Raw genomic sequence first — 95,873 nt, forward strand, 5'->3', positions numbered from 1 at the left:
TCAACCCCCCATCAGGCTGCCGCTTCCGCACCCGCTGCTGGAAAGCCACCGACCACTGCGCCACCGAAGAACCCGCCCTGGTCACCCGCGACGGCCGCACCCAACAAACCGCCTGCCACTACCCCGCCAGCTACAGAGGTTGAAAGGTCAGGATTAGCGGTTCGAGATCGAGCTGCAGCGAATGTGACTACATCGCCCTGCTCGACGCCGCCCACCAACAACTCGGCGGCCCGATCGTGTGCGTCTGGGACAACCTGAACACCCACGTATCCGCCGCTATGCGGCAGATGATCGACGCCCGGGACTGGCTTCACGTCATCCGGCTACCCGCCTACGCCCCCGACCTGAACCCAACCGAGGGCGGTTCACACCTGAAACGCAGCATCGGCAACATCGCCGTCACCGGCGTCGATCACCTCCTCGCGATCATCCGCAACCGGCTCAAGAGCATCCAGTACCGCCCCGACCTGCTCGACGGGTTCCTCGCCCACACCGGCCTGACCTTCGAACCTGACACAACCTGACCATTCAAGATCTGTAGTGTTCTGTCTCAGTTCTGACTAGCCATTTGCTGGACGGCGACTCGTCCACGTCGGACCTTGGCGAGGATCGTTTCGGCGGCGGGTCGACGTGGAGCAGGACCAGCCTGTTTGAAGCAGGCCAACGACCGGGTCCCGGCGCGGTGCCGAGCCGTTGCCGTTCGGCGTGTAGGAGGCGGACAGAAACGACACGGTCGCCTCGCGTACGGGCAGGATGGCGGCATATGTGACGCTCATAGCGACGCAGAACCTCGATGACGATGATCCCGGGAAGGACCATCTTCATGCCGGGGTTCTGCGTCTTCTCGTTGCACCGCAACGGATCCGGGCGCGTCGTTAACCCTTACTCGGAAAGGCCCAGTGGAGGATCAGCAGGGGGTCAGCTGCCAAGTCACCTTCGTCACGTTGACCGGTATATACAGGTCGCCCCCGGTCCCGCCGGCAGGAGCGCAGTTCTTGAAGGGAATCGACGAGCCGAAAGTGAACCCGGATATTACGGCGTCGCGGCCCGTGCCGTTGTAGAAGTTGAATCCCTGGATGCTGCCGGTCCACTCGCTGTTGATCGTCAGAGACGGCGCCTCCACGGGGCCCTGCGGCGGGTGATTCCAGTTGGGCCAGATGCAGAGCATGCCCTGCGGGCAGTTCCCGGACCCCCAGCTTTGTATCGACACTCCGGGTGCTGCAGCCGAGGCGGCGGGGGCGGTGGCCAGCACGCCTGCGACGGACGCGGCGATGGCGATGGATTTCAACAGCACGGTTTCCCTGCCTTCAGATTGATGCTTGTCGTTGTGAATTTAAGTTACCGGCGGAAAACTGACAGGTCAAGCATCTGAACCGACGTAGTCCGGGCGGGTCACCCGGAAGCTGGCGTCCACCTGGGTCTGATGACCATTGAGGTAGTTCAGGGTGGTAGCTGTCGGATGGCACCACGGCCTGCCAGCATCCGATCATCGCCCACGGTGGAGCCGACCGTGATCTCACCCGACGGCGCCACTGTGGAACTGCATTCCGGCGAACGGGTCCGGGCACTACCTCAACTACAATGTCTGTACGCCATTTCAGGGTGGCGAATCATTCAAGATCCGCGACTACTACAACGGGAATGTCGTCAAGTCGGGGAGCGTGTCCTATCTCGGGTGCACCAGTGGAAGGGTGAACGGCCTCTACGCGATGTACCGCCTGGAAATCGAGGGCACCCCTTGCGGGGTGGGCGCAGCCTTCACCCGGCGTGCGGCGCCGGCAACTACGTCAACGACTGCCGGGTGACTGGTTCATCGACCCGGGGCAAGCGTCAGGACTTCGACCGCACACCAAGATCATCTTGGCTGCCAGTTCCTGCACCATCACCTTGGTGAGCAGGCCGAGCCCGCCCTTTCGCGGCGCAGTACGCCGACGAGCCGTACCCGGGGGCGTGCTCGTGCACGCTGGTGACGCTGATGATCCGGCCACCCCGACCGGCCGCGCGCATCCGCCGGGCGGCCCGCTGCGAGCACAGGAACGGCGCGTCGAGAGTCCTCGTATCGTTCGGGCGTGTCCGCGCACTACCCGCGTACGGCAATCGCAACCGGGCGGACGACCCCGACTCGGCCGGCGGTGTCGTCGGACCCGGTGGCTAGCCGCCGGGATGCGACGGCCGCGGCCCGGCTCCGGCCGTGGGTGACCCCTTCCGCGCACGGTCCGTTGCACATGCCTGCGAGTCCCTCGATGTCACAAGAAGCTCGACTTCGGGCACCGGTCGGCACCCGCCTGCCGCCCAGCCGCGTGCTCGCCGCCGAGCTCGGCGTCTCACGCGGCGTGGTGACCGAGGCGTACCAGCGGCTGGGCGAGGACGGGCAGGTGGCCGGGCGGGGTCGGGCCGGCACGGTGGTGGTGGCCACACCGGCCGCCGCGCGCGCCCGGCCGACCGAGCCGAGGAGGACGCCGGAGGTGTTCGCCGAGCGGCCGGGCCTCGACGTCTTCGAGGCGCTGCGCGCCGCCCCCGCGCAGGTGGACCTGACGCCAGGCGTACCCGATCTGGCCGCCTTTCCGCGCGCGGCGTGGCTGCGGGCCGAGCGGGCCGTGCTGCACCGGGCGACGCCCGCCGCGCTCGGTTACGGCGACCCGGCCGGCACGCCGGCGCTGCGGCTGGCCGTCGCGAACTGGCTGGCCCGCAACCGGGGCATCAGCGCCGACCCGGCCGAGGTGGTGGTCGTGGCCGGGGTGTCCCAGGCACTCGGCCTGCTCGCGCGGGTGCTGCACGACCGGGGTACGCGCACCGTCGCCGTGGAGGACCCGGGCTCGCTCGGCGTGCGGCAGCACCTGACGTACGCCGGCATGGCGACGCCGCCGGTGCCGGTGGACGACCGGGGCCTGCGCGTGGATCTGCTGGCGCGTTCCGGCGCGCCGGCCGTGCTGCTCACCCCGGCGCACCAGTTCCCGACCGGGGTGGTGCTCGACGGTGAGCGGCGTCGCCGGCTGCTGCGGTGGGCGCGCGACGGCGGCCTGGTGGTGGAGGACGACTACGACGCCGAGCACCGGTACGACCGCCCGCCGGTGCCGGTGCTGCGCGGCATGGCGCCGGACCGGGTCTGCTACGCCGGCAGCATCTCGAAGCTGCTCGCGCCGGCGCTGCGGATCGGGTGGACGCTCGTGCCGCCGCGGCTGCGCGCCGACGTGGTGGACGCGAAGCGGACGGCGGATCTGGGCAACGCGGCATTGCCGCAGCTCGTGCTGGCCGAGTTGATGGAGTCGGGCGCGTTGGAGCGGCACCTGCGGCTGCTGCGGCACCGGCACGTGCGCCGCCGCGACGCGATGATCCGGGCGGTCCGCGCGTACCTGCCGGAGGCTGTGGTGCACGGTGCCGCCGCCGGGCTGCACCTGATGGTCACGCTGCCCGGCGAGGTCGACGACCTGGCGCTCGCGGCGGCGGCGCTGAGCCGGGGCGTCAAGGTCCACCCGCTGTCCTGGCACGGTCAGCGCCCGCAGCCGCCGGGCCTGGTCCTCGGCTACGCCGCCACCCCACCCTCGGAGATCGACCGGGCCCTGTCCACGGTGGCCGAATCCCTCCGCACCCTTCCCTGACCCACCCCGGCTCCGGGTGATCAAGGACTTTGTGTCCGGCGGGGAGATCGCCTCACGCACGAACTCCTTGATCAACGGGGGAGGGGTGGGTCAGGGAAGGGTGGGTGGTAGAGGGTGGTCAGGGCGGTGGCGGTGGCGGCCAGGCGGTCGCGTAGCGCTGCGGGGGAGAGGACCTCCACGTCGGCGCCGAGGCGCAACAGGTCGCCGTGGGCGTGGGTGAGCGACTCGATCGGGATGACCGCGTGCACCCAGCCGGCGGCGTCCGGCGGGCCGGCGCTCGCCTGGGCGGCGGTGACCACCACGTCGCTGCCGATCTCGCGCAACCGTGTGAACCCGCGCGGGGAGAGGCGGATGCGCGCCTCGTCGCGGTGCAGGCCGGCCCGGAACGCGACCACGTGGGCACGCCACCAGGCCGGCAGGTCGAAATCGGGCCGCGCGAACGGCTCGTCCAGCGCGGTGAGGTCGAGGATCTGGTTGACGCGGTAGGTGGCCGGTTCGGCGCGGTCCGGTCGGGCGGCCACGAGATACCAGCGCCCGCCCTTGAGCACCAGCCCGTATGGTTCGAGGATGCGGGTCGTCTCGCCCCGCCAGCCGCGGTAGCGCACCCGGACCCGGCGTTCCCGCCACACCGCCTCGGCCGCCTCGGCCAGGTGCGGCGACGGGTCGCCGTCGGAGTACCAGCCCGGGGTGTCCAGATGGAACCGCTGCTCCAGCCGGGCCGCCCGGTCGGCCAGCGGTGCGGGCAGCGCGGCCCGGAGCTTGAGCTGCACGGCGGCGACGACCGACTGGTAGCCGAGTTCGGCGGCCGGCCCGGGCAGACCGGCGAAGAGCAGGCGGTCGGCCTCCTCGGCGGTCAGCCCGGTCAGCCGGGTCTGCCAGCCCTCGACGAGCCGGTAGCCGCCGTCGTGTCCGGCCTCGCCGTACAGCGGGATGCCGGCGGCGTGCAGCGCCTCGACGTCCCGGTAGATGGTGCGGACCGAGACGTCCAGGCGGGCGGCGAGGTCGGCGGCGGTGAACCGGCCGTGCGCCTGCAGGAGCAGCAGGATGGACAGGAGTCGGCTGGCCCGCATTCCACTGACACTAGCTGTCAGGGGACCGCTTCTACCGTCCCGTCCATGGCCTTCCACGACAAGGAGTTGACCGTGCCGGGGACGATCGAGGTCGCCGGCCGGCACGTCAAGCGCTACCACATCGACCAGCCGGGCCGCCGCCTCGAACCGCGGGTGGTCGACGCCGCGTACGCGTACCTGCCGTCGCTGCTGCCCGGCCCGGACGGCTCCACCCCGCCGGCGAGTTGGGTGGTGCTGCACCGGGGCGCGGACACCGGGGCGTACCTGCTGGCGTACAGCTGGTTCTTCGACAACGTGGTCGAGTGCCGCATCGCGATCGCCGGGCAGCCCGCGCTGGACTGCCCGGACGCCGACCCGGCGCACTTCGTCGACCTGACCCGGCCCGGCGTCGGCTGCGTCTGGGAACTGGGCGTGCTGGAACACGAGCGCGCCGCCTGGATCCGGCACGTGCTCGCGCCGGACCGGCCGGATCTGGCCGGCTACCTGGCCGACACCCGGGCCGAGGGGCCGGTGGGCCGCTGATGGGTGACTTCGACTTCCTCGTCGGCACCTGGGACGTGACGAACCGGCGCCTGCGGCAGCGGCACGTCGGCGCCGACGACTGGGACGAGTTCGCCGGTGTCAGCGAGGCGCGCTCGTTCTTCCACGGCGCCGGCAGCTTCGACGAGATGCGCTGCCCGAGCCGGGGCTTCTCCGGCTCCACGGTGCGCATCCTGGACCCGTCGACCGGGCTGTGGTCGATCTACTGGATGAACAGCCGCCGTGGCGTGCTGGAACTGCCGCCGGTGGTCGGCCGGTTCACCGGCGGCGTCGGTACGTTCCACGCCGACGACACCGACGAGGGACGGCCGGTGCGCTGCCGGTTCCTCTGGTCGGCGATCACCGCCGACTCCTGCCGCTGGGAGCAGGCGTTCTCCACCGACGGCGAGCGCACCTGGGAGACCAACTGGGTCATGGAGTTCCGCCGGACGTGGTGACCGGCGGCGTGGTGGTCCGGTAGATCGCGGTCAGCCACACGTCGAGCAGCACGTCCACCACGTCCCGCTCGGCCACCGCCGGGCCGTCCCCGGCGAACGTGGCGTACCAGACGCGTTCGTTCATCGAGTTCAGCGCGATGGCGAGGTCCCGGGCGGGCAGACCGTCCGGGGCCGCGCCGCGGGCGCGTTCGGCCTCGATCGCGGCCTGCACCGCGCGGACCCAGCGTTCCAGCACCTCGGCCCAGAGCCGCCGCACCTCGGCGTTGGTGCCGCGTACCTGGGCGCAGGCCAGCACCACGTCCCGGTGCCCGCCGAACGTGGCGTGGAACCGGGCGATCAGCTCCCGCCAGTGGGCGCGCGGATCCTCGGCGAGCCGCTCGAACACGTCACCGGCGGCCGCGTCGGCCTCCTCGGTCACTCGGTCGAGCAGCGTGAGCAGCACCGCGTCCTTGGACGGGAAGTAGAAGTAGAAGGTGGGCCGGGAGATCCCCGCGCCGCGAGCCAGGTCGTCGATGGAGATGTCGGCGAAGGGGCGTTCGGCCAGCAACCGCTCGGCCGTGGCCAGGATCGCGGTCTCCCGGTCGTCGCCGGTGGACCGGCCGGCCCGCCGCCCGCGCGTCGGCGCGGCGCCGGTCGGCGTACGGGCGGTCGTCATGCCGGCTGATGCTACACCCGCTCGACACAGTGTCGATTCGACTCGACATGGTGTTGACTGCGGTCGACGGCGATGGATAGTGTCCGGTCCACCGCCGGTGCGAACGGGAGAAACCGATGGCCGCAGACCACGTCGACGTCCTCATCGTCGGGGCCGGCCTGTCCGGCGTCGGCGCCGCCGTCCACCTCGGACGCGAATGCCCCGGCAAGACCTACGCGGTGCTGGAGGCCCGGGGCGCCATCGGCGGCACCTGGGACCTGTTCCGCTACCCGGGCGTCCGCTCCGACTCCGACATGTACACCCTCGGCTACTCGTTCAAGCCGTGGACCGACCCGAAGGCGATCGCCGACGGCGACTCCATCCGGGCGTACGTGCGCCAGACCGCCCGCGAGTACGACGTGGAACGGCACATCCGCTTCCACCACCGGGCGCTGCGCGCCGAGTGGGACAGCGCCACCGCGCGCTGGACGGTGCACGCCCACCGCGACGACACCGGCGAGGACGTCACGCTCACCTGCGGGTTCCTGTTCACCAACTCCGGCTACTACCGCTACGACGAGGGTTACACGCCCCGGTTCCCGGGCGTCGACCGGTACGCCGGCACGGTCGTGCACCCGCAGCACTGGCCCGACGACCTGGACTACGCCGGCAAGCGGGTCGTGGTGATCGGCAGCGGCGCCACGGCGGTCACAGTGGTTCCGGCCATGGCCGAGCGGGCCGCCCACGTCACCATGCTCCAGCGCTCACCCACGTACGTGATCGCGCTGCCCTCGCGTGACCCGTTCGCCGACGCCGCACGGCGCTGGCTGCCCCCGAAGGCCGCGTACGCGGTGGCCCGGTGGAAGAACGTCACGCTCGGGGTTGCCAACTTCCAGCTCAGCCGCCGCGCCCCCGGCGTGGTCAAGCGGTTCCTGCGCCGCGCCGCGAAGGGCCGACTGCCGTCCGGGTACGACGTCGAGAGGCACTTCTCGCCCCGCTACAACCCCTGGGACCAGCGCCTGTGCGTGGTGCCGGACGGGGACCTGTTCGCCGCGTTGAGCGCCGGCCGCGCGTCGGTGGTCACCGACGCCATCGACACGTTCACCGAGCGGGGCATCCGGCTCGCCTCCGGCGAGGAGCTGCCCGCCGACGTGGTGGTCACCGCCACCGGCCTCAACCTGCTCGCGCTCGGCGGCATGACGCTGGTGGTCGACGGCGCGAAGGTCGACCTCGCCTCGACGGTCGCCTACAAGGGCATGATGCTGTCCGGCGTGCCGAACTTCGCCATGACCATCGGCTACACCAACGCCTCCTGGACGCTGAAGGCAGACCTCGTGGCCACGTACGTCTGCCGGCTGCTGCGTCACCTCGACGACACCGGGCAGCAGATCGTCACGCCGCTCGCTCCGGACACCGACGACCTCGAACCGATCATCGACCTGCAGTCCGGCTACGTGCTGCGCGCCGTCGACCAGTTGCCCAAGCAGGGGCCGCAGGCGCCGTGGCGGCTGCATCAGAACTATCCCCGCGACGTACGGCTGATGCGGCGCGGCCCGCTCACCGACGGCGTACGGTTCGCCCGCGCCGGCACGCCCGCCGCCGCCGTCGCAGCCCCGGGAGGAACCGATGCGTGACCTCGTCTTCCCCGGCGGCACGGCGGTGCTCACCGGCGCGGCAAGCGGCATCGGCGCGGCGCTGGCCCACGGGCTGGCCCGGCGCGGCGCCGACCTGGTGCTGCTCGACCGGGACGCCGACGGCCTGGCCGCCACAGTCGCCGCGATCCGGGCCGCCTACCCGGACCGGCTGGTGGAGACCCATGTGGTCGACCTGGCCGACGCCGAGGCCACCGACCGGGTGGCCGCCGAGATCCACCGCGCGCACCCCCGGATCCGGCTGCTGATCAACAACGCCGGTGTGGCGCTGGGCGGGCGCTTCGACCAGGTGACCCTGGACGAGTTCCTCTGGGTCATCGAGATCAACTTCCGGGCGGTGGTTCGCCTGACGCATGCGTTGCTGCCCGCGCTCAAGGCCGAGCCCGGCGCCCACCTGGTGAACGTGTCCAGCCTGTTCGGCCTGATCGCGCCCGCCGGGCAGGCCGCGTACTCGGCGAGCAAGTTCGCCGTACGCGGCTTCACCGAGGCGCTGCGGCACGAACTCGTCGACGACGGCATCGGTGTCACATCGGTGCACCCGGGCGGCATCCGTACCCGGATCGCCGCCAGCGCCCGCGTGGGCAGCGGCGTCGCCCGCGAGGAGTACGAGGCCGGGCGCAAGCAGTTCGAGAAGCTGCTCACCATCGATCCGGCGACCGCCGCCGAGGTGATCCTGCGCGGCGCCCGGCGACGCCGCGGCCGGGTCCTGATCGGCTGGTCGGCGAAGCTGCCCGACCTGCTCGCCCGCGTCGCACCCGCCGGGTACGGCAAGGTGCTGGCCCTGGGCATGCGCCGGCGCCCGGCCGGGCCGGCCGAGACACCCGCAGTTCCGCCCGCCGAAACGCCGGCCGCAGCGCCGCCCAGCGAAACGCCGACACTCCGGGCCGACGTGCCGGTGCCGTCCGCCCGGACCGGCGAGGAGGCCGTGCCGGAACCCGGGCGCCGGGCGTGACGCCCGCCCTGCCTCCGGCCGACGAGCACACCGTCGACGGGCGGCGCGTCCGGTGCCGGATCAGCGGGAACGGCCCGCCCGTGGTGCTGCTGCACGGCATCGGCCGTACCCTCGACGACTTCACCGCCCTGCACACCGCGCTGGCCCGCGACCACCTGGTGCTCGCGGTGGACCTGCCCGGGCACGGCGGCTCCGCGCCGCTGGACGGCCCGCACACGCTCCCGGCCCTGGCCGCGGCGGTGGCCCGCTTCCTGGACGTGGCCGGGGTGACCGGCCCGGCCCACCTGGTCGGCAACTCCCTCGGCGGGGCGGTGGCCATGCGGCTGGCCGCCGACGCGCCACACCGGGCGGCCAGCCTGGCGCTGCTGAACAGCGCCGGTTTCGGCCGCGAGGTGACAGTGGCACTGCGGCTGCTCGCGGTGCGCCCGCTGGCCCGGCTGCTGCTGCGTCCCGACCCGAGGATCGTCCGCCGCACCGAGCGGGCGATCTTCCACGACCCGGCGTACGTCACCGAGGATCGGATCGCCCTCGCGCTGGCCGTGGCCGGGCAGCCGCACGCGGCCCGGGTGATGCTCGAGCTGGTCCGCGACCTGGGCACCTGGCGCGGCGTACGCCCGCAGTGGCGCGCCGACCTGCTCGACGCGGTGGCCGCGCTCGACCTGCCCACGCTGCTCGTGTGGGGCGAGCGCGACCTGGTCCTGCCCGCCGCGCACCTGGCCTACGCCCGCACCCGGCTGCCGGGCGCGCGCTCCCACCTGTTCCGCGACACCGGGCACATGCCGCAGATCGAGCGGACCGCCGAGGTGGAGGTGCTGCTGCGGGAGCTGTGGGCCTGACCGTGGCCCGCGCCACTGTCCCGGCCCGCGCCGGGCCGTCCGGGCGGCCCGGGGAGCAAGCTTAGATACATGACGCATCCCAGCCGGATCGCGCCGTCCACCGCCGAGCGGGCGTACCGGCACCTCAAGCAGGCCATCCTGGAACAGGTCCACCCGGGCGGCCAGCTCGTCAGCGAGGGCGAGATCGCCGAGGCGACCGGGGTGTCGCCGCCGGTGACCTCACCGCGCTGATGGCCGCCGACCGGTCGTTCCACGCCGCCGTGGTGGAGGCGGCCGGTAACGAGATCCTGGCCGAGCTGTACCACAGGTTGCGCGACCGCCAGCTCCGCATGGGCGAGGCGAGCTTCCGGCTCTCGCCCGGCTGGGCCGAGGTCGCCCTCGCCGAGCACGCCGGTCAGCTCGCCGCGCTCGACGGCGACGACCCGCAGGCGTGGCACGACGCGGTCGCCGCGCACATCGACACCGCCGCGCGGATGCTCGGAACGCTGCGGTGAGCGCGGGCCGCCGGCCCGCAGCCCTGGTGTACGCGGTGGCGCTGACCGCGTACCTGACCGCCGTGTTCCACCGCAGCTCGCTCGGCGTCACGGGGGTCGACGCGGCGGAGCGCTTCCACATCAACGCCGCCGCGCTCGCCACGTTCTCCGTCGCCCAGCTCGCCGTCTACGCCGTCATGCAGATCCCGGTCGGGGTGCTGCTGGACCGCTACGGCTCGCGCCGGCTGCTGCTGGCCGGCGGCGCGCTGATGGTGGCCGGGCAGCTCCTGTTCGCCGTCGCCGGGGACGTGCCGCTCGCGGTCGCCGCCCGGGTGCTCGTCGGCCTCGGTGACGCGATGACGTTCATCAGCGTGCTGCGCATCGTCGCGTTCTGGTTCCCCGGCCGGCGCAATCCGCTGCTGGTGCAGCTCACCGGCACCGTGGGCCAGCTCGGCGCGGTGCTCGGCGCCGTACCCCTGGTGCTGCTGCTGCACCGCGCGGGCTGGACGCCGGCGTTCCTGACCGCCGCGGCGCTCGGCGCCACAGTGGTGTTGCTGGTCCTCGTCGCGGTCCGCGACACCCCGCACGCCGAGCACGCCACCGCGCTCGCCCCCGACTTGGCCACCGTGCGCCGCCGGCTCGCCGAGGCCTGGGCCCAGCCGGGTACCCGGCTGGGCCTGTGGACGCACTTCGTCACCCAGTTCTCCGGCTCGGTGTTCGCGCTGCTGTGGGGCTACCCGTTCCTGGTGCAGGGACAGGGCTTCTCGCCCACCGCGGCGGCCGGGCTGCTCACCGTCATGACGATGGTGACGCTGGTGTGCGGGCCGGTGCTCGCGCACCTGTGCGCGCGCTACCCGTTCCACCGCTCGGTGCTGGTCTTCGCCATCACCGCCGCCACCGCCGGGATGTGGGCGGTGGTGCTGGCCTGGCCCGGCCGGGCGCCGCACGGGCTGCTGGTGGCGCTCGTGGTGGTGCTCGCGGTGAACGGCCCCGGCTCGATGATCGGGTTCGACTACGCCCGCTCGTTCAATCCGGTGCACCGCATGGGCAGCGCCACCGGCATCGTCAACGTGGGCGGTTTCGCCGCCTCGATCGTGCTGATCCTGGCCGTCGGCCTGGTGCTCGACCTGGCCACCCCGGCCGGGCACGACGCGCCGCCGCTGTCCGCGTTCCGTTGGGCGTTCGCCGTGCAGTTCCTGCTCTGGGCGCTCGGCGCGGCGCAGGTGCTGCGCTACCGCAACGCCGCCCGCCGCCGGCTCGCCGACGAGCGGGCCGCCGCCGCGGCCCCGGCCGCGGCCTGAGGACGCAACCGGCTCGCAGGCGCGCGGCCGGCGGTACGCGGCCGGGTCAGTGCCGGTGCCGGACCAGCGAGTCGAGCACCAGGGTCAGTCCCGCGCCGACCAGCCACACGTCCTTGGCCAAGCCGATGCCCGCCTCGCTGGGCCGCAGGCTGGTGCCCTCGCGCATGCCCGGCGTCTTCAGGTAGAGCTGCACCAGCCCGGCGCCGAAAGCGGTGAGCGCGGCACCGGCCACCAGCGACGGCACGAACGGGGCGAGCAGCGCCGCACCGAGGGCGATCTCGCCCCGGGACAGCAGCACGCCGAACCGGTCCGGCGGGATCTGCCCCAGCCGCGGCATCGCGCCGGCCGCCATGCCGTGCATGCCGGCGGCGGCCCCGCCCTCCAGGTTCCGCTTGCCCAGCCCGGAGTTCAGGATGTACGCGCCGATCGCGACGCGCAGCGGCGCATGTGACAACCTCATGATCACTCCCGTCCCACCTGGTAGAGCCGGCACCCCGGGTACCCGGCCATGACCAGGACAATCCGCCGGGCTTCGTTGGGTCGCGGGTCATGATCAGCGGTAGGTTCGGCAGAGGCAGACCACGTACCGAAGGAGGCACCGTGAGCCAGGAAGTCCGGGGAGTCGTGTCGCGGCGCAAGGGCGCGCCCGTGGAGGTCACCACCATCGTGGTGCCGGACCCGGGGCCGGGCGAGGCGGTGGTCCGCATCCAGTCGTGCGGCGTCTGCCACACCGACCTGCACTACCGCGAGGGCGGCATCAACGACGACTACCCGTTCCTGCTGGGCCACGAGGCCGCCGGCATCGTGGAGCAGGTGGGCGACGGGGTCACCGACGTGGCGCCCGGCGACTTCGTGGTGCTCAACTGGCGCGCGGTCTGCGGGCAGTGCCGGGCCTGCCGCCGTGGCCGCCCGTGGTACTGCTTCGCCACCCACAACGCGACGCAGAAGATGACGCTCACCGACGGCACCGAGCTGATCCCCGCGCTCGGCATCGGCGCGTTCGCCGAGAAGACGCTCGTGCACGCCGGGCAGTGCACCAAGGTCGACCCGTCGGCCCGGCCGGCGGCTGTCGGCCTGCTCGGCTGCGGCGTCATGGCCGGTCTCGGCGCGGCCATGAACACCGGCAACGTGACCCGGGGCGACTCGGTCGCGGTGATCGGCTGCGGGGGCGTCGGCGACGCGGCGGTGGCCGGCGCGGCGCTGGCCGGCGCGACCACGATCATCGCGGTGGACACCGACTCCCGCAAGCTCGACTGGGCGCGCAAGTTCGGCGCCACCCACACCGTCAACGCCTCCGAGGACGACGCGGTGGAGGCCGTCCGCGCGGCCACCGGCGGCTTCGGCGCCGACGTGGTGATCGACGCCGTGGGCCGTCCGGAGACGTGGAAGCAGGCGTTCTACGCCCGCGACCTGGCCGGCACCGTCGTGCTGGTCGGCGTGCCGACGCCGGAGATGACAGTCGACCTGCCGCTGCTGGACGTCTTCGGCCGCGGCGGCGCGCTCAAGTCGAGCTGGTACGGCGACTGCCTGCCCAGCCGCGACTTCCCCATGCTGACCGAGCTGTACCGGCAGGGCCGGCTGGACCTGGACGCGTTCGTCACCGAGGAGATCGCCCTGGGCCAGGTCGAGGAGGCGTTCGCCCGAATGCACCACGGCGACGTGCTGCGCTCGGTGGTGGTCTTCCCGTGACCGCCCGCGTCGACCACGCCGTCACCTCCGGCACGTTCTCCCTGGACGGGCAGACCTTCGACGTGGACAACAACGTCTGGGTGATCGGCGACGACGTCGAGTGCGTCGTCCTGGACGCGCCGCACGACGTGGCGGCCATCCGCGCCGTCATCGGTGACCGGCGGGTGCTGGCGATCGTCGCCACCCACGCCCACGACGACCACGTACGGGTCGCGCCCGAGCTGGCCCGGGCCACCGGCGCGCCGGTGCTGCTGCACCCGGCCGACCGGGTGCTGTGGGACATGACGCACCCGGACACGGAACCGGACGGCGACCTCACCGACGGGCAGACGATCACCGTCGGCGGCACCACGCTGCGGGTGCTGCACACGCCCGGCCACAGCCCCGGCGCGTGCAGCCTCTACGCCCCCGACCTGGGCGCGGTCTTCACCGGCGACACCCTGTTCGCCGGTGGGCCGGGCGCGACCGGGCGGTCGTACAGCGACTTCGGCACCATCGTCGAGTCGATCCGTACCCGGCTGCTCACGCTGCCGCCGGAGACGGTGGTGCACACCGGGCACGGCGACGACACCACGATCGGGGCCGAGGCGCCGCACCTGGACGAGTGGATCGCCCCCGGCCACTGAGGACGACACGCCCGCGGGCCCGGCCGGCGCAGTCCGGTCCGGGCCGCGCGGCGTCGTCCGGCCGTCCGTGCCCGGGGGTAGCCGGGCGTTCGTCCGCTTCGGACGGGCACGGAAAACCGTGTGGCCGCGCGGCCCGCCGTCCGGTGATACTCGGGCCCGTGCCCGTCGCCACCCTCACCGCCGCCCAGTCCGCCGCGCTGCGCCACGTCCGCGACGTCGCGCTGCGCGACCGCCCGGCGGCGCTCGCCGTCGTCGCCGACCACCTCGCCGCCGCCGGCGTCACGTACCGGTACGAGGAGGTCGTCGCCGCGGTGACCGGGTACGGCCGCCTGACGCTCAACTTCCACCCCGACCGGGTGCTGCGGGACGGCCGCACAGTGGTCGAGGCGCTGGACGAGGAGGGCGTCTACCGCAGCCAGTTCGAGACCGGCATCTCCAACGGCGGGCTGACCGCGTACCCGGGCGGCGACCGGGACGTGTGGGAGCAGGCGATGTTCGGCGGCGCGTACCAGCGTCCCGGCGTGCTCCCTGCCGAGCGCCCGAAGTACGGCGGCCTGAACCTGCTCGACCACGCCGACGGCGCGTGCCCCCGGTTCGGCTCCTGCCACCTGCGGCTGCGCCCGGAGGTGCTGGCCCGGGCCACGTTCAGCTTCGGTGACAGCCACATCGGGCCCACCGAGTTCGGCACCGCCGACGTCTTCGAGCCGGTGTTCGCCGCGCTGCTGACCGCCACCGCCGGGACCGGCGTCGCCCTGGGCGTGGCCGGCATGGACACCGGCACGCTGCTACGGACGCTGCTTCGCCGCCGCGAGCAGGAGTCCTGGCGGGCCGGCCGGGCGCTGGACGACTACATCGAGGCGCAGGTGCACGGCGATATCAGCCTGGCCCGCGACGTGGAGGCGCTCGTGGTCGACCCGTCGTTCCGCGGCACCGACGTGGGCCGGCGGCTGGAGGCCGTCGCCGGACGGCAAGGCCTGGCGCTGCGCTTCCATCCCGGCTTCGTGCTGCCCGTCGACGGCGTCGACGCCGAGTTCCGCGGCCCGGACATCCCGCCGCTGGCCGCGCGGGTGGCCGCCGAGATCGGCCGGCCGGGGGAGCCGCTGCACGCGGCGCTCGTGGGCCGCGCCGCCGCCTCGGTGGTACGCGAGCCGCAGCGCTGGGCCGACCGGGGACCGGCCGAGGTGACTCTTCAGCACCTCAAGCAGCTCTGGCACGTGCTGGTCCGGTTCGGCGCTCCGGCCTGATCGTCCCCGTCCGCCGCCGGAACGGCACGCCTGCCCGGAATCCCGGGTGACCTGGACCGCAACCCGGGCCGTGCCCGGCATTTCCGGAATGCCCGACAATGCGGGCTGGTTGTGTCCCCTGTATCGCCGGAACCCAAACACCTACCCGGCGGTAGTCCCTCGAGGGGCGCTCACCCCGGAGCGCGTCGTAACGATCGAAAGGGCAACCATCGTGAAGCAGCACTTCACTGGATGGCTCCCCGCCATCGCGAAGACCGCAGTCGCGAAGACCGCCGCCGTCTCCCGGAACCGCCGCGCCGCGCTGAGCGTGGCGGGGGTGGCCGTACTTGGCGGGCTGGCCGTCGGCCCGGTCGCCGTGGCCGCGCCGGTGACCGGCGGACCGCACGCCGGCGCCAAGGCCGCGATCGACCTGGCCACCGGCAACAAGACCTCGACCGAGTCGGTGAAGCCGGGCCAGACCACCGGCAGCGACAAGCTGCCGACCAGGGCCGACCGCCCATCCGAGGAGAAGCTCGTGCCGCACGGCGTCGAGGGCGCGCAGTCGCGCATCCCGCTCGACGACGCACAGCTCGACAACGCCAAGGCCATCGTCGAGGCGGCCAAGGAGACGGGCGTGGGGGAGCGGGGCGCCGTGATCGGCGTCGCCACCTCGCTGCAGGAGTCGAAGCTGTACAACCTGGGTCACCTCGGCACGTACAACGACCACGACTCGGAGGGTCTGTTCCAGCAGCGCCCGTCGTCCGGTTGGGGCACGTCCGAGCAGATCACCGACCCGGAGTACTCCAGCAAGGCGTTCTTCAACGCGCTGAGGAACGTCGGCGGCTGGCACGAGCTGCCGCTGACCACCGCCGCGCAGACGGTCCAGGTGTCCGCCTACCCGTACGCGTACGCGCAGTGGGAGGAGCAGGCCGCGGACATCGTCCAGCAGGTCTGGTGACCCGACACCCGTGGAGAACGGCCGGCCCCTGATCGGGGGCCGGCCGTTCTCGCGGGCGGGGCGCTTCTCGTCGATCGTGACGTGGTGACACCTTCCTCGGTGTCGCCGGTCTCGCCTTCGCCGGTGGAGACCGTGCAGGTCAGCGCCTACCCCGACGCGTACGCGCAGTGGGAGAAGCAGGCCGCCGAGATCGTCGCCGAGCACTGGAACAAGTAAGAACCACCGAAAGGCCGGCACCCGGATCGGGTGCCGGCCTTTCCCGTGTCACCGTCAGCTGTGCGCGGTGAGCCACGACAGCACCGGTTCGACCACGGACGGGTCCAGCGGCTGCTTCGCCTCGTCCCGGTACGCCCGCAGCGACGGCGGCCCGGGCTGGCGCCGCAGCGCGTGGGTGACGTCCGGCAGCACCCCGGTCCGCACGAGCGGGCGGTCGATCGTCACCGCAGCAGCGCCGCGGCCAGGGCGTCGGCGTCGTCGGCGCCGATGAGCAGGGAGTCGTACCCCTGGTCGGTGAGGGTGATGCGGACGGCCGGCTGGCCGCCGCGGACGCTGACGAACTCCTTGCCGGCCCTGCCGCGCCAGGTGCCGACGTTGCGCGTGCGGGGCACCCCGAGGCCGGGTGCCCGGATGCCGCGGGTGGCGCGCGCCCCGTCCGGCACCACGACGGCGCCGGTCACGGCGGAGCGGGGGAACGACAGGTCGCCGCGCAGGGCCCAGATCTTCTCGGCGGTGGTGAGCCGGACGTCGATGCGGTCGGGGGTGAGGTCGATGGTGGCCATCGGTGGACTCCTCGCTTCTGTTATCGTAAGTGATAACATTACCGGGGTCGATAACAAAAGGGGAGCCGCTGTGGCACTCGACACCGTGGAGCTGCTGCTGCACCCGGTCCGGCTGCGCATCGTCCAGGCGTTCCTGGGCGGCCGCACGCTCACCACCACCGACCTGCGCATCGAGCTGAGCGACGTGCCACCGGCCACGCTCTACCGGCAGGTCGCCGCGCTCGCCGACCACGGCGTGCTGCACACGGTGGGGGAGCGGCGGGCCCGCGGCGCCGTCGAGCGCAGCTACCGGCTGCACGAGGCCGCCGCGTCGGTCGACCCGGACGAGGCCCGGGCCATGAGCCCGCAGCGGCACCGCCCGGCGTTCCTCACCTTCGTCGCGGGCCTGCTCGCCGACTTCGACACCTACCTCGACGCCGGCGGGGGAGACCTGGCCCGCGATGTGGCCGGCTACCGGCAGAACGCGTTCCACGCCACCGACGCCGAGACCGCCGAGTTCGTCACCCGGTTCCGCGAGCTGTTCGCCGAGTACGCGGCCCTCGCCCCCGGTCCCGGCCGCACCCGGCGGCTGCTCACCACAGTCCTGCTGCCCGCCGCCGGTCAGGAGCCGCCCGCCGCCCGCCGGTGACCGGCGACGATGTCCGCCACCGCGGCGCCGAGCGCCAGCACGACGATCCCGGCGGCGAGCAGCAGCGAGTGGCGGAAGGCCCTGTTCCAGTCGCCACCGTCGGCGAGCGTCGAGAAGAACAGCGCGCCCACCGCGGCGATGCCGGCGGCCGACCCGATGCGCTGCCCGGTCTGGAGCATCCCCGCGCCGCTGCCGGCCATCGGCACCGGCACCTCGGACAGCGTGAGCGTCTGGTTCGGCGCGATCACCAGGCCGCTGCCCAGCCCGGCGACGAGCAGGGGCAGCGCGGTCCGCAGCGGCACGTTGTCGTGCGGCCCGCCGGCCAGCACCAGGTCGGTCGCCACCAGCCCGGCCACCACCGCCGCCAGCCCGATCGCGACGAGCGGACGGCCGTACCGGGTGACCACCCGACCGCCGAGCGCGGAGGCGAGCGCCGAGCCGAGCGCGAACGGGGTGATCGCCAGGCCGGCCACGAGAGCGCGGTAACCGAGCCCCATCTGGAGGTAGAGCGTGAAGATGAAGAAGATCGCGGTGAACCCGGCGAAGTAGATCAGGCCGATCAGCGCGCCCAGCGTGTACGAGCGCACGGTGAACAGCCGCAGGTCGAACAACGGCTGCGCACGTCGGGCGTACCGGTGCTCCCAGAGCGCGAACCCGGCCAGCAGCAGCAGGCCGGCGGGGATCAGCAGCCACTTGCCCGCGCCCCGCCACTGCTCCCGCTGCACCAGCGGCAGCAGGATCACCGTCACCCCGGTGCCGAGCAGCAACACCCCGAGCGGGTCGAGCCGGCCCCGCCCGGCGGGGTTGGTCGGCCGGGCCGGCATCAGCCGCCAGCCGAGCAGCATCGCCACGATCCCCACCGGGATGTTCACGAAGAACACCCACCGCCAGCCGTGCTCCGCGCCGCCGAGGGAGATGAGCAGCCCGCCGAGCAGCGGGCCGACGGCGGTGGAGATACCGATGGTGGCACCCAGCAGCCCGAACGCCCGGCCCCGGTCCGCGCCCCGGAACAGCTCCTGGATCATGCCGCTGACCTGGGGGTTCACCACACCGGCGGCGGCACCCTGGACGAGCCGGGCGACGACCAGCCACTCCGGCGAGCGGGCCAGCCCGGCCAGCGCGCTGGTGAGCGTGAACAGGCCCACCCCGACCACGAACGCGGTACGCCGCCCGCGCGCGTCGCCGAAGCGCCCGGCCGGCACCAGCACCAGGCCGAACGTCAGCGCGTACCCGGACAGCACCCACTGCAGGTCGCTCGGCGTGGCCTGCAACGCCCGGTCGATCGACGGCACCGCGACGTTGACGATGCTGACGTCCAGCAGCGTCATGAACGCCGCGATCAGGCCGACGCTCAGCGCACGCCAGCGGCGCCGGTCGTCGTACCCGGTGGTCGACGCCGGGCCCTCGCTCATCCTGCCCCCCACTGACCGTCGATCACCCGACTCCGATCGCTACCCGGCGCCCGGTGGGGCAAACGACCCGGTCACGCCACTTGGCGCGCGCACCACCGGGGTCCGAAGTCCAGGCCGGACATCGGGGAGTCCTCGCGGTGCAGCAGACCCCGCTCGGTGAGCGAGTGCAGCGGCTCGCGCAGCTCCTCCTCGGTCATCCCGGTCTCCTGGGCGATCAGGTCCGGGTAGGGGACGTGTCCGTGCACCTCCAGCGCGGACACCGCCTGGTAGACCCGTTCCTCGACGGCGGACAACTGGACCTGAGGCATCGCTTCCCTCCTCGGCGTGGACCGTCCGGCCCGCGGACGGCCGGCGACCGGCGGTTACCCGGGCATGCGGCGAAGATGCTCACCCGAACGGCTGTCGTACCGGGCGGTGCGGCACTGCGGTGCCCTAGGCTGCACCAGTGATCATGGATCTCGTCGTGGTCGGCGGCGGACCCGCCGGACTGTCCGCCGCGTACGCCGCGGCCCGGGCCGGCGTGCGCACACTCGTTGTCGAACGGGCCACCCACCCGCGCTACAAGACCTGCGGTGGTGGCCTGATCGGCACGTCGCTGGCCGAGGTCGCGGGCCGCGTCGAGGTGCCCGCCCACGACCGGGTGGACCGGCTCACGTTCACCCGGGACGGGCGGCGCGCGTTCACCCGCCGGCATCCGGCGCCGCTGGTCACCATGATCCGCCGGGAGGAGTTCGACGACCGCCTGCGCGCCGCCGCCGTCGCCGCCGGGGCGCAGGTCCGCGAGGGCGTCGCGGTCCGCGCGATCGAGCAGGACCCCGACGAGGTACGCCTGCGCTTGGCCGACGGTGAGCTGGTGCGCGCCCGTACCGTCATCGGCGCGGACGGCTCCTCCGGCGTGACGGCGCGGCACGTCGGGGTGCGCTTCCGCCAGGTCGACCTGGGCCTGGAGCTGGAACTGCCGGTGGAGGCCGCCGAGCGGGACCGCTGGCGCGGCCGGGTGCTGCTGGACTGGGGGCCGATGCCCGGCTCCTACGCCTGGGTCTTCCCCAAGGGTGATCGTCTGACCGTCGGTGTCATCGCCGCCCGGGGCGACGGCGAGCGCACCCGCGCCTACCTGCGTGATTTCACCGACCGGCTCGGCCTGTCCGGGGTGACGCCGGAGCACGACTCCGGCCACCTGACGCGCTGCCGCGCCGGAGACTCCCCGCTGCGCCACGGCCGGGTGCTCGTCGCCGGGGACGCCGCCGGCTTGCTGGAGCCGTGGAGCCGCGAGGGGATCAGCTACGCGCTGCGCTCGGGCCGGCTGGCCGGGGAGGCGGTGGCCACCGGTGACCTCGACGCGTACGCCCGCGAGGTCGACCGGCGGCTGACGCCGGAGATGCGCGCCGGGCACCGGCTGCTGGAGGTGTTCGAGCGGCGGCCCGAGGTGTTCCACGCGATGCTGGCGAGCCCGCCCGGCTGGCGGATGTTCGTCCGGTTCTGCCAGGGCCGGGCGAGCTTCGCCGAGGTGCTCGACCGGCGGCCGGTGCGGGCCGGGCTGGCGCTGCTCGACCGCCTGCCCCCGGTCAGGGGACGATGACCGCCCGCCCTCGCACCTCGCCCCGGCGCAGCGCCTCGTACGCCTGCGGCGCCTCGGCGAGGGGGAACGTCTGCACGTCGGCGTGCAGCCGGCCGTCGTGGGCCAGCGCGATCACCTCCTGCAGTTCGGCCCGGGTGCCCCAGAACGGCACCACCACGCCGGCCTCGAACGGCACGGGCGGCGGCTCGTCGGCGACCGGCCGCACCGGCAGCGTGCCGCCCGCCAGGCCGACCAGCAGGATCTGCCCGCCGGTGGCGACCACCTGCCGGGCGGTGTCCAGGGTGGGCTGCGCGCCGACGAAGTCGAGCACCACGTCCGCGCCGTCCGGCGCCGGCCCGACCAGTTCACGGATCTTCTCCACCGCGTCCGGGCCGGCCTGCACGGTGTGGTGGGCGCCGAGCCGGGTGGCCAGGTCCAGCGCGGCGGTGCTGGTGTCCACCGCGACGACCCGCACCGCTGTGGTGGCCAGCAGGATCTGCACCCCCATGTGCCCCAGACCGCCGATGCCGATCACCACGCAGGACGTGCCGGGCCGCAACCGGGGCCGGGCCAGGTCCACCGCGTGGTACGGGGTCAGCCCTGCGTCGGTCAGCGGCGCCGCCTGGGTCAGGTCCATGTCACCGACCGGCAGCAGCCGGGACGCGGGCACCACCACGTACTCGGCCAGTCCGCCGTCGCGGCTGAGCCCGATGCCGCCGACCGGGGTGACCCGGCAGCGGTTCTCCTCGCCGCGCAGGCAGGCCCGGCATCGGCCGCAGCCGATGATGCCGTAGACCGCGGTCCGGTCGCCGGGCGACCAGCCGTCGACCCCGGCGCCGACCGTGTCGACGGTGCCGGCGACCTCGTGGCCGAGCGTGATCGGGACCGGGAACACGCCGGCCGGCGCGTCGAGGATGTGCAGGTCGGAGTGGCAGGCGCCGACCGCGCCGACGCGCAACAGCACCTCTCCGGGGCCGGCCTTCGGCGTGGGCACCTCCGTGTGCTCCAGCACACCGGGGGCGGTCATCCGTACTGCGCGCATGGCTCCTCCACCTCGTCGCCGAATCGTCGCGGCGGCATACCCGTGCCGTAGCGGTTGATGCGGAAGCCTGACGGGCGGGCGCACAATGCGGTCATGAGCGAGCAGGCCGAGTCGTTCACCGACGAGGAGTACGCGTTCCTGCGGCACGTCCGCTTCGGCGAACTGCCGGTCCGGGTGCGGCCGGAGGAGCGGATCGAGTCCGCCGAGACCGAGTTCCCGCCGGGCCGGCCGGACCCGGTCGGCGGGGAGTCGGAGTGGCACCTGCGCGCGGGCGGCTGACGGGGTCCGGACACCCGCCCGGACCCCGCCGCCCACTGTCAGAAGACCGGCACGCCGTCGCGGACCAGCTTCCAGTTGGGCACGAAGAAGTCGGCCGGGTCGATGACGCCCCTGGCCTGCGCCCAGTCGATGAGCAGCTGGCGGATCTCCTGCTGGGCGTTGTAGACCTGGGTCTTCACGATGCCGGGGAAGTTGCCGCCGCCGCTGCGCCGGTAGTTGTTCACCGCCACCACGAACCGGGCGTCCGCCGCGACCGGGGTGTCGGTGCCGGCCAGCACCAGGCGGGTGATCCGCTGTCCGACCGGCCGGGCGATGTCGATGTCGTAGTCGACGCCGGAGAACACGTCGTAGTTGTAGTCCGGCACCGCCGGGTCGCTGATCGTCTCCGGGTTCACCGGCGCGCCCGCCGGAAGCGTGACGAAGAACTTCGCCGAGTACTCCAGGTACGCCTTCACCTCGGCGCCGGTCAGCACTACCGCCTCCAGCGTGTTGTCGTACACGTAGAGGCCCGCCACGTCGCGGATGCGCACGTCGCCCTGCGGGAACACCGCGGTGCGGCTGAACGGGGCGGCGATGGACAGCACCGGCAGGCCCGCGTACTCGCCGCCGGCGAGGGCCTCGGTGACCACCTCGGTCTGGACGTGGTTGATGAAGTCCAGGATCGGCGTGTCCTTGTACCGCGACTCGGCGGCGGACAGCTCCACGCTGGACCGGGCGACGACCCGGTTGACGTACTCGACGGTCTTGGCGTGCTGGCCGCGTACGGCCGCGAGCACCGCCGGGTCCTCGACCACGGTGTTGGTGTTGAGTGTGGTGGCCGACTTGGCGGTCACCGTCCAGCGGCCCTTCTCCCGGGCCAGCGTGAAGTCCATCCGGGTCAGCCGCTGGCCCCACTTCGACGGCTCCGAGGTGAGGACCCGCTCGCCGGTGGTGAGGTTGGTGACGAACTTCTCCGGCACCTCGTTGTGCGCGTGGCCGAACAGGATCGCGTCGATGCCGGGGACCTGCTCGGCGATCAGCGCGGTCGGGTTCTCGTTCGGCAGTTCCGGGCCGTAGCTGGAGGTGCCGCTGTCGCCGCCGTGGGCGGAGATGACCACCAGGTCGGCGCCGCGGCGGCGCATCTCCGGCACCCACTTCGCGGCGGTGGCGACCATGTCGGCGAAGACCAGGCGGCCCTCGACGTTGCCCTTGTCCCAGATGGCCACGCCGGGGTTGGTCAGGCCGAGGATGCCCACGCGCAGCTTCGGCGCGCCGTGCCCGCCGAGCTTGACCTCCTTGATCACGTACGGGAGGAACGCCGGCTTGCCGGTCCTGGCGTTGAGCGCGTTCGCGGCCAGCGCCGGGAAGCCGAGCTGCTCGATCCAGGTGGCCAGCAGCGGCAGGCCGTAGTTGAACTCGTGGTTGCCGAGCGTCACCGCGTCGTACTTGAGGATGTTCATCGCGCTGGCCATCGGGTGCGTCTGACCGGTGCTGGTGATCGGCTCCTGCTTGGCGTAGTAGGTGGCCAGCGGCGTGCCCTGGATGGTGTCGCCGGCGTCCAGCACCAGCGTGGCCCTGCCCTTGCGCTCGGCGCGGATCTGGTTGACAAGGGTGGCGAGCTTCGCGACGCCGACGTCGTTGTGCTTGCTGTCGTCGAACTCCGCGTCCTTGTAGTAGTCCCAGTTGTAGACGTTGCCGTGGGTGTCCGACGTGCCGAGGATCGTCAGGTCCCAGGTCTTCGGCTGCTTCGGCTTCGCCTCGGCGGGCGCCCCGGCCAGCAGGGGAGCGGTCGCGGCGGCGGCCGCGACGGCCAGCACCTGGCGCCGCGAGGCGCCGGAGGAGGAGGTCATGAGGTGCCTTTCCGAATGGGGTACGCCTCGTAGGCGCCGTTGCGCACCATAACCACCAGATGTCGCCTGCGCCACACCGGACACCTCTGTTTCCCTTTCCGTCACTGGCTGCTGTTTTCCCGCCGGTCACCGGGGTAGGGGCGCCTTCATGAGCGAGGACCAGTACACCCAGCAGCACCCGGCCGAGCAGTACGGACAGCGCGAGGGCCAGCCGTCGCAACAACAGACGCCGCCGGGCAACGAGCAGGAGATGGGGCCGAAGCCGGACCACGGCGAGGAGTCGTACCGGGGCAGTGACCGGCTCACCGGCAAGCGGGCGATCATCACCGGCGGTGACTCCGGCATCGGCCGGGCCGTCGCGATCGCGTTCGCCCGCGAAGGCGCCGACGTGCTCGTCACCTACCTCGCCGACGAGGAGGAGAAGGACGCGCGGGAGACGGTCGCCCAGATCGAGCAGGCCGGACGCACCGGCGTCGCGGTCCGGTGCGACCTGCGCGAGGAGGCCAACTGCCGCGCCCTGGTCGACCAGGCGGTACGCGACCTCGGCGGTGTCGACATCCTGGTGAACAACGCGGCGTACCAGATGTCGCAGGACAACGGCCTGCTCGACATCACCACCGAGCAGTTCGACCGGGTCTTCAAGACGAACGTGTACGCCATGTTCTGGCTCTGCAAGTTCGCGGTGCCGCACATGAAGGAGGGCTCGACGATCATCAACACGTCGTCGATCCAGGCGTTCGACCCGTCGCCGCAACTGCTCGACTACGCCACCACCAAGGCCGCCATCGCCAATTTCACCAAGGCGCTCGCGCAGAACCTGGCCGACCGGGGCATCCGGGTCAACGCGGTGGCGCCCGGCCCGATCTGGACGCCGCTGATCCCGGCCACCATGCCGGAGGAGAAGGTGAAGGAGTTCGGCACCGACACGCCGCTGGGCCGTCCGGGTCAGCCGGCCGAGCTGGCGCCCGCGTACGTCTACTTCGCCTCGCAGGAGTCCAGCTACGTCACCGGCGAGATCCTCGGCGTCACGGGTGGCCGCCCGACGAAGTGAGCCGCCTCGTCCGGCCTTCTGGTCCCGCCCTCGGCCGCCTGGTTCCGCTGCTCAGCGGGGCCAGGCGGCCATCCGGCGGCGTACCTCGGCGATCCGCGGCACGTCCAGGCCGTAGCGGGTGAACCGCCGGTCGGACAGCGCGTCGAGGTAGCGCCCCGCGGCGCGCACGTCCTCGTCGTCGAGCGCCGGGTCGACCTGCCGGGCCAGCTCCAGCAGCTCCGCGACCGTGTACCGGTCCAGCGCGGCGGACACGTCGATGTAGTCGCGTACCTCCCGCCGGTTCACCAGCGCGGCCGTCTTGTTGGCGATCAGGTCCCGCACGTCCATGACCGGACCGAGGTCCATCACGACGGGGCTGCGGTGCCGGTCCAGGCGGGCCAGGCTGAGCCGGATCTGCCGGCCGTCCCGGCTCACCACGAAGTCGCGTAGGTCCCGGTCGAAGCCGTCGAATACCTCGCCCAGCCCGCCCGGGTCCACCTCGGCCACCCGGTAGCCGGCCCGTTCCAGCGCCGCGCGTACCCCGTCGGCCGCCGCCGCGGCGGCGCCCTCCACGTCCGCGAACAGGTCGACGTCCTCGGTGGGGCGGGTGACCAGGCCGTGCGCCGCCCACGCCACGCCGCCGCCGAGCACGAAGCGGTGCGGGCCCGCGGCGGCCAGGGCCACCCGGGCCACCTGCCGGTAGAACTCGTGCGGGTGGGTCACGCCGGGCGCAGGCTCCGGTGCCGGCCCTCCCAGGCCAGGCGTACGCCCCGGGGAAGGTTCAACAGCGGCCACAGCCGGCGCAACGTCCCCGCGTGGATCAGCTCGCGCAGGTCCTCCACCCGGGTCGTCTCGCGCAGCACGTTCTCGTACATCCAGAGCAGCTCGTCCGGGTCGCCCAGGTCGAACGCGCGTTCGCTGCTCCACATCAAGTGTACCGGCAGCTCGACGATGCCGGTGGTGGGACCGGTCAGCTCGTCCAGGGTGCGCGCCACCACGGCGGGTCGCCCGGGGCGGGCGAGGTACGCGTGCGCGCTGACCGACATGGCATCAGGGTAACCCCAACCCGGCCCCTTCCCCGCGTCCCTTCCTCGCCTCCCCCTTCCTGCCCTCGCCACCCTTTGTCGCGTCGATCATGAACTTGACGGCACGTCGTGTCCGTTTGTCGCCGTCAACCTCATGATCGACGCGGCAGGGGCGCCCGGGGCGTGTCCGTGTGCGCCGGGTGTCGGGTTTCGGGGTGGTGGGGGACACCCGGGTGGCGGAATCCGGGGCGGGGCCGGGGCGTTATACCTGGTGAACGACCGCAGCAGCACCCCCCGACGCCCCCGGCAGGCGGGCGGCAGCACCCGGGAATGACTCCCAGCCGGCGGTCGTTGTGCATGTCTCCGGCGCCGCCAGTGAGCCCCGTACGCCACCCCCGGCGTTCGCGGGCCGCGTGAGCAGGACGCCGGAGATCCCCCAAGAACCGCTCTTGAGCGCCTGACGGTGCTCGCACCCGCACCGAACCCCCTCGGCGCGGGCGTCGACCCCCGAACGGAGCCCACCATGAACACGATCCTGCGCAAGAGCATCCTCGGTATCGCCGGTCTGACCGTCGCCGGTGGCCTCGCCGCCGGTCCCCTCAACCACGACACCGGCACCACCACCCCCACCACTGCCCGCGACACGGCCGTGACCACCACCCAGGCCGCCGCGAAGCTGGACAGCGCCGCGCTCATCCCGCGCGGCGTCCAGGGCGCCCAGTCCCACATCGACCTGAACGACGAGCAGACCGCGAATGTGAAGGCGATCATCGCGGCGACGAAGAAGGCCGGCATGGACGAGCGTGCCGCGGTCGTCTCCATCGCCACGGCGTTGCAGGAGTCGAAGCTGGAGAACCTGGGCCACCTCGGCGACCGCAACGACCACGACTCGCAGGGCCTGTTCCAGCAGCGCCCGTCCAGTGGTTGGGGCACGGTGGAGCAGATCACCGACCCCGAGTACTCGACCACGGCCTTCCTGAAGGGCCTGAAGCAGGTCGACGGCTGGCGGGACATGCCGCTGACCAAGGCCGCCCAGACCGTCCAGGTGTCGGCCTACCCGGACCACTACGCCCAGTGGGAGCAGCAGGCCGCCGACCTCGTCGCCCAGCACTGGAACAGCTGACCCGGCGGTGACCGGGGTCACGACCAACGAGCGGAAGAACCGTGACCCCGGTACCGTTGTGCAGAGCGTCGGTGTGTTCAGTGTCCCCGGGCCTCACCTAAATTGCCTTCGCGGAATACCGTTCGGCTGGAGCCGCGTCGCGCCACTCGCCGAGAGGCGACATGCACACCGACGCCCAGAGCCGCCCCGGCCATCCGGCCGGGGCGGCTCTGTCTGTGGACTCGGGTCGCACGCTCCGGACCGCTGGCCTAGGGTTGCAGGCAGAGCTGAGCCGTTCTCGACGCAGAGGGGGTGCCCGGGTGGGTCTGAAGACCTTCATCCAGGGGTGGCCGGTCTACCGGCAACTCACCGGCACCGACCCGCTCGGTCGCGGCGCCGCCGCCCAGTCGGCGCGCTCCGCCGTGCTGAGCCCCCGCACCGAGACCGCCGACGGCATGGCCCGCTCGGTCTGCCCGTACTGCGCGGTCGGCTGCGGGCAGCGCGTCTTCCACTCCGACGGCAAGGTCACCCAGATCGAGGGCGACCCGGACAGCCCGATCTCGCGCGGCCGGCTCTGCCCGAAGGGATCGGCCAGCAAGAGCCTGGTGACCAGCCCGCTGCGCCAGACCACGGTGCGCTACCGCCGGCCGTACGCGACCGAGTGGGAAGACCTGGACCTCGACGTCGCGCTCGACATGATCGCTGACCGGATCCTCGCCGCCCGCGCGGAGACCTGGGAGGACGTCGACGACGAGGGCCGCCCGCTGAACCGGACGCTGGGCATCTCCAGCCTCGGCGGCGCGACGCTGGACAACGAGGAGAACTACCTCATCAAGAAGCTGTTCACAGCGATGGGGGCACTCCAGATCGAGAACCAGGCCCGTATTTGACACTCCGCCACCGTCCCCGGTCTGGGGACCAGCTTCGGTCGTGGCGGCGCCACGGACTTCCAGCAGGACCTCGTCAACGCTGACGTCATCGTCATCCAGGGCTCGAACATGGCCGAGGCCCACCCGGTGGGCTTCCAGTGGGTGATGGAGGCGAAGAAGCGCGGCGCGAAGGTCTTCCACGTGGACCCGCGGTTCACGCGTACCAGCGCGCTCGCCGACACGTACCTGCCGATCCGGGCGGGCACCGACATCGCGCTGCTCGGCGGCGTGGTGCGCTACATCCTGGACAACGAGCTGGACTTCCGGGAGTACGTGCTGGCGTACACGAACGCGGCCAACATCGTCAGCGAGCAGTTCGTCGACACCGAGGACCTGGACGGCCTCTTCTCCGGCTACAACCCGGACACCGGCTCGTACGACCACGCGAGCTGGCAGTACGAGGGGCAGGAGGACCACGCCAAGGTCCGGGGCACCGGCAAGGAGCGCGACTCGGCCGCCGGGCTGGAGCACGAGTCGCACGGCGAGCCGGTGCCGGCGCAGGCGCCCCGGGACGAGACGTTGCAGCACCCGCGTTGCGTCTATCAGATCCTGAAGCGGCACTTCTCCCGCTACACACCGGAGATGGTGGCCCGGGTGTGCGGCATCCCGGAGGAGAAGTTCCTCGAGCTGGCCCGCGCCTGGACAAAGAACTCGGGCCGGGAGCGCACCGGCGCGCTCGTCTACTCCGTGGGCTGGACGCAGCACAGCGTCGGCGTGCAGTACATCCGTACCGGCTCGATCATCCAGACGCTGCTGGGCAACATGGGCCGCCCGGGCGGGGGCATCCTGGCGCTGCGCGGGCATGCCAGCATCCAGGGCTCCACCGACATCCCGACGTTGTTCAACCTGCTGCCCGGCTACCTGCCGATGCCGCACCACGCCGACCACCCGACGTTCGACGAGTGGGTGGACAGCATCCGGCACCCGGGCCAGAAGGGCTTCTGGGGCAACGCGCGGGCCTTCGCGGCGAGCCTGCTCAAGGCGTACTGGGGTGACGCGGCGACACCGGAGAACGACTTCTGCTACGGGTACATGCCCCGGATGACCGGCGATCACGGTACGTACCAGCAGGTGCTGAACATGATCGACGGCAGGGTGAAGGGCTACTTCCTGCTCGGCCAGAACCCGGCGGTCGGCTCGGCGCACGGCCGGGCGCAGCGCCTGGGCATGGCCAACCTGGACTGGCTCGTCGTTCGCGACCTGTTCATGATCGAGAGCGCCACGTTCTGGAAGAACGGCCCGGAGGTCGCCACCGGCGAGATCGTCCCGGAGGAGTGCCGGACCGAGGTGTTCTTCCTGCCGGCGGCCTCGCACGTGGAGAAGGAGGGCACGTTCACCCAGACGCAGCGGCTGCTGCAGTGGCGGGAGAAGGCCGTCGACCCGCCGGGCGACGCCCGCTCCGAGCTGTGGTTCTTCTACCACCTCGGCCGGGTGCTGCGGGAGAAGCTGGCCGGCTCGACCGAGCGCCGCGACCGGGCGCTGCTGGACCTGGCCTGGGACTACCCGACGCACGGTCCGCACGCGGAGCCGAGCGCCGAGGTGGTGCTCAAGGAGATCAACGGGTACGAGGTCGCCACCGGCCGTCCGCTCGGCGGCTTTGCCGAGGCGCGCGACGACGGCTCCACGGCGATCGGCTGCTGGATCTACTCCGGCGTCTACGCCGACGGGGTGAACCAGGCGGCCCGCCGCCGGTCCCGCCACGAGCAGGACTGGGTGGCCGCCGAGTGGGGCTGGGCGTGGCCGGCGAACCGCCGCACGCTCTACAACCGCGCCTCCGCCGACCCGGACGGCCGGCCGTGGAGCGAGCGGAAGAAGTACGTCTGGTGGGATCCGGACGCCGGCGAGTGGACCGGGTACGACGTACCCGACTTCGAGAAGACGAAGCCGCCGTCGTACCGGCCGCCGGAGGGCGCCTCCGGTCCGGCCGCGCTCGCCGGTGACGACCCGTTCGTCATGCAGGGCGACGGCAAGGCGTGGCTGTACGCGCCGGGCGGCGTCCTGGACGGCCCGCTGCCGACGCACTACGAGCCAGCCGAGTCGCCGATGCGCAACCCGCTCTACGGTCAGCAGGCCAACCCGACCCGCAAGGTCTACGAGCATCCGATCAACCGGATGAACCCGAGCCCGCCGGAGCCGCACAGCCAGGTCTTCCCGTACGTGTTCACGGTCAGCCGCCTCACCGAGCACCACACCGCCGGTGGGATGAGCCGTACCGTGCCGCGCCTGGCCGAGCTGCAACCGGAGATGTTCGTCGAGGTGTCCCCGGAGCTCGCCGGTGAGGTCGGGCTGGCGCACCTGGGCTGGGCGCACCTGATCAGCGGCCGCGCGGTGATCGAGGCGCGGGTGCTGGTCACCGACCGGCTGACCCCGCTGCGGATCGACGGGCGGATCATCCACCAGGTGTGGCTGCCGTACCACTTCGGCACCGAGGGCCTGGTCACCGGCGACTCGGCGAACGACCTGTTCGGCATCACGCTGGACCCGAACGTCCTCATCCAGGAGAGCAAGGTCGGCACCTGCGACATCCGGCCCGGGCGGCGGCCCACCGGGCCGGTGCTGCTCGACCTGGTCGGCGACTACCAGCGGCGGGCCGGGATGACGCCGGACCGCAAGGTGCCCATGGTGACCACCGACGCGGCGGGCGGGGACGACGCCGCCGGCAGCACCGACGAGCAGTCGGCCGCCGCGCACCAGGACGGGGAACCGCATGCCTGACGCCAACAGCCTGTACGGCCCGCTGGACCCGGCCCCGGACGCGGGCTGGGTCGACGCGCCGCCCCGGATGGGCTTCTTCACCGACACCAGCGTGTGTATCGGCTGCAAGGCGTGCGAGGTGGCCTGCAAGGAGTGGAACGGTGTCCCCGACTCGGGTTTCGACCTGCTCGGCATGTCGTACGACAACACGGGCGCGCTCACCGCGAACTCCTGGCGGCACGTCGCGTTCATCGAGCAGCCCCGCCCGGCCGGGCACCGCACGCCGCCGTTCGCGGGCGACCCGACCGGCCCGGCGACCAGCCCGGCGTCAGCGGCGGCCGGCGCGGTCACGGCACCTGACACCGGCACGAATCCCGGCCTGCCACCGGGGCAGCCGGAGGCGGCGGCGCGGATGGCCGCCGGTCCGGAGTTCCTCGGCATGCCGGGCGCCCAGCCGCCCGGGCGGGGCACCGGCGCGGAGAGCCGCACCGACTTCCGCTGGCTGATGATGTCGGACGTGTGCAAGCACTGCACGCACGCGGCCTGCCTGGACGTGTGCCCGACCGGCTCGCTGTTCCGCACCGAGTTCGGCACGGTGGTGGTGCAGGAGGACATCTGCAACGGCTGCGGCTACTGCATCTCCGCCTGCCCGTACGGCGTGATCGACCAGCGCAAGGGCGACGGCCGGGCGTGGAAGTGCACGCTGTGCTACGACCGGATCGGCGCGGGCATGACGCCCGCCTGCGCGCAGGCGTGCCCGACCGAGTCGATCCAGTACGGCCCGCTCGACGAGCTGCGGGAACGGGCCGCCCGGCGGGTCACCGCGCTGCACGAGCGCGGCGTGCCGGAGGCGCGGCTGTACGGCCACGACCCGACCGACGGTGTCGGCGGCGACGGCGCGTTCTTCCTGCTGCTGGATGAGCCCGAGGTGTACGGGCTGCCGCCGGATCCGGTGGTGACCACCCGGGACCTGCCGAAGATGTGGAAGCGGGCCGGGCTGGCCGCGCTGACCATGGCGGCGGCGGCCGTCGCCGCGTTCGTCGGAGGATCGTCGTGAGCCCGGACCGCCCGGTCGGTGACCTGTTCCGCCGCTTCCGCGAACGCATGACCGGCGAGCGTCCCGACGCCGCCGGGTGGGAGAACGACAGCCGGGCGACCGGCGCCGGTCCCGGGGTGGGTCGCACCGACCGGGGCGCGCACGACGCCGGCCTGGCCCCGGCCCCGCCCCGCGACGCGGTGCCGCACCGACCCCGCCGTAAGGGCGGCAAGGGCGGCGGGGAGCAGCTCAACGTCCCACCGGCCGAGTTCACGTCCTACTACGGCCGGCCCGTCCTCAAGCCGCCGGTGTGGCGGTGGGACATCGCCGCGTACCTGTTCACCGGCGGTCTCGCCGCCGGTTCGTCGCTGCTGGCCGCGGGCGGGCAGCTCACCGGCCGCCCCGCGCTGCGCCGCGCCGGCCGGATCACCTCGCTCGCGGCCGTCGGCGCCAGCACGTACTTCCTGGTCAACGACCTGGGCCGGCCGTCGCGCTTCCACCACATGCTGCGGGTGGCGAAGGTGACCTCGCCGATGTCGGTGGGCACCTGGATCCTCAGCGTGTTCGGCCCGGCCGCCGGTCTGGCCGCGATCGCCGAGGCGGCCCCGCTGCTGCCCGAGCGCGGTGTGCTGGGGCTCGGCCGCCGGCTGCTGCCCCCGGCCGGGCACGCCGCCGGTCTGGCCGCCGCGGTCACCGCGCCGGCGCTCGCCACGTACACCGGGGTGCTGCTGGCGGACACGGCGGTGCCGTCGTGGCACGAGGCGTACCCGGAACTGCCCGCCATCTTCGCGGGCAGCGCCCTGGCCAGCGGCGCGGGCGTCGGGCTGGTGGCCGCGCCCTGCGCGCAGGCCGGTCCGGCGCGGCGCCTCGCGGTCGCGGGCGCGGCGATGGAGCTGTGGGGCTCGCACCGGGTGGAGAACCGGCTCGGCCTGCTCAGCGAGCCCTACACCCAGGGCACGCCCGGGAAGCTGCTGCGCGCCGGCCGGACGCTGACCGCCGCCGGGGTGGCGGGCGCGCTGATCGGTCGCCGCAGCCGGGTGCTGTCCGCGCTGTCCGGCGGCGCGCTGATCGCCGCGTCGGCGTGCACCCGGTTCGGCATCTTCCACGGCGGGGTCGCCTCGGCGCGCGATCCGCGGTACACGGTGGTGCCGCAGCGCGAACGCGCCGACCGGCGGGCCGCCGACAAGGGTTGAGACCTTCTCGGGCGGCCCGCGCCGCGCTGTGATTGACTGCTGCGTGGAGGCGTTCAGGCGGCTGGTGCCCCTCCCGGTCTTCAAAACCGGTGTGGTCCGGGACCCGGGCCAGGCGGGTTCGATTCCCGTCCGTCTCCGCCAAACCGTTCCCGGGAGAGCAGCGATGCGTGAGGTCGACCCGCGACGGCGGGTGCCGCGCACCGACGCGCTGCTCGCCGATCCCGCGCTGGCCGCCGCCGCCGGCACGCTCGGCCGCGACCGGGTCAAGGCCGCGATCGTCCGCGCGCAGGACCGCGCCCGCCGCGGTGAGCTGACCCCCGAGGGGGTACGCGAGGCGGCGCTGGCCGACCTGCCCGGCCGTACGCCACGCGCGGTCCTCAACGCCACCGGCGTCGTGCTGCACACCAACCTGGGCCGTGCCCCGCTCGCCCCGGCCGCCGTGGACGCGCTCGTCGCCGCCGCCGGGCACACCGACGTGGAACTGGACCTGCGGACCGGGCGCCGGGCCCGGCGCGGCCGGGAGGCGCTCGACGCGCTCGCCGCGGCGGTGCCCGACGCGGGAGCGGCGCACGTGGTGAACAACGGCGCGGCGGCGCTGGTGCTTGCCGCTACCGCGCTCGCCGCCGGCCGGGAGATCGTGGTCAGCCGTGGCGAGCTGGTCGAGATCGGCGACGGGTTCCGCCTGCCCGACCTGCTGGAGAGCACCGGCGCGCGACTGCGCGAGGTGGGCACCACCAACCGCACCACCCGCGCCGACTACGAGGCCGCCATCGGCGAGCACACCGGGTTCGTGCTCAAGGTGCACCCGTCGAACTTCGTGGTCACCGGCTTCACCTCGGCGGTGCCGGTGACCGAGCTGGCCACGCTCGGCGTGCCGGTGGTGGTCGACATCGGGTCGGGGCTGCTCGCGCCGGACCCGCTGCTGCCCGACGAGCCGGACGCGGCCACCACCCTGCGCACGGGCGCGCACCTGGTCACCGCCAGCGGCGACAAGCTGCTCGGCGGTCCGCAGGCCGGTCTTCTGCTCGGCGACGCCGACCTGGTGCAGCGGCTGCGCCGGCACCCGCTGGCGCGGGCGCTGCGGGTGGACAAGCTCACCCTCGCCGCGCTCGCCGCCACCCTGTACGCGCCGAGCACGCCCACCCGGGACGCGTTGCACGCCGACCCGGCCCGGCTGCGGGAGCGGCTGGAACGGCTGCGTGACCGGCTCGGCGAGGACGGCTGCAAGGCCGAGGTGGTGCCCAGCGCCGCCGTCGTCGGCGGCGGCGGGGCGCCCGGTGTGGAGCTGGACTCGTGGGCGCTGAGCCTTCCCGAGCGGTACGCCGAGCCGCTGCGCACCGGCGACCCGGCGATCCTCGGCCGGGTGCTGCACGGCCGGCTCCTGCTGGACCTGCGCGCCGTCCCGGAGGGCGCCGACCACCGGGTCCGCGCGGCCGTGCTGAGCGTGGAGGACTGACCGGCATGTGGGTGGTGGCGACCGCCGGGCACGTCGACCACGGCAAGTCCACGCTGGTGCGGGCGCTGACCGGGATGGAACCGGACCGGTGGGCGGAGGAACGCCGCCGGGGCATGACGATCGACCTCGGCTTCGCCTGGACCACGCTGCCCTCGGGCGGCACCCTCGCCTTCGTCGACGTACCCGGGCACGAGCGGTTCGTACCGAACATGCTCGCCGGTGTCGGCCCGGTCCCCGCCGCGCTGATCGTCGTGGCCGCCGACGAGGGCTGGATGCCGCAGTCCGCCGAGCACCTGGCCGCCCTGCACGCGCTGGGCGTGTCGTACGGGCTGCTCGCGGTCACCCGCGCGGACCTGGCCGATCCCGGACCGGCCACGGCGCGGGCCCGCACGGAGATCGCCGCGACGTCGCTGGGCGCTGTGGAGGCGGTGCCGGTCTCCGCGGTCACCGGCGCCGGGCTGCCCGAGCTGCGCGCCGCCCTGGACCGCCTGACCGCCCGGCTGCCCGACCCGGCCCGGGACGCGCCGGTGCGGCTCTGGGTGGACCGCGCGTTCACCGTGCGCGGCAGCGGCACGGTGGTCACCGGCACGCTCGGCGGCGGCCGGCTGCGCGTCGGCGACGAGCTGGAACTGGCCGCCACCGGCGAGACGGTACGGGTACGCGGACTGCACTCGCTCGGCGTCGCGCACACCGCCGTCGAGGCGGTGGCCCGGGTCGCGGTGAACCTGCGCGGCCTGCACCGGGACCGGGTCGGGCGCGGCGACGCGCTGCTCACCCCCGGCCGGTTCGGCCGTACCGACCTGCTCGACGTGCGCCTGTCCGGCGACCCGGCCGCCGACCTGCCGGCCACCCTCACCCTGCACGCCGGCTCGGCGGCGGTGCCCGCCCGGGTCCGGCCGCTGGGCCCGGACACGGTACGGCTGCGCCTGGCCCGCCCGCTGCCGTTGCTGATCGGAGACCGGGCGCTGCTGCGCGACCCCGGCCGCCACCACGTCGCGGGCGGCGTGACGGTGCTGGACGTGGACCCGCCGCCGCTGCGCCGCCGGGGCGCGGCCGCCGCCCGCGCGGCGGTGCTGAGCGGCCTCGACGGGCGGCCGGACCTGGCCGGGGAACTGCGGCGACGACGGCTGATCCGGGCCGGGGACCTGAGCCGGATGGGCGTGCCGCCGACCGCGACGCCGGTGGCCGGGCAGTGGCTGGCCGACCCGGAGCACTGGCGGGACCTGGGCCGCCGCCTCACCGAGGAGGTGACCCGGTACGCCGCCGAGCATCCGCTCGCCGCGGGCGTACCCGTCGACGTGCTGCGCCACCGTCTCGACCTGCCCGACCGCGCCCTGGTCACGGCGCTGCTGCGCCCGCCGCTGCGGCTGCGCGACGGCCTGGTCACCGCCACCCCGCAGCAGACCCTGCCCGACCCGGTGGCCCGGGCGGTGGAGCGGGTCCGGGCCGAGTACGGCGACCGCCCGTTCCAGGCCCCCGAGGCGCACCACCTGGCCGACCTCGGGTTCGGTCCCCGCGAGATCGGCGCCGCGGTGCGGGCCGGCGCGCTGCTGCAGCTGGCCGAGAACGTGGTGCTGCTACCCGGTGCCCCGGACGACGCGGTGCGCGTGCTCGCCGGGCTGCCGCAGCCGTTCACGCTCAGCGCCGCCCGGCAGGCGCTCGGCACCACCCGCCGGGTGGCGGTGCCGCTGCTGGAACTGCTGGACCGGCGCGGGGCCACCCGGCGGCTGCCCGACGACGCCCGCGAGGTGGTCCGTCCGCCGGGCTGAGCCAACCGGCGCCACTGGCCCACGGCGGTCACCTACCGTGACGCCATGGACCCTTCCGCGGTCTGGCGGGACAAGAACCACAAGTGGCGGATCGAGGCGTACCGGGCACCGGACCTGCGCTTCGCCGTCTTCGCCACGAACGGCCCCACCGAGTCGGCGCCGCTGTGGCTGTTCGGGATGGCCGCGCTGGCCCGCTGGCTGATGACCCACGCGATCTCGCTGGACGACCTGGAGACGGACTGATGGGCGTGCAGGTCGCGCTGGTGCTGGTCCTGATCCTGGTCAACGCCGCCCTGTCCGGCAGCGAAATGGCGCTGGTGAGCCTGCGGGAGGGGCAGTTGCGGCGGCTGGCGCGTTCCGGGCGGGCCGGGGCGCGGCTGAGCCGCCTCACCCGTGAGCCGAACCGCTACCTGGCCACCATCCAGCTCGGCATCACGCTCGCCGGGTTCCTCGCCTCGGCCGCCGCCGCGGTGACGCTCGCCGAGCCGCTGATCGGCCCGCTGGGCTTCCTCGGCGGCGCCGCCCGCCCGGTGGCGGTGTTCGTGGTGACGCTGCTGCTGACGTTCCTCACGCTCGTGGTGGGGGAGCTGGCACCCAAGCGGCTGGCCATGCAGACGGCGGAACGGTGGGCGCTGATCAGCGCCGGGCCGCTGGACCTGCTGGCCCGGCTGTCCCGGCCGGCGGTGTGGCTGCTCGGCCGCTCCACCGACCTGCTGGTCCGGCTCACCGGCGGCGACCCGCGCGCCAGCCGGCAGGAGGTGACCGAGGAGGAGCTGCGGGAGATGCTGGTCAGCCAGCGCGGCCTGTCCGCCCAGCAGCGGGAGATCCTCGCCGGGGCATTCGACATCGCCGGCCGCACGCTGCGGGAGATCCTCGTCGCGCGTCGCGACGTGACCACGCTGCCCGCCGACCTGCCGGCCGCCGACGCGATGCGTCACCTGGCCGCGACCGGGCGGTCCCGGGCACCGGTGATCGGACCCGGCGGCCTCGACGACGTGTGCGGAACCGTGCACATCCGCGACCTGGTGGACGGCGACGGGGTGCTCGTGGGCGACCGGGCCCGCCCGCCGGTGCTGCTGCCCGGCACGCTGCCGGTGGCCGACGCGATGCGGCAACTTCGCCAGCGGCACGAACAGCTCGCCCTGGTGGTCGACGAGTACGGCGGTGTGGACGGCCTGGTCACCATGGAGGACCTGCTCGAGGAGGTGGTCGGCGAGCTGTACGACGAGACCGACAAGGACGTGCGCCGGGCCGTGCGGGAGACGGACGGGGCGCTGCTCCTGCCGGGCGACTTTCCGCTGCACGACCTGCCGGACGTGGGCGTACGCGTGACGTTCCCGCTGTCGCGCGAGTACACCACGGTGGCCGGGCTGGTGCTGGCCGGGCTGGGCCGGCTGCCCGGGGGCCCGGGCGAGCGGGTGCGGCTGCCCGGCCTCACCGTGGAGGTGGTCGAGGTCGCCGGGCGCGCGATCCGCCGGGTCCGGCTGCGCGGCCCGGCCGTCGGCCGCACCCCGGACTGACACCCGGACGGGGGACAACCGCCCGATCCCCGTCCCGGCGCCGGTCGCCGGTCGTACGGTGCGGGCGTGAAGGACCGAGGACTGCGTACGTTCATCACCGTGCTGGCCGGACTGGCCGTGATCTACTTCGGGTTCTCCGGGAGCCGCGGCAACGGCGAGGAGGGCGTCTCCGGCGGCGTGGTGCTGCTCGCGCTGCTCGCCTCGCTGCTGGCTTGGAACCTCACCAAACCCGGCCCGGCCAAGTAGCCGCCCCGTCAGTGGGCGGTCGCGGCGCTGCGGCCCACCTCGCCCGCCGACTCCTCGCCCAGGGCCACCCGCACCAGCGCCGACGCCAGCCGGCCGAAGTCGGCCTCGCCGACCAGCCCGACCAGGTCGGCGGGGCTCGCCGGCAGGCCCAGCCGCCGCGCCCCGGCGAGCGTGCGCCGGTCGGCGTACGGGCGCACGTCCGGCCACACCGACTGCGCCTCCCGCAGGAAGATGTCCGCACCGGTGGGACCGATTCCGGGGAACTCGGTGAGCAGCCGGCGCAGCACCGCCCGGTCGGCGCCGGCCTCCTTGTGCAGCCGCCGCAGGTCGCCGTGCCAGCGGTCCAGGCAGAGCCGCGCGCCGGTGCCGAGCATGGTGGCGGTCCGCTCGTCGTAGCGCCGGTAGTGACCCCGGCCCAGCGCGTCGACCCGGTCCTGCCAGGTCGCCGCCTCCATCGCCTGCGGGGTGCGGTGCCCGGCGGTGAACAGCTCCCGGGCGGCGGCCACCGCCACCGAGGCCCGGATCCGGGTGCTCAGCAGCGTGGTGAGCACCAGCAGCTGGTACAGCGGGCCGGGCCGGTCCGCGAGGGCGATGCCGGCCTCCTCCGCGTACGTGCGGGACTGCCGGTCCAGCAGGGCGCGCGCGACGTTGCGATCGTCTGGCATCCGTCCGGCTTACCCGCCCCGGCCCCGGCCAGACCTCCGGGCCGATCCGGAATGCGCCGGGCGGCGGCGGGTACGCGGGGCGGGTGCGCGGTCGACGGCCGTGCGCTCCCACCGGGAAGGAGAGACCCGTGGTCAAGCCGCAGCAGGAGGAACTGCGCCGGAACGACCTCGGCGCCACCAGCCAGGACAGCCGCAAGACGGCCACCCAGGCGGGCGGCCGCTCGCGAAGCCGGGGCACGTCGAACGCCGACGCGGGCCGGCCCGTCCCCAGGGGACAGGTGTCGCCGTACGGACCGGCCGGTGAGCCGGTCGCCGACGACGAGAGCTAACCGCGAGCCGACGTCGGCCGCAGCCGCCGCCAGGTGGCTGCGGCCGACAGCCCGTACGCCAGGTGCGGGATCAGGTCGGAGACCCAGTCGTCGCGCCGCCAGGTGCGCGGGTCGGTCACGCCGAGCACCGTCATCGAGCCGTCGGAGGTGGCCATCACCCCGCCGCCGAGCAGCACCGTGGCCAGCGGCAACGGAACCCGCCGGCGCGCGGCGAGCAGGCCGAACGCGGCCCCCGCGGCGATGCCGGTGGCGTACCCCAGGAACGGCCCCAGACCGGAGCGGCGGTTCGCGGCCTCGTCGCCGGGGCCCAGGTCGACGTGCGTGACGTCGGCCAGCCGGCCGGCCACCGACTCCGGGGTGCTGCTGGCCGGGCGGGCCCGCAACGCCATGTCGAGGTAGGAGACCGCGTTGAGGACGGCGCTGCCGACGGCGCCCGCGATGGCGCCGTCGACAACCGCTGCCGCTCTCACTTCGGGTCACCCGGCTCCCGGTTGCCCTTGGGGCCGTAGGTCCGTTCGCCCCGGACGACGCCGCGTTGCCCCCGGTCGTCCTGGAGGATCCGGTTGGCGACCTGGTTCGCCTCCTTGTCGGCGGCCCGTCCGGACTGCTCGACGAGGTCGCGAAGGCGTGCCCGCTGCTTGTCGTACGCGTTGCTGCCCGGCCGTGGTCCTGGCATCTCTGCCTCCTGCGGATCGCTGTGCGCTGACGGTAGGCGTCTACCCGCCCGGACCGGGACCAACCGTGCCGGACCCGCCGCGCAGCCGGGGCGGGGCAGGCGCTCAGTCCGGGGCGCGGGCGGGCACTCAGTCCGGGGCGCGGACCACCGCGACCGGGCAGGCCGACCGGTGCAGGATCCCCTGGCTCACCGAGCCGAGCAGCAGCCCGCTCAGCTCGCCCCGGCCCTGCCGGCCCACCACCACCAGTTGCGCGTCGCGGGACGCCGTGGCCAGCGCCGCGACCGGCTTGGCCCGTACCGCCTCGGTGTGCACCGCCAGCCCCGGCCACCGTTCGCCGATCCCGGCGAGCGCTTCGGCGAGCACCCGCTCCTGCTCGGCGTCGTCCCGGCCGCGCGGGGCCGGGTGGGCGTGCAGCACATGCAGCGGCGCGTCGCGCACCGACGCGCTGTCGGCGGCGAATTCGACGGCGCCGCGCGACAGGGCGGAGCCGTCCACGCCGACCACGACCGGGCCGTCCGCGCGAGCGGCGCCGCGGTCGATCAGCACCGGGCAGTCGGCGTACGAGGCGACCTGCAGGGCGACCGACCCGATCACGAGCGAGGCGAAGCCGCCCAGGCCCCGGTCGCCGAGCACGATCACGGCGGCGGTGGGGGACTCGGCGAGCAGCACCGCGGCGGCCTCACCGTCGATGATCTCGCCGGTGATGCGCAGCCCCGGCGACTCCGCCTCGGCCACCGCGACCGCGTCGGCGACCAGTTGCTCGGCCTGGTGGCGCAGCCCCGCGCCGGGTGGCGACCCGGCCGGCGCGGAGACCGGCACGCGCATCAATGGCCAGATGAAACCGTGCACCAGACGCAACGGCCGGTTGCGCCTCCGCGCCTCCCGGGCCGCCAGGCGTACCGCCCGCGTCGCGGGCTCGGAGCCGTCCACTCCGACTACCACCGCGGCTCCGTTCGCCGAGTTCACCAGCACCTCCTCGTGGCCGCCGCTCCCGCGGCCAGTATCGCGGCCGGGACGGGCGGCCCGGGGCGTTACCGGCGGGCTCGTCCGCTGGGTACGCTGGCGTGCAGCGCCCAGGGGAGGGAGCCCCGTCGATGGATCAGCCGGACGGACCGAGCACCGCCCGCATGATCGACTACTGGCTCGGCGGCCGGCACCACCGCCCGCTGGACGTGGCCGCCGCGGCGGCGTTCGAGGCGGCGTACGGGCCCTGTGCGGCGATCTTCCGGTCGCTGCGCGGCTTCCTCGGCCGTACCGTCCGGGTCATGGCCGAAGACGGGATCGACGGCTTCCTGGTGTTCGGCGCGGGCGTGCCCACCTGCGGCAACGTGCACGAGGTCGCGCCGGAGGCGACGGTCCTGTACACCGACGCGGACCCGGAGACGGTCCGGCTGGGCCGGCGCCTGCTCGCCGGAAGCGACCGCGCCGGCTACGGCTACGGCGACGCCACCGACATCGGGACCGTCGACCGGGTGCAGTTGCACCGGTTCGTGCCGGGCTGGGGGAGACGGCCGGTGGGGGTGGTCTTCCTCGGGCTGGCGGCGTTCCTGGACGACGACACCCTCGCCCGTACGCTCGACGAGCTGTACCAGGCGGTGGCGCCGGGCAGCCGGCTGGCGATCGACTTCGACACCGAGGAGCTGGCCCGGCACCCCGAGGCGCTGGCCATGATGGGCCCGGCGTTCCGGATGCGGGCACCCGAGCGGTTCGCGCCGCTGCTGGGCCGCTGGCAGCCGACCGGCGACGGCATCGTGCCGGTGGCGCGGTGGCGGCCGGCGGGGGAGCCGGAGCCGGTGCCGGACGCGTTCCACGGCGCGCTGGCGTCGCGCCCGGCCGGCTGAGCCGGTCCCGGCACGTGCGGCCGAGGCGGAGCGGACGCCGTCCTGCGGCCTTCGTATGATGTTTGCCCTGTAGCAATAGTCGTCATCGGAGGATGAGCATGCCGGAGGCGTCCGGAACGGTGTCGCGTGCCCTGCGCACGGCGCCACCCGACAAACTGGCGGAGACCGCGGACGCGGTGCTGCGCCAGACGCTCGGAGCCGCGCGGGCGGAGTTGTTCGTCGCCGACTACCGCGCCAGCGGACTCTGGCCGGTGCTCGACCCGGACGTGCCCGGCGGCGGCCCGCTGCTGGCGCACAGCGTGGCCCAGCGCTGTTTCAGCAGCCAGGAGCCGGTCCTGGACATCGTCGAGGACGGCCGCTGCCGGGTGTACCTGCCGGTGTCGGTATGGGGCGAGCGGCTCGGCGTGCTGATGGTGGAGCTGCCCGGCGACCCGGACGCGGCCACAGTGGAGGCGGCCCGCGACGCCGCCGGCGAACTCGCCGTGGCGATCCGGGCGGCCGACCGGGAGACCGACCGGTACCGGCGGGCCCGGCGGCGGGAACGGCTGAGCATGGCCGCCGAGATGCAGTGGGACCTGTTGCCCGGGCGCAGCGTACGGCTGGGCGACGTGCTGCTCGCCGGGCAGCTCGAACCGGCGTACACGGTGGGCGGTGACCACTTCGACTGGTCGGTCGACGGTGACCGGCTCACCCTCACCGTGCTCAACGGCACCGGCATCGGCCTGGCCGCGTCGATGCTCACGGCGGTGACCGTCAACGCCATGCGCAACGCCCGGCGGTCCGGCGGCAGCCTGGTGGAGCAGGCGGAACTGGCCTCGGACACCATCTACTACCAGCACAGGGGCAGCCGGCACGTGGCCACCCTGCTGCTGGAGCTGGACAGCCGGCGGGGCGTGATGCGGGTGGTGGACGCCGGCTCTCCGCAACTGCTGCGGCTGCGCGGGGGCCGCGTCACGCCGATCGCGCTGGAGCAGCAACTGCCGCTGGGCATGTTCGCCGAGACGCGCTACGACGTGCAGGCGTTCACTCTGGATCCGGGTGACCGTCTCTTCGTGGTCAGCGACGGGGTGTACGCGGCGGAGCCCGACGACCAGGAGCCGTACGGCGTCCGGGCTATGGCGCGCGCGATGCGGTCGACTCGGCTGCAGCCGGCGACCGAGGCAGTTGGTACGGTGATGCGCGAACTGCATGCGTACCATGCCGACGCGGATCTCCGCGACGACGCGGTGGTCGTCTGCCTGGACTGGCTGGGCTCCAGCCGGTCCGACGACGCGACGGGGCAGTGACCGGGGCGGCGGAGCGAACACGAGCGGGACGATCGCAGGGGACAGCGAGTGGAGCGACCTCCGAATCTTGCCGCGGCCATCGAGTCGGCTGCGGAGGCGCTCATCGGTGTGCTCGACTCCGCGACCTCCCGGCACACCGTCAGCGTCTCGCCCACCCAGTTGCGGGTGCTGTCGCTGATCGTGTCGCATCCGGACACCAACGTGAACCGGCTGGCCGAGCTGCTGGACGTGGTCCCGTCGTCGGCGAGCCGGCTCTGCGACCGCCTCGAGGCGGTCGGCCTGTTGCGCCGGGTGGCCGACCCGCGCGACCGGCGGGAGGTGCGGCTGATTCCGACCGCGGCGGCGGAGACGCTGCTGCGCGACCTCCAGGAGAGGCGGCACCGGGCGGTGCAGGCCGTGCTCGACCGGATGCCCAACCGGTTGCAGCACGAGCTTCTGCTGGCACTGGTCGCGTTCAGCCAGGCGGCCACCACGACAGCCCCGCAGGCCGGCTCCGACTCGACCGCCCGTACGGCCTGACCCCGGCGCGGTAGCGTCACCTTCGCCTCCACCGCTCGACTAGTGTCCTAGGATGCCTTAGCGGTTGTGACCGTCGCCACCGCGACACCGCTGAGCAACCACGCAGCGGACGGACGGGGGAGAACGGCGAGCCCGATATAGTGGCAGCGCAACTGGGCGGCCCGTGATCACGGGCCGCGTCGGGGAGGTCCCAGCCCGGGATCACAGAGGGCGCCGGCGTCTGACCGGCCGGCAACGCGCACGTCCCTCCAGCGGCCGCTCGTCCGGCTGCCGGACCGTGCTGCGAAGGGAGGGTTCGGTGTCGCGTCGGCCGGCTCCAGCTGAGCAACCGGATTCCGGGACCACCACGGTCGTGGGAGACCGCGTCCTCACGCTGCCCAACCTGATCAGCTTCGTCCGGCTCGTCGGCGTGCCGATCTTCCTCTACCTGTTCCTCGTGGTCCGGGCCGACGTCGCCGCCGTCGCGGTGCTCGCCGTGGGCGGCACCAGCGACTGGGTGGACGGCTGGATCGCCCGCCGCCTGGGCCAGGTGAGCCGGCTCGGCGAGCTGCTCGACCCGCTGGCCGACCGCCTCTACATCCTCGCCACGCTGCTCGCGTTCACCGCCCGCGAGGTGGTGCCCTGGCAGTTCACCGGGGCACTGCTGGCCCGCGAGCTGCTGCTGCTGGTGTCGCTCGGCGTGCTGCGCCGGTACGGCTACGGCCCGCCGCCGGTGCACTACATGGGCAAGACCGCGACGTTCCTGCTGCTGGCGGCGTTCCCGATCCTCCTGCTGGCCGACGCGGTGCCGGGCGCCGGCACCGCCGCCGGCGCGATCGGCTGGGGCGTGGCCTGGTGGGGCCTGGTCCTCTACTGGGTGGCCGGCGCGATGTACATGGTGCAGGCCAGCCGCCTCGTGCGGGCCATGCGGGAGCGGCGCGCGAGGGCGGCGGCATGACCGCGCCGTCACGGGACGGGGAGAAGGAGCGCGACCCGTCGAGCCGGGTGTACGCGCCGGACTTCCTGACCGAGCTGTTCCGCAATCCGCTGGATCCGGGATACGGCGACGCGGCGGCTCGCCGGGCGACGGGCTCGATGTCGCGGGTGCGGCAGGTGCTCGGCCGGCCGGTGAGCCTGCTGGTACTGGCGGTGATCGGGTTCCTGTTCGCGGTGGCGTACCGGGAGACGGTGGCGGAGGAGCCGAGCCGCGCGACGGCGCGGGCGGGCCTGGTCGCCGAGATCAAGGGCCGGGAGGCGGAGACCGACCGGTTGACCGAGCGCGCCGAGCAGTTGCGCGAGGAGGTCGGCCGGCAGCGCGACGCGACGCTGAGCGGTTCACAGGCGTCCCGGTTGCGCACGCTGGAGGCGGGGACGGGCCTGGCCCGGGTGCGCGGGGACGGTGTGGTGGTGCGGCTGGCCGACGCGGCGGCGGATCAGGACGGTGTGACGAGCGGGGACGCGGGTCCCTCCCGGGTGCTGTATTCGGATCTGCAGAAGGTCGCGAACGCGTTGTGGGCGGCCGGCGCCGAGGCGGTGGCGGTGAACGGCCAGCGGTTGACGGCGACGTCGACGATCCGGTCGGCGGGTGAGGCGATCCTGGTGGACTACCGGCCGGTGACGGGTCCGTACGAGGTGCAGGCGATCGGGCCGAGGTCGATGCGGGACCGGTTCGACCAGAGCCGCGCGGCGGCGTTGATGCGTGAGGTGGCGCGGACGACGGGTCTGTCGTTCGGGGTGAAGCGGGTCGGTGACCTCACGTTGCCGGCGGCGCCGCAGCCGCGGCTACGCTACGCCGAGCCTCCGGCGACTTCGGGTCCGCGCCCGTCGGGTTCGGGCGCCGCCGGTTCGTCGAGTCCCGGGTCGTCCGGCCCGGATGTTTCTTCCAGCCCTTCGGGAGGTGGCCGATGATCGCGGTGCTGGCGTTGCTCGCCGGTGTGGTGCTCGGGGTGTATCTGGACCCCACGGTGCCGGCGGCGTTGCAGCCGTATCTGCCGATCGCCGTGGTGGCCGCGTTGGACGCGGTGTTCGGCGGGGTGCGGGCGAAGCTGGACCGGATCTTCGACGACAAGCAGTTCGTGGTGTCGTTCATCTCGAATGTGCTGGTGGCGGGTCTGATCGTGTACCTGGGTGACCAGTTGGGCGTGGGCGGGCAGTTGTCGACGGGTGTGGTGGTCGTGCTCGGCGTGCGCATCTTCGGAAACGTGGCGGCGATCCGCCGGCACCTGTTCCGGGCGTAGGTTTGTGGCGATGAGCGAGGGACACAGGGAGACGGGTACGGGGTGGCCGCGGCCGGGAGAGCCGGCGCGGCCGTCGGGTCCGGCGGGTGAGCCGGATCCGCGCCCGGACGCGCCCGATCCGGACGAGTTGAGCCCGTTGGCGCCGGTGGAGCCGGTGCCGGACGAGGCGGCGGAGCCCGCGGAGCCGGAGGCGGTTCCGGAGGCTGAGCCGGAGCCGGGTGCGGCGGCCGGGTCGCCGTCGGGTGCGCGGCGGTTCTCGTCGGCGGGCGCGATGATCGCGGTGCTGCTGGCGTTGCTGGGTTTCACGCTGGTGGTGCAGTTCAAGACGACGTCGACGGATCCGACGCTCGCGGCGACGCGGGAGGAGGATCTGGTGCGGATCTCGTCGGATCTGGATTCGCGGGAGCGGCGGCTGCGCCAGGAGATCGAGTTGCTGGAGGAGAGCCAGCGGCAGTTGCGGTCGGGTGAGCAGGGCCGGCAGGCGGCGCTGGAGGAGGCGACGCGGCGGGCGGACGAGCTGGGCATCCTGGCGGGTACGTTGCCGGCGGTGGGTCCGGGTCTTGAGGTGCGCTTCTCGGGGCCGGCGAAGGCGGTGTCGTCGACGCGGATCCTGGACGCGGTGCAGGAGTTGCGGGGTGCGGGCGCGGAGGCGATGCAGATCCAGGGCACGGACGGTACGGCGGCGCGGATCATCGCGTCGACGTATTTCGTGGACGGGCCCGACGGTGCGCTGGTGGTGGATGGGCGGCGGTTGACGGGTCCGTTCACGATCATGGTGATCGGTGATCCGGCGACGATGCGTACGGCGTTGAACATTCCCGGCGGGGTGGTCGCATCGGTGCGGGACGGCGGCGGTAACGTGACCTCCGAGGATCGTGAGGTTGTGGAGGTTTCGCAGCTGCACGCGCCGATCAAGCTGGACCACGCCCGGCCGGTTTCGTGACCGGTCGCGGCGGCGCCGGTTTCTCCGGTGCACCGATGACGAAGGACGCAGTTGGTGATTCCTGAGGATCTGCGGTACACCGCCGAGCACGAGTGGGTGGTCGGTGGTGACGGTGGTGTCGTCCGCGTCGGTATCACGCACTTCGCGCAGGACGCCCTGGGTGACATCGTGTTCGTGCAGTTGCCGGAGGCCGGTGCGGTGGTGGCGGCGGGTGAGTCGCTGGGCGAGATCGAGTCGACGAAGAGTGTGTCGGAGATCTACGCGCCGCTGAGTGGCACGGTGTCGGCGCGCAACGAGGCGCTGGCCGACACCCCTGAGGTGATCAACACGGATCCGTACGGTGCGGGGTGGTTGGTCGAGATCACTCCGGAAGATCCATCGGCGGTCGAGGGTCTGCTGACCGCCGATGCGTACCGCGAGCTCACCGAGAGCTGAGTTCATGCTGTTCCGGGCGGCGGCGTGGTTCCGCGCGTCCGGTTGCCCTGCATTTCGGCGCTGGCTAGGCTCGCCCAGTCGACCGAGAACCAATAGTTTGAGCGTTGCGGAATGCGCCTTCCCGGGCACGGGGAGCCAGCCGCCGGGTGTGGTGTTGCCCGGCGGCCAGACCCGCCATTCCCTGACGCCGACCGAACAGATCCGTGAGGTGGTCCCATGACGCGCCCAGACGACGAGTTCCCCCCGCTCGACGTCACTTCGACGCTCAATCTCGGTTCGCTCGACGAAGTGCTGGAAGGGCCGGACACCGATGTGGTGCCGAGCCGGATGTCCGGTTCGTTGCCGCCGGGTATGGCGTTGCTGGTGGTTCGCCGGGGTCCGAATGCGGGTGCCCGGTTCCTGCTGGACCACGATGTGACGACGAGTGGGCGGCACCCGGACAGTGACATCTTCCTGGACGACGTGACGGTGTCGCGGCGGCACGCGGAGTTCCACCGTGACGGTGGGACGTTCACGGTGCGGGATGTGGGCAGCCTGAACGGCACCTACGTGAATCGTGAGCGGGTCGAGGCGGCGACGTTGAGCAACGGTGACGAGGTGCAGATCGGCAAGTTCCGGGTGGTGTTCATCGCCGGTCCGCGTCCGGAGGAGGCCGGCCGGGGGTGAACGAGCCTGCGGCTTCGACGCCGTCCGGGGCGGCGCGGGCCCCTGCGCTGATGAGTATCGGCGAGGTGCTGGCGCAGTTGCGGCCGGAGTTTCCGGACGTCACGATCTCGAAGTTGCGGTTCCTGGAGGCTGAGGGCCTGGTGGAGCCGCAGCGGACGCCGGCGGGTTATCGGAAGTACGGCTGGGACGATGTCGCGCGGTTGCGGTTCGTGTTGACCGCGCAGCGGGATCAGTACCTGCCGTTGCGGGTGATCCGGGAGCAGTTGGCCCGGTGGGACGGGTCTGGTCCGTCGCCGGGGCGGGGGCGGCCGAATCTGGTGGCTGTGGGTCCGGGTGGTGAGGTGCCGGGCCGGGAGCCGATGGAGTCGGAGGTGCGGCTGGACCGGGCCGGTCTGATCGCTCGTAGCGGTGTGGACGAGTCGACGCTTGCGGAGTTGGAGCGGCTGGGTGTGCTGGTGTCGGATCCGCCGGGGTGGTACGACGCGGATGCGTTGATCATCGCGAGTGCGGTGGCGGGTCTTGCGGCGTACGGGTTGGAGCCGCGGCATCTGCGGGCGTACCGGTCTTCGGCGGATCGTGAGGTCGGCTTGTTCGCGCAGTTGGTGGCGCCGTTGGCGCGGCAGAGTGATCCGGCGGCGCGGGCTCGGGCGGCGGAGACGGCGCGGGAGCTGGTGGCGTTGTCGCAGCGGTTGCACGCGGCGTTGGTGCGGGTGGGGCTGCGGTCGACGTTGGGCCGGTGAGGTCGGTGTGAAGGGCCGGATGCCGTTGCGGCGTCCGGCCCTTCACGTTGTGGGTGGGCGCGGAAAGATCTGGTCGGTGGCGCGTGTCGTAGGCTTGCCGGGGTATGCCCGTCCGGCGAGGCGTGGTGCACGTAGCGCGTGGGACTCCCGTGTCCTGGTCCGTGTACCGTGCAGGGAAGGGCGCGGTGCTAGGTGACGACGACACGGAGGCGGCGGTGCGCGAGCTGAGCGTGGTCGGAGTTCGGGTGGAGCTGCCCAGTAACCAGCCGATCGTCCTGCTGCGGGAGGTCGAGGGGGACCGCTATCTGCCGATCTGGATCGGCGCGGTCGAGGCGACGGCGATCGCCTATGAGCAGCAGGGGGTCAAGCCGGCCCGGCCGTTGACGCACGATCTGCTGCGGGATGTCCTGGCGGCGTTGCAGGCGCCGTTGCGGGCGGTGGAGATCACCGAGTTGAAGGAGAACGTGTTCTACGCGGATCTCCTCCTCGGTGACGGTGTGCGGGTGTCGGCGCGGCCGAGTGACTCCATCGCGTTGGCGTTGCGGGTGGGTGCTCCGATTCGTTGTGCGGAGCAGGTCCTCAGCGAGGCGGGGATCGTGATCCCGGACGAGCAGGAGGACGAGGTGGAGAAGTTCCGGGAGTTCCTGGATCAGGTCCGTCCGGAGGACTTCGCGGGTTGAGGCGTGCCGGCGCGTGGTGTCGCCGGGTGGTGGGCGCGGCGTGTCGCGGTGTCTCCTGCGGGTGAAGTGCGGGGGGCGGCGTTAGGGTTGCCGTGTCGAGTGGTGCGCGTACGGGGAGTCGACGCGGCACCGCCACGGGCGCGGGGAGGTTGGTCCGGATGCACGAGCCGCGAGATCCTGGTCCGAGTGTGGGGCAGCAGCAGGCGGGTGTGAGGGCCGATCCGGCCGGTGACGGCGAGGTCGGTTATCGGGGTGTGACCGCGTGTTCGGCGGTGGGCATCAGTTACCGGCAGCTCGACTACTGGGCGCGTACGGCGCTTGTGGTGCCGAGTGTGCGCGACGCGTCGGGTTCGGGGACGTCGCGGTTGTACTCGTTCCGCGACCTGGTGGTGTTGAAGGTCGTGAAGCGGCTGTTGGACGCCGGGGTGTCGTTGCAGAACATCCGTAAGGCGATCGACGCGTTGCGGTCGCGTGGGGTGGACGATCTGGCGGGCATCACGTTGATCTCCGATGGGACGACCGTGTACGAGTGCCGGTCGCCGGAGGAGGTGGTCGACCTGTTGCAGGGCGGCCAGGGGGTGTTCGGCATCGCGATCGGTGGCGCGTTCAAGGAGATCCAGGGTTCGTTGTCGCATCTGCCGGCGGAGCCGGTGGGTGGGCAGGAGCCGGCGGCCGCGGTGGAGCCGGAGGCCGAGTCGGTGGGTGACGAGCTGGCGGCTCGTCGGGCCCGGCGTCGGGCCGGGTGACCTGCGTCGCGTCTCGTTGACGGGATCGCGCCGCGCCCGAAAAGGGGTGGGGCGCGATTCGTGTTTTGGTGACGGGGTGTGCTCCTTCCGGGTGGCCTGAGACGGGTGGGCGCGCGGTCCGAGCAGGGCGTGAATGTGCGCAGGTCACTGCTGCCGCCCTCGTGATGTCCGAAAAGGACGGTACGTCATCCGTGTTCACGTCCTGTTGTCGCTCGGTTGCGCTATGTCTGTCGACTTCGGCCCGGTTGTTGACTGGCCGTAGTTGACAGTTCTCGGGATCCGGACAGGGTCGGCGTGAACTGCCGCGTCGGGCGCGCTATGGTCCGTTTCGGTCGTCGGCGTGTCGACATCACGGCGGAACGCTGTGTGACGCCGCGCCGGCTGGCGAGCCCCTGCCGCGGCGCTGCCCGCGGACCCCTGCTGGAAGGACCGAGCATGACGGTGACGAGCGAGACCACCCCGATCTCCCACTACGAGCGCATCGGTGGCGCGGCGGCGGTGAAGGCCGCTGTGGAGCTGTTCTACGCCAAGGTGCTGGCCGATTCTGATCTGGCCGGCTACTTCGCCGACGTGGACATGGTGGAGCAGCGGCGGCATCTGGCGCTGATGCTGGCGGTGGTGCTGGGTGGCCCGAACGAGTACGCGGGCCGCGGGTTGGCCGAGGCGCACCAGCCGCTGAACATCACCGGTGAGCACTACGCGAAGGTCGGGGGGCACCTGACGGCGACGCTGGTGGAGCTGGGCGTGCCGGCGGACGTGGTCGCCGATGTGCAGGTCGTGCTCGGGCAGGTGCGGGAGCAGGTCGTGTCGGCGGGAGACGCCTGAGCGTGGACGTCGCACGGCTCAAGCAGAGCTGGTCCCTGGTCGTCGCGCACGGCGACCAGGTGCCGCTCTACTTCTATTCGACGCTGTTCCTGGCGCATCCGGAGACCCGGCAGATGTTCCCGACGAACATGGCCGGTCAGCGGGACCGTCTGGTGGCGGCGTTGGGGCATGTGGTGTCCCACGTGGACCAGGTGGACCGGCTGGTCGGGTTCCTGCGGGACCTCGGCGCGGATCACCGGAAGTTCGCGGTGCGCGCCGAGCACTACCCGGCCGTCGGTGAGGCGCTGCTGGCGACGCTGCGGCACTTCTGCGGTGAGGCGTGGACCGAGGAGCTGGCCGCCGACTGGGCGGCGGCGTACGGGCTGGTGGCGCAGGTGATGACCGAGGGCGCGCAGGCCGCGGAGTCGCAGTCGCCGCCGTGGTGGGTGGCGGAGGTGCTGACCCACGAGCAGCGCACGTTCGACGTGGCGGTGCTGACGGTGCGTCCGCAGTACCTGTTGCCGTTCACGCCGGGCCAGTCGATCGGGGTGTCGCATCCGGCGGTGCGGTCGTGGCGGTACTACTCGCCGGCGAACGCGCCGCGTCCGGACGGCACTGTGGAGTTGCATGTGCGGGCCGCGCCGGGTGGTGTGGTGTCGTCGCGTCTGGTGTACGGGTGCGCGGCCGGTGACCGGATCCATCTGGCGTCGCCGGTGGGGGACCGGTTGACGTTGTGGCGGGCCGGGTCGTCGGATCTGCTGCTGCTGGCCGGTGGCACCGGCTGGGCGCCGGTGAAGGCGCTCGTGGAACAGGTCGTGGCGGAGGGTTCGGGGCGGCGGGTGGACCTGTACGTGGGGGCCCGTTCGCGGACGGAGTTCTACGACAGCGAGGCGATCGACAAGTTGGCGGCGACGCATCCGTGGCTGCGGGTGTCGTACGTGGCGGGGACGGAGCCGGGCCGGCCGGGGGAGTCGGTGCGGATCGCCGACCGGGTGCTGGCCGACGGGGACTGGCGGTCGCGGCACGTGTACGTGTGCGGGTCCGACGAGATGGTGGGTCATTCGGTGGCGGCGTTCGCCGCTGCCGGCTACCAGCCGGGCCAGGTGCATCACGAGGGTTACGGCAAGCACTGGTACGGCCCGTCGTGGCGGACGACGACCGGCGCCGACGGGCCGGGAACAACGGAGGTGAGCCGGTGAGCGCCGAGCCGATCAGCGGTTACGACGCGCAGCAGGTGTCCGGTCCGGTGCAGGTGCGGTTGACCGCCGACCGGGTACGGCGGTGGGAGTTCGGGTCGGCGGCGTTCACCCGGCGCGGCTACGAGCAGACCGATGTGGACCGGTTCCGGTTGCAGGTGGCCGACGAGCTGGATCTGCTGGCGGCGCAGGTGGCGAACCTGCGGGCGGAGAACGAGCGGCTCAGCGACCGTCTGGAGCTGCACCGGCACGGGGTGATCCCGAGCGCCGAGGCGGCGGTGGCGCCGGCGGCGAAGGAGGTCAACCTGTTGTCGGCGGCGCAGCGGGAGGCCGAGCAGATCATCGCGCAGGCCCACGACTACGCCCGCCGGGTCGCCGAGTACGCCCGTACCCAGTACGAGAGTTACATGCGTGCGGCGGCGGAGGAGGCGAAGCGGGAGGCCGAGCGGGCGGTGACGGAGTACCGCAGCACCGCGGGCAGCGGCTTCGACGACTCGGTGGCGACGCGGGAGGCGTTGCGGATCTTCGGCGAGATGATGATCTCGCACATGCAGGCGGCGGCGCGGCACCTCGACGACGGCAGTGAGCAGTTGGCGCGCACGATGGAGCGGATCGCCCGGGAGTTGCCGCAGGCCGGTGGGGGCGTGCCGCAGCCGGCGTTGTCCCGTCACCAGCGTTGAGCGGTGTCCCGGCCCGCCTGTGCGGCGGGCCGGGACGTGCCGGGTCAGACGGCGGCGATCGCCTCGGCGATGGGGATGTCCCCGCCGACCAGTTCCAGGGTGTGCCCGGCGGTGGCCGGGGCGTACAGCAGGGCGAGCAGCACCCGGGCCACGTCGGCGCGGCTGATCGCGCCGGGTTCGACGTGCCGGGCCAGGGCGATGCGGCCTTCGGGTTCGTCGTCGGTGAGGCGGCCGGGCCGCAGCACCGTCACGTCGAGGTCGCGGGCGGTGACGTCGTCCTCGGCGGCCTTCTTGGCCCGCAGGTACGCCGCCCACACGTCGTCGGCGCCGTTGGCCGGGGCGGCGTCCACGCCCATGGAGGAGACCAGCAGGTAGCGGCGCACCCCGGCCTGGACGGCGGCGTCGGCGAGCAGCACGGCGGCCCCGCGGTCGACGGTGTCCTTGCGGTCGGCGCCGCTGCCGGGGCCGGCGCCGGCGGCGAACACGACCGCGTCGGCGCCGGCCAGGTGACCGGCGAGCGTGTCGACGTCGGTGTGTTCGAGGTCGCAGACGACCGGTTCCGCGCCGGCGGCGCGCAGCGCGGCGGCGTGGTCGGGGTTGCGGATCAGCCCGAGCGCGGTGTCTCCGCGTCCGGCCAGTTCCCGCTCCAGCAGTTTGGCGATCTTTCCGTGCCCTCCGGCGATGACGACGCGCATACGATCAACCTAGCCCGCCCGGGCGCGCCCCGCCGGGTGACCGGCCTCGCCGATCAGCAGGTCGGCGAGGGAGCATGGACGGGTGAGTGAGGCGTTCGAGGAGTTGACGCGGCTGGTGGCCGCCGGTGGTGTGGTGGTGCTCAGCGGCGCGGGCCTGTCCACCGAGTCGGGCATCCCCGACTACCGGGGGCCCAGCGGCGCGGCCCGCCGGCACACCCCGATGACGTATCAGGAGTTCACCCGGTATCCGCTGGCGCGGCGGCGGTACTGGGCGCGCAGCCACCTGGGCTGGCAGATGATCGCGCGGGCGGTGCCGAACGACGGGCACCGGGCGGTGGCCCGGTTGCAGGCGGCCGGGCTGCTCGGCGGGATCATCACCCAGAACGTCGACGGGCTGCACACCGCGGCCGGTGCGACAGGGGTGATCGAGTTGCACGGCCGCCTCGACGAGGTGACGTGCCTGGACTGCGGCAACGCCACCGGCCGCGACGAGCTGCACCGGCGGCTGTCCGAGGCGAACCGGGGCTTCGACGCGCGGGTGGCGCGCGTCAACCCCGACGGCGACGTGGACCTGCCCGACGAGGCGGTGGCCGGGTTCCGCACTGTCGACTGCGGGATCTGCGGCACGGGCATGCTGAAACCGGACGTGGTGTTCTTCGGCGAGACGGTGCCCGCGCCCCGGGTGGCCGACTGTTTCGCCCTGGTCGAGCGGGCGCGGGCGTTGCTGGTGCTCGGCTCGTCGTTGACGGTGATGTCGGGGCGGCGGTTCGTGCTGCGCGCGGCCCGCCACGGCGTCCCGGTGGCGATCGTCAACCAGGGTGTCACCCGCGGCGACGGGTACGCGGCGCTACGCCTGGACGCGCCGCTGGGCGCCACGCTGAGCGCGCTGGCCGACCGGCTGGCTCCGGCTCCGGCTCCGGTGTGATCGTCCCCCGGGACATGAGCCGGAAACACGCCCGCTGGTAGCGTGGAAGATGCCGGTACCACCCACGTGGGAGAGACCGTCGACCCGACGGCGCCGAAGGGGCAGATTCTCCCCGGAACCTCTCAGGCAAAAGGACCACGTGGGCAGGCGCTGTGGAGCGCGTCAGCGCGACTCAGGGGGAGGCCGACCCGTCGACCTCGCCCCACCAAGGAGCGCAGCGCATGACCGCAGAGCAGTTCGCCGGCCGGCACATCGGCCCCGGCCCGGGCGACGAACGCCGGATGCTGGACACCGTCGGTTACGGCTCCGTCGACGAGCTGATGGACGCGGCGATCCCCGAGGTGATCCGCTGGCACGGCACCCTGGACCTGCCGGCCCCGGCCAGCGAGCGGCAGGCGATCGCCGAGCTGCGCGCCCTGGCCGCCCGTAACACCGTCGCCGTTTCCATGATCGGCCTGGGTTACCACGGCACGCACACCCCGGCGGTGATCCGCCGTAACGTGCTGGAGAACCCGGCCTGGTACACCGCGTACACGCCGTACCAGCCGGAGATCAGCCAGGGCCGGCTGGAGGCGCTGCTGAACTTCCAGACCATGGTCACCGACCTGACCGGGCTGGCCACCGCGAACGCCTCGATGCTCGACGAGGGCACCGCCGCGGCCGAGGCGATGACCCTGGCGCGCCGCGCGTCCAAGAGCAGGAGCCCGGTGTACGTGGTCGACGCCGACGCGCTGCCGCAGACCATCGCGGTGATCGCCGGCCGCGCCGAGCCGCTCGGCATCGAGGTGCGGGTCGTCGACGTCGAGCGCGACGACCTGCCGGCGGAGTTCTTCGGCCTGCACCTGCAGTACCCGGGCGCGTCCGGCGCGGTACGTGACCACCGGGCGCTGGTCGAGGCGGCCCACGGGGTGGGCGCGTTGGTGGCCGTCGCGGCGGATCTGCTGGCGTTGACGCTGCTGCGCCCGCCGGGCGAGATCGGCGCCGACATCGCCGCCGGCACCACCCAGCGCTTCGGTGTGCCGATGGGCTTCGGCGGGCCGCACGCCGGCTACCTGGCGGTGCGCTCGGGCCTGGAGCGGATGCTGCCCGGCCGCCTGGTCGGGGTGTCCCGCGACGCCGACGGCAACCCGGCGTACCGGCTGGCGTTGCAGACCCGCGAGCAGCACATCCGCCGGGAGAAGGCGACCAGCAACATCTGCACCGCGCAGGTGCTGCTGGCGGTGATGGCCGGCATGTACGCCGTCTACCACGGCCCGGACGGGCTGCGCGCCATCGCCCGGCGTACCCACGAGGCGGCGGCACGGCTCGCGGCGGGCCTGCGCGCCGGCGGCGTCGACGTGGCCGACGTGCCGTTCTTCGACACCGTCACCGCGATCGTGCCGGGCCGGGCCGCCGACGTGGTGGCCGCCGCGGCCGAGCGTGACGTGAACCTGCGGCTGGTCGACGCCGACCGGGTCGGCGTGTCCTGCGACGAGACGACCACGACCGCGCACCTTCAGGCGGTGTGGGCGGCGTTCGGCGTCGACGGCTTCGACGGCGACGCCGGTGCGAGCCTGCCGGACGGGTTGGCCCGCACGTCGGAGTTCCTCACCCACCCGGTGTTCCACAGCCACCACTCGGAGACGGCGATGCTGCGCTACCTGCGCCGCCTGGCCGACTTCGACTACGCGCTGGACCGGGGCATGATCCCGCTGGGGTCGTGCACGATGAAGCTCAACGCCACCACCGAGATGGAACCGATCACCTGGCCGGAGTTCGCGCACCTGCACCCGTTCGCGCCGGCCGCGCAGACCGCCGGGTACCGGCAGCTGATCGCCCAGTTGGAGGGCTGGCTGGCCGAGGTCACCGGCTACGACGCGGTCAGCGTGCAACCCAACGCCGGGTCGCAGGGTGAGCTGGCCGGTCTGCTGGCGATCCGCGCCTACCACCGCGAGCGCGGCGAGGGCCACCGCGAGGTGTGCCTGATCCCGTCGTCGGCGCACGGCACCAACGCCGCGTCGGCGGTGATGGCCGGCATGCGGGTGGTGGTGGTCGGCTGCGACGCCGACGGCAACGTCGACCTGGTCGACCTCGACGCGAAGATCGACAAGCACCGGGACGCGCTCGCCGCGATCATGGTGACGTACCCGTCGACGCACGGCGTCTACGAGACCGGCATCGCCCAGTTGTGCGCGAAGGTCCACGACGCGGGCGGTCAGGTGTACGTCGACGGCGCGAACCTCAACGCGCTGGTCGGGTTCGCCAAGCCGGGCCGGTTCGGCGCGGACGTGTCGCACCTGAACCTGCACAAGACGTTCTGCATTCCGCACGGCGGCGGCGGTCCCGGTGTGGGCCCGGTGGCGGTGCGGTCGCACCTGGCGCCGTTCCTGCCCGGTGACCCGCTCGGCGCGCGCGCCGAGGGGCGGCCGGCGATCTCGGCGGCGAACCACGGGTCGGCGGGGATCCTGCCGATCCCGTGGGCGTACCTGCGGATGATGGGCGCCGACGGCCTGGCGCGCGCCACCGGCGTCGCGGTCCTGGCGGCGAACTACGTGGCGGCGCGGCTGCGTAACCACTTCCCGGTGCTGTACTCCGGAAACAAGGGCCTGGTGGCGCACGAGTGCATCCTGGACCTGCGTCCGCTGACCAAGGCGACCGGCGTGAGCGTCGACGACGTGGCGAAGCGGCTGATCGACTACGGCTTCCACGCGCCGACGATGTCGTTCCCGGTGGCGGGGACGCTGATGGTGGAGCCGACCGAGAGTGAGGACCTGGCCGAGCTGGACCGGTTCTGCGACGCGATGATCGCGATCCGCGCGGAGATCGACAAGGTCGGCTCGGGGCAGTGGCCGGCGGGGGACAACCCGCTGTCCAACGCGCCGCACACCGCGGCGATGGTGTCCGCCGACGAGTGGCCGCATCCGTACCCGCGGTCGGTGGGGGCCTACCCGGCAGGGGTGGAACGGGCGGGCCGGTACTGGCCTCCGGTGCGGCGTGTCGACGGCGCGTACGGCGACCGGAACCTGGTCTGCTCGTGCCCCGCGCCGGAGGCGTTCGAGGACTGAGCGGCTACGCCGGGGCGGTGGGACTGTCGCCGCCCCGGCCGGGGCGCCGGCCGGTCAGGGCCGGCGCGTACGCTCACTGACGCTGCGTGATGGATCAGGCAACGAGGGCGTGGCGGGCCGGACCCCGGTGCGGGGCGATGGTGCGCCCGTCGGGGAGCAGCTCACCGGTGTCCTCGAAGATGATGACACCGTTGCAGAGCAGGCTCCAGCCCTGTTCAGGAAAGCAGGCGAGGACGCGGGCGGCCTCACGGTCGGTCGCGTCGGCAGAGGGGCAGGTGGGCTGGTGCTGACACATCGGGTTCTCCGGACTGTGGGGGCACTGTGTCATGGTTCACATGACCAGTGACGCACAGTACCAAGGAAAACTGAGCGGCAACGAGCAAGGATGCGTCTTGTTCACCCAGAATGGGCTGAACGGATGACCCGTAACGGCCCGGACGTCGTGGAAGCGCTCCCACAGGTGGAGGTCGATGCGCCCGGAGCGCCGCCCGGCTGCCGCCACCGGCTGGTCGAGGCCGCTCGCCTGCACTGGTCCGTCGGCGACGGCGGGGACCCCACTGATCTGGCGCAACGCTTCCTCGCCGCGCACGGCATCGCCCGCGACGACCTGTCCCGCCCCGGCCACCACGACCCGCAGCGCGGCGTGTGCGGGGCCGCGCTGTATCTGTCCGCCGCCGCCGGGGCGTACGCGATCGGCGTGTCGCCCGGCGCACCGAGTCCCGCGCCGGTGCTGCCCGACCTGGTCGTGGTCGTCTACCACCACACCGGCCGGCCGGTGCCGCCACCGCGCCCGGCCCTCGCGCCCTGGCGGCTGGGGCCGTGGCGGGACAGCTGGGCCCCGGACGCGCACGCCGCCGCCGTCGAGGCGGTCCGCGCCGCCATCGCCCGCGGCGACGTGTACCAGGTGAACGTCGTCGGGCACGCCGCCGCCACGTACACCGGTGACCCGCTGCCGGCGCTGGCCCGCCTCGCCGCGCTGCCCGGCGCCCGCTACGGCGGCACGCTGCGCGGACCCGGCTGGGCGCTCGGCTGCGCCTCCCCGGAGACGCTGATCGCGGTCGAGCACGGCCGGCTGGTCACCCGCCCGATCAAGGGCACCCGCCCGGCCACCGCCGCCGGGCGCCGCGACCTGCTCGCCTCGGCCAAGGAACGCGCCGAACACGTCATGATCGTCGACCTGGAACGCAACGACCTGGCCCGGGTGGCCCGTACCGGCTCGGTGCGCGTCGACGAGCTGTTCGCCGTACGCCGCTGGTGTGACCTGTGGCAGGCGGAGTCGACGGTGTCCGCGGCGCCCGCCGACGGGCTGGGCCTGGCCGACCTGCTGCGCGCGCTGTGCCCCGGCGGGTCGGTCACCGGCGCGCCCAAGCGCGCCGCGCTGGCGCAGATCGCCGCGCTGGAGCCGGTCGGGCGCGGCGCCGGCATGGGCGCGCTCGGCTGGGTCGGGCCGGACCGGCTCGACCTGGGCCTGACCATCCGCACCGCCGCCGCCGACGGGCGACGGCTGCACCTGTGGGCCGGCGGCGGCATCACCTGGGACAGCGACCCCGCCGCCGAGGTCGCCGAAGCCGCCGCCAAGGCCGCCCCGATCCGCGCCCTGCTCGCCGGCTGACGGTCGGCGCTGCGGCTCAGGCGGCGGGGCCGGGCGCGGCGGCGAACGCGTCCAGAGCCGCTACCACCCGCTCGCTGATGCCGTGCCCGCCGCCGTGGCCGCCGGACTCCACGATCTCCAGCCGCGCGTCCGGCCAGTCCCGGGTCAGCAGCCACGCGATGTCCGGCGGCCCACTGACGTCCAGCCGGCCCTGCACCAGCACCCCCGGGATGCCGGCCAGCCGGCCGGCGTCGCGCATCAGCTGACCGTCGGGCAGGAAACCCCGGTTGGCGAAGTAGTGGGTCACCAGCCGGGTGAACCCGAACCGGAACACCGGGTCGGCGAACCGGGGACTCGGCGCGTACCCGCCGGCCAGGGACACGTGCACGTCCTCCCAGTCGCACCAGTCCCGGGCGGCCCGCTCCCGCACAGCCGGGTCCGGGTCGTTGACCAGCCGGGCGTACGCGGCGGACAGGTCACCGTCGCGGTCGGACCCGGGCACGCCGTCGCGGAACCGCGCCCACTCCTGCGGGAAGACCCGCCCCATGTCCCGGGTCACCCACTCGATCTCGCGGCTGGTGTTGGCGACCACGCTGAACAGCACCAGCGCGCTCACCCGATCCGGGTGGCGCTGCGCGTACGCCAGTGCCAGCGACGACCCCCACGACGCGCCGCACAGCAGCCACCTGTCGATCCCCAGGTGTACGCGCAGCAGCTCCATGTCGGCCAGCAGATGCGCCGTGGTGTTCACCGACAGGTCGGTGGCCGGATCGGAGGCCGGGGGAGTGCTGCGCCCGCAGCCACGCTGGTCGAACAGCACGATCCGGTAGGCGGACGGGTCGAACAGCCGCCGCCACGACGCGCCCGCCCCGGAGCCGGGCCCGCCGTGCACCACCAGCGCCGGACGGCCGTCCGGGTTGCCGCACGTCTCCCAGTACACGCGCTGCCCGTCCCCGACGTCCAACATGCCGTGCGCGTACGGCTCGATCGGCGGATACATCATTGGCCTCCCCGGGTCAGATACAACAGCGCTGTTACATTAGTGGACGTGACCGCCCCCGACCGCGACGCCCTCGGCACCCTGCTACGCCACGTCCTGGACGTCCTCGACGGCGACGTCGCCGCCGTCCACGACCGCCTCGGCCTCACCGACTACCGGCCCCGCTACTCACCAGTCGTGCGCGCGCTCGTCGCCGACGGGCCGCTGCCCATCCGCGACCTCGCCACCCGTATCGGCGTCACCCACTCCGCCGCCAGCCAGACCGTCGCCCAGATGCGCCGCGCCGGCCTCGTCGACCTGCGCCCCGGCGCCGACGCCCGGCACCGCATCGTCACCCTCACCGGCCGCGCCCGCGCCCTACTGCCCGCCGTCGAAGCCGAATGGGCCGCCACCACCGCCGCCGTGCGCCACCTCGACACCGAACTGCCGGTGCCGCTCGCCGACGAGCTGTACGCCGTCCTCGACGCCCTGCGCCGCCGCCCCCTGCGCGACCGCATCGCCGACACGGGGCTCCTCGACACCCCACCGGACACCCGCGAACGGTAAGCAACGGATAGCCTTCCGGACATGACTATGCGCCCCATCCGGATCATCGGCGACCCCGTGCTGCGCACCCCCAGCGAACCCGTCACCAGCTTCGACGCCGAACTGCGCGCCCTCGTAACCGACCTGATGGACACGCTGCTCGGCGCACCCGGCCGCGCCGGCGTCGCCGCACCCCAGATCGGCGTCAACGCCCAGGTGTTCGTCTACGACGCCGACGGCCACCGCGGCCACATGGTCAACCCCACCGTGGAGGTGTCCGACGAACTCCAGGACGACGAGGAAGGCTGCCTGTCCATCCCCAGCCTGTACTTCCCGACCCCCCGCGCCATGCACGCCACCGCCCACGGCTACGACCAGCACGGCCAACCGCTCACCGTCACCGGCAGCGGCTTCCTCGCCCGCGCACTGCAACACGAGACCGACCACCTGCACGGCCGCCTCTACGTCGACACGCTGCGCGGCGACACCCGCCGCCGCGCCCTGCGGGAGATCCGCGCCGGCCGCTTCGACTCACCCAGCCGCGGCCGCTGACCCCACCCGCCGCGTCAACGCGCACCCCGTGAACCCGGCCACCCGGGTGAACCCCAGCCGCTCGTACAACCGCACCGCCGCGACGTTGTCCGCCCGCACGTTCAACGTCACATGATCCACCGAGGCGCGCAGCCGGGCGCACAACGCCGCCACCACACCCGCCCCCAGACCACGACCCCGCACATCCGGATGCGTCGTCACGTTCCCCAGCGCCGCCACCCGCCACCGCGGCGAGAACACGTGCACCCCCGCCACGGCCACCAGCCGGCCCCGCTCCCGCACCCCCACGTACTGGCCCGTCTCCAGCATCCGCGCGTCGAACCAGTTCCCCGGATACGCCACCGCGTACAACCCGGCCAGCTCCGCCGCATCCGCCGGCCTCAACGGCTCACCCACCGCCGCCACCGAAGCCAGCGCGCCGGGATCCGTCAACGCCATCCGCAGATGCGGCGCCGCCTCCGACACCACGAACCAGCGGCTCACGGTCTCCTCCAGACCGGGGGACAGGTGCGCCCACAACCGTGCCGGCAACACCGGCGCCGCCTCCACCAGCAACGCCGACAACTCCGCCACCCCATCCGGCGCCGCGAACGCCAGCAACGTCGGCAACTCCACCCCGTGATACAGCAACACCACCTGGTCGCCACGCCGGAACCACGACGTGTACGGCCAGAAGAAATCGTCCAGATCACCCAACTGATACGCGTGCAACACCGGATCCCGGCCCAGCAGACCCGCCAGCACCGCCCGATCGTGCTCCGCCCGCACCGCCACCGCGATCAGCTCGCCATCCACTGGTCGTAACCCAGCCGGGCCACCAGCGCCAGCACCACCACCAGCAACACCACCCGCACGAACCCGGCCCCGCGCTTCAACGCCATCCGCGCGCCCACCGCCGCCCCCACCACGTTGCACACCGCCATCGCCGCACCGAGCGCCCACCACACGTGCCCGGTCAACCCGAACACCACAAGCGCACCCAGATTCGTGCCCGCGTTCACGACCTTCGCCATCGCCGACGCGTGCACGAAATCCGAACCCAGAATCGCCGTGAACGCCAGCACCAGGAACGTGCCCGTACCCGGCCCGATCAACCCGTCGTACAGGGCGATGCCCAGACCGGCCACCGCCACCGCCACGACCATCCGCCGAGGGGTCCGACGCTGCGGCGACGCCACCACACCCAGCGACGGCCGCGCCAGCACGAACACCGCCACCGCCACCAGCACCACGAGCACCACCGGCCGGTACGCGCTGCCCGGCACCGCACCCGCCAACGCCGCACCCAACCCCGCCGTCAGCACCGCCAACCCGGCCGCCGGACCCGCCACCGCCCAGTCCAGCTTCGTACGCCGCGCGTACGTCACCGCCGCCGTCGACGTACCGAAGATCGCCGCCAGCTTGTTCGTGCCCAACGCCGTCGCCACCGGCACACCCGGCGCCGCCACCAGCAACGCCGGCAACAACAACAGGCCACCGCCACCCACCACCGCGTCCACCCACCCGGCGAGAAGGGCAGCGGTCAGCAACGTCGTCAACGACAGGGCATCCACCGCCGCATTCTGCCCACCCCGCCACCAGCGACGAGGCCACCTGTGGCCAGCCTCACCGCCCCCGGCGACGCCGCAACCACACCCCGACCGACCCCACCGCCACGAACACCAGCATCGAACAGCACAACAGCTTCAGCACCCGGCAAGACTCCCACGACGACGTAGGGTGTCCAGGTGCGCCTGGCCACCTTCAACCTGCTGCACGGCCGATCCCTCACCGACGGACTCGTCGACCCCTACCGGCTCACCACCGCCGTCACCGACCTCGACGCCGACGTCCTCGCCCTCCAGGAAGTCGACCGCGACCAGAGCCGCAGCGGCAAACTCGACCTCACCGCCCTGGCCGCGCACGCCCTGCACGCCGACCACCACCGCTTCGCCGCCGCCGTCGTCGGCACCCCCGGCGAACAGTTCCGCCCCCTCACCCACGACGACGACGGCCGCGGCGAACCCCTCTACGGCATCGGCCTGATCAGCCGCTACCCCGTCCGCTCCTGGCAGGTCACCCGGCTGCGAGCCGCCCCCGTCCGCTCACCCATCTACGCACCCGGCCCCGGCGGCGGACTCATCCTGCTCCGCGACGAACCCCGCGTCGTGCTCGCCGCCGTCCTCGACACCCCCCACGGCCCCCTCACCGTCGCCGCCACCCACCTGTCCTTCGTCCCCGGCTGGAACGCCTGGCAACTACGCCGCGTCGTCCGCGTCCTGCGCACCCTGCCCGCGCCCCGGATCCTGCTCGGCGACCTCAACCTGCCCGCCGGACCCGCCGCCGCGCTCACCCGCTGGCAGCCCCTCGCCCGCCGCCCCACCTACCCGGCCGGGCAACCCCGCGTCCAACTCGACCACATCCTCGCCGACCGCCACGGGCTCGACCGGCTGCCACCCGTCACCGCCGTGCACACCCCGCTGGCCACCATCTCCGACCACCGGCCCCTCGTCGTCGACCTCGGCTGACCCTCAGCCCAGCCCGCTCTGCCGCCGCGCCGCCTCCACCGCGTTACGGAACAACATCGCCACGGTCGTCGGACCCACCCCGCCCACCCGCGGCGTGATCGCCCCCGCCACCTCGGCACACGACTCGTCCACGTCCGGCAGCAACCGCCGCCCCTCGTACCGCACCCCACCACCGACCACCACCGCACCCGGACGCACATGCTCCGGCCGCACGATCCCCGGCACCCCCACCGCCGCCACCAGGATCTCCGCGCGCCGCGTATACCGCGGCCAGTCCGCCACCCCCGTGTGCACCACAGTCACCGCCGCGTTCGCCGTCGGCCGCTTCTGCGCCAGCAACATCGCAAGCGGCCGCCCCAACGTCGCACCCCGGCCCAGAATCACCACCTCCCGGCCCGCCACCGGCACACCGTGGAACGCCAGCAACGCCTCGATGCCCGCCGGCGTACACGGCAACGGACCCGGCAACCCCAACGCCAGCCGGCCCATGTTCACCGGATGCATCCCGTCCACGTCCTTGTCCGGGTCCAGCACCGCCAACGCCCGGTCATAGTCCAGATGCCCCGGGATCGGATACTGCACCAGCACCCCGTGCACCGTCTTGTCCGCGTTGAAATCCGCCAGCACCGCGTGCAGATCCGCCTGCGACGCCGACGCCGGCAGATGCACGTGCGGCGACACGAACCCCAACTCCGCCGCCTGCCGAGACTTGATCCGGATATAGCCCGCGCTCGCGTCGTCGTCACCCACCAGCACCGTCGCCAGCGCCGGCGTCACCCCCGCCGCACGCAGCTCCGCCACCGACCCGGCGACCTCCGACAACACCCGCTCCGCCACCGGGGCACCCGGCAACAACCGCGCAGAAGACATACGACACCTCGCCCGCAGGGGCCCAGGCGGTCGACCCCCACGACGAGCTCCCCGATGGTTCACCCATCCCCGTGCCGCCAGTCGCGTCCCCCTCAGCCTGCCACAGCCTCCGCCGCCACCGCATCCACCACCGTCTGCCACCCCGGCAACGCCGCCAGCAGCCCATCCGCCCGCCGCCGCCGATCCGCCACCGACGCCACACCCAGATCCGCCAGCACCGCACCGAACGCCCGCTCCCGCTCCGGCACCACCTGGCCCAACACCACATGACACCGCGCGTACGTCACCAGCACCCAGAACATCGCCTCCCGATGCCGCCCCGCCGCGATCAGCTCAGCCGCACCGTCGAACACCACCGGACGCCCCGCCGCACCCAGATCCGCCCCGAACGCGAACCCCTCCCGCGACAACCGCGCCACCTCGTCGAACACCACCGCCAACCCGGCCAGATGCTCCCGCACCCGCGCCGCGTCCAGGCTCACCCCGCCGCCGTCGAGCGTGTCCAGCAACCCCGCATACCGCTCCCCGAACCCGAACCTCGACAGCACGCGCTCCGCCCGCACGTACCGCCGCCGCACCGTCGGATCCACCAACCCCGCCACCGCCGGCCACACCGCCAGCAACGACGTCGGAAACACCCACGCCAGCACCTGCTGCGCCACCGGCGCCGAACCGCCGACCGCCCGCAACCCTGCCTCGATCCGCCGCCGCACCCCCGCGCACCGCGCCCGCACCCACACCGGATCCGCGAACCCCGCCGCCACCCGCTCCCGCACCGCGGCCAACCGCCCCGACGGATCCGCGATCACCCCATCGGTACGGAACATCGGCGCGAACACCCACGACCCCAGCACGTCCTCCGGGCCGCCCAACTCCTCCCAGGTGACAGTGCTGATCTCCAGCAGCACCCCCCGGTGCACGAACTTGCCCACCTTCGCGCCGGGCTCCCGGCGCACCAGCAACACGTCCACGTCCGACCACACCGGCAGCACCGCGTCGGCCGGCAACCCCACAGTCGACCCGCTGAACAACGCCCCCTCGATCGACGCATCGGCGCGCATCCGCTCCCGCACCCATTCGACCGCCACCGCCCGCGCCGCACCCACCCGCATCCGGCCGATCCTGCCAGCTGCACCAGCCCTCGCGCCGACCGCCACGCGACCGTCACCGCGGCGACGTCAACCCCGACAACGCCCGGTTGGTACGGTTCGCCGCCACCGCCGCCCGCTGCTGACCCGCCGTCACCTCGATGTACGTCTGCGACGACGCCAACGACGCATGCCCCAGCAGCCGCATGATCTCCGCCGCGCTCGCCCCGTCCTCCGCCAGCCGCGTCGCGAACGTGTGCCGCAACGCGTGCAACCGCGCACCGCGCGGCACTCGGTCACCGATGCCCGCCCGCCGGTAACACGACTCCACCAGGTACTGCAGTCCACCCCGTCGCAACGCCTCACCCTGGCGGTCCACCAGCAACGGCGAGTCCGGCCGCACACTGCGCGACCCGAACCGGTGCCGCCGGCTGTCCAGGTAACCCGCAAGCACCCGGTCCACGGCGTCCTCGATCGGCACCGTACGCGGCCGCCCACCCTTGCCCGCCACATCCACCCGCCGCTCGCCGTCGCGCCCGGCCACCGACGACACCCGCAGCGCCAGCAGCTCCGACAGGCGCAACCCCGCGCACAACGCCAGCGCCAGCACCGCCAGGTCGCGCTCCGGCCACGGATCACGCTGCCCGCCCTCCGACCGGGCCACCGCCGCCAGCAGTTCCTCCGGGGTGTCCTCACCCCGCAGCGGCTTGGGCCGGGGGAGAGGCGTGCGGGGACGCCCCACCGCCGGCATCGGATTTCCCGGCACGACACCCTCGGCGACCAGGAACGTGAAGAAGCTGTTCCAGGTCGACCAGGCACGATGGACCGACGCGGCGGCGCGGGGAGCGGCGAACCGCGCGAACGCCGCGCGCATCACCCGGGGGGAGAGGGCGCCGACCGCCAGCCGGTCCAGGGGAGTGGCGTCACCGTCCGCCGCGACCAGTTCGGCCACAGTGGTCAGATCCCTGCGGTACGCGGCCAGGGTGTGGGGGGAGGGCTTACGGGTGGCCCGGGCAGTCAGGAACTCCTCGATCAGAGCGCCCACCGCTTCGTCCGGTTTGTCATGCATAAGGGATATTATGCATGATTCTCGTGTTCCCGCCAGAAGCGCTCACCGGGGGAGAGTGGCGAGACTTCACCATCCGGCCACCGCCCCGCCGGCCGCCCGCCTCGTCGATCATGAAGTTGGCGGCAATCGGTGTCCGCTTTGTCGCCGCCAACCTCATGATCGACGGAGAGCCGGGGCGGTGAGCGGACGTGGCCGGGATAGGTCTGCGTGCGAGGGCGCTCCGGGGTTCGGAGTCGCCGCGCGCGGATGACGGCGCGACCGGCGCCTGTGCCGGTGGGTCAGTGGCCTCGCAGCCTCGGTGCTGATCACCTGAGGCGAGCCCGGCCGCTCGCTGGGTCGAATGAATGTGCCAGCGCCCGCGCGTGACAGCGTTGCAAGCCACGCAAGGAGTAGGCGTCCTATGAACGCACGTCGCTCCTGGCGGTCAGTCCGCTATGGGCGCGTGGGGAGGCCTGTCTCCGCTTTACTTGACATAATGTACATTATCGAATCTTTGAAACCGTGCTCCGGCGAGCCGAGGTGATGACGCGCTGCGCGAGGCCGAGCCGGGCCGCCGGCGGGGCCTGTCCCGCTGAGATCCGGAATGGCGCTCACGCACCGACGTAGTCGGCGAGGTGTTCGCCGGTGAGCGTGGACCGGGCGGCCACCAGGTCGGCCGGGGTGCCTTCGTAGACGATCCGTCCGCCGTCGTGACCGGCGCCCGGCCCGAGGTCGATGATCCAGTCGGCGTGCGCCATGACCGCCTGGTGGTGCTCGATCACGATGACGGACTTGCCGGCGTCGACGAGCCGGTCGAGCAGGCCGAGCAGTTGGGCGACGTCAGCCAGGTGCAGGCCGGTGGTCGGTTCGTCGAGGACGTACACGCCGCCCCTGTCCCCCATCCGGGTGGCGAGCTTGAGGCGCTGCCGCTCCCCGCCGGAGAGCGTGGTCAGCGGTTGACCGAGCGTGAGGTAGCCGAGGCCGACGTCGGCGAGCCGGTCGAGGATGGTGTGGGCGGCCGGGGTGCGGGCCTCGCCGTCGCTGAAGAACGTCTCTGCTTCGTCGACGGACATGGCGAGGACCTCACTGATGTCGCGGCCGCCGAGGTGGTAGTCGAGGACGGCGGGCTGGAAGCGTTTGCCCTCGCAGTCCTCGCAGGTGCTGGCGACGCCGGCCATCATGCCGAGGTCGGTGTAGATGACGCCGGCGCCGTTGCAGGTCGGGCAGGCGCCTTCGGAGTTGGCGCTGAACAGGGCGGGTTTGACGCCGTTGGCCTTGGCGAAGGCTTTGCGGATGGGGTCGAGCAGGCCGGTGTAGGTGGCCGGGTTGCTGCGGCGGGAGCCGCGGATGGCGGTCTGGTCGACGGAGACGACGTCGTCGCGTTTGGCGAGTGAGCCGTGGATGAGGCTGCTCTTGCCGGAGCCGGCGACGCCGGTGACCACGACCAGGACGCCGAGCGGGATGTCGACGTCGACGTCGCGCAGGTTGTGGGTGCGGGCGCCGCGGATGGGCAGGGCGCCGGTGGGCGTACGCACAGCGGTCTTGAGGGTGGCGCGGTCGTCGAGGTGGCGGCCGGTGGTGGTGTCGCTGGCGCGCAGGCCGGCGACTGTGCCTTCGTAGCAGATGGTGCCGCCGTGGGTGCCGGCGCCGGGGCCGAGGTCGACGACGTGGTCGGCGATGGCGATGGTCTCGGGTTTGTGTTCGACGACGAGGACGGTGTTGCCCTTGTCGCGCAGTTGCCGCAGGAGGTTGTTCATGCGGGCGATGTCGTGGGGGTGCAGGCCGATGGTGGGTTCGTCGAAGACGTAGGTGACGTCGGTGAGGGACGAGCCGAGGTGGCGGATCATCTTGGTGCGCTGGGCCTCGCCGCCGGAGAGGGTGCCGGCGGGGCGGTCGAGGCTGAGGTAGCCGAGGCCGATCTCGACGAAGGAGTCGAGGGTGTCCCCCAGTGCTTTGAGCAGTGGGCCGACGGAGGGTTCGTGCAGGTCGCGTACCCAGGTGGCGAGGTCGCTGATCTGCATGGCGCAGGCGTCGGCGATGGTGATGCCGTTGATCTTCGAGGAGCGGGCCTCGGGGGCCAGGCGGGTGCCGTCGCAGTCGGGGCAGGTGGTGAACGTGATGGCGCGTTCGACGAAGGCGCGGATGTGGGGCTGCATGGCGTCGACGTCCTTGGCGAGCATCGACTTGCTGACGGCGGGGATGAGGCCGGTGTAGGTGACGTTGATGCCGTCGACCTTGATTTTGGTGGGTTCCTTGTGGAGCAGGTCGTTCAGTTCCCGCTTGGTGTAGTCGCGGATGGGCTTGTCGGGGTCGAACAGGCCGCTGGAGCGGAAGATGCGGCCGTACCAGCCGTCCATGCTGTAGCCGGGGATGGTGATGGCGCCCTCGTTGAGGGAGAGCTTCTCGTCGTAGAGGACGGTGAGGTCGAAGTCGGTGACGGTGCCGCGGCCCTCGCAGCGGGGGCACATGCCGCCGAGGCGGTTGAAGGTGCCCTTCTTGGTCTGGGTCTTGCCGGGGCCGCGGTCGACGGTGATGGCGCCGGCGGCGCGTACGGAGGGGACGTTGAACGAGTAGGCGTTCGGTGGGCCGATGTGGGGGTCGCCGAGGCGGCTGAACAGGATGCGCAGCATGGCGTTGACGTCGGTGGCGGTGCCGACGGTGGAGCGGGGGTCGGCGCCCATGCGTTCCTGGTCGACGATGATGGCGGTGGTGAGGCCTTCGAGGACGTCGACCTCGGGGCGGGACAGGGTGGGCATGAAGCCCTGGACGAAGGCGCTGTAGGTCTCGTTGATGAGGCGTTGGGACTCGGCGGCGATGGTGCCGAAGACCAGTGAGCTCTTGCCGGAGCCGGAGACGCCGGTGAACGCGGTGAGGCGGCGTTTGGGTATCTCGACGTCGACGTTGCGCAGGTTGTTCTCGCGGGCGCCGTGGACGCGGATGATGTCGTGGCTGTCGGCGCGGTGCGGGCCGGTGGTGGCCTCGCTCATGGTTTCTCCGTCCGGTGGTGCGGGTGTCAGTCGAGCCAGCGGCCGTCGCGCATCAGGGTGCGGCCGGGCAGCTCGTCGGCTTCGCGCCAGGCTCAGCGCCGCTCGTTGATGCGGATGAGGTTGCCGGTGGGGTCGCGGAAGGCGCAGTCGCGTACGCCGTAGGGCTGTTCGGTGGGTTCCTGCACGACGTCGGCGCCGCTGGCCTGGAGGCGGTCGAACAGGCCGTCGAGGTCGTCGGTGGCGAGGGTGAGCGCGCCGTAGCTGCCCTTGGCGACGAGTTCGAGGATGGTGCGGCGTTCGTCGTCGCTGATGCCGGGGTCGACGGCCGGTGGGTGCAGGACGATGCCGGTCTCGGGCTGGTTCGGTGGGCCGACGGTGAGCCAGCGCATGGTGTCGCCGCGGCCGACGTCGTTGCGCAGTTCGAAGCCGAGGATGTCGCGGTAGAAGGCGATGGCGGCGTCGGCGTCGGTATGCGGCAGGAACGCGTAGTGAATGGTGATCGTCATGGTGGTCACGCTAGTGGTGCCGGCCGGTGCGGGCTTCTCGATTCCTGATCGGTCGGGTGGCTTGTTTGGTCAGGCACGGGGGTGGTTCGGCGGTGTCGAGGGCGTGGCGGGCGCGGTAGGCGCTGGGCGGTTCGCCGACGAGTTCGGTGAAGCGGGTGCTGAAGGTGCCGAGGGACTGGCAGCCGACGGCGAAGCAGACGTCGGTGACGCTGAGATCGCCGCGGCGCAGCAGGGCCATGGCGCGTTCGATGCGGCGGGTCATGAGGTACGCGTACGGGGACTCGCCGTAGGTCTGGCGGAACTTGCGGCTGAGGTGTCCGGCGGACATGTGCTCGCCGCGGGCGAGGGCTTCGACGTCGAGGGGTCTGGCGTATTCGCGGTCGATGCGGTCGCGGACGCGGCGTAGCCGGGTCAGGTCGCGTAGGCGTTGGGCGAACGCGGGGTCGTCGGTGACCGGGGGCACTCGTGCATCTTCGCTGTTCGGCGGCGGGTCGTCCACCTGTTCGAGCGGCGAGTCGCCGCCCGGGTGCACCTGCCGTGCGGGTGCACCCGAGCGGCGGTCAGCGCAGCCGGCGGGCGGTGAAGCGGGTGGGTGGGTCGGCGATGGCGTCCTGGGTGGCGACGAGTTGCAGTTCGCGGGTGCCGGCTTCGAGGGTGGCCTCGAGTACGGCGTAGATCGAGTTGGTGGTGTGTTCCAGCGCGGTCCGGGGTGAGCCGGTGGTGGCGAGGTGGGCGAGGTAGAGGGCGGCGGTGACGTCGCCGCCGCCGTTGGGGGTGATCGGCAGCAGCGGGGTGGTGACGGCCCAGGCGCCGTCGTCGGAGACGGCGACGACTTCCAGGTGGCCGGCGGGCAGGTCGCCGTGCAGGACGCTGGTGACCAGGACGTGCCGGGGGCCGGTGGCGCGGACGGTGTCGACGGCGGCGAGGAGGTCGTCGAGGGTGTCGGTGGTGCGGCCGGCGAGGAATTCCAGTTCGAACTGGTTGGGGGTGACGATGTCGGCACGGGGGACGACGGTGTCGCGCAGGTATTCGGGGATGCCGGGGCGGACGAACATGCCGCGGCCGACGTCGCCCATGACCGGGTCGCAGCAGTAGAGGGCGGCCGGGTTGGCTGCCTTGACGCGGGCGACGGCGTCGAGGATGACGGCGCCGACGGCGGGGTCGCCCTGGTAGCCGGAGAGGACGGCGTCGGCGGTGCCGAGCACGCCACGGTCTTCGATTCCGGCGATGACGTCGGCGACGTCGGTGGGGGCGAGTAGCGGGCCGCGCCAGGCGCCGTAGCCGGTGTGGTTGGAGAAGTGCACGGTCAGGACCGGCCAGACCTCGTGTCGGAGGCGTTGCAGTGGGAACACGGCGGCGGAGTTGCCGACGTGGCCGTAGGCGACCGACGACTGGATGGACAGGATCTTCACCCGGTCATCGTTGCATCCCGGGGCGGGTGTGACGGGCGGTGGTGGGGTGATGACGGATGGCTGCGGCGGTGACCGTTCGGCTCAGGGTTCGACCGTCTGGCGCGGGGCGGGTTTGGGCACTGCGTGCGGTGGGGGTACGAACCGGGCGTTCTCGCCATCTGGACGGAGGAAGCAACGATGCTTTCCGCACTCGATCGTCGGCACACCGTCGCGCCGCCGGGGTACAGCCGCTGGCTGATTCCTCCGGCGGCGCTGGCGATCCATCTGTGTATCGGGCAGGTGTACGCGACGAGCGTGTACAAGAACTCCCTGATCGCGCATTTCGACACCGGTCAGACGGCGATCGGGGTGATCTTCAGCATCGCGATCGTGATGCTGGGGTTGTCGGCCGCGGTGGCCGGTACGTGGGTGGAGGCGAACGGGCCGCGTAAGGCGATGTTCGTCTCGGCGTGTTTCTGGGCGGCGGGGTTCCTGGTCGGGGCGCTGGGCATCGCGACCGGGCAGCTGTGGCTGCTGTACCTGGGGTACGGGGTGCTGGGCGGCATCGGTCTGGGGATCGGCTACATCTCCCCCGTCTCCACGTTGATCAAGTGGTTTCCGGATCGGCCGGGTCTGGCGACCGGGCTGGCGATCATGGGGTTCGGCGGTGGGGCGATGGTGGCCTCTCCCCTGTCCCGGCAGCTGCTGTCGTTCTACGACTCGGGCTACGACCCGTCGGACAGCGGTTCCACGGCGTCCGGGTCGGCGCTGGTGTGGTTGTTCGTGACGCTCGGCGTCGGCTACTTCGTGATCATGATGTTCGGGGTGTTCAACGTGCGGGTGCCCGCGCCGGGCTGGCGCCCGGCCGGGTTCGATCCGGCCCAGGTGGCCGAGAAGCCGCTGGTGACGACCGCCAACGTGTCGGCGGCCAACGCGGTCAGGACGCGGTCGTTCTGGCTGCTGTGGGTGGTGCTGTTCTGCAACGTGACGGCGGGGATCGGCATCCTGGAGCAGGCCAGCCCGATGATCCAGGACTTCTTCCGCGAGGACGGCACGTCGGTGGTGTCGGTGGCGGCGGCCGGCGGGTTCGTGGGGCTGCTGTCGCTGTTCAACATGGCGGGCCGGTTCGTGTGGTCGTCCACGTCGGATGTGATCGGCCGTAAGCCGATCTACGTGGTGTACCTGGGTGTGGGCATGGTGCTGTACCTGTTCCTGGCGCTGGTGGGGCAGACCGCGACGGCGTTGTTCGTGCTGTTGGCGTGCGTGATCCTGTCGTTCTACGGCGGCGGGTTCGCCACCATGCCGGCGTACCTGCGGGACCTGTTCGGCACGTTCGAGGTGGGTGCGATCCACGGCCGGCTGCTGACCGCGTGGTCGGCGGCGGGTGTGGCCGGCCCGCTGATCGTCAACGGGTTCCTCGACGCGCAGGGCGAGCCGGGCACGTTGACAGCGGCGGCGTACCGGCCGGCGTTGTTGACGATGGTCGGCGTGCTGGCGGTGGGCCTGGTGGCGAACCTGCTGGTGCGGCCGGTGCCAGAGCGCTACCACGAGCCGGCGTCCGGGCGGGACGAGGCAGCACCGGGTGCGACGGAGAGGAGCGGATCGTGAACGAGCGCAGCGGTGGCGGGCAGCAGGTTCGCCTGGTGGTGTCGTGGCTGGTGGTGTCGGTGCTGCTGGGCTACGGGGTGGTGCAGACGGTGATCACGGCGGCGAAGCTGTTCACCCAGTAGGGGACGCGCGGCGGCGGCCCGCGGCGGGAACCCCGGGCCGCCGCCGGGTCAGAGACCGCCGCCGACGCGCAGGACCGCGCCGGTGGTGTACGAGGCGTCCGGGCCGAGCAGGTACGCGATCGCGCCGGCGACCTCCTCGGGTTCCCCGGCTCGGCCCATCGGGATCCGGCCGGCGGCGGTGTCGGGGCGGTCGGGCACGCCGGAGCGGGCGTGGATGCTGGTGCGGATGATGCCGGGGGCGACGGCGTTGACCCGGATCCCTTGCGGCGCGAGTTCCTTCGCCAGCCCGACGGTGAGGGTGTCGGTGGCGGCCTTGACGGCGGCGTAGTGGATGTACTCGCCGGGTGAGCCGAGCGTGGCCGCCACTGAGGAGACGTTGACGATGGCGCCGCCGCTGGTGAGCCGCCGGGTGGCCTGCTGGGCGCACAGGACGTACCCGATGAGGTTGACGTCGACGACCTCGCGCAGGTCGTCGACGCGCAGGTCGGTGAACGGGCCGATCGGGCTGGTGACGCCGGCGTTGTTGACCAGGCCGGTGAGCGGGCCGAGCCGGTCGGCGGCGTCGAAGATGCGGCGTACCTGGTCGGGGTCGGTGGTGTCGGCGGCGACGGTGACGGCACGGCGGCCGGCGGCGCGCACGTCGGCGGCCACCGCCTCGGCGGCGTCGTGGTCGGTGCGGTAGCCGATCACCAGGTCGTGCCCGTCGGCGGCGAGCCGGCGGGCGGTGGCCGCGCCGATGCCCCGGCCTCCCCCGGTGACGACGGTGATGCAGGTCAATGCATTTCTCCCCTCCTGGCGGTACGGGTGACGTTACCGTGGGCGGGGCGTTCCCCGCGCTGGAGAGAGGACGGTCACATGGGGCGGGCGTTGGTGCTGGGTGGCGGCGGGGTGACCGGTGTGGCCTGGGAGTTGGGGTTGCTGGCCGGGCTGGCCGGGCAAGGGCTGCCGCTGGACGAGGCCGATCTGGTGGTGGGCACGTCGGCGGGGTCGGTGGTCGGGGCGCAGGTGTGTTCCGGGACGCCGCTGCGGGAGTTGTACGCGGCCCAGTTGCGCCCGCCGCGCGACGAGGTGCCGGCGCGGCTGGGCGTGGGTGTGTTGACGCGGTGGGCGTGGGCCGGTGGGCGGGGTCGGGACGCCGTGCGGGCCCGGGCGCGGCTGGGGGCGTTGGCGTTGTCGGCGCGTACCCCTTCGGAGCAGTCGCGGCGGGCGGTGATCGCGGCTCGGCTGCCGTCCGGGCGGTGGCCGGCGCGGCGGCTGCTGGTCACCGCTGTCGACGCCGTCTCCGGTGAGTTCGTGGTGTTCGACGCGGACAGCGGGGTGCCGCTCGTCGACGCGGTCGGTGCGAGTTGCGCGGTGCCGGGGGTGTGGCCGCCGGTCACGATCGGTCCCCGCCGCTACGTCGACGGTGGGGTCCGTTCGCCGGTGAACGCTGACCTGGCGGCGGGGTGCGGGCAGGTGGTGGTGCTGGCGCCGACGCGCGCCGCGGTGGGGCCGATGCCGCGGTTGTCGGCGCAGGTGGCGGCGTTGCGGTCGGCAGGGGCGCGGGTGGCGGTGGTGTCGCCGGACCGGACGGCGCGGGCGGCGATCGGGCGTAACGTGCTGGATCCCGCGCGGCGCGCGGCGTCGGCGCGGGCCGGGTTCGCGCAGGCCTCGGCGGTGGCCGGTGAGGTGGCGGCGGTCTGGGCGTGACGGCCCGCGTCACGTTCGGGCGTCGGCAGGGATGATGCGTGAGCGGCGGGTGAACCGCCGGGCCGCGGCCGGGGCGGTCGTCGGGTCACGCCCCGGGATGTTGCCGGCGCAGGTGCGCGAGCCGTCGGTTGAGGTAGCGCTGTTCGGGGAGGCTGCCGGTCAGGCGGGCGGCGGTGCGGTAGTGCTCGGCGGCCGCCGCCGGGTCGCCGCCCAACTCCAGCAGGTGGGCGCGGACGGCGTGCAGCCGGTGGTGGCCGCGCATCGCCGGGTCGGCCAGCAGCGGGCCGAGCAGTGCCAGTCCGATGGCGGGGCCGTGCGCCATGGCCACGGCGACGGCCTGGTTGAGGGTGACGAACGGGCTGGGGGCGACCCGGCTCAGCATGTCGTAGAGGACGCTGATCTGCAGCCAGTCGGTGTCGTCGAAGGTCGGGGCCTCGGCGTGGACGGCGGCGATGGCCGCCTGGAGCTGGTAGCGGCCCACCGGGCCGTGCGGCAGGGCCCGGCCGAGCAGTGTGACGCCCTCGTCGATGAGGTCGCGGCGCCAGCGGCAGCGGTCCTGGTCAGCGAGCGGCACGAGGTCACCGGCGGCGTCGGTGCGGGCGGGTGAGCGGGCGTGGGTGAGCAGCATCAGGGCCAGCGCGCCGGTGACCTCGGGGTGGTCGGGCAGCGCGGCGTGGACCTGCCGGGTGAGCCGGATCGCCTCCTCGGCGAGTTCGACGTCCAGGAGCTGGTCGCCGGAGGTGCGGGTGTAGCCCTCGCTGAACACCAGGTGGCACACGTCGAGCACGGCGGCCACCCGGTCGGGCAGCGCGTCCGGCGGTGGCATGGTGAACCGGGCGCCGGCCTCGCGTAGCGTCGCGCGGGCCCGGCTCAGCCGCTGGGTCATGGTCCGGGCCGGCACCAGGTAGGCGGCGGCGATCTGCTCCACGCGCAGGCCGGCCACCGCGCGCAGGGTGAGCGCTACCTGTGAGGGGCGGCTCAGCGCCGGGTGACAGCACAGGAACAGCAGGCGCAGCGTGTCGTCGGTGCCGGTCACAGGCGTCTCGTCGAGCGCCGGCACGCGGCCGGCGTCGGGTTGCCGGGCGGCGTCGAGCCGTTCGCGGCGGGTGCGGGCGGTGTCGGCGCGCATCCGGTCGATCAGCCGGTGCGCGGCGACCCGGATGAGCCAGGCCCGGGGTTCGTCGGGCACGCCGGTGAGCGGCCACCGGGCGGCGGCCGCCTCCGCCGCGTCCTGGAGGGCGTCCTCGCAGGCGTCGGGGTGCCCGTAGCGGCGCAGCAGCGCGGCGCGGACGTGCGGCGCCTCCCGGCGCCACACGTCCGCCAGCGTCACATCACTGATCGGAGCCGCCCGGCCACATCAGGGGCCGCAGTTCGACGGTCTCCCCCGGGCCGGCGAACTTCGCGGCGACGGCTTCCGCGCGGGCCTGGTCCGGCACGTCGATGAGGAAGAAACCAGCGAGATGTTCCTTGGCCTCGGAGTACGGGCCGTCGGTCACCAGTGGCGCGCCGTCGCTCCACCGGTACAGCTGTGCGGTGCCGGGGTCGGCGAGCGCCTCACCGACGACCAGCTCTCCGTTGGCGTGCAGCTCGGTCAGCACCTGCTCGAAGTCGGCGTTGAGCCGGTCGCGTACCTCGGCGGGCAGCTCCTGGTGGGCGGCGAGGTAGTCGGAGGTGGGGTGACCCCACGGCTCCGGGTTGGAATGAATCATGATCACGTACTTCACTGTCGGTCCTTCGCGTCGTGCGGCGGTGCCTCTCCGCCGCTCGCCGGGTACGACGGAGCGGGATCGCCGATGTCTACATATCCTCGCGTCATGAGTGACGCGATGGGTGTCGGTGACCTGGTCGAGGATTTCACGCTGCCGGACGAGACGGGCACGCCGCGGCGGCTGTCGGAGTTCCTGGCCGCCGGGCCGGTGGTGCTGTTCTTCTATCCGGCGGCGATGACGCGGGGCTGCACGGCGCAGAGCTGCCACTTCCGGGACCTGGCGGCGGAGTTCGCGGCGGTGGGCGCGTCTCGGGTGGGGATCAGCCGGGACCCGGTGGAGCGGCAGGCGGAGTTCTCCCGCAAGCACGGGTTCGACTATCCGCTGCTGTCCGACGTCGACGGCACCGTGGCGCGGGCGTTCGGGGTGCGGCGGCGGCTGCCGCTGGGCGCGTTGAGCACGCGGCGGATGACGTTCGTCATCGGCACGGACCGGCGGGTGCTCGCAGTGGTGCACAGTGAGCTGAGCATGAACGAGCACGCCGACGCGGCATTGCGGGCCCTCGGGGGCTGATCTTCGTGGTGTCGCAGCCGGCTGGTATCAAGGCTGCGTCAAACAGGTGTACGGAAGAGGGCGTGATGGCGGGTCAGGGTTTGTCCACTGACGAGGTTCAGGGAATCCGGGAGGCGCTGGCCGCGGGCCGCAAGCCCCGGGTGGTGTTCACCGAGACGGCCGGGCAGATCGCCGGGCAGCTCGGGCAGGTGGTGGAGCTGACCGACCCGGAGGCGTCGGAGGAGTTCGTGGTGGTCCGGTTCGGCCGCGACGAGCTGCCGTTCTCCCCCGCCGACGTGGCGATCGCCCCCAAGGGCGGCGGGCGGCGTCCGGCCGCCGAGCCGAAGCCGGAGCCGGAGCAGCCGCCGGCCGCGCCGGAGCCCGCGTTCGTGCTCGACACGCCGCGGGTGCCGGCGCCGCGCCGGGAGGAGCCGAAGGCCGAGCAGCCGCAGCCGGAGCCGAAGCCGGCGAAGCGGGCGGCGAAGGCCGCCAAGCCGAAGACCCCGGCCGGGCTGACCGTGACGCTGGCCTACGCCGAGGGCGAGTGGACGGTGGCCGCGCAGCAGGGCACGAAGGCGCTGGCCCGGCCGTACGTGGTGAAGCCGGCCGAGGCGCTGCGGATGGTGGCGCTGGTGGACGTGCCAGGGGTGCAGGAGGCGGTGGAGCAGATCATGGCGGCCGAGCGGGCCGAGGCGGAACAGCAGGCGGAGAAGCTGCGCGCCGAGCTGGCCGAGATCGAGGCGCGGCTGGCGGAGTTGCGCGAGGCGCGCTGAGCCCGGAACGTCCCGCGGGGCCGGTGCGACCCCCTCGCACCGGCCCCGCGTCACCCCTGCGCCCACAGGTCGATCAGTGTTGCGGAATGTTATGTACCCCGATTCGGCGGCGGAACACCCAGTACGTCCAACCCTGGTAGGCCAGCACGATCGGAGTGAACACCACTGCCACCCAGGTCATGATCTTCAGGGTGTACGGGGTGGACGCCGCGTTGGTGGCGGTGAGCGTGCCGGCCGCGTCGAGGGTGGACGGCATCACGTTCGGGAACAGCGCGGCGAACAGTGTCGCCACGGCCAGGGCGATCGCCACGGCGGTGCCGGTGAACGCCCAGCCCTCCCGGCGTACCTTGGCGGCGGCCAGACCGCCGAGCAGGGCGAGCGCGGCGCCGACGGCGAAAACGACGGCGGCGGCGCTGGAGCGGATGGTCAGCGTCCAGCTCAGGAACGCCACGGCGGCCACCGCGGTGCCGACGCCGAGCTTGACCGCGAGGGCGCCGGCGCGCTCGCGGATGTCGCCGGTGGTCTTGAGGGCCAGGAACACCGCGCCGTGGGTGAGGAACAGCCCCAGCGTGGTCAGGCCGCCGAGCAGCGCGTACGGGTTGAGCAGGTTGAACAGGCCGCCGACGTACTCGTGGTCGGCGTCCAGGGGGACGCCGCGGAAGATGTTGGCGAACGCCACGCCCCAGAGCACGGCCGGGATCGCCGAGCCCCAGAAGATGGCCTGGTCCCAGCGGCGCTTCCAGGACGCCTCGGACCGCTTGTGGCGGTACTCGAAGGCGACGCCGCGGGCGATCAGGGCCAGCAGGATCAGCAGCAGCGGCAGGTAGAAGCCGGAGAACAGGGTGGCGTACCACTCGGGGAAGGCGGCGAACATGGCGCCGCCGGCGGTGATCAGCCACACCTCGTTGCCGTCCCAGACCGGGCCGATGGTGTTGATCAGGACGCGGCGCTGCCGGTCGTCGCGGCCGAGCACCGGCAGCAGCATCCCGACGCCGAAGTCGAAGCCTTCGAGGATGAAGTAGCCGGTGAAGAGCACGGCCACGAGGAGAAACCAGACGGTCGTCAGTTCCACGGTTGGGCTCCGGGGTGTCAGTAGGCGAACGCCAGCGGGCGTTCGGCGTCGTCGGTGTCGTCGTCGTCGGTCTGCGGGGTGACGTCCGGGACGCCGGCGCGGGCGTAGCGGACCAGCAGCTTGAACTCGACCACCGCGAGGACGGCGTAGATGAGCGTGAACGCGGTGAAGGAGGTGAGCACCTCGGTCAGGGAGACGCTGCGGGACACGCCGTCGCGGGTGAGCATCTCACCGAAGACGATCCACGGCTGGCGGCCCATCTCGGTGAAGATCCAGCCGAAGGAGTTGGCCAGCAGCGGCAGCACGGGCATGACCAGGCCGGCGCGCAGCAGCCACTTGCTGGTGGGAGTGCGGCCCTTGCGCTGGCTCCAGAGCACCAGCAGCGCGATCGCGGCGGCGGCCAGCCCGAAGGCGATCATGAAGCGGAAGCTCCAGTAGGTGACCGGGATGATCGGGGCGTAGTTGCCGGGGCCGTACTGGCTGGCGTACTGGGCCTGCAGGTCGTTGATGCCCTGGACGGTGCCGTTGGGGTCGCCGGTGCCGAGGAACGACAGCAGGTACGGGATCTTGATGGCGAACAGCTCGCGGCTGCCGTCGAGGCTGCCGACGGTGAGCACGGAGAACGAGGCGGGGCTCTCGGTGGTGTAGAGGCCCTCGGCGGCTGCCATCTTCATCGGCTGCACGTCGGTCATGATCTTGCCCTGGATGTCGCCGGTGAGGACCACCAGCGCCGAGGAGACCAGGACGACCCAGGAGCCGAGCTTGGTCGCGAAGCGGTACGCGCCGGTGTCGGCGCTGTCGCGGTTGCGCATCACGTGCCACAGGCCGACGGTGACCATCAGCGACCCGGCGACCAGGAACGCGCCGGCCAGCGTGTGCGGGAAGGTGATCAGGGCGACCTTGTTGGTGAGCACGGCGACGAAGTCGGTCAGCTCGGCGCGGCCGCTCTCCGGGTTGATCCGGAAGCCGACCGGGTTCTGCATGAACGAGTTGGCGGCGAGGATGAAGTACGCCGACAGGTTGGTGCCGATCGCGGCGGCCCAGATCGAGGCGAGGTGCAGGCGCTTGGGCAGCCGGTCCCAGCCGAAGATCCACAGGCCGATGAACGTGGATTCGAGGAAGAACGCCACCAGGGCCTCGATGGCCAGCGGCGCGCCGAAGATGTCACCGACGAAGCGGGAGTAGTCGCTCCAGTTCATGCCGAACTGGAATTCCTGCACGATGCCGGTGACCACCCCCATCGCGAAGTTGATCAGGAACAACTTGCCGTAGAACTTCGTGAGTTTGAGGTACCGCTCGTTGCCGGTGCGGTGCCACATGGTCTGGAGGATCGCCACCAGCACGGACAGGCCGATGGTCAACGGAACGAACAAGAAGTGGTAGACGGTGGTGACACCGAACTGCCAGCGGGCGACGTCCAACGCGTCCACCTGTAAACCCCCAGCTGCGCATACTACGAGACGTAGTAGATACTACTCGTCGTCGTAGCGGAACCAGCAGGGCCGCAGGGCCCCACCCGACCCGGGACCAATGACCCTGATCACCTGGCCGGAGGGCCCGCCGGTCCCGGAATCACGTGCCGGGCACCGGGATCACCCCGGCCCGTGCGACCATCCAGCACTGATGAGCAGCACCCCTTGGCGCGCGCCGCTGCTGTGGCGGGGCGCGCAGACGTTTGCCCGGGCCGCCGTCGGGCTGGTCGGCCGGCTGGAGGTCACCGGCGACGTGCCCGACGCGCTGCGCCACGGCCCGCTGGTCCTGGCCGCCAACCACATCAGCCCGTTCGACCCGGTGGTCCTCGCCGCCGCCTGCCGGGTCCGGCGCGTCGCGCCCCGGATCATGGCCACCGGCGGACTTTTCCGCACCCCGGTGCTCGGGGCGCTGATGCGCCGCGCCGGGCACATCCGCGTCGACCGGGGCACCGCCGCGGTGCACCGCTCCCTGGGGGTCGCGGCCCGGGCCGTCGCCGGCGGCTCGGTGGTGCTGGTCTACCCGGAGGGGCGCATCGGACTCGACCCGGGCATGTGGCCCGAGCGCGGCAAGACCGGCGCCGCCCGGCTCGCGTTCGCAGGCGGCGCCGCGGTCGTGCCGGTCGCGCAGTGGGGCTCGCACGAGGTGCTGCCCTACCGGGCGCCCGAGGGGATGCTGCGCGCGGTGGCCCGGGCGATCGTCCGCCGGCCTGCCATCCGGGTGCACTTCGGCGCCCCGGTGCCGCTGGACGACCTGCGGTCGGACTCCCCCGGCGCGGCCCGGCAGGCCACCGACCGGATCATCGACGCGATCACCGACGACCTGATGGCGCTGCGCCCCGACGAGCCGGACCTGCCGCGCCACGTCGACCCGGGCCGGCCGGTCGAGACCACCCGCGCCCACCGCCGCCACCGCACCGGCTGACGCATCCCGGCCGCGGTGGCGGGTATCAAGGCGCATCCCGTACGCGGAGAGGACCCGGTCATGACCGCTGTTCGAGCACTGGTTCTCAACTGCACCCTGAAGCGCTCCCCGGCGACGTCCAGCTCACAGGTGCTCGGTCAGGAGGTGCTCGACGCGCTCGCCGATCAGGGCGTCGACGGCGAGATCGTCCGGGTGGTCGACCACGACGTGCGCTTCGGGGTCTCCGTCGACGAGGGCGACGGCGACGGCTGGCCCGCGATCCGCGCCAAGCTGCTCGCCGCCCATATCCTGATCATCGCCACGCCGATCTGGCTCGGTCAGCCCTCGTCGGTGACCAAGATGGTCCTCGAACGGTTGGACGCCGAACTGTCCGAGACCGACGACCAGGGCCGCCTGCGCACCTACGGCAAGGTCGGCGGGGTGGCCGTGGTCGGCAACGAGGACGGCGCACACCACACCATCGCCGAGGTGCAGCAGGCCCTCAACGAGGTGGGGTTCACCTGCCCGGCCGCCGGGGCCACCTACTGGGTCGGGGAGGCGCTGCACAAGACCGACTACGTCGACGCCCGCCCCAAACCCGACACGACCGGCCGCACCACCGCCGCGCTGGCACTCAACAGCGCCCACCTGGCCCGGCTGCTCGCGGAACGGCCGTACCCCCCGCCCGGAGCCCGGGACGCGGGCGTCGGACCCAGCGGCCGGCCGGGCTGACCCGGGTCAGGTGGTGGCGCGCAGGCGCTCGTCGAGCGCGTCCAGGTCCGGTACGAACCACACCTGGTCGTGCCGGTTCGACTCGGCCACCAGCGCGCGCAACGCGCCGCTGCGCGACAGGTGGGCGGAGATGTCACCGACGATCGCCAGGCGCAGCCGGTAGTTGACGAACTTCTGCATCACGTCACCGGCGAAGCGGGTGCCCAGGGTGAAGAAGCCGGGATCGAGCCGGGCGGCCGGCACCGCGACCACCGTCGCGCCGAGGAACGCCGCGCCGATCAGGTCCAACGCGTCGCGTTCGGTGGCGATCGGCGGGCCGTCCGGGTCGCAGACCAGCACCTGCACGCCGGCGCGCTCCTGCATCAGGTCAGCCACGGCCGCGCTCCCCGCCGCCGAGCAGGCCGTTGCCGCCGTCGAGCACCCCGTCGAGCAGGCGCAACAGGTCCGCGGTGTCGGTGAGGTCGCCCAGGATCACGATCGTCATGCGGTACCGCTCCTCGTCGTGGACCGTCTGCACCCGCACTGGACGGTCCGGGTCGTGGTGGGTGTTCACGCCGGCCAGCACCAGCGTGGCGAGCCGGTCGGCGGCGGCCCGGTCGACGCCGTCGAGGCGGACGACGCTGGACACCTCCGCCCCCGCCGCCCGCGCCGGCCGGCCGGTCAGCGCGTCCAGGTCCGTGCGGGCGATCCGGTACTGCTTGCCGATCCGGGTGGCCCGCAGCCGCCCGGATCGGATGTAGCCGCGCACGGTGCGCACGTGCAGGCCGAGCAGGTCCGCAACCTGCTCCACCGAGTACATGTCATTACTCATCGCACCCTATGCTAGCCGAGTTGGGGAAGGATAGGTAATTTCCCCGCCCGGCCATGTGTGCGCCATCCACGCCGGGCATACTGCCCGCGTGCAGCCCCGTCACGGCTACCTCGACGCGCCCGCGCCGCTGGCGTTCGCCCACCGCGGCGGCGCGGCCGACGGCGACGAGAACACCGCCGCCGCGTTCGCCCGTGCCGTCGCCCTGGGCTACCGGTACGTGGAGACCGACGTGCACGCCACCGCCGACGGCGTACCCGTGGTCTTCCACGACCCGACGCTGCGCCGGGTGACCGGCGAACCGGGCCGCATCGCGGATCTGCGCTGGGCCGACCTGTCGTCGGTACGCGTCGGCGGGGCCACCCTGGTGCCCCGCCTGGACGAGGTGCTCGACGCCTGGCCGCAGGTGCGGTTCAACATCGACGTGAAGGCCGACGGCGGCGTGGAACCCACTGTCGCCACGGTCGCCCGGGTCGGCGCGCGCGACCGGGTGCTGCTCGCCTCGTTCAGCGACGCCCGGCTGACCCGGCTGCGGGCGCTGGCCGGGCCGGAGGTCGCCACCGGCCTCGGCATGCGCGGGGTGACCCGGCTGCGGCTGGCCTCGCTGCACGGAAGGCCGGTGCGGCTGCCCCCGTCCGTGGTGGCCGCGCAGGTGCCCGTCTCCTTCGGGCGGCTGCCGGTGGTCGACAAGCGGTTCCTCGCGTACTGCCACCGGATCGGGTTGCAGGTGCACGTCTGGACGATCGACGAACCTGCCCAGATGCACCACTTACTTGATCTTGGTGTGGATGGCATCATGACCGATCACGTCGGCGTGCTCCGCGACGTCTACCGCAGCCGCGGCCACTGGGCCGCCTGACCCCCCGAGGACGACCCCCGATGGCCGATACGGTCACCCCCGCCGTCGCCGACCCCGCCGGACCGGGCAGCACCCGCCGCGAGCGCACCGGCTGGTACTTCTACGACTGGGCGAACTCCGCGTTCCAGACCACAGTCATCACGGTCTTCCTCGGGCCGTTCCTCACCACCGTCACCGAACTCGCCGCCGGCTGTGAACTGGGCGCGGACACCTGCGACGGCGCGGTGTACCCGCTGGGCATCAAGGTCGCCGCCGGCTCGTTCTACCCGTACCTGATCTCGCTGTCGGTCTTCCTCACCGTGTTCGTGCTCCCGGTGGTCGGCGCGATCGCCGACCGGTCGGCGCACAAGAAGCGGCTGCTCGCCGCCGCGGCATTCACCGGCGCCGCCGCGACCATCGCGTTCGCGTTCGTCACCGGCGAGCGCTACCTGCTCGGCGGCGCGCTGTTCCTGATCGCGAACATCTCCTTCGGCGCCGCCGTCGTCGTCTACAACTCGTTCCTGCCGCAACTGGGCGGCCCGGACGAGCGCGACGGCATCTCCAGCCGCGGCTGGGCCATCGGATACCTCGGCGGCGGACTGCTGCTCGCGCTGAACCTGGTCGCGGTCACCATGCTCAGCGAGGAGGGCAACGCCCAGCGCACGCTGGACCTGGCCCGCTGGTCGATCGTGTCGGCCGGCGTGTGGTGGGCGGCGTTCACCCTGGTGCCGCTGCGCTGGCTGCGCGAGCATCCGACCGAGGCGGCCCGCCGGGACGGCAGCGGCGCCAACGTGCTGACCGACGGGTTCCGTCAGCTCGGGCACACCCTGCGGGAGATCAAGAAGTACCCGCTGACGCTGTACTTCCTGCTCGCGTTCCTGGTCTTCAACGACGGCATCCAGACCGTCATCACCCTCGCCAGCCAGTACGGCACCGAGGAGCTGCGGCTGGAGCAGAGCACCCTGATCGTGACCATCCTGCTGGTGCAGTTCCTCGCCTTCGGCGGCGCGCTGGCCCTCGGCGCGCTCGCCAAGCGCATCGGCGCCTGGAAGACCGTGCTGCTGTCGCTGGTGCTCTGGACCGGTGTGATCATCGCCGCGTTCCGGCTGCCCGCCGAGGCGCCCGTACCGTTCATGATCCTCGGCGGTTGCATCGGCCTGGTGCTCGGCGGCAGCCAGGCGCTGAGCCGGTCGCTGTTCAGCCAGCTCATCCCGGCCGGCAAGGAGGGCGAGTACTACGGCTTCTACGAGATCAGCGACAAGGGCACCAGCTGGCTCGGCCCGCTGGCGTTCGGCCTGGTGTTCCAGCTGACCTCGTCGTACCGGGTGGGTCTGGTGTCGCTGCTGATCTTCTTCGTGGTCGGTTTCGCGCTACTGGCCGCCGTGCCCATGCGCCGGGCCATCATCGCCGCCGGCAACACCCCGCCCCGGGTGCTCTGACCCGCCGCGCCCCGACCTGCGGATCATCGCGGGCCCGATCCGGCGGCGTCGATGGACTAGGCTGCCCCGACGTGACCGACGACGCCGCCCCGACCTGCCTGGCCCGCCCCCTGCCGGGGCCCGGCGACGACCGAGCCGCCGGCTGCGCCGCCGCGCGCGGCGTCGACGGCCGGCCGCTGCACGCCGCCGCGTTGAAGTTCTTCTGGGGGCCGATGGACTGCGGCAAGTCCACCATGGCGTTGCAGATGAACCACAACCACGCCCGGCAGGGCCGCCGCGGCCTGGTCACCACCCGCATCGACCGCTCGCTCGGCCCGCAGGTCACCACCCGCATCGGCCTGGCCCACGAGGCCGTCGAGGTCACCGACGACCTCGACCTACGCGTCCTGGTCAGCGACGCGTGGGCCGAGGGGGTACGCGTGGACTACCTGATCTGCGACGAGGCGTCGTTCTACAACCTCGAACACATCGAGCAGATGGCCGAGCTGGTCGACCGGTTCGACGTCGACGTCTTCGCCTTCGGCCTGGCCACCGACTTCCGCTCCTGCCTGTTCCCGGCCGCGCAGCGGCTGTTCGAGCTGGCCGACGAGGTGGCCCGCATCCAGATCGAGGTGCTGTGCTGGTGCGGCAGGGAAGGGCTGCTCAACGCCCGCGTGGTGGGCGGCCGGGTGGTCCGCGAGGGCGCCCAGGTCGTCATCGGTGACACCGTCGACACCGCCGACGTGCGCTACCAGGTGCTGTGCCGCCGCCACTACCGCTCCGGCGACCTCGGCCCGCGCGCCTGAGCCTCAGAACGGATCTCCGCAAACCCGCCAGCCGTCGCCCTCCGGCACCACCGGCAGCTCACGTTCCTCGCTGCCGCCGCCGTCACGGTTGATCCGCACGACCACCGTCCCGCGCGCCCGGCCGGACCGGGTCGCCACCGACACGTCGACGATCTCGTAGCCGCTGACCTGCGGCGGGGTCCGCACCCAGCTCGCGAAGCCGGTCTTGCTCCACTTACCTCGGGCCTCGGCGCACAGCCGCTCGTACGCGGCGTCGGTGTCCCCGGACGCGACGTCGCGGAAGAACCCGTCGGCGGTCTCCCGCACCGGCCCGTCGGCCTGGAACACGACCTGCGCGTTCCACACCGCCAGACCGGCCACCCCGATCAGGCAGGTGCCCACGCCGAGACCGGCGATCAGCACGCCCGCGCGTAGCGGCCGGCGACGCCGGGCCGGGTGCTGCCACTGCCGCTGCCTGCCCATCACCGTCGACGGTAGGCAACCGGAGGCCGACGCGCAGCCGGTTACGACGCGCGGCTGTACCTGACAGGAGGTGGCAGGCACCGGCGGCAGACTGCCGACATGACAACTCACGCCGACATCGCCATGATCAGCCTGGACAGCTCCGACCCGGCCGCGCACGCCACCTTCTACGCCCACGCGCTCGGCTGGGAGATCACCCACAGCGAGGCCGAGTACGCCATGATCACCAAGGACGGCACGTCGATCGGCTTCGGCCTGGTGCCCGGGTACGCGCCACCGGCCTGGCCGGACGACAGCGGCAGCAAGCGCTACCACCTGGACCTCTACGTCGACGACGTGACGGTCGCGGAGAAGGACCTGGTGGCGGCCGGCGCGACCCGGCCGGACTTCCAGCCCGGCGGCGAGCGGTGGACCGTGCTGCTCGACCCGATCGGCCAGCCGTTCTGCCTCTGCCCCCGTCCGCAGGGCTGACCGGTCAGCGCAGCGGGCCGCGGAGCACCGCGGCCCGCATCGCGGCCGGATCACCCGCCGGGACGTACTCCAGCCACCACGTGGCCCCCGCCTGCGCGAGCTGAGCCAGGTAGGCCCGCTCGGCACGCTCGTCGGGACGGCGCCGCCGGCCGCCGACGGCCACGTCGAACGGCTGGCCGTCCGCACGGCGGGCCGGCAGCGCGGCGACCAGGCCGGCCACCTCGTCGGGCGTGAAGTCCGACCAGCCGTCGGTGTCGGTCAGCTTGTAGGGCACGATCCCGTCCGCCCGGGCGGCGCGCCGCAGCACCGCCTTCGCCTGGGTGCTGCCGCCCACCCAGACCGGCACCCGGGGCGACTGCACAGGCGGGGGACGCAGCGCCACGCCCTCGGCCCGGTAGTGGACGCCGTGGTGCGTGACCGGTTCGCCGCCGAGCAGCCCGACCAGCAGGTCGAGGCCCTCGTCGAGCATCGCGGCGCGGGTCTTGAGGTCGGTCGGCTCGCCGAACGCGGCCAGGCCCCGGTCGGCGGGGTCGCCGACCCCGACCGCGACGCCGGCCCGGCCGCCGGAGAGATGGTCGAGGGTGAGCACCTCCCGCGCCAGCTTCGCCGGACGACGTCGAGGCAGCGCGGTGACAGTGGTGCCCAGCCGCACCCGCCCGGTGCGCCCGGCCACCGCGGCCAGCACCAGCCAGGGATCCCAGGTGGGCGGGTCGTCCCCGGCGTGGTGCACGAGGTAGTCCTCCAGGAACACCCCGTCCCAGCCGGCCCGCTCGGCCAGCTCACCGAGCGCCACCAGCTCGGCCACCGTCAGCGTGCCGCCACCGCAGGCGATCTCCAGTCCGTGTCGCACCCGGGCACCCTACGGCGCGGGTACGACGGATCAGCCGCGGCGGCGGGCCCGAGCGGTCCAGATCGTGTACGCCGGGTCGCGGTCCAGGTTGTGCCGGTCGCGGTCGTAGCGGCGGGTGGTACGCGGATCGGCGTGCCCCATCGCGTCCTGCACGTCCTCCAGCGGCACCCCCTCGGAGCGGGCCGTGGTGGCGAACGCGTGCCGCAGCGAGTGCGGGGACAGCTTCGCCCACGCGGCGATCCCGGCGCGCTGCGCGAGGCGGCGTACCAGCCGGAACACGGCGTGCCGGTCCAACCGACCGCCGGTGGCGGTGACCAGCAGCGGACCGGTCAGCTCCGGCACCGTGACACCCTGCGCGGCGGCCCGTACGGCCAGGTAGGCGTCGACGGCGTACGCGGTGCCCGGGGTGAGCGCGCGCCGGCGTACCTTGCCGCCCTTGCCGACGAAGCGGACGCTGCGGTGACCGCGCTCGGTGCCCAGGTCGGACACGTCCAGCGCGACCAGTTCCCCCACCCGCAACCCCAGGTCGGCCAGCAGCGCGACGGCGGCCCGGTTGCGCGCTGCGGCCGGGCCGGTGTCGGCCTCGGCGGCGGCGATCAGCGCGTCGACCTCCTCGGGGGTCAGGCCGACGGTGGCGGAGTGGTCCCGGTCCACGCGCGGCCGGTCCGCCGCCGACACCGGGTTGGCCGGAACCGCGCCCAGCTTGACCAGGAAGTCGTACCAGCTCGACAGCGCGGACAGCCGGCGCGCGACGGTGGCCGGGGTGAGCGGGCGTCCCGCCGGGCCGCGGGGCGTGGACTCCAGTTCGCGGCCGTAGGCGTTGACGTCGAGGAAGGTGGCCCGCAGCGGGTCGACGGCGTGCTCGGCGCACCAGCTCAGCCAGCCGGTGACGTCGCGGCGGTACGCGTCGCGGGTGTGCTCGGACAGCCGCCGGTTGCGTAGCCACGCCTCGGTGATGTCGGCCGGACCGGCGGGCAGTGCGGGGCGGGCGCGGGGCAGCACCTCGGGGCGAAGCATGTGAGAAAGGCTCTCAGTAAGCGCGGGGTTTCGCGACGAGGCGCGCTGTCGCGGATCCGGGTTACCGTCACCGGGTGCGTGCCAGCCGGCTGGTCTCCCTGCTGTTGCTCCTACAAACCAGGGGGAGGATGACCGCCCACGAGCTCGCCGACGCCCTGGAGGTGTCGGTGCGGACCGTCTACCGCGACGTCGAGTCGCTCGGCGCCGCGGGTGTCCCGGTGTACGCCGACCGGGGGCCGGCCGGCGGCTACCGGCTGCTGGAGGGCTACCGGACGCGGCTGACCGGGATGACCGGCCCGGAGGTCGAGGCGCTGTTCCTCGCCGGCCTGCCCGGCCCGGCCGCCGAACTGGGCCTCGCGTCGGTGGTGGCCGCCGCCGAGCTGAAGGTGCGTGCCGCGCTCCCCGGTGAGCTGGCCGACCGCAGCGGCCGGATCCGGCAGCGGTTCCATCTGGACGCCCCCGGCTGGTTCCGGCGCCCGGAAGCCACCCCGCACCTGGAGGCGCTGGCCGGCGCGGTCTGGCGGGACCGGCTCGTGCGGCTGCGGTACCGGCGTTGGCGGGCGCCCCGGGAGGTGACCCGGCTGGTCGCCCCGCTGGGCGTGGTGCTCAAGGCGGGCCGCTGGTATCTGGTGGGCCGCTGCGAGGAGCAGGTACGCACCTACCGGGTCGGCGCGGTGCTCGACGCCGAGGTCACCGACGAGCCGTACACGCGGCCCGACGACTTCGACCTGGCCGCGTACTGGCGGGAGTGGACCGCCCGCTACGAACGCGACGTCTACCGTGACCAGGCCCGCATCCGGCTCACCGTGGCAGCGCTGGAGTTCATGCCGTACGTGTTCCCGCCGGAGATGAGCCGGGCCGCCCGGGCCGCGGCCGGTGAGCCCGGCCCGGACGGATGGCTGGAGACCACTGTGCCGATCGAGTCGGTCCGGCACGCCCACACCGAATTCCTGAAGCTCGGTGCCGAGGTGGAGGTGCTCGCCCCGGCGGCGCTGCGCGACCGGTTCACCGCGACCGCGCACGCGCTGACCCGGCTCTACGGCGAGGCGGGGTCGGCCGGTGCTCCGGCCTCCCCCGCGTCGGCGTGACGTGCTCAGACGGTGGTGAGCTGACGGCGGCCGTTGCCCTCGGCGGGTGTGGCGACCGCGATCCGGCGGGGCTTGGCGCGCTCGGCGATCGGGATGCGCAGCGTCAGCACCCCGTTGTCGTAGCCGGCCTCCAGCCGGTCGGTGTCGAGCGTGTCGCCCAGGAACAGCTGCCGGGTGAACGTGCCCATCGGCCGCTCGGCGGCGACCAGTTCGACGTTCTCCCCGGTGGGGCGGCGTCGCTCGGCGCGGACGGTCAGCACGTTGCGCTCGACGGTGCAGTCGATGCTGTCCGGGTCCACGCCGGGCAGGTCGAAGGCGGCGTAGAAGTGGTCACCGTCGCGGTAGGCGTCCAGGTGCATCACGGCGGGCCGGGCGGTGGTGCCGAAGAACTGCTCGGCGATCCGGTCGATCTCGCGGAACGGATCGGTACGCATCAACATGGCTCTTGCCTCCTCGGTTCTCCTGACCCAAGGTCTTAGGTTGAGTCCGGGTGACTCAAGTTCCTGGTTCTGTTTTAGCGCGCCTCCGCCGTGTCGTCAACTCGGCTCGGAAGCGTCTTCTCGAACCAGTGCTGCGCGTACGGGCCGTTGTTGAAAGCAGGGATCTCCCGGTAGCCGAGCCGGGCGTACAGGGCGCGCGCCTCGACCAGGTCCGAGCGGGTGTCCAGCCGGATCCGCGCCGCTCCACCGGCGACCGCGTACGCCTCGATCGCGTCGATCAGCACCGCGCCGCCGCCGGCGCCCCGGTGCTCCGGGCGCACGTACACCCGGGTCATCTCGGCCCAGCCCGGCTCCCACCTCAGCCCGGCGCACCCGGCGACCCGTCCGTCGCGGCGGGCCAGCACCAGCAACCCGGTCGGCGGGGCCAGGCCGTCGCTCGGGTCCTCAGCCAGCGCGGCGTCCACCTCACCGGGCTGCTCCGGGCGGGCGTACCAGCGGCGCACCATCTCGGCCATGTACTCGCGCAGCATCAGCGTCGCGTCCGGCTCATCCGGGCGCACGACCTGCGTGCTCCAGCCGCTCACGGGCCGGTCCGCCAGTAGACGCCCTGCTCGCGGGTGAGCAGCATGTCGTCGATCAGGTAGCGGCGCAGCGTCACGTGGTCGGCCTCGCCGCCCTCGCACCACCGGCGCAGCACGTCGTCCACCTCCCGCTCCGGGTAGCGCCGCCCCGGCTCGAAGCTGCGCTCGGTGATGTGCTCCAGCAGGACGCGGCGGCGTCCCCGCTGCGCGGGCAGCCGGGTCAGCACGCCGTCGCGCAGGAAGGTGCGCAGGAGCGTCTCGCGGGGGTTCGCCGCCGGCGTCGCCGGGGACGCCGCCGCGGCCCGGGCGAACTCGCGCAGCCGTTCGGCGTCGACCCGCAGCCCGCCGCCGTCGTCGGCGAGCACACCGGCGTCGGTGAGACGGCGTACGGTCACCGCGGCGTCGCGGGCGGGCAGCCCGGTACGGGCCACCACGGCCGGCACGTCCCGGGCACCGAGCACGATCGCGGCGAACACGATCCGGCGGCGTTCGTCGGCGAGCGCACCGGCGAGGGCTTGAGCGGTCATAGCGGGCAGCCTGTCAGCAACCCACCGGATCCGGCGAGGCGTTTTCCGGCCGCCGCCGCCCCGGTGGCGACGCTCCAGGTCACTTCCGATCGCGTTCACAGCCGCCGGTGCATGACGTGCAGCCCGACCAGTCTCCCCGTCGGGTGCGCGAACGCCTCCGGCACGGTGCCGATCACGGTGAATCCCAGCCGCCGGTACAGCGCCACCGCCGCCGTGTTGGTCTCCACCACGGCGTTGAACTGCATCGCGGCGAAGCCCTGCCGGCGGGCCCAGTCCAGCGCCTCCGTACACAGCGCCCGGCCCACGCCCCGCCCGCGGGCGTCCGCCGCGACCATGAAGCTCGCCGTCGCCACGTGCGACCCCGGCCCGGGCCGGTTCGGGCCCATCTTCGCGGTGCCGCGCACCGCGCCGTCGTGGTCCACCGCGACCGAGGTACGCCCCGGCGGGCGCTCCACCCACACCTCGCGCGCCGTCTCCGGCGTCCATGCCGGGTCGTACGCGAACGTGTCGGCGGCGGTGAGGACGTCGGAGACGATCGGCCAGACCTTGTCCCAGTCGGCGTCGGCATAGTCACGGATCCACATCGTGAGGCACGCTAGCCGCAGCCCGGCCCATCGGCTAACGGTTTCCGTCCATCATGCTGCGCACCGGCGACACCCGCCCGGGACCCGCGGCGTCCGTGGCCCCAGATCTGGGACATCGAGGTACGCCGCGGCGCCTGAGATACTTGCCGCCATGCTCTGGGGAGTCAGCGGGCCGATCTTCCTCCTCGACTACCTCGGCGCGGTCGCCGTGGCGGTCGTGATCGCCCTCGCGGTACGCGAATTGACCGGCCGCCGTACCCGGGGCGCGACGCCCGACCGGGTCGAGTTGGCGTACCTGACCGACCGGGCGCTGCTGGCCTGCCAGGTCGGAGTGGCGGCGCTGCGCCGCGCCGACGGGGTCGAGGTCGGTGAACTCGCCACCCTGCAGGCGCAGGGGCGGCCCCCGGCCGGTTCGCCCGCGCTGGTGCGCGCCCTGCACTCCGCGCTGCGCCGCCCGCAGACCTGGGCGGCCGTGCTCGCCGACCCGGACGTCGGCCGGGCGCTGCGCCGTACGGTCGGGCGGCTGGTCCGCGACGGCTGGCTGCTCACCCGCGCGCAGCGGCGGCGGATCGCGCTGGGTACGGTGCCGCTGTTCGCGGTTGCCGCGGTCGGCCTGACCCGGCTGGTGGACAGCGCGGTCGAAGGGCGCTCCGCGGGCGGCCCGGCCTCGGTCGCCGGGCTGCTGCTGTGCTGCCTGGCCACCGCGCTCGGTGGCTGGTGGCTGACCGAGGTGCCGGAGACCGGCGCCGCCGCCCGCCGGCTGCTGCGAGAGCTGCGCCGCGAGCACGCCGACCTCGACCCGGAGCGCCGCCCGAGTTGGCAGGGCCGGGACACCGACACGCTGCTGACCGGCATGGCGCTGTTCGGCCCTCGGCCGCTGCTGGCCGTGGACCCGGCGTTCGCCGTGCAGGTGGGCGTCGACCCCGAGCGCGGCCGCCCTCGCCCCGACCGTAAACCCGCCCGCCGCTGACCAGACCTCCCATTCGGGTCGATCATGAAGTGGGCGGTGCCCGATGTCCGTTTTGCCCGACGCTACTTCGTGGTCGACGAGTGAGGGCGGCAGGCCGGGTTTCCTTGTCTTGAGCGCCGGGAAGGCTCGGGCATGGCCGAGACATTCGTGAGCGAAGACCTGAAGACACTGCAGGCGATTGCGCGCGGGGCCGGGATACAGGAGGTCGACCGCCTGTCGCCGGACCAACTGGTCGAGGCGCTACGCCGCGCCGGGGTGACGAACGGTACGCAGGACCAGTGGCCGCCCCAGCCGATCGAGGACCCGGCGCACCTGGCCGGGCTGCCCCGCAGCTCGCTGACGCAGGGCGACGAGAGCACCGGCGGACGCGCCGCCGAGGAGGCGATCGGCGCCATGCCCGGCGAATCCGGCACCGAGATCAACGACCGCACCCGACGCTGACCGTACGCACCAAGGGGCCGCCCCCGGTGATCCCGGGGGCGGCCCCACGCCCGCTCGGACGCCTCAGTGCGTGCCGGCGGCGGCCGCCGCCTCCTCGCGGGCCCGGCGCTCGTCGCCGCTGAGCGTGTTCAACGGCTTCTCCTTGATGAACAGCACCACGATCAGGGCGAGCAGGGCGAAGGGCGCGCCGATGAGGAACATCTCCGACGTGGCGGTGCCGTAGACGTCCTGCACGATCCGCAGCACCGGCTCCGGCAGGGCGGACAGGTCCGGCACCTCGGCCGACCCGCCGCCGGCCGCGACCGGCCCCAGCCGCTCGACGGTCAGCGAGGTCACCCGGTTCGCCAGGACGGCACCGAGCGCGCTGACGCCGACCGCGCCGCCCATGCTGCGGAAGAACGTCAGCACCGAGGTGGCCGCGCCGAGTTCGGCGGCCGGCACGTCGTTCTGCGCAGCCAGCACCAGGTTCTGCAGGAGCATGCCCACGCCGACGCCCAGCACCGCCATGTGCAGCGACAGCACCGGCACGCTCGTGTTCGCGTCGATGGTGCTCAGCAGCAGCATGCCGACGGTCATCACCGCGGCACCCGCTACCAGGAACATCTTCCAGCGGCCGTACTTGGTGATGAGCTGGCCCGCCACTGTCGAGGAGACCAGCAGGCCGAGCACCATGGGCAGGCTCATCAGGCCGGCCACCGTCGGCGACTTGCCCAGCGAGGTCTGGAAGTACTGCGACAGGAACACCGTGCCGCCGAACATCGCCACACCCACGAGGATGCTGGCCACAGTGGTGAGGCTGACGGTGCGGTTGCGGAAGATGCCCAGCGGGATGATCGGCTCCTCGGTACGGGACTCGACGAACACGGCGAGCGCGAGCAGCGCCAGCCCGCCGCCGACCAGCAGCGCGGTCCAGCCGGAGGCCCAGTCGAACTTGTTGCCGGCCAGCGAGGACCAGATCAGCAGCGTGGACACGCCCGAGGTGATCAGCAGGGCGCCGAGCCAGTCGATACGGACCTTGCGGCGGACCACCGGCAGGTGCAGCGTCTTCTGCAGCAGCGCGATGGACAGCAGGCTGAACGGAACGCCGATCAGGAAGCACCAACGCCAGCCGAGCCAGGACGTGTCGACCAGGACGCCGCCGATCAGCGGGCCGGCGATGGTGCCGACGCCGAAGACGGCGCCGAAGATGCCGGCGTACCGGCCCAGCTCACGCGGCGGGATCATGGCCGCCATGACGATCGTGGCGAGCGCCGTCATGCCGCCCGCGCCGATGCCCTGGATGACCCGGCTGAGCAGCAGCACCTCGACGTTCGGGCTGAAGCCGGCGACGAGCGAGCCGACAACGAACAGTCCCAGGGACAGCTGGATCAGCAGCTTCTTGCTGTAGAGGTCGGCCATCTTGCCCCACAGCGGCACCGTCGCGGTCATCGCCAGCAGTTCGCTGGTGACGATCCAGGTGTAGACGGTCTGGCTGCCGTTGAGGTCGGCGATGATCCGGGGCAGCGCGTTCGCCACCACCGTCGAGGCGAGGATCGCCACGAACATGCCGACCATCAGGCCGGACAACGCCTGGAGGACCTCCCGGCGCGACATCCGCGTACTCGTCTCGGCGGGCGGAACAGTGGCGGTGGTCATCGAACTCCTTGTCGTGTGCACGGGCGAGCGGCCGCGCGAGCGCGACGGCCGGTACGAAAGGACGGGTCAGCGCGGATCGGGCAGTCCGGCGGCGACGGCGGCGAACGCCTCGGCGGTCAGCTCGCGCAGCGTCGTCGTGTCGGGTCGCTCGACCCACTGCATCAGGGCGGTGCGGAGAACCGCGCCGGCGACAGTGGTGACGAGCGTCGGGTGGCCGTGGCACGGGTCGAGGCCCAGCCGGGCGGCCACCGCCGCGACGATCACCTGCTCGGTTTCGGCGTTGCCGCTGACCAGCCGCGGCAGAAGTGACGGGTTCGCCGCGATCACCCGCAGGCGCAGCAGCCACACCTCGCGGTCGGCCTCGACGGTCTCGACCACGTCGTCGAAGGCCAGGCGCAGCGCGTCGAACGCGGACAGCTCCGGCGGGGCGGCGAGGATGCGGGCGGCAAGCACCTCGCGGTCGGTCGGCTGGTCGCCGAGCAGCGCCTCGTCCTTGCTGGGGAAGTAGTTGAAGAACGTACGCGCCGACACGTCGGCGGCCTCGCTGATCTCCTCCACCGTCACCTGGTCCATGCCGCGCTCGGCCACCAGGCGCAGTGCGGCGGCACTGAGGGCGGCGCGGGTCTGCCGCTTCTTGCGGTCACGCAGGCCGGGGCGGCCCTGAACGGAGGTCATGCCAGAACTCTACGAGGGATCTTGCATAGAGTGCAAAGTTTTAGTGAGTGAAGTGATGTGTGACGCACCGCAGCGGTGCCGGAAAACGGCTTGAGCGCGGTTTCCGGCGTCCCGTACGTTTCTCGCACCTCTGTCGCAGCGAAGAAGGACGATTCCGCGTGACCCCTCCTGCTCTCTAGAACCTGACACGTTCCCCACGCCTGTAGCCGGCCGTTGCGCGCCGGCTCCCCGGGCTGCCCTCGCGCGCCCGGCCACAGCGTCCGAGGCCGCGCGTAATCGGCCTCGCGTCAGGTCTTCAGAGATCAGGTCTCCATGTCATCCCAACCTCATATCGTGCTGCCCTGGGTCGTGCGCCGGACCCGCCTTCCGCTGCTGTCGCTGCGCTGCGTCACCTGCGGGGCGGAGTCGGCCACCGCCGCCCGGGGCAGGTTCAGGGTCAACGCCAACGGCAAGCTCCTGGACGTGTGGCTGCTGGTGCACTGCGTGTCCTGCGACCGCACCGTCAAGCTCACTGTCCGCGAGCGGGCGACGGTCAGCTCGTTCGACCCCGTTGAGCTGCACGGCCATCAACTCAACGATCCCGGTCTGGTGGCGGCCACACTGCTGGACCCGGCGTTCGCCCGGCGCTGCCGCTTCACCCTCGACTGGACCGGCGCGTGGCGCCTGGACGCGCCGGTCGTGCCGCTCGACGGGTGGCCGGTGCAGGTGAACGTCACGTTCGACGACCCGGTGCCGGTACGCCCGGACCGGCTCATCGCCCACCGGTTCGGCCTCACCCGGTCCGAGGTGCTGCGGCGGGTCAAGTGCGACATCCCGCTGAACCGTCCGACGAGCACCGGATTCACCTTCACCGTGCTGGCGGAGGACTGACCGCGGGGGGGGGGGGGGGGGGGGGGGGGGGGGGGGGGGGGGGGGGCCGGGGGGCGCCCGGCGGGCCGGGCGCGCCGGCCGCCCTCGGGGGGGGGA

General features: G+C 73.0%; 110 protein-coding genes, 1 tRNA gene, 1 pseudogene and 1 riboswitch. Of the genes and pseudogenes, 67 read left to right on the plus strand and 45 right to left on the minus strand.

Annotated elements, in window-relative coordinates; all coding sequences use genetic code 11:
- Both ACFYON_RS23545 and ACFYON_RS23550 read left to right on the plus strand, forming a co-directional pair.
- Positions 1 to 143: pseudogene (locus tag ACFYON_RS23545) on the plus strand (dipeptide/oligopeptide/nickel ABC transporter ATP-binding protein); the annotation flags it as partial.
- 9 nt (positions 144 to 152) lie between these two features.
- Positions 153 to 524 (plus strand): transposase, encoded by a 372-nt coding sequence (locus ACFYON_RS23550; protein WP_355097064.1) that lies wholly within the window; start codon positions 153 to 155, stop codon positions 522 to 524.
- 383 nt (positions 525 to 907) lie between these two features.
- On the opposite strand, the gene ACFYON_RS23555 is transcribed toward ACFYON_RS23550, so the two are convergent.
- Both ACFYON_RS23555 and ACFYON_RS23560 read right to left on the minus strand, forming a co-directional pair.
- Positions 908 to 1,294 carry a hypothetical protein gene (locus ACFYON_RS23555; protein WP_357711807.1) on the minus strand — a complete coding sequence of 129 codons (387 nt, stop codon included), beginning with the start codon at positions 1,292 to 1,294 and terminating at the stop codon, positions 908 to 910.
- 536 nt (positions 1,295 to 1,830) lie between these two features.
- Positions 1,831 to 2,007, minus strand: coding sequence for a hypothetical protein (locus ACFYON_RS23560; protein WP_355097062.1), 177 nt, complete (start codon positions 2,005 to 2,007; stop codon positions 1,831 to 1,833).
- A gap of 236 nt (positions 2,008 to 2,243) precedes the next feature.
- Here ACFYON_RS23560 and ACFYON_RS23565 point away from each other — a divergent pair, with 236 nt between their 5' ends.
- Entirely contained in the window at positions 2,244 to 3,599 is a 1,356-nt protein-coding gene (locus ACFYON_RS23565) for a PLP-dependent aminotransferase family protein (protein ID WP_357711809.1), read from the plus strand.
- A 71-nt stretch (positions 3,600 to 3,670) separates the two neighbouring features.
- Here the strand turns inward: ACFYON_RS23565 and ACFYON_RS23570 are convergent, their stop codons facing one another.
- Complete coding sequence (locus tag ACFYON_RS23570; RefSeq protein WP_354869213.1) at positions 3,671 to 4,669, minus strand: WYL domain-containing protein; 999 nt, start codon at positions 4,667 to 4,669, stop codon at positions 3,671 to 3,673.
- Positions 4,670 to 4,714: 45 nt separating this feature from the next.
- On the opposite strand from ACFYON_RS23570, the gene ACFYON_RS23575 reads away from it, so the two are divergent.
- Together ACFYON_RS23575 and ACFYON_RS23580 are read left to right on the plus strand one after the other, a co-directional pair.
- On the plus strand, positions 4,715 to 5,191 hold the full coding sequence (locus ACFYON_RS23575; protein WP_354869216.1) for a hypothetical protein: 477 nt from the start codon (positions 4,715 to 4,717) through the stop codon (positions 5,189 to 5,191).
- The gene (locus ACFYON_RS23580; RefSeq protein ID WP_354869218.1) at positions 5,191 to 5,646 is read left to right on the plus strand and encodes a hypothetical protein; all 456 of its coding nucleotides are present in this window, start codon (positions 5,191 to 5,193) and stop codon (positions 5,644 to 5,646) included. Before ACFYON_RS23575 ends, ACFYON_RS23580 begins: the two co-directional genes overlap by 1 nt.
- On the opposite strand, the gene ACFYON_RS23585 is transcribed toward ACFYON_RS23580, so the two are convergent.
- Positions 5,621 to 6,301, minus strand: a complete 681-nt coding sequence (locus ACFYON_RS23585; protein WP_354869220.1) for a TetR/AcrR family transcriptional regulator — start codon at positions 6,299 to 6,301, stop codon at positions 5,621 to 5,623. The two genes, ACFYON_RS23580 and ACFYON_RS23585, sit on opposite strands and share 26 nt — an antisense overlap.
- Before the next feature lie 116 nt (positions 6,302 to 6,417).
- Between ACFYON_RS23585 and ACFYON_RS23590 the strand changes: the two genes are divergently transcribed.
- The 6 genes from ACFYON_RS23590 to ACFYON_RS23615 all read left to right on the plus strand — a co-directional run bounded on the left by ACFYON_RS23590 (position 6,418) and on the right by ACFYON_RS23615 (position 11,494).
- On the plus strand, positions 6,418 to 7,914 hold the full coding sequence (locus tag ACFYON_RS23590) for an NAD(P)/FAD-dependent oxidoreductase (RefSeq protein WP_354869223.1): 1,497 nt from the start codon (positions 6,418 to 6,420) through the stop codon (positions 7,912 to 7,914).
- On the plus strand, positions 7,907 to 8,884 hold the full coding sequence (locus tag ACFYON_RS23595; RefSeq protein ID WP_354869225.1) for an SDR family oxidoreductase: 978 nt from the start codon (positions 7,907 to 7,909) through the stop codon (positions 8,882 to 8,884). The genes ACFYON_RS23590 and ACFYON_RS23595 overlap by 8 nt, the downstream gene beginning before the upstream one ends.
- Positions 8,881 to 9,720: an alpha/beta fold hydrolase gene (locus ACFYON_RS23600; protein ID WP_354869228.1), complete on the plus strand. Its 840-nt coding sequence runs from the start codon at positions 8,881 to 8,883 to the stop codon at positions 9,718 to 9,720. The genes ACFYON_RS23595 and ACFYON_RS23600 overlap by 4 nt, the downstream gene beginning before the upstream one ends.
- Positions 9,721 to 9,789: 69 nt before the next feature.
- Positions 9,790 to 9,951, plus strand: a complete 162-nt coding sequence (locus tag ACFYON_RS23605; RefSeq protein ID WP_354869229.1) for a hypothetical protein — start codon at positions 9,790 to 9,792, stop codon at positions 9,949 to 9,951.
- A complete protein-coding gene (locus tag ACFYON_RS23610; protein ID WP_354869231.1) occupies positions 9,951 to 10,214 on the plus strand; it encodes an FCD domain-containing protein in 264 nt (87 codons plus the stop codon). The genes ACFYON_RS23605 and ACFYON_RS23610 overlap by 1 nt, the downstream gene beginning before the upstream one ends.
- Positions 10,211 to 11,494 carry an MFS transporter gene (locus tag ACFYON_RS23615; protein WP_354869234.1) on the plus strand — a complete coding sequence of 428 codons (1,284 nt, stop codon included), beginning with the start codon at positions 10,211 to 10,213 and terminating at the stop codon, positions 11,492 to 11,494. The genes ACFYON_RS23610 and ACFYON_RS23615 overlap by 4 nt, the downstream gene beginning before the upstream one ends.
- Positions 11,495 to 11,540: 46 nt before the next feature.
- On the opposite strand, the gene ACFYON_RS23620 is transcribed toward ACFYON_RS23615, so the two are convergent.
- Positions 11,541 to 11,954, minus strand: coding sequence for a hypothetical protein (locus ACFYON_RS23620; protein ID WP_354869236.1), 414 nt, complete (start codon positions 11,952 to 11,954; stop codon positions 11,541 to 11,543).
- Positions 11,955 to 12,094: 140 nt separating this feature from the next.
- Here ACFYON_RS23620 and ACFYON_RS23625 point away from each other — a divergent pair, with 140 nt between their 5' ends.
- The 4 genes from ACFYON_RS23625 to ACFYON_RS23640 all read left to right on the plus strand — a co-directional run bounded on the left by ACFYON_RS23625 (position 12,095) and on the right by ACFYON_RS23640 (position 15,990).
- Complete coding sequence (locus ACFYON_RS23625) at positions 12,095 to 13,183, plus strand: S-(hydroxymethyl)mycothiol dehydrogenase (RefSeq protein WP_354869239.1); 1,089 nt, start codon at positions 12,095 to 12,097, stop codon at positions 13,181 to 13,183.
- The gene (locus tag ACFYON_RS23630) at positions 13,180 to 13,809 is read left to right on the plus strand and encodes an MBL fold metallo-hydrolase (protein ID WP_354869241.1); all 630 of its coding nucleotides are present in this window, start codon (positions 13,180 to 13,182) and stop codon (positions 13,807 to 13,809) included. Before ACFYON_RS23625 ends, ACFYON_RS23630 begins: the two co-directional genes overlap by 4 nt.
- A gap of 143 nt (positions 13,810 to 13,952) precedes the next feature.
- A complete protein-coding gene (locus tag ACFYON_RS23635; RefSeq protein ID WP_354869243.1) occupies positions 13,953 to 15,053 on the plus strand; it encodes a DUF3626 domain-containing protein in 1,101 nt (366 codons plus the stop codon).
- A 211-nt stretch (positions 15,054 to 15,264) separates the two neighbouring features.
- On the plus strand, positions 15,265 to 15,990 hold the full coding sequence (locus ACFYON_RS23640) for a hypothetical protein (protein ID WP_354869245.1): 726 nt from the start codon (positions 15,265 to 15,267) through the stop codon (positions 15,988 to 15,990).
- A gap of 270 nt (positions 15,991 to 16,260) precedes the next feature.
- Here the strand turns inward: ACFYON_RS23640 and ACFYON_RS23645 are convergent, their stop codons facing one another.
- Complete coding sequence (locus ACFYON_RS23645) at positions 16,261 to 16,431, minus strand: hypothetical protein (protein ID WP_354869247.1); 171 nt, start codon at positions 16,429 to 16,431, stop codon at positions 16,261 to 16,263.
- A complete protein-coding gene (locus ACFYON_RS23650; RefSeq protein ID WP_354869250.1) occupies positions 16,428 to 16,769 on the minus strand; it encodes a hypothetical protein in 342 nt (113 codons plus the stop codon). The genes ACFYON_RS23645 and ACFYON_RS23650 overlap by 4 nt, the downstream gene beginning before the upstream one ends.
- A 70-nt stretch (positions 16,770 to 16,839) precedes the next feature.
- Between ACFYON_RS23650 and ACFYON_RS23655 the strand changes: the two genes are divergently transcribed.
- Entirely contained in the window at positions 16,840 to 17,397 is a 558-nt protein-coding gene (locus ACFYON_RS23655) for a helix-turn-helix domain-containing protein (RefSeq protein WP_354869252.1), read from the plus strand.
- On the opposite strand, the gene ACFYON_RS23660 is transcribed toward ACFYON_RS23655, so the two are convergent.
- A complete protein-coding gene (locus tag ACFYON_RS23660; protein WP_354869255.1) occupies positions 17,370 to 18,809 on the minus strand; it encodes an MFS transporter in 1,440 nt (479 codons plus the stop codon). The genes ACFYON_RS23655 and ACFYON_RS23660 overlap by 28 nt on opposite strands.
- Positions 18,810 to 18,880: 71 nt before the next feature.
- Complete coding sequence (locus ACFYON_RS23665; protein WP_354869258.1) at positions 18,881 to 19,117, minus strand: hypothetical protein; 237 nt, start codon at positions 19,115 to 19,117, stop codon at positions 18,881 to 18,883.
- A gap of 143 nt (positions 19,118 to 19,260) precedes the next feature.
- Between ACFYON_RS23665 and ACFYON_RS23670 the strand changes: the two genes are divergently transcribed.
- Complete coding sequence (locus ACFYON_RS23670) at positions 19,261 to 20,388, plus strand: geranylgeranyl reductase family protein (RefSeq protein ID WP_354869793.1); 1,128 nt, start codon at positions 19,261 to 19,263, stop codon at positions 20,386 to 20,388.
- On the opposite strand, the gene ACFYON_RS23675 is transcribed toward ACFYON_RS23670, so the two are convergent.
- Positions 20,375 to 21,409 carry an NAD(P)-dependent alcohol dehydrogenase gene (locus ACFYON_RS23675; RefSeq protein WP_387190124.1) on the minus strand — a complete coding sequence of 345 codons (1,035 nt, stop codon included), beginning with the start codon at positions 21,407 to 21,409 and terminating at the stop codon, positions 20,375 to 20,377. The genes ACFYON_RS23670 and ACFYON_RS23675 overlap by 14 nt on opposite strands.
- Positions 21,410 to 21,502: 93 nt before the next feature.
- On the opposite strand from ACFYON_RS23675, the gene ACFYON_RS23680 reads away from it, so the two are divergent.
- Positions 21,503 to 21,688 (plus strand): hypothetical protein, encoded by a 186-nt coding sequence (locus ACFYON_RS23680; RefSeq protein ID WP_354869263.1) that lies wholly within the window; start codon positions 21,503 to 21,505, stop codon positions 21,686 to 21,688.
- A 38-nt stretch (positions 21,689 to 21,726) separates the two neighbouring features.
- Here the strand turns inward: ACFYON_RS23680 and ACFYON_RS23685 are convergent, their stop codons facing one another.
- A complete protein-coding gene (locus ACFYON_RS23685; protein ID WP_354869265.1) occupies positions 21,727 to 23,517 on the minus strand; it encodes a 5'-nucleotidase C-terminal domain-containing protein in 1,791 nt (596 codons plus the stop codon).
- A 148-nt stretch (positions 23,518 to 23,665) separates the two neighbouring features.
- On the opposite strand from ACFYON_RS23685, the gene ACFYON_RS23690 reads away from it, so the two are divergent.
- Positions 23,666 to 24,568 carry an SDR family oxidoreductase gene (locus ACFYON_RS23690; protein WP_354869268.1) on the plus strand — a complete coding sequence of 301 codons (903 nt, stop codon included), beginning with the start codon at positions 23,666 to 23,668 and terminating at the stop codon, positions 24,566 to 24,568.
- Positions 24,569 to 24,619: 51 nt separating this feature from the next.
- Here ACFYON_RS23690 and ACFYON_RS23695 read toward each other — a convergent pair whose 3' ends face one another.
- Entirely contained in the window at positions 24,620 to 25,270 is a 651-nt protein-coding gene (locus tag ACFYON_RS23695; protein ID WP_354869270.1) for a nucleotidyl transferase AbiEii/AbiGii toxin family protein, read from the minus strand.
- A complete protein-coding gene (locus tag ACFYON_RS23700; protein WP_354869272.1) occupies positions 25,267 to 25,593 on the minus strand; it encodes a hypothetical protein in 327 nt (108 codons plus the stop codon). Before ACFYON_RS23700 ends, ACFYON_RS23695 begins: the two co-directional genes overlap by 4 nt.
- Positions 25,594 to 26,095: 502 nt before the next feature.
- Between ACFYON_RS23700 and ACFYON_RS23705 the strand changes: the two genes are divergently transcribed.
- The 10 genes from ACFYON_RS23705 to ACFYON_RS23750 all read left to right on the plus strand — a co-directional run bounded on the left by ACFYON_RS23705 (position 26,096) and on the right by ACFYON_RS23750 (position 37,517).
- Positions 26,096 to 26,695: a hypothetical protein gene (locus ACFYON_RS23705; RefSeq protein WP_354869275.1), complete on the plus strand. Its 600-nt coding sequence runs from the start codon at positions 26,096 to 26,098 to the stop codon at positions 26,693 to 26,695.
- A gap of 299 nt (positions 26,696 to 26,994) precedes the next feature.
- Entirely contained in the window at positions 26,995 to 30,318 is a 3,324-nt protein-coding gene (fdh, locus tag ACFYON_RS23710) for a formate dehydrogenase (RefSeq protein WP_354869277.1), read from the plus strand.
- Positions 30,311 to 31,354, plus strand: a complete 1,044-nt coding sequence (locus ACFYON_RS23715) for a 4Fe-4S dicluster domain-containing protein (protein ID WP_354869279.1) — start codon at positions 30,311 to 30,313, stop codon at positions 31,352 to 31,354. The genes fdh and ACFYON_RS23715 overlap by 8 nt, the downstream gene beginning before the upstream one ends.
- Positions 31,351 to 32,526 (plus strand): NrfD/PsrC family molybdoenzyme membrane anchor subunit, encoded by a 1,176-nt coding sequence (gene nrfD, locus ACFYON_RS23720; RefSeq protein ID WP_354869281.1) that lies wholly within the window; start codon positions 31,351 to 31,353, stop codon positions 32,524 to 32,526. The genes ACFYON_RS23715 and nrfD overlap by 4 nt, the downstream gene beginning before the upstream one ends.
- Before the next feature lie 45 nt (positions 32,527 to 32,571).
- Positions 32,572 to 32,667, plus strand: a tRNA-Sec gene (locus tag ACFYON_RS23725).
- Positions 32,668 to 32,689: 22 nt separating this feature from the next.
- The gene (gene selA / locus ACFYON_RS23730; RefSeq protein ID WP_354869284.1) at positions 32,690 to 33,982 is read left to right on the plus strand and encodes an L-seryl-tRNA(Sec) selenium transferase; all 1,293 of its coding nucleotides are present in this window, start codon (positions 32,690 to 32,692) and stop codon (positions 33,980 to 33,982) included.
- Between the two features lie 5 nt (positions 33,983 to 33,987).
- Complete coding sequence (gene selB, locus ACFYON_RS23735; RefSeq protein ID WP_354869286.1) at positions 33,988 to 35,751, plus strand: selenocysteine-specific translation elongation factor; 1,764 nt, start codon at positions 33,988 to 33,990, stop codon at positions 35,749 to 35,751.
- 45 nt (positions 35,752 to 35,796) lie between these two features.
- The gene (locus tag ACFYON_RS23740) at positions 35,797 to 35,994 is read left to right on the plus strand and encodes a hypothetical protein (protein ID WP_354869289.1); all 198 of its coding nucleotides are present in this window, start codon (positions 35,797 to 35,799) and stop codon (positions 35,992 to 35,994) included.
- Positions 35,994 to 37,271 (plus strand): hemolysin family protein, encoded by a 1,278-nt coding sequence (locus ACFYON_RS23745; protein ID WP_354869291.1) that lies wholly within the window; start codon positions 35,994 to 35,996, stop codon positions 37,269 to 37,271. Before ACFYON_RS23740 ends, ACFYON_RS23745 begins: the two co-directional genes overlap by 1 nt.
- A 66-nt stretch (positions 37,272 to 37,337) precedes the next feature.
- On the plus strand, positions 37,338 to 37,517 hold the full coding sequence (locus ACFYON_RS23750; RefSeq protein WP_354869822.1) for a hypothetical protein: 180 nt from the start codon (positions 37,338 to 37,340) through the stop codon (positions 37,515 to 37,517).
- A gap of 8 nt (positions 37,518 to 37,525) precedes the next feature.
- Here ACFYON_RS23750 and ACFYON_RS23755 read toward each other — a convergent pair whose 3' ends face one another.
- Positions 37,526 to 38,182, minus strand: coding sequence for a hypothetical protein (locus ACFYON_RS23755; RefSeq protein WP_354869293.1), 657 nt, complete (start codon positions 38,180 to 38,182; stop codon positions 37,526 to 37,528).
- A 128-nt stretch (positions 38,183 to 38,310) separates the two neighbouring features.
- On the opposite strand from ACFYON_RS23755, the gene ACFYON_RS23760 reads away from it, so the two are divergent.
- Positions 38,311 to 38,511 carry a hypothetical protein gene (locus ACFYON_RS23760; protein WP_269697006.1) on the plus strand — a complete coding sequence of 67 codons (201 nt, stop codon included), beginning with the start codon at positions 38,311 to 38,313 and terminating at the stop codon, positions 38,509 to 38,511.
- Here ACFYON_RS23760 and ACFYON_RS23765 read toward each other — a convergent pair.
- The 3 genes from ACFYON_RS23765 to ACFYON_RS23775 all read right to left on the minus strand — a co-directional run bounded on the left by ACFYON_RS23765 (position 38,508) and on the right by ACFYON_RS23775 (position 40,154).
- Positions 38,508 to 38,981, minus strand: coding sequence for a hypothetical protein (locus ACFYON_RS23765; RefSeq protein ID WP_354869295.1), 474 nt, complete (start codon positions 38,979 to 38,981; stop codon positions 38,508 to 38,510). The two genes, ACFYON_RS23760 and ACFYON_RS23765, sit on opposite strands and share 4 nt — an antisense overlap.
- Positions 38,978 to 39,187: a phosphatidylethanolamine-binding protein gene (locus ACFYON_RS23770; protein ID WP_120569853.1), complete on the minus strand. Its 210-nt coding sequence runs from the start codon at positions 39,185 to 39,187 to the stop codon at positions 38,978 to 38,980. The genes ACFYON_RS23765 and ACFYON_RS23770 overlap by 4 nt, the downstream gene beginning before the upstream one ends.
- 127 nt (positions 39,188 to 39,314) lie before the next feature.
- Positions 39,315 to 40,154: a universal stress protein gene (locus ACFYON_RS23775; protein ID WP_354869297.1), complete on the minus strand. Its 840-nt coding sequence runs from the start codon at positions 40,152 to 40,154 to the stop codon at positions 39,315 to 39,317.
- A 128-nt stretch (positions 40,155 to 40,282) separates the two neighbouring features.
- Here ACFYON_RS23775 and ACFYON_RS23780 point away from each other — a divergent pair, with 128 nt between their 5' ends.
- From ACFYON_RS23780 to ACFYON_RS23850, 15 genes are all read left to right on the plus strand, one after another.
- On the plus strand, positions 40,283 to 41,029 hold the full coding sequence (locus tag ACFYON_RS23780; RefSeq protein ID WP_354869300.1) for an SAM-dependent methyltransferase: 747 nt from the start codon (positions 40,283 to 40,285) through the stop codon (positions 41,027 to 41,029).
- Positions 41,030 to 41,127: 98 nt separating this feature from the next.
- Positions 41,128 to 42,315, plus strand: coding sequence for a PP2C family protein-serine/threonine phosphatase (locus tag ACFYON_RS23785; RefSeq protein WP_354869796.1), 1,188 nt, complete (start codon positions 41,128 to 41,130; stop codon positions 42,313 to 42,315).
- Positions 42,316 to 42,363: 48 nt separating this feature from the next.
- Positions 42,364 to 42,834 (plus strand): MarR family transcriptional regulator, encoded by a 471-nt coding sequence (locus tag ACFYON_RS23790; RefSeq protein ID WP_354869302.1) that lies wholly within the window; start codon positions 42,364 to 42,366, stop codon positions 42,832 to 42,834.
- Positions 42,835 to 43,132: 298 nt separating this feature from the next.
- A complete protein-coding gene (locus ACFYON_RS23795) occupies positions 43,133 to 43,771 on the plus strand; it encodes a CDP-alcohol phosphatidyltransferase family protein (protein ID WP_387188432.1) in 639 nt (212 codons plus the stop codon).
- Complete coding sequence (locus ACFYON_RS23800) at positions 43,768 to 44,721, plus strand: DUF881 domain-containing protein (protein WP_354869306.1); 954 nt, start codon at positions 43,768 to 43,770, stop codon at positions 44,719 to 44,721. Before ACFYON_RS23795 ends, ACFYON_RS23800 begins: the two co-directional genes overlap by 4 nt.
- Positions 44,718 to 45,050: a small basic family protein gene (locus tag ACFYON_RS23805; RefSeq protein ID WP_007071104.1), complete on the plus strand. Its 333-nt coding sequence runs from the start codon at positions 44,718 to 44,720 to the stop codon at positions 45,048 to 45,050. The genes ACFYON_RS23800 and ACFYON_RS23805 overlap by 4 nt, the downstream gene beginning before the upstream one ends.
- A gap of 10 nt (positions 45,051 to 45,060) precedes the next feature.
- Positions 45,061 to 45,993 carry a DUF881 domain-containing protein gene (locus ACFYON_RS23810; protein WP_354869309.1) on the plus strand — a complete coding sequence of 311 codons (933 nt, stop codon included), beginning with the start codon at positions 45,061 to 45,063 and terminating at the stop codon, positions 45,991 to 45,993.
- A gap of 54 nt (positions 45,994 to 46,047) precedes the next feature.
- Complete coding sequence (gcvH, locus tag ACFYON_RS23815) at positions 46,048 to 46,428, plus strand: glycine cleavage system protein GcvH (protein ID WP_354869311.1); 381 nt, start codon at positions 46,048 to 46,050, stop codon at positions 46,426 to 46,428.
- Between the two features lie 216 nt (positions 46,429 to 46,644).
- On the plus strand, positions 46,645 to 47,094 hold the full coding sequence (locus tag ACFYON_RS23820) for an FHA domain-containing protein (RefSeq protein ID WP_046570336.1): 450 nt from the start codon (positions 46,645 to 46,647) through the stop codon (positions 47,092 to 47,094).
- Between the two features lie 50 nt (positions 47,095 to 47,144).
- A complete protein-coding gene (locus tag ACFYON_RS23825) occupies positions 47,145 to 47,834 on the plus strand; it encodes a MerR family transcriptional regulator (protein ID WP_354869314.1) in 690 nt (229 codons plus the stop codon).
- 215 nt (positions 47,835 to 48,049) lie between these two features.
- The gene (locus tag ACFYON_RS23830) at positions 48,050 to 48,514 is read left to right on the plus strand and encodes a bifunctional nuclease family protein (RefSeq protein ID WP_091577612.1); all 465 of its coding nucleotides are present in this window, start codon (positions 48,050 to 48,052) and stop codon (positions 48,512 to 48,514) included.
- A gap of 158 nt (positions 48,515 to 48,672) precedes the next feature.
- Complete coding sequence (locus tag ACFYON_RS23835; RefSeq protein WP_354869316.1) at positions 48,673 to 49,260, plus strand: MerR family transcriptional regulator; 588 nt, start codon at positions 48,673 to 48,675, stop codon at positions 49,258 to 49,260.
- A 435-nt stretch (positions 49,261 to 49,695) separates the two neighbouring features.
- Positions 49,696 to 50,085, plus strand: coding sequence for a group 1 truncated hemoglobin (locus ACFYON_RS23840; protein WP_354869318.1), 390 nt, complete (start codon positions 49,696 to 49,698; stop codon positions 50,083 to 50,085).
- A 2-nt stretch (positions 50,086 to 50,087) separates the two neighbouring features.
- A complete protein-coding gene (locus ACFYON_RS23845; RefSeq protein ID WP_354869319.1) occupies positions 50,088 to 51,263 on the plus strand; it encodes a globin domain-containing protein in 1,176 nt (391 codons plus the stop codon).
- A complete protein-coding gene (locus ACFYON_RS23850) occupies positions 51,260 to 51,940 on the plus strand; it encodes a DivIVA domain-containing protein (RefSeq protein ID WP_354869321.1) in 681 nt (226 codons plus the stop codon). Before ACFYON_RS23845 ends, ACFYON_RS23850 begins: the two co-directional genes overlap by 4 nt.
- A gap of 44 nt (positions 51,941 to 51,984) precedes the next feature.
- Here ACFYON_RS23850 and ACFYON_RS23855 read toward each other — a convergent pair whose 3' ends face one another.
- Positions 51,985 to 52,635 (minus strand): NAD(P)H-binding protein, encoded by a 651-nt coding sequence (locus ACFYON_RS23855; RefSeq protein WP_355047469.1) that lies wholly within the window; start codon positions 52,633 to 52,635, stop codon positions 51,985 to 51,987.
- Between the two features lie 82 nt (positions 52,636 to 52,717).
- Here ACFYON_RS23855 and ACFYON_RS23860 point away from each other — a divergent pair, with 82 nt between their 5' ends.
- Entirely contained in the window at positions 52,718 to 53,560 is an 843-nt protein-coding gene (locus ACFYON_RS23860) for an NAD-dependent protein deacetylase (protein WP_355095417.1), read from the plus strand.
- 57 nt (positions 53,561 to 53,617) lie between these two features.
- Positions 53,618 to 53,708: riboswitch (glycine riboswitch) on the plus strand.
- A 73-nt stretch (positions 53,709 to 53,781) separates the two neighbouring features.
- A complete protein-coding gene (gene gcvP / locus ACFYON_RS23865) occupies positions 53,782 to 56,604 on the plus strand; it encodes an aminomethyl-transferring glycine dehydrogenase (protein ID WP_354869327.1) in 2,823 nt (940 codons plus the stop codon).
- Positions 56,605 to 56,698: 94 nt separating this feature from the next.
- On the opposite strand, the gene ACFYON_RS23870 is transcribed toward gcvP, so the two are convergent.
- Positions 56,699 to 56,899 carry a DUF5999 family protein gene (locus ACFYON_RS23870; RefSeq protein ID WP_107157847.1) on the minus strand — a complete coding sequence of 67 codons (201 nt, stop codon included), beginning with the start codon at positions 56,897 to 56,899 and terminating at the stop codon, positions 56,699 to 56,701.
- A 123-nt stretch (positions 56,900 to 57,022) separates the two neighbouring features.
- On the opposite strand from ACFYON_RS23870, the gene ACFYON_RS23875 reads away from it, so the two are divergent.
- Positions 57,023 to 58,216 carry a chorismate-binding protein gene (locus tag ACFYON_RS23875; protein WP_354869331.1) on the plus strand — a complete coding sequence of 398 codons (1,194 nt, stop codon included), beginning with the start codon at positions 57,023 to 57,025 and terminating at the stop codon, positions 58,214 to 58,216.
- 16 nt (positions 58,217 to 58,232) lie between these two features.
- Here the strand turns inward: ACFYON_RS23875 and pip are convergent, their stop codons facing one another.
- On the minus strand, positions 58,233 to 59,195 hold the full coding sequence (gene pip, locus ACFYON_RS23880) for a prolyl aminopeptidase (protein WP_354869334.1): 963 nt from the start codon (positions 59,193 to 59,195) through the stop codon (positions 58,233 to 58,235).
- Between the two features lie 48 nt (positions 59,196 to 59,243).
- Here pip and ACFYON_RS23885 point away from each other — a divergent pair, with 48 nt between their 5' ends.
- Positions 59,244 to 59,741, plus strand: coding sequence for a MarR family transcriptional regulator (locus ACFYON_RS23885; RefSeq protein WP_354869337.1), 498 nt, complete (start codon positions 59,244 to 59,246; stop codon positions 59,739 to 59,741).
- Positions 59,742 to 59,762: 21 nt separating this feature from the next.
- Complete coding sequence (gene def / locus ACFYON_RS23890; protein WP_354869339.1) at positions 59,763 to 60,272, plus strand: peptide deformylase; 510 nt, start codon at positions 59,763 to 59,765, stop codon at positions 60,270 to 60,272.
- Here def and ACFYON_RS23895 read toward each other — a convergent pair.
- Both ACFYON_RS23895 and ACFYON_RS23900 read right to left on the minus strand, forming a co-directional pair.
- Complete coding sequence (locus ACFYON_RS23895; protein ID WP_354869341.1) at positions 60,252 to 61,046, minus strand: GNAT family N-acetyltransferase; 795 nt, start codon at positions 61,044 to 61,046, stop codon at positions 60,252 to 60,254. The genes def and ACFYON_RS23895 overlap by 21 nt on opposite strands.
- A 5-nt stretch (positions 61,047 to 61,051) precedes the next feature.
- Positions 61,052 to 61,825 (minus strand): TSUP family transporter, encoded by a 774-nt coding sequence (locus ACFYON_RS23900; RefSeq protein ID WP_354869344.1) that lies wholly within the window; start codon positions 61,823 to 61,825, stop codon positions 61,052 to 61,054.
- 174 nt (positions 61,826 to 61,999) lie between these two features.
- Between ACFYON_RS23900 and ACFYON_RS23905 the strand changes: the two genes are divergently transcribed.
- Positions 62,000 to 62,779: an endonuclease/exonuclease/phosphatase family protein gene (locus ACFYON_RS23905; RefSeq protein ID WP_354869347.1), complete on the plus strand. Its 780-nt coding sequence runs from the start codon at positions 62,000 to 62,002 to the stop codon at positions 62,777 to 62,779.
- A gap of 3 nt (positions 62,780 to 62,782) precedes the next feature.
- Here ACFYON_RS23905 and ACFYON_RS23910 read toward each other — a convergent pair whose 3' ends face one another.
- The 3 genes from ACFYON_RS23910 to ACFYON_RS23920 form a co-directional block, all read right to left on the minus strand.
- On the minus strand, positions 62,783 to 63,649 hold the full coding sequence (locus ACFYON_RS23910; RefSeq protein ID WP_387190103.1) for a bifunctional 5,10-methylenetetrahydrofolate dehydrogenase/5,10-methenyltetrahydrofolate cyclohydrolase: 867 nt from the start codon (positions 63,647 to 63,649) through the stop codon (positions 62,783 to 62,785).
- Between the two features lie 92 nt (positions 63,650 to 63,741).
- Entirely contained in the window at positions 63,742 to 64,761 is a 1,020-nt protein-coding gene (locus tag ACFYON_RS23915; RefSeq protein WP_355096266.1) for a hypothetical protein, read from the minus strand.
- Between the two features lie 52 nt (positions 64,762 to 64,813).
- Positions 64,814 to 65,806 (minus strand): tyrosine-type recombinase/integrase, encoded by a 993-nt coding sequence (locus ACFYON_RS23920; RefSeq protein WP_355096268.1) that lies wholly within the window; start codon positions 65,804 to 65,806, stop codon positions 64,814 to 64,816.
- Positions 65,807 to 65,820: 14 nt separating this feature from the next.
- Between ACFYON_RS23920 and ACFYON_RS23925 the strand changes: the two genes are divergently transcribed.
- Complete coding sequence (locus tag ACFYON_RS23925) at positions 65,821 to 65,988, plus strand: hypothetical protein (RefSeq protein ID WP_355096270.1); 168 nt, start codon at positions 65,821 to 65,823, stop codon at positions 65,986 to 65,988.
- A gap of 408 nt (positions 65,989 to 66,396) precedes the next feature.
- Here ACFYON_RS23925 and ACFYON_RS23930 read toward each other — a convergent pair whose 3' ends face one another.
- The 4 genes from ACFYON_RS23930 to pdxY form a co-directional block, all read right to left on the minus strand.
- A complete protein-coding gene (locus ACFYON_RS23930; protein WP_354869355.1) occupies positions 66,397 to 68,772 on the minus strand; it encodes an excinuclease ABC subunit UvrA in 2,376 nt (791 codons plus the stop codon).
- Positions 68,773 to 68,864: 92 nt separating this feature from the next.
- Complete coding sequence (locus ACFYON_RS23935) at positions 68,865 to 69,278, minus strand: VOC family protein (RefSeq protein ID WP_354869356.1); 414 nt, start codon at positions 69,276 to 69,278, stop codon at positions 68,865 to 68,867.
- Between the two features lie 10 nt (positions 69,279 to 69,288).
- Positions 69,289 to 69,741: a helix-turn-helix transcriptional regulator gene (locus tag ACFYON_RS23940; RefSeq protein WP_354869358.1), complete on the minus strand. Its 453-nt coding sequence runs from the start codon at positions 69,739 to 69,741 to the stop codon at positions 69,289 to 69,291.
- Positions 69,742 to 69,838: 97 nt separating this feature from the next.
- Positions 69,839 to 70,690 carry a pyridoxal kinase PdxY gene (gene pdxY / locus ACFYON_RS23945; protein WP_354869360.1) on the minus strand — a complete coding sequence of 284 codons (852 nt, stop codon included), beginning with the start codon at positions 70,688 to 70,690 and terminating at the stop codon, positions 69,839 to 69,841.
- Positions 70,691 to 70,867: 177 nt separating this feature from the next.
- Between pdxY and ACFYON_RS23950 the strand changes: the two genes are divergently transcribed.
- Both ACFYON_RS23950 and ACFYON_RS23955 read left to right on the plus strand, forming a co-directional pair.
- Positions 70,868 to 72,277 carry an OFA family MFS transporter gene (locus ACFYON_RS23950; RefSeq protein WP_354869362.1) on the plus strand — a complete coding sequence of 470 codons (1,410 nt, stop codon included), beginning with the start codon at positions 70,868 to 70,870 and terminating at the stop codon, positions 72,275 to 72,277.
- Positions 72,274 to 72,399 (plus strand): hypothetical protein, encoded by a 126-nt coding sequence (locus ACFYON_RS23955; protein ID WP_354869363.1) that lies wholly within the window; start codon positions 72,274 to 72,276, stop codon positions 72,397 to 72,399. The genes ACFYON_RS23950 and ACFYON_RS23955 overlap by 4 nt, the downstream gene beginning before the upstream one ends.
- Positions 72,400 to 72,447: 48 nt before the next feature.
- Here ACFYON_RS23955 and ACFYON_RS23960 read toward each other — a convergent pair whose 3' ends face one another.
- Positions 72,448 to 73,176 (minus strand): SDR family oxidoreductase, encoded by a 729-nt coding sequence (locus ACFYON_RS23960; protein WP_355047567.1) that lies wholly within the window; start codon positions 73,174 to 73,176, stop codon positions 72,448 to 72,450.
- 78 nt (positions 73,177 to 73,254) lie between these two features.
- On the opposite strand from ACFYON_RS23960, the gene ACFYON_RS23965 reads away from it, so the two are divergent.
- A complete protein-coding gene (locus tag ACFYON_RS23965; RefSeq protein ID WP_354869368.1) occupies positions 73,255 to 74,088 on the plus strand; it encodes a patatin-like phospholipase family protein in 834 nt (277 codons plus the stop codon).
- An 85-nt stretch (positions 74,089 to 74,173) separates the two neighbouring features.
- On the opposite strand, the gene ACFYON_RS23970 is transcribed toward ACFYON_RS23965, so the two are convergent.
- Together ACFYON_RS23970 and ACFYON_RS23975 are read right to left on the minus strand one after the other, a co-directional pair.
- Positions 74,174 to 75,418 carry an RNA polymerase sigma factor gene (locus ACFYON_RS23970; RefSeq protein WP_387190090.1) on the minus strand — a complete coding sequence of 415 codons (1,245 nt, stop codon included), beginning with the start codon at positions 75,416 to 75,418 and terminating at the stop codon, positions 74,174 to 74,176.
- 1 nt (position 75,419) lies between these two features.
- Positions 75,420 to 75,812: a YciI family protein gene (locus tag ACFYON_RS23975; protein WP_354869371.1), complete on the minus strand. Its 393-nt coding sequence runs from the start codon at positions 75,810 to 75,812 to the stop codon at positions 75,420 to 75,422.
- A 90-nt stretch (positions 75,813 to 75,902) separates the two neighbouring features.
- On the opposite strand from ACFYON_RS23975, the gene ACFYON_RS23980 reads away from it, so the two are divergent.
- Both ACFYON_RS23980 and ACFYON_RS23985 read left to right on the plus strand, forming a co-directional pair.
- On the plus strand, positions 75,903 to 76,367 hold the full coding sequence (locus tag ACFYON_RS23980) for a peroxiredoxin (RefSeq protein WP_354869374.1): 465 nt from the start codon (positions 75,903 to 75,905) through the stop codon (positions 76,365 to 76,367).
- 65 nt (positions 76,368 to 76,432) lie between these two features.
- Positions 76,433 to 77,119 (plus strand): DUF6319 family protein, encoded by a 687-nt coding sequence (locus tag ACFYON_RS23985; protein WP_355047570.1) that lies wholly within the window; start codon positions 76,433 to 76,435, stop codon positions 77,117 to 77,119.
- Between the two features lie 73 nt (positions 77,120 to 77,192).
- Here the strand turns inward: ACFYON_RS23985 and cydB are convergent, their stop codons facing one another.
- Positions 77,193 to 78,191 carry a cytochrome d ubiquinol oxidase subunit II gene (cydB, locus tag ACFYON_RS23990; protein ID WP_355047590.1) on the minus strand — a complete coding sequence of 333 codons (999 nt, stop codon included), beginning with the start codon at positions 78,189 to 78,191 and terminating at the stop codon, positions 77,193 to 77,195.
- Between the two features lie 17 nt (positions 78,192 to 78,208).
- A complete protein-coding gene (locus tag ACFYON_RS23995; RefSeq protein ID WP_354869381.1) occupies positions 78,209 to 79,621 on the minus strand; it encodes a cytochrome ubiquinol oxidase subunit I in 1,413 nt (470 codons plus the stop codon).
- Positions 79,622 to 79,814: 193 nt separating this feature from the next.
- Here ACFYON_RS23995 and ACFYON_RS24000 point away from each other — a divergent pair, with 193 nt between their 5' ends.
- Positions 79,815 to 80,585 carry a lysophospholipid acyltransferase family protein gene (locus tag ACFYON_RS24000; RefSeq protein WP_387188455.1) on the plus strand — a complete coding sequence of 257 codons (771 nt, stop codon included), beginning with the start codon at positions 79,815 to 79,817 and terminating at the stop codon, positions 80,583 to 80,585.
- 60 nt (positions 80,586 to 80,645) lie between these two features.
- The gene (locus ACFYON_RS24005) at positions 80,646 to 81,296 is read left to right on the plus strand and encodes an NAD(P)H-dependent oxidoreductase (RefSeq protein WP_355047592.1); all 651 of its coding nucleotides are present in this window, start codon (positions 80,646 to 80,648) and stop codon (positions 81,294 to 81,296) included.
- A 6-nt stretch (positions 81,297 to 81,302) separates the two neighbouring features.
- On the opposite strand, the gene ACFYON_RS24010 is transcribed toward ACFYON_RS24005, so the two are convergent.
- Positions 81,303 to 81,671, minus strand: a complete 369-nt coding sequence (locus ACFYON_RS24010) for a DUF4180 domain-containing protein (protein ID WP_354869382.1) — start codon at positions 81,669 to 81,671, stop codon at positions 81,303 to 81,305.
- Positions 81,664 to 82,107: a helix-turn-helix domain-containing protein gene (locus ACFYON_RS24015; RefSeq protein ID WP_355047593.1), complete on the minus strand. Its 444-nt coding sequence runs from the start codon at positions 82,105 to 82,107 to the stop codon at positions 81,664 to 81,666. Before ACFYON_RS24015 ends, ACFYON_RS24010 begins: the two co-directional genes overlap by 8 nt.
- Positions 82,108 to 82,195: 88 nt before the next feature.
- On the opposite strand from ACFYON_RS24015, the gene ACFYON_RS24020 reads away from it, so the two are divergent.
- From ACFYON_RS24020 to ACFYON_RS24030, 3 genes are all read left to right on the plus strand, one after another.
- Positions 82,196 to 82,963, plus strand: a complete 768-nt coding sequence (locus tag ACFYON_RS24020; protein WP_355047594.1) for a glycerophosphodiester phosphodiesterase — start codon at positions 82,196 to 82,198, stop codon at positions 82,961 to 82,963.
- A gap of 20 nt (positions 82,964 to 82,983) precedes the next feature.
- Positions 82,984 to 84,381: an MFS transporter gene (locus ACFYON_RS24025; protein WP_354869388.1), complete on the plus strand. Its 1,398-nt coding sequence runs from the start codon at positions 82,984 to 82,986 to the stop codon at positions 84,379 to 84,381.
- Positions 84,382 to 84,479: 98 nt separating this feature from the next.
- Positions 84,480 to 85,166 (plus strand): thymidine kinase, encoded by a 687-nt coding sequence (locus ACFYON_RS24030; RefSeq protein ID WP_387188514.1) that lies wholly within the window; start codon positions 84,480 to 84,482, stop codon positions 85,164 to 85,166.
- A 3-nt stretch (positions 85,167 to 85,169) separates the two neighbouring features.
- Here ACFYON_RS24030 and ACFYON_RS24035 read toward each other — a convergent pair whose 3' ends face one another.
- A complete protein-coding gene (locus tag ACFYON_RS24035; protein WP_354869390.1) occupies positions 85,170 to 85,628 on the minus strand; it encodes a hypothetical protein in 459 nt (152 codons plus the stop codon).
- A 99-nt stretch (positions 85,629 to 85,727) separates the two neighbouring features.
- Between ACFYON_RS24035 and ACFYON_RS24040 the strand changes: the two genes are divergently transcribed.
- Entirely contained in the window at positions 85,728 to 86,099 is a 372-nt protein-coding gene (locus ACFYON_RS24040; RefSeq protein ID WP_354869392.1) for a VOC family protein, read from the plus strand.
- Positions 86,100 to 86,103: 4 nt separating this feature from the next.
- Here the strand turns inward: ACFYON_RS24040 and ACFYON_RS24045 are convergent, their stop codons facing one another.
- Entirely contained in the window at positions 86,104 to 86,949 is an 846-nt protein-coding gene (locus tag ACFYON_RS24045) for an LLM class flavin-dependent oxidoreductase (RefSeq protein ID WP_354869394.1), read from the minus strand.
- Between the two features lie 30 nt (positions 86,950 to 86,979).
- Complete coding sequence (locus ACFYON_RS24050; protein WP_354869397.1) at positions 86,980 to 87,966, minus strand: tyrosine-type recombinase/integrase; 987 nt, start codon at positions 87,964 to 87,966, stop codon at positions 86,980 to 86,982.
- Positions 87,967 to 88,040: 74 nt separating this feature from the next.
- Here ACFYON_RS24050 and ACFYON_RS24055 point away from each other — a divergent pair, with 74 nt between their 5' ends.
- Complete coding sequence (locus tag ACFYON_RS24055; RefSeq protein ID WP_355047614.1) at positions 88,041 to 89,054, plus strand: YafY family protein; 1,014 nt, start codon at positions 88,041 to 88,043, stop codon at positions 89,052 to 89,054.
- A gap of 5 nt (positions 89,055 to 89,059) precedes the next feature.
- Here ACFYON_RS24055 and ACFYON_RS24060 read toward each other — a convergent pair whose 3' ends face one another.
- The 4 genes from ACFYON_RS24060 to ACFYON_RS24075 form a co-directional block, all read right to left on the minus strand.
- Positions 89,060 to 89,494: an Hsp20/alpha crystallin family protein gene (locus ACFYON_RS24060; RefSeq protein ID WP_354869403.1), complete on the minus strand. Its 435-nt coding sequence runs from the start codon at positions 89,492 to 89,494 to the stop codon at positions 89,060 to 89,062.
- Positions 89,495 to 89,568: 74 nt separating this feature from the next.
- Positions 89,569 to 90,078 (minus strand): GNAT family N-acetyltransferase, encoded by a 510-nt coding sequence (locus ACFYON_RS24065; protein ID WP_354869406.1) that lies wholly within the window; start codon positions 90,076 to 90,078, stop codon positions 89,569 to 89,571.
- On the minus strand, positions 90,075 to 90,602 hold the full coding sequence (locus ACFYON_RS24070) for a DUF2087 domain-containing protein (RefSeq protein ID WP_355047613.1): 528 nt from the start codon (positions 90,600 to 90,602) through the stop codon (positions 90,075 to 90,077). Before ACFYON_RS24070 ends, ACFYON_RS24065 begins: the two co-directional genes overlap by 4 nt.
- A gap of 95 nt (positions 90,603 to 90,697) precedes the next feature.
- Positions 90,698 to 91,186: a GNAT family N-acetyltransferase gene (locus ACFYON_RS24075; RefSeq protein WP_355047612.1), complete on the minus strand. Its 489-nt coding sequence runs from the start codon at positions 91,184 to 91,186 to the stop codon at positions 90,698 to 90,700.
- Positions 91,187 to 91,337: 151 nt separating this feature from the next.
- Between ACFYON_RS24075 and ACFYON_RS24080 the strand changes: the two genes are divergently transcribed.
- Together ACFYON_RS24080 and ACFYON_RS24085 are read left to right on the plus strand one after the other, a co-directional pair.
- Entirely contained in the window at positions 91,338 to 92,156 is an 819-nt protein-coding gene (locus ACFYON_RS24080) for a TIGR04222 domain-containing membrane protein (protein ID WP_355047611.1), read from the plus strand.
- Between the two features lie 132 nt (positions 92,157 to 92,288).
- Positions 92,289 to 92,597, plus strand: coding sequence for a hypothetical protein (locus tag ACFYON_RS24085; RefSeq protein WP_354869416.1), 309 nt, complete (start codon positions 92,289 to 92,291; stop codon positions 92,595 to 92,597).
- 63 nt (positions 92,598 to 92,660) lie between these two features.
- On the opposite strand, the gene ACFYON_RS24090 is transcribed toward ACFYON_RS24085, so the two are convergent.
- Both ACFYON_RS24090 and ACFYON_RS24095 read right to left on the minus strand, forming a co-directional pair.
- The gene (locus tag ACFYON_RS24090; protein WP_354869419.1) at positions 92,661 to 94,232 is read right to left on the minus strand and encodes an MDR family MFS transporter; all 1,572 of its coding nucleotides are present in this window, start codon (positions 94,230 to 94,232) and stop codon (positions 92,661 to 92,663) included.
- A 66-nt stretch (positions 94,233 to 94,298) separates the two neighbouring features.
- Positions 94,299 to 94,907, minus strand: coding sequence for a TetR family transcriptional regulator (locus ACFYON_RS24095; protein WP_387321050.1), 609 nt, complete (start codon positions 94,905 to 94,907; stop codon positions 94,299 to 94,301).
- A 333-nt stretch (positions 94,908 to 95,240) separates the two neighbouring features.
- On the opposite strand from ACFYON_RS24095, the gene ACFYON_RS24100 reads away from it, so the two are divergent.
- On the plus strand, positions 95,241 to 95,777 hold the full coding sequence (locus tag ACFYON_RS24100) for a DUF1062 domain-containing protein (RefSeq protein ID WP_387321052.1): 537 nt from the start codon (positions 95,241 to 95,243) through the stop codon (positions 95,775 to 95,777).
- The last annotated feature ends 96 nt before the right edge of the window (positions 95,778 to 95,873 follow it).

It is taken from the genome of Micromonospora sp. NPDC005686 (assembly GCF_042871665.1).
Classification (GTDB): Bacteria; Actinomycetota; Actinomycetes; order Mycobacteriales; family Micromonosporaceae; genus Micromonospora.

Excerpts from the sequence above, each read along its gene's own strand:
- ACFYON_RS23560 (WP_355097062.1), bottom strand. The coding sequence starts at position 2,007 with ATGCGCGCGGCCGGTCGGGGTGGCCGGATCATCAGCGTCACCAGCGTG.
- ACFYON_RS23565 (WP_357711809.1), top strand. The coding sequence starts at position 2,244 with ATGTCACAAGAAGCTCGACTTCGGGCACCGGTCGGCACCCGCCTGCCG.
- ACFYON_RS23570 (WP_354869213.1), bottom strand. The coding sequence starts at position 4,669 with ATGCGGGCCAGCCGACTCCTGTCCATCCTGCTGCTCCTGCAGGCGCAC.
- ACFYON_RS23575 (WP_354869216.1), top strand. The coding sequence starts at position 4,715 with ATGGCCTTCCACGACAAGGAGTTGACCGTGCCGGGGACGATCGAGGTC.
- ACFYON_RS23580 (WP_354869218.1), top strand. The coding sequence starts at position 5,191 with ATGGGTGACTTCGACTTCCTCGTCGGCACCTGGGACGTGACGAACCGG.
- ACFYON_RS23585 (WP_354869220.1), bottom strand. The coding sequence starts at position 6,301 with ATGACGACCGCCCGTACGCCGACCGGCGCCGCGCCGACGCGCGGGCGG.
- ACFYON_RS23590 (WP_354869223.1), top strand. The coding sequence starts at position 6,418 with ATGGCCGCAGACCACGTCGACGTCCTCATCGTCGGGGCCGGCCTGTCC.
- ACFYON_RS23595 (WP_354869225.1), top strand. The coding sequence starts at position 7,907 with ATGCGTGACCTCGTCTTCCCCGGCGGCACGGCGGTGCTCACCGGCGCG.
- ACFYON_RS23605 (WP_354869229.1), top strand. The coding sequence starts at position 9,790 with ATGACGCATCCCAGCCGGATCGCGCCGTCCACCGCCGAGCGGGCGTAC.
- ACFYON_RS23610 (WP_354869231.1), top strand. The coding sequence starts at position 9,951 with ATGGCCGCCGACCGGTCGTTCCACGCCGCCGTGGTGGAGGCGGCCGGT.
- ACFYON_RS23620 (WP_354869236.1), bottom strand. The coding sequence starts at position 11,954 with ATGAGGTTGTCACATGCGCCGCTGCGCGTCGCGATCGGCGCGTACATC.
- ACFYON_RS23650 (WP_354869250.1), bottom strand. The coding sequence starts at position 16,769 with ATGGCCACCATCGACCTCACCCCCGACCGCATCGACGTCCGGCTCACC.
- ACFYON_RS23660 (WP_354869255.1), bottom strand. The coding sequence starts at position 18,809 with ATGAGCGAGGGCCCGGCGTCGACCACCGGGTACGACGACCGGCGCCGC.
- ACFYON_RS23665 (WP_354869258.1), bottom strand. The coding sequence starts at position 19,117 with ATGCCTCAGGTCCAGTTGTCCGCCGTCGAGGAACGGGTCTACCAGGCG.
- ACFYON_RS23670 (WP_354869793.1), top strand. The coding sequence starts at position 19,261 with ATGGATCTCGTCGTGGTCGGCGGCGGACCCGCCGGACTGTCCGCCGCG.
- ACFYON_RS23675 (WP_387190124.1), bottom strand. The coding sequence starts at position 21,409 with ATGCGCGCAGTACGGATGACCGCCCCCGGTGTGCTGGAGCACACGGAG.
- ACFYON_RS23680 (WP_354869263.1), top strand. The coding sequence starts at position 21,503 with ATGAGCGAGCAGGCCGAGTCGTTCACCGACGAGGAGTACGCGTTCCTG.
- ACFYON_RS23685 (WP_354869265.1), bottom strand. The coding sequence starts at position 23,517 with ATGACCTCCTCCTCCGGCGCCTCGCGGCGCCAGGTGCTGGCCGTCGCG.
- ACFYON_RS23690 (WP_354869268.1), top strand. The coding sequence starts at position 23,666 with ATGAGCGAGGACCAGTACACCCAGCAGCACCCGGCCGAGCAGTACGGA.
- ACFYON_RS23700 (WP_354869272.1), bottom strand. The coding sequence starts at position 25,593 with ATGTCGGTCAGCGCGCACGCGTACCTCGCCCGCCCCGGGCGACCCGCC.
- ACFYON_RS23705 (WP_354869275.1), top strand. The coding sequence starts at position 26,096 with ATGAACACGATCCTGCGCAAGAGCATCCTCGGTATCGCCGGTCTGACC.
- ACFYON_RS23715 (WP_354869279.1), top strand. The coding sequence starts at position 30,311 with ATGCCTGACGCCAACAGCCTGTACGGCCCGCTGGACCCGGCCCCGGAC.
- selA (WP_354869284.1), top strand. The coding sequence starts at position 32,690 with ATGCGTGAGGTCGACCCGCGACGGCGGGTGCCGCGCACCGACGCGCTG.
- selB (WP_354869286.1), top strand. The coding sequence starts at position 33,988 with ATGTGGGTGGTGGCGACCGCCGGGCACGTCGACCACGGCAAGTCCACG.
- ACFYON_RS23740 (WP_354869289.1), top strand. The coding sequence starts at position 35,797 with ATGGACCCTTCCGCGGTCTGGCGGGACAAGAACCACAAGTGGCGGATC.
- ACFYON_RS23745 (WP_354869291.1), top strand. The coding sequence starts at position 35,994 with ATGGGCGTGCAGGTCGCGCTGGTGCTGGTCCTGATCCTGGTCAACGCC.
- ACFYON_RS23755 (WP_354869293.1), bottom strand. The coding sequence starts at position 38,182 with ATGCCAGACGATCGCAACGTCGCGCGCGCCCTGCTGGACCGGCAGTCC.
- ACFYON_RS23770 (WP_120569853.1), bottom strand. The coding sequence starts at position 39,187 with ATGCCAGGACCACGGCCGGGCAGCAACGCGTACGACAAGCAGCGGGCA.
- ACFYON_RS23780 (WP_354869300.1), top strand. The coding sequence starts at position 40,283 with ATGGATCAGCCGGACGGACCGAGCACCGCCCGCATGATCGACTACTGG.
- ACFYON_RS23785 (WP_354869796.1), top strand. The coding sequence starts at position 41,128 with ATGCCGGAGGCGTCCGGAACGGTGTCGCGTGCCCTGCGCACGGCGCCA.
- ACFYON_RS23800 (WP_354869306.1), top strand. The coding sequence starts at position 43,768 with ATGACCGCGCCGTCACGGGACGGGGAGAAGGAGCGCGACCCGTCGAGC.
- ACFYON_RS23805 (WP_007071104.1), top strand. The coding sequence starts at position 44,718 with ATGATCGCGGTGCTGGCGTTGCTCGCCGGTGTGGTGCTCGGGGTGTAT.
- ACFYON_RS23810 (WP_354869309.1), top strand. The coding sequence starts at position 45,061 with ATGAGCGAGGGACACAGGGAGACGGGTACGGGGTGGCCGCGGCCGGGA.
- ACFYON_RS23820 (WP_046570336.1), top strand. The coding sequence starts at position 46,645 with ATGACGCGCCCAGACGACGAGTTCCCCCCGCTCGACGTCACTTCGACG.
- ACFYON_RS23825 (WP_354869314.1), top strand. The coding sequence starts at position 47,145 with ATGAGTATCGGCGAGGTGCTGGCGCAGTTGCGGCCGGAGTTTCCGGAC.
- ACFYON_RS23835 (WP_354869316.1), top strand. The coding sequence starts at position 48,673 with ATGCACGAGCCGCGAGATCCTGGTCCGAGTGTGGGGCAGCAGCAGGCG.
- ACFYON_RS23840 (WP_354869318.1), top strand. The coding sequence starts at position 49,696 with ATGACGGTGACGAGCGAGACCACCCCGATCTCCCACTACGAGCGCATC.
- ACFYON_RS23855 (WP_355047469.1), bottom strand. The coding sequence starts at position 52,635 with ATGCGCGTCGTCATCGCCGGAGGGCACGGAAAGATCGCCAAACTGCTG.
- gcvP (WP_354869327.1), top strand. The coding sequence starts at position 53,782 with ATGACCGCAGAGCAGTTCGCCGGCCGGCACATCGGCCCCGGCCCGGGC.
- ACFYON_RS23870 (WP_107157847.1), bottom strand. The coding sequence starts at position 56,899 with ATGTGTCAGCACCAGCCCACCTGCCCCTCTGCCGACGCGACCGACCGT.
- ACFYON_RS23875 (WP_354869331.1), top strand. The coding sequence starts at position 57,023 with ATGACCCGTAACGGCCCGGACGTCGTGGAAGCGCTCCCACAGGTGGAG.
- pip (WP_354869334.1), bottom strand. The coding sequence starts at position 59,195 with ATGTATCCGCCGATCGAGCCGTACGCGCACGGCATGTTGGACGTCGGG.
- def (WP_354869339.1), top strand. The coding sequence starts at position 59,763 with ATGACTATGCGCCCCATCCGGATCATCGGCGACCCCGTGCTGCGCACC.
- ACFYON_RS23910 (WP_387190103.1), bottom strand. The coding sequence starts at position 63,649 with ATGTCTTCTGCGCGGTTGTTGCCGGGTGCCCCGGTGGCGGAGCGGGTG.
- ACFYON_RS23915 (WP_355096266.1), bottom strand. The coding sequence starts at position 64,761 with ATGCGGGTGGGTGCGGCGCGGGCGGTGGCGGTCGAATGGGTGCGGGAG.
- ACFYON_RS23920 (WP_355096268.1), bottom strand. The coding sequence starts at position 65,806 with ATGCATGACAAACCGGACGAAGCGGTGGGCGCTCTGATCGAGGAGTTC.
- ACFYON_RS23925 (WP_355096270.1), top strand. The coding sequence starts at position 65,821 with ATGATTCTCGTGTTCCCGCCAGAAGCGCTCACCGGGGGAGAGTGGCGA.
- ACFYON_RS23930 (WP_354869355.1), bottom strand. The coding sequence starts at position 68,772 with ATGAGCGAGGCCACCACCGGCCCGCACCGCGCCGACAGCCACGACATC.
- ACFYON_RS23935 (WP_354869356.1), bottom strand. The coding sequence starts at position 69,278 with ATGACGATCACCATTCACTACGCGTTCCTGCCGCATACCGACGCCGAC.
- ACFYON_RS23950 (WP_354869362.1), top strand. The coding sequence starts at position 70,868 with ATGCTTTCCGCACTCGATCGTCGGCACACCGTCGCGCCGCCGGGGTAC.
- ACFYON_RS23965 (WP_354869368.1), top strand. The coding sequence starts at position 73,255 with ATGGGGCGGGCGTTGGTGCTGGGTGGCGGCGGGGTGACCGGTGTGGCC.
- ACFYON_RS23980 (WP_354869374.1), top strand. The coding sequence starts at position 75,903 with ATGAGTGACGCGATGGGTGTCGGTGACCTGGTCGAGGATTTCACGCTG.
- ACFYON_RS23985 (WP_355047570.1), top strand. The coding sequence starts at position 76,433 with ATGGCGGGTCAGGGTTTGTCCACTGACGAGGTTCAGGGAATCCGGGAG.
- ACFYON_RS24000 (WP_387188455.1), top strand. The coding sequence starts at position 79,815 with ATGAGCAGCACCCCTTGGCGCGCGCCGCTGCTGTGGCGGGGCGCGCAG.
- ACFYON_RS24005 (WP_355047592.1), top strand. The coding sequence starts at position 80,646 with ATGACCGCTGTTCGAGCACTGGTTCTCAACTGCACCCTGAAGCGCTCC.
- ACFYON_RS24015 (WP_355047593.1), bottom strand. The coding sequence starts at position 82,107 with ATGAGTAATGACATGTACTCGGTGGAGCAGGTTGCGGACCTGCTCGGC.
- ACFYON_RS24025 (WP_354869388.1), top strand. The coding sequence starts at position 82,984 with ATGGCCGATACGGTCACCCCCGCCGTCGCCGACCCCGCCGGACCGGGC.
- ACFYON_RS24035 (WP_354869390.1), bottom strand. The coding sequence starts at position 85,628 with ATGGGCAGGCAGCGGCAGTGGCAGCACCCGGCCCGGCGTCGCCGGCCG.
- ACFYON_RS24040 (WP_354869392.1), top strand. The coding sequence starts at position 85,728 with ATGACAACTCACGCCGACATCGCCATGATCAGCCTGGACAGCTCCGAC.
- ACFYON_RS24050 (WP_354869397.1), bottom strand. The coding sequence starts at position 87,966 with ATGCTTCGCCCCGAGGTGCTGCCCCGCGCCCGCCCCGCACTGCCCGCC.
- ACFYON_RS24060 (WP_354869403.1), bottom strand. The coding sequence starts at position 89,494 with ATGTTGATGCGTACCGATCCGTTCCGCGAGATCGACCGGATCGCCGAG.
- ACFYON_RS24070 (WP_355047613.1), bottom strand. The coding sequence starts at position 90,602 with ATGACCGCTCAAGCCCTCGCCGGTGCGCTCGCCGACGAACGCCGCCGG.
- ACFYON_RS24075 (WP_355047612.1), bottom strand. The coding sequence starts at position 91,186 with ATGTGGATCCGTGACTATGCCGACGCCGACTGGGACAAGGTCTGGCCG.
- ACFYON_RS24080 (WP_355047611.1), top strand. The coding sequence starts at position 91,338 with ATGCTCTGGGGAGTCAGCGGGCCGATCTTCCTCCTCGACTACCTCGGC.
- ACFYON_RS24085 (WP_354869416.1), top strand. The coding sequence starts at position 92,289 with ATGGCCGAGACATTCGTGAGCGAAGACCTGAAGACACTGCAGGCGATT.
- ACFYON_RS24090 (WP_354869419.1), bottom strand. The coding sequence starts at position 94,232 with ATGACCACCGCCACTGTTCCGCCCGCCGAGACGAGTACGCGGATGTCG.
- ACFYON_RS24095 (WP_387321050.1), bottom strand. The coding sequence starts at position 94,907 with ATGACCTCCGTTCAGGGCCGCCCCGGCCTGCGTGACCGCAAGAAGCGG.